100 protein-coding genes and 2 tRNA genes (1 of these 102 only partly in view) are annotated in these 110,873 nt (G+C 74.1%); 48 read left to right on the top strand and 54 right to left on the bottom strand.

The genetic code is table 11. From position 1 onward, the window contains the following. Positions 1-159 precede the first annotated feature (159 nt). The 3 genes from HWY08_RS02750 to HWY08_RS02740 are packed head-to-tail and all read left to right on the top strand — an operon-like array spanning position 160 to position 2,158. A complete protein-coding gene (locus HWY08_RS02750) occupies positions 160-1,101 on the top strand; it encodes a DUF429 domain-containing protein (protein ID WP_176062647.1) in 942 nt (313 codons plus the stop codon). Then, positions 1,086-1,742 (top strand): uracil-DNA glycosylase family protein, encoded by a 657-nt coding sequence (locus HWY08_RS02745; protein WP_235969414.1) that lies wholly within the window; start codon positions 1,086-1,088, stop codon positions 1,740-1,742. The genes HWY08_RS02750 and HWY08_RS02745 overlap by 16 nt, the downstream gene beginning before the upstream one ends. After that, on the top strand, positions 1,739-2,158 hold the full coding sequence (locus tag HWY08_RS02740) for a septal ring lytic transglycosylase RlpA family protein (protein ID WP_176062645.1): 420 nt from the start codon (positions 1,739-1,741) through the stop codon (positions 2,156-2,158). The genes HWY08_RS02745 and HWY08_RS02740 overlap by 4 nt, the downstream gene beginning before the upstream one ends. 6 nt (positions 2,159-2,164) lie before the next feature. On the opposite strand, the gene rpe is transcribed toward HWY08_RS02740, so the two are convergent. The 3 genes from rpe to fmt form a co-directional block, all read right to left on the bottom strand. Then, entirely contained in the window at positions 2,165-2,836 is a 672-nt protein-coding gene (gene rpe / locus HWY08_RS02735; RefSeq protein ID WP_176062643.1) for a ribulose-phosphate 3-epimerase, read from the bottom strand. Positions 2,837-2,928: 92 nt separating this feature from the next. Further along, positions 2,929-4,257: a transcription antitermination factor NusB gene (locus HWY08_RS02730; protein WP_176062641.1), complete on the bottom strand. Its 1,329-nt coding sequence runs from the start codon at positions 4,255-4,257 to the stop codon at positions 2,929-2,931. Continuing rightward, complete coding sequence (gene fmt, locus HWY08_RS02725; RefSeq protein ID WP_176062639.1) at positions 4,254-5,186, bottom strand: methionyl-tRNA formyltransferase; 933 nt, start codon at positions 5,184-5,186, stop codon at positions 4,254-4,256. The genes HWY08_RS02730 and fmt overlap by 4 nt, the downstream gene beginning before the upstream one ends. A gap of 29 nt (positions 5,187-5,215) precedes the next feature. Here fmt and HWY08_RS02720 point away from each other — a divergent pair, with 29 nt between their 5' ends. Next, positions 5,216-5,842 (top strand): hypothetical protein, encoded by a 627-nt coding sequence (locus tag HWY08_RS02720; RefSeq protein ID WP_176062637.1) that lies wholly within the window; start codon positions 5,216-5,218, stop codon positions 5,840-5,842. Between the two features lie 38 nt (positions 5,843-5,880). Here the strand turns inward: HWY08_RS02720 and HWY08_RS02715 are convergent, their stop codons facing one another. The 5 genes from HWY08_RS02715 to HWY08_RS02695 form a co-directional block, all read right to left on the bottom strand. Next, positions 5,881-7,278: an LETM1 domain-containing protein gene (locus HWY08_RS02715; RefSeq protein WP_176062635.1), complete on the bottom strand. Its 1,398-nt coding sequence runs from the start codon at positions 7,276-7,278 to the stop codon at positions 5,881-5,883. Positions 7,279-7,361: 83 nt separating this feature from the next. Next, positions 7,362-8,444 (bottom strand): recombinase RecA, encoded by a 1,083-nt coding sequence (gene recA / locus HWY08_RS02710; RefSeq protein ID WP_176062633.1) that lies wholly within the window; start codon positions 8,442-8,444, stop codon positions 7,362-7,364. Positions 8,445-8,587: 143 nt separating this feature from the next. Then, entirely contained in the window at positions 8,588-9,574 is a 987-nt protein-coding gene (locus tag HWY08_RS02705; RefSeq protein WP_176062632.1) for a class I SAM-dependent methyltransferase, read from the bottom strand. 214 nt (positions 9,575-9,788) lie between these two features. After that, a complete protein-coding gene (gene thpR / locus HWY08_RS02700; RefSeq protein ID WP_176062630.1) occupies positions 9,789-10,367 on the bottom strand; it encodes an RNA 2',3'-cyclic phosphodiesterase in 579 nt (192 codons plus the stop codon). Positions 10,368-10,461: 94 nt separating this feature from the next. After that, entirely contained in the window at positions 10,462-10,782 is a 321-nt protein-coding gene (locus HWY08_RS02695; RefSeq protein ID WP_176062628.1) for a DUF2917 domain-containing protein, read from the bottom strand. A 131-nt stretch (positions 10,783-10,913) separates the two neighbouring features. Here HWY08_RS02695 and HWY08_RS02690 point away from each other — a divergent pair, with 131 nt between their 5' ends. The 3 genes from HWY08_RS02690 (at position 10,914) to HWY08_RS02680 (ending at position 15,118) form a co-directional block, all read left to right on the top strand. Next, positions 10,914-12,347 (top strand): aminotransferase-like domain-containing protein, encoded by a 1,434-nt coding sequence (locus HWY08_RS02690; RefSeq protein WP_235969413.1) that lies wholly within the window; start codon positions 10,914-10,916, stop codon positions 12,345-12,347. A 68-nt stretch (positions 12,348-12,415) separates the two neighbouring features. Beyond that, entirely contained in the window at positions 12,416-13,228 is an 813-nt protein-coding gene (locus tag HWY08_RS02685) for a hypothetical protein (RefSeq protein ID WP_176062624.1), read from the top strand. Positions 13,229-13,978: 750 nt separating this feature from the next. Then, on the top strand, positions 13,979-15,118 hold the full coding sequence (locus HWY08_RS02680; protein WP_176062622.1) for an HNH endonuclease: 1,140 nt from the start codon (positions 13,979-13,981) through the stop codon (positions 15,116-15,118). A 499-nt stretch (positions 15,119-15,617) separates the two neighbouring features. Here HWY08_RS02680 and glmS read toward each other — a convergent pair whose 3' ends face one another. From glmS to HWY08_RS02665, 3 genes are all read right to left on the bottom strand, one after another. Continuing rightward, positions 15,618-17,477 carry a glutamine--fructose-6-phosphate transaminase (isomerizing) gene (glmS, locus tag HWY08_RS02675; protein ID WP_176062620.1) on the bottom strand — a complete coding sequence of 620 codons (1,860 nt, stop codon included), beginning with the start codon at positions 17,475-17,477 and terminating at the stop codon, positions 15,618-15,620. Positions 17,478-17,531: 54 nt separating this feature from the next. Next, a complete protein-coding gene (gene glmU, locus HWY08_RS02670; RefSeq protein ID WP_176062618.1) occupies positions 17,532-18,986 on the bottom strand; it encodes a bifunctional UDP-N-acetylglucosamine diphosphorylase/glucosamine-1-phosphate N-acetyltransferase GlmU in 1,455 nt (484 codons plus the stop codon). A gap of 146 nt (positions 18,987-19,132) precedes the next feature. After that, the gene (locus tag HWY08_RS02665; RefSeq protein WP_176062616.1) at positions 19,133-20,491 is read right to left on the bottom strand and encodes a hypothetical protein; all 1,359 of its coding nucleotides are present in this window, start codon (positions 20,489-20,491) and stop codon (positions 19,133-19,135) included. A 391-nt stretch (positions 20,492-20,882) separates the two neighbouring features. Here HWY08_RS02665 and ggt point away from each other — a divergent pair, with 391 nt between their 5' ends. Next, entirely contained in the window at positions 20,883-22,550 is a 1,668-nt protein-coding gene (ggt, locus tag HWY08_RS02660; RefSeq protein WP_176062614.1) for a gamma-glutamyltransferase, read from the top strand. Then, positions 22,547-23,368 carry a TatD family hydrolase gene (locus HWY08_RS02655; RefSeq protein WP_176062613.1) on the top strand — a complete coding sequence of 274 codons (822 nt, stop codon included), beginning with the start codon at positions 22,547-22,549 and terminating at the stop codon, positions 23,366-23,368. The genes ggt and HWY08_RS02655 overlap by 4 nt, the downstream gene beginning before the upstream one ends. Here the strand turns inward: HWY08_RS02655 and moaC are convergent. The 3 genes from moaC to HWY08_RS02640 form a co-directional block, all read right to left on the bottom strand. Further along, on the bottom strand, positions 23,268-23,756 hold the full coding sequence (gene moaC, locus HWY08_RS02650) for a cyclic pyranopterin monophosphate synthase MoaC (RefSeq protein WP_176062611.1): 489 nt from the start codon (positions 23,754-23,756) through the stop codon (positions 23,268-23,270). The two genes, HWY08_RS02655 and moaC, sit on opposite strands and share 101 nt — an antisense overlap. Before the next feature lie 8 nt (positions 23,757-23,764). Further along, positions 23,765-24,709 (bottom strand): thioredoxin-disulfide reductase, encoded by a 945-nt coding sequence (gene trxB / locus HWY08_RS02645; protein ID WP_176062609.1) that lies wholly within the window; start codon positions 24,707-24,709, stop codon positions 23,765-23,767. Positions 24,710-24,803: 94 nt separating this feature from the next. Then, positions 24,804-25,679, bottom strand: coding sequence for an HDOD domain-containing protein (locus HWY08_RS02640; protein ID WP_176062607.1), 876 nt, complete (start codon positions 25,677-25,679; stop codon positions 24,804-24,806). A gap of 266 nt (positions 25,680-25,945) precedes the next feature. On the opposite strand from HWY08_RS02640, the gene HWY08_RS02635 reads away from it, so the two are divergent. Together HWY08_RS02635 and ispG are read left to right on the top strand one after the other, a co-directional pair. Next, complete coding sequence (locus HWY08_RS02635) at positions 25,946-26,935, top strand: thioredoxin domain-containing protein (protein ID WP_176062605.1); 990 nt, start codon at positions 25,946-25,948, stop codon at positions 26,933-26,935. Positions 26,936-27,067: 132 nt separating this feature from the next. After that, entirely contained in the window at positions 27,068-28,171 is a 1,104-nt protein-coding gene (ispG, locus tag HWY08_RS02630; RefSeq protein WP_176062603.1) for a flavodoxin-dependent (E)-4-hydroxy-3-methylbut-2-enyl-diphosphate synthase, read from the top strand. 7 nt (positions 28,172-28,178) lie between these two features. Here the strand turns inward: ispG and HWY08_RS02625 are convergent, their stop codons facing one another. From HWY08_RS02625 to HWY08_RS02615, 3 genes are all read right to left on the bottom strand, one after another. After that, positions 28,179-28,694: a plastocyanin/azurin family copper-binding protein gene (locus tag HWY08_RS02625; RefSeq protein WP_176062601.1), complete on the bottom strand. Its 516-nt coding sequence runs from the start codon at positions 28,692-28,694 to the stop codon at positions 28,179-28,181. 81 nt (positions 28,695-28,775) lie between these two features. Next, positions 28,776-29,129 (bottom strand): cupredoxin domain-containing protein, encoded by a 354-nt coding sequence (locus HWY08_RS02620; RefSeq protein ID WP_176062599.1) that lies wholly within the window; start codon positions 29,127-29,129, stop codon positions 28,776-28,778. Between the two features lie 14 nt (positions 29,130-29,143). Further along, positions 29,144-30,148 carry a metallophosphoesterase family protein gene (locus HWY08_RS02615; RefSeq protein ID WP_176062598.1) on the bottom strand — a complete coding sequence of 335 codons (1,005 nt, stop codon included), beginning with the start codon at positions 30,146-30,148 and terminating at the stop codon, positions 29,144-29,146. Between the two features lie 231 nt (positions 30,149-30,379). Between HWY08_RS02615 and HWY08_RS02610 the strand changes: the two genes are divergently transcribed. From HWY08_RS02610 to pyrF, 6 genes are all read left to right on the top strand, one after another. Beyond that, positions 30,380-30,946, top strand: a complete 567-nt coding sequence (locus tag HWY08_RS02610; protein WP_176062595.1) for a hypothetical protein — start codon at positions 30,380-30,382, stop codon at positions 30,944-30,946. Positions 30,947-31,034: 88 nt separating this feature from the next. After that, a complete protein-coding gene (locus HWY08_RS02605) occupies positions 31,035-31,604 on the top strand; it encodes a sigma-70 family RNA polymerase sigma factor (protein ID WP_176062593.1) in 570 nt (189 codons plus the stop codon). Continuing rightward, positions 31,601-32,278, top strand: a complete 678-nt coding sequence (locus HWY08_RS02600) for a hypothetical protein (protein ID WP_176062591.1) — start codon at positions 31,601-31,603, stop codon at positions 32,276-32,278. The genes HWY08_RS02605 and HWY08_RS02600 overlap by 4 nt, the downstream gene beginning before the upstream one ends. Before the next feature lie 105 nt (positions 32,279-32,383). Then, complete coding sequence (locus HWY08_RS02595) at positions 32,384-32,707, top strand: hypothetical protein (RefSeq protein ID WP_176062589.1); 324 nt, start codon at positions 32,384-32,386, stop codon at positions 32,705-32,707. Positions 32,708-32,788: 81 nt separating this feature from the next. Then, entirely contained in the window at positions 32,789-34,531 is a 1,743-nt protein-coding gene (locus HWY08_RS02590; protein WP_176062588.1) for a proline--tRNA ligase, read from the top strand. Beyond that, positions 34,528-35,241, top strand: coding sequence for an orotidine-5'-phosphate decarboxylase (pyrF, locus tag HWY08_RS02585; RefSeq protein WP_176062586.1), 714 nt, complete (start codon positions 34,528-34,530; stop codon positions 35,239-35,241). The genes HWY08_RS02590 and pyrF overlap by 4 nt, the downstream gene beginning before the upstream one ends. On the opposite strand, the gene HWY08_RS02580 is transcribed toward pyrF, so the two are convergent. Both HWY08_RS02580 and HWY08_RS02575 read right to left on the bottom strand, forming a co-directional pair. Beyond that, entirely contained in the window at positions 35,238-37,307 is a 2,070-nt protein-coding gene (locus tag HWY08_RS02580) for an ATP-binding protein (protein ID WP_176062584.1), read from the bottom strand. The genes pyrF and HWY08_RS02580 overlap by 4 nt on opposite strands. Then, positions 37,304-38,149 (bottom strand): substrate-binding domain-containing protein, encoded by an 846-nt coding sequence (locus HWY08_RS02575; protein WP_176062582.1) that lies wholly within the window; start codon positions 38,147-38,149, stop codon positions 37,304-37,306. The genes HWY08_RS02580 and HWY08_RS02575 overlap by 4 nt, the downstream gene beginning before the upstream one ends. A 413-nt stretch (positions 38,150-38,562) precedes the next feature. On the opposite strand from HWY08_RS02575, the gene HWY08_RS02570 reads away from it, so the two are divergent. The 5 genes from HWY08_RS02570 (at position 38,563) to HWY08_RS02550 (ending at position 43,281) form a co-directional block, all read left to right on the top strand. Continuing rightward, a complete protein-coding gene (locus HWY08_RS02570; RefSeq protein ID WP_176062580.1) occupies positions 38,563-39,177 on the top strand; it encodes a DUF4388 domain-containing protein in 615 nt (204 codons plus the stop codon). Positions 39,178-39,406: 229 nt separating this feature from the next. Then, positions 39,407-40,165 carry an ABC transporter substrate-binding protein gene (locus HWY08_RS02565; protein ID WP_176062578.1) on the top strand — a complete coding sequence of 253 codons (759 nt, stop codon included), beginning with the start codon at positions 39,407-39,409 and terminating at the stop codon, positions 40,163-40,165. Between the two features lie 31 nt (positions 40,166-40,196). Continuing rightward, on the top strand, positions 40,197-40,979 hold the full coding sequence (locus HWY08_RS02560; RefSeq protein WP_176062576.1) for an amino acid ABC transporter permease: 783 nt from the start codon (positions 40,197-40,199) through the stop codon (positions 40,977-40,979). 17 nt (positions 40,980-40,996) lie between these two features. Next, positions 40,997-41,767, top strand: coding sequence for an amino acid ABC transporter ATP-binding protein (locus tag HWY08_RS02555; RefSeq protein WP_176062574.1), 771 nt, complete (start codon positions 40,997-40,999; stop codon positions 41,765-41,767). Between the two features lie 74 nt (positions 41,768-41,841). Next, positions 41,842-43,281 carry a DcaP family trimeric outer membrane transporter gene (locus tag HWY08_RS02550; RefSeq protein WP_235969412.1) on the top strand — a complete coding sequence of 480 codons (1,440 nt, stop codon included), beginning with the start codon at positions 41,842-41,844 and terminating at the stop codon, positions 43,279-43,281. 73 nt (positions 43,282-43,354) lie between these two features. Here HWY08_RS02550 and HWY08_RS02545 read toward each other — a convergent pair whose 3' ends face one another. Continuing rightward, a complete protein-coding gene (locus HWY08_RS02545) occupies positions 43,355-44,029 on the bottom strand; it encodes a Smr/MutS family protein (RefSeq protein ID WP_235969411.1) in 675 nt (224 codons plus the stop codon). On the opposite strand from HWY08_RS02545, the gene HWY08_RS02540 reads away from it, so the two are divergent. The 6 genes from HWY08_RS02540 to HWY08_RS02515 all read left to right on the top strand — a co-directional run bounded on the left by HWY08_RS02540 (position 43,997) and on the right by HWY08_RS02515 (position 50,803). Next, positions 43,997-44,236 carry a CPXCG motif-containing cysteine-rich protein gene (locus HWY08_RS02540; protein WP_503826540.1) on the top strand — a complete coding sequence of 80 codons (240 nt, stop codon included), beginning with the start codon at positions 43,997-43,999 and terminating at the stop codon, positions 44,234-44,236. The genes HWY08_RS02545 and HWY08_RS02540 overlap by 33 nt on opposite strands. A 9-nt stretch (positions 44,237-44,245) precedes the next feature. Beyond that, positions 44,246-44,959 carry an ABC transporter ATP-binding protein gene (locus tag HWY08_RS02535; protein WP_176062567.1) on the top strand — a complete coding sequence of 238 codons (714 nt, stop codon included), beginning with the start codon at positions 44,246-44,248 and terminating at the stop codon, positions 44,957-44,959. Position 44,960: 1 nt separating this feature from the next. Next, positions 44,961-47,084, top strand: a complete 2,124-nt coding sequence (locus HWY08_RS02530) for an ABC transporter permease (protein WP_176062565.1) — start codon at positions 44,961-44,963, stop codon at positions 47,082-47,084. 3 nt (positions 47,085-47,087) lie between these two features. Then, complete coding sequence (locus HWY08_RS02525) at positions 47,088-48,395, top strand: ABC transporter permease (protein WP_176062563.1); 1,308 nt, start codon at positions 47,088-47,090, stop codon at positions 48,393-48,395. 7 nt (positions 48,396-48,402) lie between these two features. Continuing rightward, entirely contained in the window at positions 48,403-49,182 is a 780-nt protein-coding gene (locus tag HWY08_RS02520; protein ID WP_176062561.1) for an outer membrane lipoprotein-sorting protein, read from the top strand. A gap of 136 nt (positions 49,183-49,318) precedes the next feature. Continuing rightward, positions 49,319-50,803: a hypothetical protein gene (locus HWY08_RS02515; RefSeq protein WP_176062560.1), complete on the top strand. Its 1,485-nt coding sequence runs from the start codon at positions 49,319-49,321 to the stop codon at positions 50,801-50,803. A gap of 12 nt (positions 50,804-50,815) precedes the next feature. Here HWY08_RS02515 and HWY08_RS02510 read toward each other — a convergent pair whose 3' ends face one another. The 3 genes from HWY08_RS02510 to HWY08_RS02500 all read right to left on the bottom strand — a co-directional run bounded on the left by HWY08_RS02510 (position 50,816) and on the right by HWY08_RS02500 (position 54,534). Next, the gene (locus HWY08_RS02510) at positions 50,816-51,079 is read right to left on the bottom strand and encodes a DUF6496 domain-containing protein (RefSeq protein WP_176062558.1); all 264 of its coding nucleotides are present in this window, start codon (positions 51,077-51,079) and stop codon (positions 50,816-50,818) included. A 79-nt stretch (positions 51,080-51,158) separates the two neighbouring features. Then, the gene (locus HWY08_RS22220) at positions 51,159-53,477 is read right to left on the bottom strand and encodes an NADP-dependent malic enzyme (RefSeq protein WP_176062556.1); all 2,319 of its coding nucleotides are present in this window, start codon (positions 53,475-53,477) and stop codon (positions 51,159-51,161) included. Between the two features lie 118 nt (positions 53,478-53,595). After that, a complete protein-coding gene (locus HWY08_RS02500; protein ID WP_176062554.1) occupies positions 53,596-54,534 on the bottom strand; it encodes an Fpg/Nei family DNA glycosylase in 939 nt (312 codons plus the stop codon). Between the two features lie 60 nt (positions 54,535-54,594). On the opposite strand from HWY08_RS02500, the gene HWY08_RS02495 reads away from it, so the two are divergent. The 4 genes from HWY08_RS02495 to HWY08_RS02480 all read left to right on the top strand — a co-directional run bounded on the left by HWY08_RS02495 (position 54,595) and on the right by HWY08_RS02480 (position 58,229). After that, complete coding sequence (locus HWY08_RS02495) at positions 54,595-55,383, top strand: lysophospholipid acyltransferase family protein (protein WP_176062552.1); 789 nt, start codon at positions 54,595-54,597, stop codon at positions 55,381-55,383. A gap of 51 nt (positions 55,384-55,434) precedes the next feature. After that, entirely contained in the window at positions 55,435-56,709 is a 1,275-nt protein-coding gene (locus HWY08_RS02490; protein WP_176062551.1) for a pyridoxal phosphate-dependent aminotransferase, read from the top strand. A gap of 74 nt (positions 56,710-56,783) precedes the next feature. Beyond that, a complete protein-coding gene (locus tag HWY08_RS02485; protein ID WP_176062549.1) occupies positions 56,784-57,479 on the top strand; it encodes a hemerythrin domain-containing protein in 696 nt (231 codons plus the stop codon). Positions 57,480-57,635: 156 nt separating this feature from the next. After that, entirely contained in the window at positions 57,636-58,229 is a 594-nt protein-coding gene (locus tag HWY08_RS02480) for a hypothetical protein (protein WP_176062547.1), read from the top strand. A 51-nt stretch (positions 58,230-58,280) separates the two neighbouring features. Here the strand turns inward: HWY08_RS02480 and hypB are convergent, their stop codons facing one another. The 7 genes from hypB to HWY08_RS02445 all read right to left on the bottom strand — a co-directional run bounded on the left by hypB (position 58,281) and on the right by HWY08_RS02445 (position 64,940). Then, complete coding sequence (hypB, locus tag HWY08_RS02475) at positions 58,281-59,183, bottom strand: hydrogenase nickel incorporation protein HypB (RefSeq protein WP_176062545.1); 903 nt, start codon at positions 59,181-59,183, stop codon at positions 58,281-58,283. Then, positions 59,183-59,527, bottom strand: coding sequence for a hydrogenase maturation nickel metallochaperone HypA/HybF (locus tag HWY08_RS02470; protein WP_176062543.1), 345 nt, complete (start codon positions 59,525-59,527; stop codon positions 59,183-59,185). The genes hypB and HWY08_RS02470 overlap by 1 nt, the downstream gene beginning before the upstream one ends. 7 nt (positions 59,528-59,534) lie before the next feature. After that, entirely contained in the window at positions 59,535-60,554 is a 1,020-nt protein-coding gene (hypE, locus tag HWY08_RS02465) for a hydrogenase expression/formation protein HypE (protein ID WP_176062541.1), read from the bottom strand. Continuing rightward, positions 60,555-61,694: a hydrogenase formation protein HypD gene (gene hypD / locus HWY08_RS02460; protein WP_176062539.1), complete on the bottom strand. Its 1,140-nt coding sequence runs from the start codon at positions 61,692-61,694 to the stop codon at positions 60,555-60,557. 2 nt (positions 61,695-61,696) lie between these two features. Continuing rightward, a complete protein-coding gene (locus HWY08_RS02455) occupies positions 61,697-61,990 on the bottom strand; it encodes a HypC/HybG/HupF family hydrogenase formation chaperone (protein ID WP_176062537.1) in 294 nt (97 codons plus the stop codon). Between the two features lie 19 nt (positions 61,991-62,009). After that, positions 62,010-64,319, bottom strand: a complete 2,310-nt coding sequence (hypF, locus tag HWY08_RS02450; RefSeq protein ID WP_176062535.1) for a carbamoyltransferase HypF — start codon at positions 64,317-64,319, stop codon at positions 62,010-62,012. 93 nt (positions 64,320-64,412) lie between these two features. After that, the gene (locus HWY08_RS02445; protein ID WP_176062533.1) at positions 64,413-64,940 is read right to left on the bottom strand and encodes a hydrogenase maturation protease; all 528 of its coding nucleotides are present in this window, start codon (positions 64,938-64,940) and stop codon (positions 64,413-64,415) included. A 166-nt stretch (positions 64,941-65,106) separates the two neighbouring features. Between HWY08_RS02445 and HWY08_RS02440 the strand changes: the two genes are divergently transcribed. Continuing rightward, positions 65,107-65,700, top strand: a complete 594-nt coding sequence (locus HWY08_RS02440; RefSeq protein ID WP_176062531.1) for a c-type cytochrome — start codon at positions 65,107-65,109, stop codon at positions 65,698-65,700. Here HWY08_RS02440 and HWY08_RS02435 read toward each other — a convergent pair. The 6 genes from HWY08_RS02435 to HWY08_RS02410 form a co-directional block, all read right to left on the bottom strand. Next, positions 65,678-66,535 carry a carbohydrate ABC transporter permease gene (locus HWY08_RS02435; RefSeq protein ID WP_176062530.1) on the bottom strand — a complete coding sequence of 286 codons (858 nt, stop codon included), beginning with the start codon at positions 66,533-66,535 and terminating at the stop codon, positions 65,678-65,680. The genes HWY08_RS02440 and HWY08_RS02435 overlap by 23 nt on opposite strands. Then, entirely contained in the window at positions 66,535-67,413 is an 879-nt protein-coding gene (locus tag HWY08_RS02430; RefSeq protein WP_235969410.1) for a carbohydrate ABC transporter permease, read from the bottom strand. The genes HWY08_RS02435 and HWY08_RS02430 overlap by 1 nt, the downstream gene beginning before the upstream one ends. Before the next feature lie 19 nt (positions 67,414-67,432). Beyond that, positions 67,433-68,479, bottom strand: coding sequence for an ABC transporter ATP-binding protein (locus tag HWY08_RS02425; RefSeq protein ID WP_176062528.1), 1,047 nt, complete (start codon positions 68,477-68,479; stop codon positions 67,433-67,435). A gap of 31 nt (positions 68,480-68,510) precedes the next feature. Then, positions 68,511-69,839, bottom strand: a complete 1,329-nt coding sequence (locus tag HWY08_RS02420) for an extracellular solute-binding protein (protein WP_176062526.1) — start codon at positions 69,837-69,839, stop codon at positions 68,511-68,513. 244 nt (positions 69,840-70,083) lie between these two features. Then, on the bottom strand, positions 70,084-70,287 hold the full coding sequence (locus tag HWY08_RS02415) for a cold-shock protein (RefSeq protein ID WP_176062524.1): 204 nt from the start codon (positions 70,285-70,287) through the stop codon (positions 70,084-70,086). A 155-nt stretch (positions 70,288-70,442) separates the two neighbouring features. Continuing rightward, complete coding sequence (locus HWY08_RS02410) at positions 70,443-70,718, bottom strand: hypothetical protein (RefSeq protein ID WP_176062522.1); 276 nt, start codon at positions 70,716-70,718, stop codon at positions 70,443-70,445. Positions 70,719-71,099: 381 nt separating this feature from the next. On the opposite strand from HWY08_RS02410, the gene HWY08_RS02405 reads away from it, so the two are divergent. The 4 genes from HWY08_RS02405 (at position 71,100) to HWY08_RS02390 (ending at position 77,706) form a co-directional block, all read left to right on the top strand. Next, positions 71,100-73,247, top strand: coding sequence for a methyl-accepting chemotaxis protein (locus HWY08_RS02405; RefSeq protein ID WP_176062520.1), 2,148 nt, complete (start codon positions 71,100-71,102; stop codon positions 73,245-73,247). Between the two features lie 21 nt (positions 73,248-73,268). Further along, the gene (locus tag HWY08_RS02400; RefSeq protein WP_176062518.1) at positions 73,269-74,399 is read left to right on the top strand and encodes an ABC transporter substrate-binding protein; all 1,131 of its coding nucleotides are present in this window, start codon (positions 73,269-73,271) and stop codon (positions 74,397-74,399) included. A gap of 108 nt (positions 74,400-74,507) precedes the next feature. Next, the gene (locus tag HWY08_RS02395; protein WP_176062516.1) at positions 74,508-75,128 is read left to right on the top strand and encodes a YiaD family glycine zipper/OmpA-like lipoprotein; all 621 of its coding nucleotides are present in this window, start codon (positions 74,508-74,510) and stop codon (positions 75,126-75,128) included. A 142-nt stretch (positions 75,129-75,270) separates the two neighbouring features. Beyond that, positions 75,271-77,706, top strand: coding sequence for an ATP-binding response regulator (locus tag HWY08_RS02390; RefSeq protein WP_176062514.1), 2,436 nt, complete (start codon positions 75,271-75,273; stop codon positions 77,704-77,706). 22 nt (positions 77,707-77,728) lie between these two features. On the opposite strand, the gene HWY08_RS02385 is transcribed toward HWY08_RS02390, so the two are convergent. Next, the gene (locus HWY08_RS02385; RefSeq protein WP_176062512.1) at positions 77,729-78,670 is read right to left on the bottom strand and encodes a DUF6328 family protein; all 942 of its coding nucleotides are present in this window, start codon (positions 78,668-78,670) and stop codon (positions 77,729-77,731) included. A gap of 221 nt (positions 78,671-78,891) precedes the next feature. Between HWY08_RS02385 and HWY08_RS02380 the strand changes: the two genes are divergently transcribed. Both HWY08_RS02380 and HWY08_RS02375 read left to right on the top strand, forming a co-directional pair. After that, on the top strand, positions 78,892-80,091 hold the full coding sequence (locus HWY08_RS02380; protein WP_176062510.1) for a PAS domain-containing sensor histidine kinase: 1,200 nt from the start codon (positions 78,892-78,894) through the stop codon (positions 80,089-80,091). Between the two features lie 135 nt (positions 80,092-80,226). After that, positions 80,227-82,083 (top strand): carbon starvation CstA family protein, encoded by a 1,857-nt coding sequence (locus HWY08_RS02375; RefSeq protein WP_176062508.1) that lies wholly within the window; start codon positions 80,227-80,229, stop codon positions 82,081-82,083. A gap of 77 nt (positions 82,084-82,160) precedes the next feature. Here HWY08_RS02375 and HWY08_RS02370 read toward each other — a convergent pair whose 3' ends face one another. The 6 genes from HWY08_RS02370 to HWY08_RS02345 all read right to left on the bottom strand — a co-directional run bounded on the left by HWY08_RS02370 (position 82,161) and on the right by HWY08_RS02345 (position 89,327). Next, positions 82,161-82,424 carry a hypothetical protein gene (locus HWY08_RS02370; RefSeq protein ID WP_176062507.1) on the bottom strand — a complete coding sequence of 88 codons (264 nt, stop codon included), beginning with the start codon at positions 82,422-82,424 and terminating at the stop codon, positions 82,161-82,163. A 109-nt stretch (positions 82,425-82,533) separates the two neighbouring features. After that, complete coding sequence (locus tag HWY08_RS02365) at positions 82,534-84,714, bottom strand: bifunctional alpha,alpha-trehalose-phosphate synthase (UDP-forming)/trehalose-phosphatase (RefSeq protein ID WP_176062506.1); 2,181 nt, start codon at positions 84,712-84,714, stop codon at positions 82,534-82,536. A 9-nt stretch (positions 84,715-84,723) separates the two neighbouring features. Next, positions 84,724-85,437: a radical SAM protein gene (locus tag HWY08_RS02360; RefSeq protein WP_176062505.1), complete on the bottom strand. Its 714-nt coding sequence runs from the start codon at positions 85,435-85,437 to the stop codon at positions 84,724-84,726. Between the two features lie 139 nt (positions 85,438-85,576). Continuing rightward, the gene (locus HWY08_RS02355) at positions 85,577-87,055 is read right to left on the bottom strand and encodes a potassium/proton antiporter (protein WP_176062504.1); all 1,479 of its coding nucleotides are present in this window, start codon (positions 87,053-87,055) and stop codon (positions 85,577-85,579) included. Positions 87,056-87,070: 15 nt separating this feature from the next. Continuing rightward, positions 87,071-87,877, bottom strand: coding sequence for a phosphatase PAP2 family protein (locus HWY08_RS02350; RefSeq protein ID WP_176062503.1), 807 nt, complete (start codon positions 87,875-87,877; stop codon positions 87,071-87,073). Positions 87,878-87,959: 82 nt separating this feature from the next. Next, complete coding sequence (locus HWY08_RS02345) at positions 87,960-89,327, bottom strand: sodium-dependent transporter (RefSeq protein WP_176062502.1); 1,368 nt, start codon at positions 89,325-89,327, stop codon at positions 87,960-87,962. A 173-nt stretch (positions 89,328-89,500) separates the two neighbouring features. Here HWY08_RS02345 and HWY08_RS02340 point away from each other — a divergent pair, with 173 nt between their 5' ends. Then, positions 89,501-90,274 carry an OmpA family protein gene (locus tag HWY08_RS02340; RefSeq protein ID WP_176062501.1) on the top strand — a complete coding sequence of 258 codons (774 nt, stop codon included), beginning with the start codon at positions 89,501-89,503 and terminating at the stop codon, positions 90,272-90,274. A gap of 42 nt (positions 90,275-90,316) precedes the next feature. Here HWY08_RS02340 and HWY08_RS02335 read toward each other — a convergent pair whose 3' ends face one another. Further along, positions 90,317-90,508, bottom strand: coding sequence for an FmdB family zinc ribbon protein (locus HWY08_RS02335; protein ID WP_176062500.1), 192 nt, complete (start codon positions 90,506-90,508; stop codon positions 90,317-90,319). A gap of 173 nt (positions 90,509-90,681) precedes the next feature. Between HWY08_RS02335 and HWY08_RS02330 the strand changes: the two genes are divergently transcribed. After that, on the top strand, positions 90,682-90,933 hold the full coding sequence (locus HWY08_RS02330) for a hypothetical protein (protein ID WP_176062499.1): 252 nt from the start codon (positions 90,682-90,684) through the stop codon (positions 90,931-90,933). 15 nt (positions 90,934-90,948) lie between these two features. Beyond that, on the top strand, positions 90,949-92,037 hold the full coding sequence (locus tag HWY08_RS02325; RefSeq protein ID WP_176062498.1) for a hypothetical protein: 1,089 nt from the start codon (positions 90,949-90,951) through the stop codon (positions 92,035-92,037). Positions 92,038-92,091: 54 nt separating this feature from the next. Here the strand turns inward: HWY08_RS02325 and tpx are convergent, their stop codons facing one another. The 3 genes from tpx to HWY08_RS02310 all read right to left on the bottom strand — a co-directional run bounded on the left by tpx (position 92,092) and on the right by HWY08_RS02310 (position 95,986). Further along, positions 92,092-92,595 carry a thiol peroxidase gene (tpx, locus tag HWY08_RS02320; protein ID WP_176062497.1) on the bottom strand — a complete coding sequence of 168 codons (504 nt, stop codon included), beginning with the start codon at positions 92,593-92,595 and terminating at the stop codon, positions 92,092-92,094. Between the two features lie 173 nt (positions 92,596-92,768). After that, positions 92,769-93,719 (bottom strand): malate dehydrogenase, encoded by a 951-nt coding sequence (gene mdh / locus HWY08_RS02315; RefSeq protein WP_176062496.1) that lies wholly within the window; start codon positions 93,717-93,719, stop codon positions 92,769-92,771. 35 nt (positions 93,720-93,754) lie between these two features. After that, positions 93,755-95,986, bottom strand: a complete 2,232-nt coding sequence (locus tag HWY08_RS02310; protein WP_176062495.1) for an NADP-dependent isocitrate dehydrogenase — start codon at positions 95,984-95,986, stop codon at positions 93,755-93,757. 430 nt (positions 95,987-96,416) lie between these two features. Between HWY08_RS02310 and HWY08_RS02305 the strand changes: the two genes are divergently transcribed. Then, positions 96,417-97,874 (top strand): hypothetical protein, encoded by a 1,458-nt coding sequence (locus tag HWY08_RS02305; RefSeq protein WP_176062494.1) that lies wholly within the window; start codon positions 96,417-96,419, stop codon positions 97,872-97,874. A 28-nt stretch (positions 97,875-97,902) separates the two neighbouring features. Here the strand turns inward: HWY08_RS02305 and HWY08_RS02300 are convergent, their stop codons facing one another. Beyond that, positions 97,903-99,942 (bottom strand): TIGR03768 family metallophosphoesterase, encoded by a 2,040-nt coding sequence (locus tag HWY08_RS02300; protein WP_176062493.1) that lies wholly within the window; start codon positions 99,940-99,942, stop codon positions 97,903-97,905. A 249-nt stretch (positions 99,943-100,191) separates the two neighbouring features. Here HWY08_RS02300 and HWY08_RS02295 point away from each other — a divergent pair, with 249 nt between their 5' ends. Together HWY08_RS02295 and HWY08_RS02290 are read left to right on the top strand one after the other, a co-directional pair. Beyond that, positions 100,192-100,971 (top strand): MBL fold metallo-hydrolase, encoded by a 780-nt coding sequence (locus HWY08_RS02295; protein WP_176062492.1) that lies wholly within the window; start codon positions 100,192-100,194, stop codon positions 100,969-100,971. Positions 100,972-101,129: 158 nt separating this feature from the next. Next, positions 101,130-102,443, top strand: a complete 1,314-nt coding sequence (locus HWY08_RS02290; protein ID WP_176062491.1) for a sensor histidine kinase — start codon at positions 101,130-101,132, stop codon at positions 102,441-102,443. A gap of 55 nt (positions 102,444-102,498) precedes the next feature. Here HWY08_RS02290 and HWY08_RS02285 read toward each other — a convergent pair. Both HWY08_RS02285 and HWY08_RS02280 read right to left on the bottom strand, forming a co-directional pair. After that, positions 102,499-102,575, bottom strand: a tRNA-Asp gene (locus HWY08_RS02285). Positions 102,576-102,590: 15 nt separating this feature from the next. Further along, positions 102,591-102,662 (bottom strand) — tRNA-Val (locus HWY08_RS02280). Between the two features lie 134 nt (positions 102,663-102,796). Here HWY08_RS02280 and HWY08_RS02275 point away from each other — a divergent pair. The 3 genes from HWY08_RS02275 to dapF are packed head-to-tail and all read left to right on the top strand — an operon-like array spanning position 102,797 to position 107,431. Further along, positions 102,797-105,484, top strand: a complete 2,688-nt coding sequence (locus HWY08_RS02275) for an SNF2-related protein (protein WP_176062490.1) — start codon at positions 102,797-102,799, stop codon at positions 105,482-105,484. A gap of 13 nt (positions 105,485-105,497) precedes the next feature. After that, positions 105,498-106,613 (top strand): acetylornithine deacetylase, encoded by a 1,116-nt coding sequence (gene argE, locus HWY08_RS02270; protein ID WP_176062489.1) that lies wholly within the window; start codon positions 105,498-105,500, stop codon positions 106,611-106,613. Between the two features lie 26 nt (positions 106,614-106,639). Further along, complete coding sequence (gene dapF, locus HWY08_RS02265; RefSeq protein WP_235969409.1) at positions 106,640-107,431, top strand: diaminopimelate epimerase; 792 nt, start codon at positions 106,640-106,642, stop codon at positions 107,429-107,431. Between the two features lie 8 nt (positions 107,432-107,439). Here the strand turns inward: dapF and HWY08_RS02260 are convergent, their stop codons facing one another. From HWY08_RS02260 to HWY08_RS02245, 4 genes are all read right to left on the bottom strand, one after another. Then, complete coding sequence (locus HWY08_RS02260; RefSeq protein WP_176062488.1) at positions 107,440-107,739, bottom strand: hypothetical protein; 300 nt, start codon at positions 107,737-107,739, stop codon at positions 107,440-107,442. Positions 107,740-107,805: 66 nt separating this feature from the next. After that, positions 107,806-108,213: a bacteriohemerythrin gene (locus tag HWY08_RS02255; RefSeq protein WP_176062487.1), complete on the bottom strand. Its 408-nt coding sequence runs from the start codon at positions 108,211-108,213 to the stop codon at positions 107,806-107,808. Positions 108,214-108,277: 64 nt separating this feature from the next. Beyond that, a complete protein-coding gene (locus tag HWY08_RS02250; protein WP_176062486.1) occupies positions 108,278-109,651 on the bottom strand; it encodes a M16 family metallopeptidase in 1,374 nt (457 codons plus the stop codon). Then, positions 109,648-110,873, bottom strand: the 3' portion of a protein-coding gene (locus tag HWY08_RS02245; protein ID WP_176062485.1) for a sensor histidine kinase. The gene runs 325 nt beyond the window's last position; the window shows 1,226 of its 1,551 coding nt (coding positions 326-1,551); its start codon lies beyond the right edge, outside the window; its stop codon occupies positions 109,648-109,650. The genes HWY08_RS02250 and HWY08_RS02245 overlap by 4 nt, the downstream gene beginning before the upstream one ends.

Genomic DNA, 110,873 nt, shown 5'->3' with positions numbered 1-110,873 from the left:
TACCCGACAGGGATGCATCGTCGGGGCGGGTCCCGGGTGCGCGGGGCACGCGCGACCCGCGGCGCGGCCCGGCGCGTCGTCTGACGTTGACTTCCCGCGAGGATCGCACCAAAACGCCTCCCTGATCCTCCACGGCGGTTCGAGGGAGCGCGGCGGGGCATGGCGAGCGAGAGCGACGGGACGGGCAGCGCGTCGGCGGTCTACGGGCGAGCCCCCGCGGCCAAGGTGACGCTGCCGCAGCGCGGCATCGTGCTCGGGCTCGCGTGGAGCGGGCTCGAGGGCGCGGGGAACCAGATCGTCGCCGCCAAGATCGAGTGCACGCGCGGCAAGCCGAAGCTGACGCAGGTGTGGCGGCCGTTCCAGGACGCGCCGGGCCGGCGCGACGTCCGCGAGCAGTTCGCGGGGTGGCTGGCCGAGGAGGCGCGCTGGGCCGAGGGGAAGCTCACCGTCGGCCTCGACTCTCCGTTCAGCCTGTCCGAGACCCACCTGCGCCAGCTCGGGCTCTTGCGGCAGGCGCTGCGCGGCCCCGCCACGCTCGGCCGCGGCCTGGAGGAGCGGTTCCTCCCCTCGGGCGCCGACTTCTCCGAGGCGGCCGAGAGCTTCAAGGGCCAGCTCGGGAAGGATCGGCTCAGGCTGGCCGACTGCTACCGGGCGGCGCTCTTCCCGCCCTCGCACCTGCGCCTCTACCGGCAGACCTTCTTCGGGCTGGTCACGCTGGCCCGGCTGGCCGAGGTCTCCTTCCTCCCCTGGGATCCGCCCAAGGCCGGGCGGCCGTCGCTGGTGGAGGTGCGGCCGGAGCACGTGTCGCGCGTGCTGAGCGGCACCTGCGCCTACCGCGACGACGCGCGCGACGGCGTCAACCGGTCGGGCGCGCGGGCGGCGCTCCTGCGGACCTTGCGGACCTCGGCCGGGCTCGAGTTCGAGATGGAGCTGGCGGCCAAGGTGGTGGAGGACGAGAAGGGCCTCGTCCTCGACGCGGTGCTCTCGGCCGCCGGCGCGGCCGCGGCGCAGGAGGACGGGTTCCAGGGCGTGCCCTCCAACGTCCCGCGCAGCGAGGGCTGGATCTACTCCGTCCGCGAGGAGCCGTGGCGGGACGTGTGAAGAGCGAGGCGCAGGTCGTCGCGGACCTCCGGCGCGTCCACGAGGACATCCGGGCGCTGCGACTCCCCGGGTTCTGCGGCCCACCGGTGCACGGGCCCGCCGTGGCGAGCCGCATCTTCCTCCTCGGTCAGGCGCCCGGGCCGCACGAGGCGCGCTTCGGGCGGCCGTTCGCGTGGACCGCCGGGAAGACGCTCTTCGCCTGGTTCGAGCGCGCTTTCGGCGCGACCGAGGAGGAGGCGCGGGCGCGGATCTACATCGCGGCGGTGGTGCGCTGCTTTCCCGGGAAGACCCGCTCCGGCGGGGACCGGGTGCCGTCCCCGGAGGAGATCCTGGCCTCGCGCCCCTTCATCGAGCGCGAGATCGCCGCCCTCCGCCCGGGGCTGGTGATCGCGGTGGGGCGGCTCGCCATCGCCGAGGTGCTGGGCGAGACCGGCCCCCTGGCGGAGGTGGTCGGCCGCACGATCCGTGCACAGTTCCACGGCCAGGAGCTCGACGTGATCTGCCTCCCGCACCCGAGCGGCGCCTCGACCTGGTTCAAGCTGGAGCCGGGCAAGACCCTGCTGGCGCGCGCGCTCCGGCAGCTGGCGCGCCACCCCGAGATCCGCCGCGCCTTTCCGCGGCGGAGGGCGGCGGGCGGATGACGCGGCCGGCGCGGCTCCTGGCGCTGGCGGCGGCGCTCGCCGCCGCGGCGTGCTCGCACGCGGGGCCGCGGCCGTCGGCGGAGGAGCCGCCGCCCTCGCCGAAGCCGGCGCGCCCCGAGGCACCGCGCGGCGAGACCGGCCTCGCCAGCTACTACGCGCGCGGGCTGCACGGCCGCCTCACCGCGAGCGGGGAGCGCTACGACCGCCACGCCCTGACCTGTGCCCACCGCCGCTATCCGTTCGGGACCCTGCTGCGGGTCACCGACCTCGAGAGCGGCCGCAGCGTGGTGGTGCGGGTGACCGACCGCGGTCCCTTCGCGGAGGGCCGGATCGTCGACCTGTCCTATGCGGCGGCGCGCGCTCTCGGGATGCTGGAGCGCGGCCTGGCGCGGGTCGCGATCGAGCTGGCGCGCTAGGCGCGGTCAGCGCGCGCGCGCCGCGCCCTCGCGCAGAGCGCGGATCGCGCCGGCGTAGTCCTTCGCCCCGAAGACCGCCGTCCCGGCCACGAAGGCGTTGGCGCCGGCCGCGGCCACCTCGCCGATGGTGTCGGCCTTGATGCCGCCGTCCACCTCGATCTCGAGCGCCAGGCCGCGCGCGTCCGCGAGCGCCCGCAGCTGCCGCACCTTGTCGGTGCAGGCCGCGATGTAGCGCTGGCCGCCGAAGCCCGGGTTCACCGTCATGAGCAGCACCATCTCGCAGTCGGAGAGCACCCACTCGACGGCCGAGAGCGGGGTGGACGGGTTGAGGGCCACCGCCGGGCGCGCGCCCGCGGCGCGGATGGCCTGCAGGGTCCGGTGCAGGTGCGGCGAGACCTCGGCGTGGACCGACACCAGGTCGGCGCCCGCCTTGGCGAACGCCTCCACGTACCGCTCCGGCTCCACGATCATGAGGTGCGCGTCGATGGGCAGCTTCGTCACGCGCCGGACCGCCTCCACCACCAGCGGCCCGATGGTGATGTTCGGCACGAACCGGCCGTCCATGACGTCGACGTGGATCCAGTCCGCGCCGGCGGCCTCCGCCGCGCGCACCTCCTCGGCCAGGCGGCCGAAGTCGGCGGAGAGGATGGAGGGCGCGATGCGGATGGGCAGCGGCATGGGTGGAGCTTAACCGGGAAGGGCGGTCGCGGTCGCGCTCGCGGTCGCGCTCGCGCTCGCGGTCGCGCTCGCGGTCGAGGTCGAGGTCGAGGTCACCCCGCCGTGAACCTCACCCCGTAGAACCCGTCGCACCCGTGCCGGTGCGGCAGGGTGAGGAGGTCGCCCGCCGCGTCCAGCACGGCGGACGGAAACCCCGGGGGCGGCGGCGCGCGCCGGAGCCCCTGCCCGGCGGCCCAGGCGGCGATCTCCGGCCCCTCGGCGCGGGAGAGCGCGCACACCGAGTAGGTCACGGGCGCGCCGGCGCGGGCGTAGCCGGCGCAGGCGGCGAGCAGCGCGCGCTGCGGGCCGGCCATGCGCGCCGGGTCGCCGGCGGCGCGGCGGAGCTTCAGCTCGGGGTGGCGGCGCAGCGTGCCGGTGCCGGTGCACGGCGCGTCCACCAGCACCGCGTCGAAGCTCCCGGCGGCGAGGCCGGGCACGGGCTTCGACGCGTCGGCGCAGACCACCCGCACCCGGCCGCCGAGGCCCCGCCGCTCCGCCTCCTTGCGCAGCTCCTCCGCCTTGCGCGGGTGGACCTCGAGGGCGACCACCTCGCCGCCGGGGCCGAGCAGCTCGGCGAGGTGGAAGGTCTTGCCGCCCGGCGCGGCGCAGGCGTCGAGCACCCGGGCGTCCCGCCCGCGGAGCTCGCCGGCGGCGAGCAGCGAGACGAGCTGCGCGGCCTCGTCCTGCACCTGGAACGGCGCGCCGGCGGCGGCGCGCGCGACCGCCGAGACCGACGCGCCCGTCACCACCAGCCCCTCCGGCGCGTGGAGGGCCGGCCGGACGTCGAGGCGCGCCGCCGCGAGCCGGGTCGCCAGGGCGGCCCGGTCCTGCGCGCGCAGGGTGAGGGGCGCCGGCTGGTTCATGGCGCGGGCGAGCAGGAGCGCCTCCTCCGGCCCGAGCCAGGCCACCCACTCCTCGGCCAGCCAGCGCGGCAGGGCCTCGGCGAGGGCGACGTGGCCGGCCGGGTCCTCGGCGAGCGCCGGCGCCGGGGCCGGGCGCGGGTCGCGCGCCAGCGCCCGCAGCACCGCGTTCACGAACCCCGCGGCGCGGCCGTGCTCGGCCGAGCGCGCCAGCGAGACCGCCTCGCTCACCGCCGCGTGCGGCGGCGTGCCGAGGTGGAGGAGCTGGTAGGCGCCGAGCCGGAGCGCCACGCGCGCCGCCGGATCGACCTCGGCGAGCGGGCGGGAGGCGTGGCGGGCCAGGGCGGCGTCGAGCGAGAGCGCGCGCCGGAGCGTGCCGTAGACGAGCTCGGTGGCGAGCCCCGCCTCGCGCGGGTCGAGCGCCCCGGCCTGCGCCAGCGCGGCGTCGAGGGCGCGCGAGGCGAAGGCGCCGCCCTCCTCGACCCGCCGGAGCACCTGGAACGCGAGCTCGCGCCCCGTCATCGGCCGAGCACCGTGCCGGCGGCGAGCGGCTGGCCCTTCACGAACTCGGCGGCGGCGGCGCGCCGCTTGCCTTCGAGCTGCACCTCCTCGAGGAGGAGCGCGCTGCCCTCGCCGCAGCCGACCGCGATCCCGCCGGCGGCGGCCCGCGCCTCGCCCGGGGCGAGCCCGGCGCCCTCGGGCAGGGGTCGGGCGGCGTGCACCTTGAGCAGCTTCCCGCCGAGCGAGGTGAACGCGCCCGGCCACGGCGTGAAGGCGCGCACGCGCTGCGCGAGGCGCGCGGCGGGCAGCGCGAAGTCGAGCCGGCCGTCCTCCTTCTCGAGGATGCGGGCGTGCGTGGCGCGCGCGCCGTCCTGGCGCACCGGCACGAGGCGCCCCTCGGCCAGGAGCGGCAGCGCCTCGACCAGCGCCGCCGCCCCGAGGGCGGAGAGCCGGTCGTGCAGCGCCGCGGAGGTCTCGCCGGGGGCGACCGTGAGCGCGCGCTGCAGGAGGATGTCCCCGGTGTCGAGCCCGACGTCCATCCGCATGACGGTGACGCCTGTCTCGCGGTCGCCCTCCGCCAGCGCCCACTGGATGGGGGCGGCGCCGCGCCAGCGCGGCAGGAGCGAGGCGTGTACGTTCACCGCGCCGAGCGGCGCCAGGGTGAGGAGGTCCTCCCCCAGGATGCGACCGTAGGCCACCACCACCAGCACGTCCGGCCGGAGCGCGGCGAGCTCGCGCGCGAGCCGCCCGTCGCGCACCTTCTCCGGCTGCAGCACGGGGATTCCGTGGGCGCGCGCCCACACCTTGGTGGCGGGCTCGCGCAGCTCCTGCCCACGGCCGGCCGGGCGATCCGGCTGGGCGACGACGCACACCACCTCGTGGCCGGCCCGCGCGACGCCGTCGAGCGGCGCCACGGCGAACTCCGGCGTGCCGAGGAACGCGATCTTCACGCTACAATCCACCTTCCTGGAGGGGTGACATGCCGACGCAGCGCCACCGCCGCACCTATCTCGTCGATCGGTCCTTCCAGCTCAAGTACATCCTGCTGCTCATGGGCTGGGGCCTCGCCCTGGCCGCACTGTTCGGCCTGTGGGCCTACCAGGCGCACGAGCAGGCGATCGAGCTGCTCGTGCGGGACGGCGCGCAGCGCGCGCTCGTCGATCACGCCAGCCACCAGCTGCTCTGGGTGCTCGGCGCCATCGCGCTGCTCTCGGCGGCGGCGCTCGGGCTCATCGGCTTCCTCATGACGTACCGGGTGGCCGGGCCGGTCTACGTCATGGGCAACTTCCTGTCGCTGCTCTCGCAGGGGCGCTACCCCTCGCGCCGGTCGCTGCGCAAGCACGACGAGCTGCAGCGCTTCCACGCTCAGTTCCTGGAGACCATCGAGGCGATGAAGGACCGCGAGCGGGTCCAGCTGGCGCGCCTCACCGACGCCATCGAGCGCATGCGCGCCGCCGCGGCGCGGGCGCCGGAGCTCCTGCCGGCGGTCGCCGCGCTGGAGGCCGAGCTGCGCGAGCGCACCTCGGCGGTCGAGGAGACCCTGGCGACGCCGCTCCCGCTGCCGCTCGCCGGCGCCGCGAAGAAGCCCACCCGCGCCGCGGGCTAGCGCCCTCCCGGCTCGCCCGCGGGCCCCGCCGCCCCGGCTCACCCGCCCGTCTTCTTGCGGGCCGGGGGGAGCGCCTTCTTCTTGTCCTTGCCCTCCCAGGCCGAGGGCAGGACGTTGAAGGGGAGGACCTTCGCCAGGAGCGGCAGGAGCAGCATGCCGCCCGGCGCCGCGAAGATGGCGAGCGCGGGGACCGCCTTGGCGAGGTCGATGAGCTGCGCCTTCACCTTGGTCTTCTCCTCGGCCGACAGCGGCTTTCCCGCCGCCGCCTTGGCGAGCAGCTGCCCGAGCTCCCCGGTCTGCTTGATCTCGGTGACGATCGCCTCGAGGTTGTCGGAGACGATGGCCGCGACCTTCTCCATCATCTGGTCGGCGGCGTCCTCCCACTCCTCGCTCAGCGTCTCCCACTCGGCCGGCTCGCCCGGCGCCGCCTCCAGCCAGCGCTGCTGCGCGGCGTAGAGCTCGGCCGCGTCGGCCTGCAGCGCCGCCACCTGCTCGGGCGGGATGCGCGCCTCCTCGGCGAAGGCGCTCACCGCCTCGGCGCGCGCCGCCGACGGCTCGGGCTGGGCCAGCTCGGACAGGAGCAGCTGCTGGAGCAGGAAGGCGCGCAGCCGCACCGGAGCGCCGCGGGCCAGCTCGCCCATGCCGCGCGAGGCGCGGAGCGCCGCGCGCGCGCCGCGCGCCAGCTCGCGCGGCAGGCCCAGCCGGTCGATCTGGGCGGCGGCCACGCGGCGCCGGCGGACGTCGAGCGGGGCGGGCGCCGCCGCCAGCGCCGCGAGCACCTCGGCCAGCCGCGCGATGTCGTCCTGGGCCTGGTCGAGCAGCTTCTGCGCCAGGCCCAGGTCGAGCGGACCGCGCGGGTAGTAGGCGATGGCCAGCCGGGCGAGGTGCCGCCGCTGCACGCACAGCACCCCGACGTGGAGCGGGAGGCCGTCCTTGGGATCGCCGGCCGGGTAGCCGTGCTGGGCCAGCACCGCGCCGGCGCGGGCGAACGCCTTGGTCACGGCCGCGGGTTTGCCGCCGCCGGGGCGCGCCGGGTCGGCGGCGCGGGCCAGGTCGGGCGCGCCGGCGAACGCGGCGAACAGCGTGGCGAGCTCGGCGCGGCGGCGCGCCGGCTCGAAGGGGACGCCGTGCACGAGCGCGATGTCGAGGAGCAGGCCGATGTGGCAGCTGATGGGGCCGAGGAAGGCGTCCTCCTCGCTCGCGCACGCCGCCTCGCCGGGCTCGCGCTCGGTCCGGCCCTGGCTGGGATCGAGCAGCTTCCGCCGCAGCGAGCGCACGAGCAGCATGCGGGCGCGGCCTTCGAGGCTGGGGCCGTCGGGATCGGAGCCGCGCAGCTCGGGCGGGAGCCGGAGCAGCGCGGCGGCCGGGTCGTAGCCGGCGAGGGCGGCGTCGACGAGGCCGGAGAGCCAGGTCTTGAGCGAGAGGTCGATGGGCACGGAAGGCCGGAGTGTACCGCAGGGGGCGGCGGCGGGGGACGAGCCCCCGCCCCGCCGAGCCGAAAATCCTCCGGCGAGAGTGCCTACCGGACCGCCTTCACCCTCGGCTGCTTCTTCTCTTCCGGCTCCGGCGCCGGCTCGGACGGCGCCGCGGCGGCGGGCGCGGTCTTGACGCCGAAGCGCTCGAGCAGCTTCGCCTCGATCTGCGCCAGGACCTCCGGGTGCTCGCGCAGGAAGCTCTTCGCCTGCTCGCGCCCCTGCCCGATCCGCTCGCCGCCGTAGCTGAACCAGGCGCCGCTCTTCTCGACGACGTTCTCGTTCGAGGCGAGGTCGAGCACGTCGCCTTCGCGGCTGATGCCCTGGCCGTACATGATGTCGAACTCGACCTCCTTGAAGGGAGGCGCGACCTTGTTCTTCACCACCTTGACGCGGGTGCGGTTGCCGATGACCTGCTCGCCGTCCTTGATGGCGCCGATGCGGCGGATGTCGAGCCGCTGCGAGGCGTAGAACTTGAGCGCGTTGCCGCCGGTGGTGGTCTCGGGGTTGCCGAACATCACGCCGATCTTCATGCGGATCTGGTTGATGAAGATGACGATGGTCTGCGACTTCGCGATGGTGCCGGTGAGCTTGCGCAGCGCCTGGCTCATGAGGCGCGCCTGCACGCCCATGTGCGCGTCGCCCATCTCGCCCTCGAGCTCGGCCTTGGGGACGAGGGCCGCCACCGAGTCGATCACGAGCACGTCGATGGCGCCGGACCGCACCAGGGTCTCGGTGATCTCGAGCGCCTGCTCGCCGGTGTCGGGCTGGGAGATGAGGAGGTCGTCGGTGCGGACGCCGAGCTTCCGCGCGTAGCCGACGTCGAGCGCGTGCTCGGCGTCGACGAAGGCGCAGATGCCGCCCGCCTTCTGCGCCTCGGCCACCGCGTGCAGGGCGAGGGTGGTCTTGCCGGAGGACTCCGGCCCGTAGATCTCGATGATGCGGCCGCGCGGGAAGCCGCCCACGCCGAGCGCGATGTCGAGCGACACCGAGCCGGAGGGCACCGCCTGGACGTCCTTCACCAGCGCCTCCCCGTTGCCGAGGCGCATGATCGAGCCCTTGCCGAAGGCCTTCTCGATGGACGAGACGGCCAGCTCGATCGCCTTCTCCTTCTCCGGTCCGACGGGCATCTCGGGTCTCCCTTTGCGGCGCGCGCGCGGCGGCCGTTCTCGACGTGTGCCCTCGATCTAGCAGCGGGGGCTGACAGGCGCGCCCGCCGACCTGAACGGACGCATCCTGAACGGACGAGCAGGGCAAGTCAAGGAAACGCGCGCTAGGTCACCCGCGCCGTCACCATGAGGACGAGGCCGCCCTCGGCCTCGCGCTCGCAGCGGAGGTCCTCGGGGGCGAACCCCGCGTCGAGGAAGAGCTGCAGGAACTCCTCGTCGGTGCGGTGGATGAGCACCCAGTCGGCCGCCCACTCCATGAACGTCCGGGTGGGGTTGCCCCGCGCGAAGTTGCCGACGAGCAGCTCACCGCCCGGCGCGCTGCCCGCTCGCAGGGCCCGGAGCAGGTTCACCGCGATGGCGCGCGGCAGGTAGTCGAAGAGGCCGAGCGAGACGGTGAGGCTGGCGCCGGCCAGGGCGGCGGGGACGGCCTTCGCGCGCGCCATCTGGATCGCGTTCGCCTGGACGAAGTTCACCAGGTCGGCGTAGGGCCCGAGCACGCGGCGGGCGTAGGCGAGCGCCTCGGGATCCTGGTCCACGACCGTCAGCTGGGCGTCGGCCACGCGGCCGGCGTCGAAGAGGTCGCGCTCGACGCGGCACGGGCCGCAGGCGAGGTCGATGACCTTCGCGCAGGAGCGGCGGCTCACGCGCGCGGCGAGCCAGCGCTTCACGTACTCCTTGCGGTTCACCACGGCCCGCACCGCCGGCGTGCCGTAGAGCACCTCGTCGAGCGCGCGCCCGACGCCGGAGCTCACCCGCGAGTCGGTGTAGTACATGTCGAGCAGCGCGTGATCGCCGGCGTACCCGCGCGGCTTCGTGAGCGCGCGCTCGATGTTGGGGCTCTTGCAGAAGAAGGCGGAGGTGAGGCGCCGGAAGGTGTGCTGGGTGTCGCGCAGGAGCTCCGGCGCGCTCGGCGCGAGGTGCGACTCGAGCTCGCCCGCGGAGAGCATCAGCGTCTGGAGGCCGTGGCCGAGCATCGCGGCCTGCGCGCGCGGGGGCGCGCCGGTCTCGTGCTCGAGGCCGTCCACGAGCGACTGGAAGGCGGCCACGTCCTGGTAGAACGCGCCGAGGTGGCTCGAGATCCCTGCGTCCATGGTGGTGGTCCTTTGTCCCCGCTGCGCGCCTGTCTGGCGCCGATGTAGGGGACATGCTCCCCTGAGCCGAGGTACACGTAAAGGTTTACCTCCACACACATCACGGATCGGCCCGTGAGCGCGGGCGCTTGCGGCCTGTCGTTGACCCGGGGGACCACTTGAGCGTCGTCAATGAGCGGATCCGCGCGCGGATTTGCGGACCCAGGCGCGGCGCTCAGCGGCCGAGGGGCGCCCGGTACAGCGCCTCGTAGCGCGCGCCGTGAGGGGAAAGGTGGGACCGGAACAGGACCACCTCGGCGGCGCGCCAGCGCGCCTCGGTACCGCCGCCGGCGTGGGCCAGCGCGGCGGCGAGCCCCGGCAGGCCGCGGGCGTCGCGCGCTCTCCCCAGGGTGAGGTGCGCCGCGAAGGGCCGCTCCTCCGGGGTGAAGCCGAGCGGCGCGAGCTCGCGCCCGAGCGCGGCGACGAGCGCGGCCAGCGGCGCGACGTCGCCCGCGACCGCCGCCCACAGCACGCGCGCGCGGCGCGCGCTGGGGAAGGCGCCCGCGCCGGCCACCGCCAGCTCGAGCGGCGCGCTCCCGGCGGCGGCCCGCCCCACGGCTCCCTGGATGGCCGGGAGCCGCTCCTCGGGCACCGCCCCGAGGAACTGCAGGGTGAGGTGGACGCCCTCCGGCGAGACCCACTTCACCTGCTCGGCGGCGCCGCCGGCCGCCCGCCGCAGCTCGCCCTGCAGCGCAGCCAGGCGCCGGTGGATGAGCTCGGACGGCTCGAGCGCCACGAACAGGCGGAGGTTCACGCCGAGGATGGTACCGCGACCTGCCGGGGCGCGGGCGCCGCGCGCGATGCGCCGCGGGCGCCCCCGGCTCGCCGCCCCGCAAGGGGGCGGTCCTTCAGTGCGCCAGGTTCGGAGCGGAGGTGACCTCGATGGAGCTCGGCGCGAGGGCCAGCACCGCCACGCGCCCGCGGGTCGGCACGCAGAAGCGGTCGGGGGCGAGCAGGATGTGGTCCTCCGGGTCGCCCTCCACCGTCAGCCACAGCTTGCCCGTCTCGCACTGCACCACGAGCCCCGCGCGAGGCGAGTGCACGCTCCAGGCGGCGCCCTCGGCCAGCGACAGCGTCTGGGTCGCGGCGCGGTGCACGAAGGGGAGCCGCAGGTGAGTCTCCCGGGCGGGAGGCGCGTTGCGCTGCATGAGCCAGGTGCTCGTTTCCATGCCGCGAACCTAGCTCAGCCAGCGAATAAGTACAGACACAGCAACTACGTTCTGATACCGGTACAGATACGGCTCGACGGAGGGTGTGCTATATGGCGCAGGTGGAGCGCACATCGGGGGATGAGGTGGGGGTGGAGCGCGGGCTCCCGCGCTACGAGGCGATCGCGCGCCGGTTCGCGCGGGCGGTGGAGGACGGCACGCTCGCGCCGGGCGAAAAGCTCCCTTCCGTCAGGAAGATGCGCGTGGACGAAGGCGTCTCGGCCTCCACCGTGCTGCAGGCCCTGGCGCAGCTGGAGGCGGCCGGCCTGGTCGAGGCGCGCCCGCGCTCGGGCTACTACGTGAAGGTGCGCGCCGTGCTCCCGGTGCCGCGGCCCTCCGCGCCGGCGCCCCACGCGGCCACCTCGCTCGACGGCGTGAGCGCGCTCGTGGCCGGCATCTACCGGGCCGCGGCCGATCCGGGGCTCATCCACCTCGGGACCGCCACGCCGGCGCCAGCGCTCCTCCCCACCCGGGCGCTCGCGCGGGCGGTGGCGGCCGAGGCGCGGCGGTCGGTCACCGGGGGGATCGAGGTGACCTATCCGCCGGGGCTGCACGCCCTCCGGCGGCTCGTCGCGCAGCGCGCCGTGGCCGCCGGCTGCGAGCTGTCCGAGGACGACCTCATCGTCACGAACGGCGCCACCGAGGCGCTCCAGCTGGCGCTGCTCGCGGTGACGTCACGCGGCGACACCGTCGCCGTCGAGTCGCCCGCCTACTACGGCACGCTGCTCGCCGTGGAGGCGCTGGGCCTGCGGGTGATGGAGGTGCCCTGCCACCCCGAGACCGGGATGGACGTGGACGAGCTGGCGCGCCGGATGCTCGAGCGGCGGGTGGCGGCGGTGCTGGCGGTGCCGAGCTTCTCGAACCCCCTCGGGAGCTGCATGCCGGACGAGTCGAAGCGGCGGCTGGTCGAGCTGCTCGCCGACCGCGCCGTGCCGCTGCTCGAGGACGACGTCTACGGCGACCTCGCCTTCGGCCCGGCGCGCCCGCGGCCGGCCAAGGCGTTCGACCGCGACGGCACGGTCATCTACTGCGGGTCCTTCTCGAAGACGCTCGCCCCCGGGTTCCGGCTCGGCTACGTCGCGCCGGGCCGCTGGCACGACCGGGTCGAGGTGCTCAAGTTCGCGACCAGCGTGGCGACCGCCACGCTCACGCAGCGCGCCCTGGCGCGCTTCCTCGCCGAGGGCGGCTACGACCGGCACCTGCGCGCGCTGCGCGCCCGGCTCGAGCACAACGTGGCGCGCGCGGCGGCGGCGGTGGCGGCCGAGTTCCCGGCCGGCACGCGCGTGTCGCGCCCCCGCGGCGGCTGCTTCCTGTGGATCGAGATGCCGGCCGAGGTGGACGCGCTCGAGCTGCACGGGCGCGCCCTGGAGATGGGCGTCTCGATCGCGCCGGGGCACATCTTCTCCGCCTCGGGCGCCCACGCCAGCAGCCTCCGCATCTCGTGCGGCGACCCCTGGAGCGAGCGCATCGACGGCGCCATCCGGCTGGTGGGCCGGCTGGCCCGGCGCCTGCTGGAGGCGAGTTAGCCCAGGGTGACGCGCCACCCGGCGCCGCGGCCGTGATCCCTGCGTGCGGGCTTGGCACCCTTGTTGAAGTGCGTGGCCTCATGATCGAGGCGGCCGATGTCATGCAGTTCTGCGAGGAACTCCTGCCGCGGCAGGTGACCTGGATCGAGCACCCGACCCTGCTCACCTTCCTCGTCACTACCGGGCAGCCGGGCACGCACCCCGAGGTGGCGCTGGTGCGCGTCGCCCGCGTCACGCCCGGCGGCGCGCCCACCGACGTGGACGTCCACGTGCGCGGCGCGCTGCCCCGCCCCCTCCTGGCGGGCGAGAACGTGACCGTGTCGGTCAGCGACTACCGGTCGGTGCACGGCTTCCAGCTCAAGACGCCCGCCCTGCGGGCGTGCGGCGCGGAGGCGGAGGCCTACGAGGTGCCCGGGCGCGGCGAGCTCCTCCTCCACGCGCGCCAGACCTTCACCGTCCACCACGGTCCGTACGACCTGAACTTCTTCGAGCGGGTGCCCTTCGAGGACGTGGCGCGGACGGTGAGCAGCGCCACCCACGGCCTGCTCGCGATGGGGCCGCAGGCGAACGTCACCCCGCGCTTCGTGTGGCACCGGGAGCTCCGGAACGGCCGGCTCGCCACCTTCCACGGCGACGGCCTGACCATGAAGACGCTGCGCAACCTGCAGGTCAACCGGACGTCGGTGCGGGTGATCTTCGACCTCGCGAAGCTCGAGGGGTACGCGATCTACGGTCAGACCGAGGAGGTCACGCCGGAGGCGGAGCCGGAGGGGTGGCGCGCGATCTCGGCCGGCTTCGACGCCATCGGATTCGGTCGGCCGAGCAAGGTCTTCCGGCACCTCTCCGACCGGATCCTGCCGCTCGCGCTCGCGCCGGGGTAGCGAGGCGGGCCTCGTGACCCGCGGTGTGGCCCCCTCTCCCTGGCCCTTCCCCCGGCGGGGGAGAGGGGAATGGCACAGGGAGGCGGCCCGCGAGTCCTGCTCCACGCTCTCCCCTCGCCCCGCGCAGCCGCTGACGATTCATCACATCTTCGCAGTCGAGCTCGCGGTATCCCCGCGGGCTCACTCCTCTCCCTCGCCCCGCGGAGCGGGGAGAGGGACGGGGGCTAGCGATCTGCCGTGCGACCAAGCGGTTTGTCATGGGCCCCCGACATACAAGTGGCCCCGCAACCCCGCCCGCAGCTCGGAGCGGTTTCGCGCGAGCGGGCGGGGTTCGGCAGGGAGGGGCGCGGCAGTTGCGCGGGCGGAGCCGCGGCCGCGGGCGCTCCTGGATGTTGGAGCGTCGCGCGCGAGGCGGTGCCGCGCGTCCGACGCGGCCGGGCGTGGCCCGGCTCACAGGCGGTTGCTGAGGGTGAACACGCGGGGTCGGCAGCGGATGCGAACCGGGGACCTGTATTTCACATAACGTAACTATCGTCTGGGTCGTCCCACATGGGAGCTTGACGCGTTCCCGCGCGGCTCGCGCTTCGGCGGACGCGAAGGCGCGAGGAGGCCTCTCCCGCGGTCGCGCCGGGCCGCTCAGGGGCGCGGCGACCGGCCGAACCCGTTCTCGCCGAGTGTGGTCGCCGAGCGGTCCCAGCGCGAACCTCGTGCGTCCGGGGAGGCCGCGAAGACGCATGAGACACTCTCGGTATGACCGACGCCCGCGCGCTCTCCCGCCGCATCGCCTCGCTCCTCGCCGAGGAGCGGAGCCGACTCGCCGACTTTCTCGTCGCCCTGGCGGACTTCGACCGTCAGCGCGGGTGGGGCACGCTCGGCTACGCCTCGCTCTTCCAGTACCTCGAGCGCGAGCTCCGGCTCACGAGCAGCGCCGCTGCCCGACGCATGACGGCCGCCGCGCTCGTCCAGCGCTTCCCGGCCGTGGTGGAGCCGCTCCGCGACGGGCGCGTCTGCATGTCGGTCGTGTACGAGCTCTCGAAGGCGCTCACCCCGGAGAACGCGGGCGAGGTGCTGCCGCGCTTCTACGGCCTCTCGAAGCGCGAGGCGGAGGCGCTCGTCGCGGAGCTGAGGCCGGTCGCGAATCCGCCGCGCCGCGAGGTGGTCACGGCGCTCGCGCGCACCGCTCCGCCGCCGCGTGCGCCCGCAGCGGCGGAGCCGCCTGTACCCGAACGGACTTCGCCGGCGAAGTCCGAAAGGGTACAGCCAGACGCAGACCTCTTCTCCGCGCCGGCTCGCCCGCGCGACGAGGTGGTGCCCCTCGACGCCGAGCTCCGCCGCTACCACGTCACCGTCTCGAAGGCGTTCCTCGCCAAGCTCGACGCGGCCAAGGACGCGCTCTCCCACGCCATCCCCGACGGCGACACCGAGGCGGTGCTCTCCGCCGCGCTCGACCTCCTCCTCGAGAAGGCCGACCGCCGGCGCGGCCTCGTGAAGAAGCCGCGGCCGGCGCCTCAGAAGCCCTCCGCCGACCCGCGCCACGTCCCGGCGGCGGTGGCTCGGGAGGTGTGGAAGCGGGACGGCGGCCGGTGTGCCTTCCGCCTGCCGGACGGGAGCGTCTGCGGCTCGACGAAGCGGCTCGAGCTCGACCACATCCACCCGGTGGCGCTCGGCGGGCGCAGCACCGCCGACAACCTGAGAGTGGCTTGCTGGGATCACAACTCCCTGCACGCGGAGCACGTCTTCGGCAGGGAGCACATGGAACAGTTCCGGAAGGACGCGGACCGGAGCGCTCCATCCACCGCCGCTGGCGGATGCACTTCAGGGGCGTGCGGCGAGGGCGCTGAGGCCGCTGGCTCGACGCGGACGCAGCGACAGCGCGGTACCGGATCGTGAGCCGATCTCGCGGACGGCGCCGCGGACGTGGGGGCGGCGCCTCGCCGGCGCTCGCCGGACGGTGCCGCCTGGCTCGACGAGGCGGCGACCGCTGGACGGCCACGCACCTCTCGGCCCGCTGGGACGTGCCTAGGGCGACTTGTGGCGAATCATGAGCCGCGAAGCGGGAGGGGCCGGGGGAGAGGGGCAGCACTCGAACGGTCGAGCCCGGAGCTTTTGCGCTCCGCGCGCTCGCCTCACTCCACCGTCACGCTCTTCGCCAGGTTCCGGGGCTGGTCATTCTGGATAGGGGGTCGCCTGCGGCGTCCCCCCATGCCCCCCGCTCGCTCCGGGGCAGCCTCCTCCGGCTGCCCCTGCGCTCGCAGACCTCACTCCACCGTCACGCTCTTCGCCAGGTTCCGGGGCTGGTCATTCTGGATGGGGGGTCGCCTGCGGCGTCCCCCCATGCCCCCGCTCGCTCCGGGGCAGCCTCCTCCGGCTGCCCCTGCGCTCGCAGGCCTCACTCCACCGTCACGCTCTTCGCCAGGTTCCGGGGCTGGTCCACGTCCGTCCCCTTCAGGTCCGCCACGTGGTAGGCGAGGAACTGGAGCGGGAGGATGGAGAGGAGCGGCGCGAGCAGGGGCGGCGCGTGCGGGACCGTGAGCGCCACCTCGGCCAGGCCGGCGGCGAGCGTGTCGCCCTCGGAGACCACCGCGAAGACGAGCCCGCCGCGGGCGCGGACCTCCTCCATGTTGCCGAGCGTCTTCTCGTAGGCCGGCTCCTTCGTGGCCAGCACCACCACCGGCAGCGCCTCGTCGATGAGCGCGATGGGGCCGTGCTTCATCTCGCCGGCGGCGTAGCCCTCGGCGTGGATGTACGAGATCTCCTTCAGCTTGAGCGCGCCCTCCAGGGCCACCGGGTACTGCGCCCCGCGCCCGAGGAAGAGCACGTCGCGGGCCTGCGCGCACCGCTTCGCCACCGGCATCACCGAGGGCTCCTGACGGATCACCTGGTCCATCCAGAGCGGCACCTGCCGCAGCGCCTCGAGGTGCGTCCGGGCCGCGTCCGCCGCGAGCGTGCCGCGCAGCCGCCCGAGCCGCACCGCCAGCAGGAAGAGCGCGGCGAGCTGGGTGGTGAAGGCCTTCGTCGAGGCGACGCCGATCTCCGGCCCGGCGTGCGTGTAGAGCGTCCCGCGCGGCGCGCCGGGCTCCTTCGCCTCCGCGCACTCGCGCGGGATGGCCGACCCCACCACGTTGCAGATGGCGATGGCCGGCGCGCCGCGCCGCTTCGCCTCCTTCACGGCCGCGAGCGTGTCGGCGGTCTCGCCCGACTGCGAGATGGCGACGACGAGGGTGCGCGGGCCGACGATGGGGTCGGAGTAGCGGAACTCGCTCGCCAGCTCCACCTCGGTCGGCAGCCGCGCCAGCGCCTCGATCATCTGCGCGCCGGAGCAGCCGGCGTGCCAGCTCGTGCCGCAGGCCACCACCACCAGCCGCTCCAGGCCGCGCGCCTGCGCCTCGGACAGCTCGATCCCGTCGAGCACCACGTCGCCCTGCTCGAGCGAGATGCGGCCGCGGATGGTGTCCGCCACCGCCCGGGGCTGCTCGAAGATCTCCTTGTGCATGAAGTGCTTGTGGCCCTCCTTCTCGGCGGCCACCGCGCTCCACTCGATGCGGCGCGGCTGCTTCTCGAGCGGCCGCCCGTCAGGGCCCTCGAAGCGGATCCCGCGCGGCGTGAGGAGCGCCAGCTCGCCCTCCTCCAGGTAGACGACGTCGCGGGTGTGCTCGAGGATGGCCGGCACGTCGGAGGCGAGGAAGCTCTCGCCCTGGCCGAAGCCGACCACCAGCGGCGAGGCGTTCTTGGCCGCCACGATCTCCTCCGGCCGCCGGGCCGAGACGACCGCGATGGCGTAGGTGCCGGACACCTGCGCGAGCGCCGTCCGCACCGCCCCCGCCAGGTCCGCCGCCCCGCCCTCCAGGGCGTCGGAGACCAGGTGGGCGAAGATCTCGGTGTCGGTCTCGCTCGAGAAGACGTGGCCCTTCGCCGTCAGCGCTCCCTTCAGCTCGAGGTGGTTCTCGATGATGCCGTTGTGCACCACCGCCACCCCGCCGTAGCAGTGCGGGTGCGCGTTCTCGTCGGACGGCTTGCCGTGGGTGGCCCAGCGGGTGTGGCCGATGCCGGTCGTCCCCGGCAGCGGCTTCTCGGCGAGCAGCGCCACCAGGTTCTTGAGCTTGCCCTTGGAGCGGGCCACCGCGAGGCCGGACGCCCCGACCACCGCCACCCCGGCCGAGTCGTAGCCGCGGTACTCGAGCTTCCTGAGCCCCGCGACGATGAGGTCCACGCAGGGGCGCGATCCGACGTAACCGACGATTCCGCACATGGCCGAGCGTCATACCACGGGGCCGTGCGCGGGCCGAACCCGCGCCCCGTCGCCCTAGCCGGCGGCGCGGCGCGGCCTGCGGGCGCCCGCCCGCCTGGCGGCCGGGGCGGCGGGCTGGGCCGCCTGGTGCGCCGCCACCCACCCCTCCTTGTTGACCTGCCGCGAGCGCCCGAGCGCCAGCGCGCCGGCGGGCACGTCCTCGGTGAGCGTGGACCCGGCCGCCACGTAGGCGCCGTCACCGATCGTGATGGGGGCGACGAGGATCGCGTCCGAGCCGATGAAGGCGCGTTCCCCGATGGTGGTCGGGTGCTTCTTCTCGCCGTCGTAGTTGCAAGTGACGGTCCCGCAGCCGACGTTCGTGCCCGCGCCGATGGTGGCGTCGCCGAGGTAGGTGAGGTGGTTCGCCTTGGCGCCCGCGCCGAGGCGCGTCTTCTTGAGCTCGACGAAGTTGCCGACGTGCGCGCCCGCCCCCACGTCGGCGCCGGGGCGCAGCCGCGAGAAGGGGCCCACGAGGGCGGCCGGGCCGACCACGGCCTGCTCGAACACGCAGTACGGCTTCACCACCGCGCCGTCGGCGACGGTGGTGTCGGTCAGGATCGAGCCCTGGCCGACGCGGCAGCCGGCGCCGACGCGCGTCGCGCCGCGCAGCCGGACGCTCGGCTCGAGCACGGTGTCCGGCCCGACCTCGACCCCCTCGTCGCAGTCGAAGCGCTCGGGATCCTCCAGGGTGACCCCGGCCCGCATGAGCCGCTCGGCCAGGCGGCGGGTGAGCGCGCGCGCCGCGAGCGACAGCTCCTCCTGGTCGTTCACCCCCGCCGCCTCGAAGGGCGGGACGCGCGCCGCCACCGCGCCCGGCCCCTCCGCCGCCAGGGCGACGAGGTCGGTGAGGTAGAACTCGCGCTGCGCGTTCTTCGAGCCGACGCGCGACAGCGTCTTCCACAGGAACGCCGCCTCGGCGCAGTAGAGCCCGGCGTTCACCTCGCGGATGAGCCGCTCCTGGTCGGTGGCGTCCTTCTCCTCCACCACCAGCGCCGGCCCCCCGTGCGGCGCGTGGACCACCCGCCCGTAGCCGGTGGGGTTCTCGAGCGTCATCGTCGCGAAGGCGAGCGCTGCCCGCCCGCGCCGGCGGAGCACCGCGCGCAGGGTCTCGGTGGTGAGCAGCGGCGTGTCGCCGGACAGGATGAGCACCTCGCCGTCGAAGCCGCGCAAGGACGGGCGCGCCGAGAGCACCGCGTGCGCCGTCCCGAGCTGCTCCTTCTGGACCGCGAAGCGCAGCGGCGCGCCCGGGAGGTGGGCGCGGAGCGCCGCCTCGACCTCCTCGGCCTGGTGCCCGACCACCACCACCACCGGGTCGGCGCCGGCCTCCAGCGCGCGCTTCACCGGATAGTAGACGAGCGGCCGGCCACACACCTCGTGCAAGACCTTGGCGCGGCGGGTCTTCATGCGGGTGCCCTTGCCGGCGGCGAGGACGATGGCGGCGACGGGCGTGCGGCGGCGAGGGGTAGCCATAGGTGCGACGACGCTAGGCGCTCGGCCGGAGAGCGGTCAAGGGCCGAGCTGGGACGGCGATCGGGGCCCGCGAAGCGGCGCGGGGACGCCCCCCTCGACGGATCGAGGCGAGCGTCCCCGCGGGCGGCTCCTGCAGACGCGCGGACTTACGGCGCGTTGGCGAGGAAGTCGGCGTAGTTCTGCGCGGTGGTGCCTGGGGCCAGCGAGGCGCCCAGCCCGACCATGCTGTTCACGGTCGAGAGCCACTGGGCGGCGGACCGTCCGCTCACCGTGTAGCCGCCGCTCCGGAACACGGTCGTGTTCGAGGTGAGGCCGTGGCAGCCGGTGCAGGACGAGACGACGTTGGCGGTCGTGACCGGGTTCGTCACCGGAGGCGTACAGGCCTGCGAGAGCACCGGCGCGCCGCCCGTGCAGCCGGCCGGCGACGAGGAGACGACGGTGCGGGTCTGCGTGCCGCTCGCGGAGCAGGCGCTCCAGGCCGAGTAGGTGAACGAGGTGCAGGTCGTCACCGGCGGGACGTAGGTGCAGGCCTGGGTGAGGACCGGGGTCCCGGTGCAGCCCGAGGGCGTCGAGGCGAGGACGGTGCGCGCCTGCGTGCCGTTCGACTGGCAGGCGCCCCAGGCGCTGTACGTGTACGAGCAGGCGCCCGGACCGGGCGGCGTGTACGTGCAGGCCTGCGAGAGGACCGGGGTCCCGGTGCAGCCGGCCGGCGTGGAGGAGACGACGGCGCGCGTCTGCGTGCCGTTCGACTGGCAGGCGCCCCAGGCGCCGTACGCGTAGGTACAGGCGGCGGGAGGCGGAGGAGGCGGCGGCGTGGGCGTGGTCCCGGGCCCGGCGGGCAGGTTCTCCTGGTGGAACACGCCGGCCGCGAGGTTCGCCACCGGGCCGGTGAAGATGACGGCGCCGGTCGCCCGGTTCGTGACCGTGAGCGTGCCGTCCTCGACCTGGAACCGCACGTCCTTCAGCAGCGCCTGGAGGGCGGTGCGGTCGGCGTGGAGCAGGTCGGTCCCGAGGCCGTACAGGTCGAAGAGCGGCGCGAGCGCCGTCCGGAGCTGCTGCAGGAAGGCGCCGGCGCGGGCGGCGGTGCGCTCGTTGCCGTCGTGGTCCTCGACCTCGGCGCCGCCGTCGCCCTGGGCGGTGGAGGCGGCGGTGAGCGCCGAGTCGGTGAGCGGGTCGACGTGGGTCTCCCCGGCGTCCTCCGTGATCGCGTGGAGCTGGTGCTCGCCCCCGCCGTCGCTCCAGTCGGCCTGGAGCCGGTACGGCGGGGTGAGGCCGGTCACGTCGAACGAGAAGCTCCCGTCGCCGGAGGCGGTGACGGTCTTCTGCTGCTGCGCCGTGGACGAGTCCTTCAGGGTCAACCTGGCGCCGCCGAGCGGCGCCTCGGCGGCGGCGACGCCCGAGAGCGTCGACGCGGTCGAGGCGTTGCCTCCGCTCGAGCCACAGCCCGCCAGGGCGAGACCCACGACGACGCTCGCCAGCACGGTCCTGCTCGTTCTCTGCTTCACGGCTCCTCCTTCTGCTCGGGTGAGCGGCCGGGGCTTCCGGCGGGCTCTGCGCCCGCCTGCGCGCGCCCGGGAGGGGGATCCGGGTCACGCTCTACCTCGGCCGACGACCGTCCCATGAACAGGGGACAGCCTGCCGAGCGGCTTATCTCCAGACGGATAGCCGGGTCAAGCCGGACATGGGCGGAACCAGGGCACATTTCACGACAACCTGGCTCGAGGTGCGAGACCGTGAAGGTGCCCGTTGAAACGGTAACTTTCGCTTTTGGGCCCCACGAGGTTCATTCCTTCGAGGGATCAGTTGCTGGTCCTCCACCCTCAGAAAATCCGGGGCTGAGGGGGTCAGGACCGACGGGCGGAGGCGTCGCCTGCGCGGCCGAAGTAGAAGGGCGCCATGCCTGGGCTCGCCTCCCTCCTCTCGATCGCGCTCTCGACCCTCGCCGTCTCCGGCGGGGGCGCCGTCGCCGCCTCGCACCCGCTCGCCAGCGAGGCGGGGGCGCAGGTGCTCCGGCGCGGCGGGAACGCGGTGGACGCGGCGGTGGCGGCGGCGTTCGCGCTGTCGGTCGTCGAGCCGCAGAGCTCCGGGCTCGGCGGCGGCGGGTTCGCGCTGGTGTGGCTGGCGCGCGAGCGGCGCGCCTATGCGCTCGACTTCCGCGAGGTCGCGCCGGCGGCGGCCACCGCCGACCTCTTCAGCCGCCCCGGCGCCCCGCCCCGCGCCTCGCTCGACGGTGCGCTCGCGGTGGCGGTGCCGGGGGCGGTGAAGGGCTACGCCGAGCTGGCCCGCCGCTTCGGGACGAAGCCGCTGGCGAGGCTGGTCGAGCCGGCGGCGCGGCTCGCCGAGCGCGGGTTCCGCGCCGGCCACGTCTACGCCACCCGGGTCGAGGAGCGCCTCGCGTGCCTGCGCGCGGACGCGGGCGCCGCCCGCGAGTTCCTGGTCCAGCCGGACGAGGGCGGGGCGCGCGTGGCGCCGGCGCCGGGCGCGCGCGTCTGGCGCCGGGACCTGGCCCGGACGCTGCGGCTCCTGGGGAAGGACCCCGACGCGTTCTACCGCGGGCCGCTGGCGCGCCGGATCGCGGACGCGGTGCGGGCGCGCGGCGGGATCCTCTCCGAGCAGGACCTCGCCCGCTACCGCGTGCGCGAGCGCGCGCCGCTCGAGGGCGCGTACCGGGGACACCGCATCCTCACCATGCCGCTGCCCTCGGCCGGGGGGGCGCTCCTCCTCGGCCTCGTCGGCGCGCTCGAGCCGGAGGACCCGCGCGCCGGCGGCTACCGCCCCGAGCGGTTCCTGCACGTCATGATCGAGGCGGAGAAGCGGCTCTACGCGCGCCGCGGCGCGCTCCTCGGCGATCCGGAGCAGGTGCCCGGCGCCGCCGCCGCGGCCGCCGAGATGGCGAGCCCGGCCTTCGCCGCCGCGCTCCACGCCGCCATCGGGGAGCGCGCCACGCCGGCCGCTGAGGTGACGGTCGATCGCGAGCGCGGCGAGACGAGCCACCTCTCGGTCGTGGACGGGGAGGGGAACGCGGTCGCGCTCACGACCACCGTCAACTACTACTTCGGGAGCTGCCTGGTCGTGCCGGGGACGGGGCTGCTCATGAACGACGAGATGGACGACTTCGACAGCGCGCCGGGGACCCCCAACGCTTACGGCCTGGTCGGCCGGGGCCCGAACGCGATCGCGCCCGGGAAGATCCCGCTCTCCTCCATGACCCCCACGCTCGTGCTCGACGGGCGGGGGCAGGTGGCGCTGGCGGTGGGCGCGGCCGGTGGCGCGCGCATCCCGACCGCGGTGGCGCAGGCCATCCTGCACGTGGTGGACGACGGGATGCGCCTCGACGAGGCGCTGGCGGCGCCGCGGCTGCACCACCAGCACACGCCCGACGTGGTGCAGGTGGAGCCGAACGGGCTCGAGGCCGCCACCGCGCACGCGCTGGCGGCGCGCGGCCACCAGCTCTCGTTCGCGCCCTCGCGCTGGCCCAACGCCCAGGCGGCCGGCCGCGGCCCCGGCGGCCTCTTCGAGGCCGCCTGCGATCCGCGGTACGAGGGCGCCCCGGCGGTGCCGTGAGCTGGTTCGACGCCGAGCTGCACCCGGTGGCGCTCCGGCGCGGCGACCTCGAGGACCTCGCCTTCTTCGGGGTGGCCGGCGCGCTCGCCGCCGCCGGGGACGCGGGCGTGCCGGCGACCGGCGCGGCGCTGCGGCGCGCCTGGGACGCGCTCGCGCCGGGCGCGCTGCGGCGGCTGCGCCGGGCCGGGATCGCCGGGTACGCGGCGCTCGGGCTGCACCCGCGCCGCATCCCCTGGCGCGGCCTGGAGGCGCTCCTCGCCGAGCTGCCCGACTACCTGGGCCGGCGGCACGTCCTGGCGGTGGGCGCCATCGGGCTGGAGGAGGGCGGCCCGCGCGAGGAGGCGCTGTTCGTGCGCCAGCTGGAGCTCGCGCGCGAGCTGCGCCGCCCGGTGGTGGTGCACACGCCGTGGCGGGACAAGGAGCGCGTGACCCGGCGGGCGCTGGCGCTGCTGCGCGAGCACGAGCTCGACCCCGCGCGCGTGCTGGTCCAGCGCGCCGACGCCCGCACGGTGAGGATGATCCGCGCCTGCGGCTACGCGGCGGGGCTGTCGCTCTCGGCCGGCGCGGGCGACGCGCTCGACGAGGCGGTGCGGCTCGTGGCCTCGCTCGGGCCGGACGGGATCGCGCTCGGCTCCGGCGCCGGGGAGGGCGCGGGGGATCTGCTGGCGCTGCCGCGGGCGGCGGGGCGGCTCGCCAAGGCGGGCCTCTCGCCGGCGGTCATCCGGCGCGTGTGCGGCGCGAACGCGCGGGCGCTGCTGGGGCTCGCGCCGGAGCCGGCCGCCGCCAGTGCCCGGACCGGCCGCCCTTCTTCTCGATGAGCTCGAGCGCCTCGATGCGCATGCCGCGCTCGTACCGCTTCAGCATGTCGTAGACGGTGAGGCAGGCGGCCGAGACGGCCGAGAGCGCCTCCATCTCGACCCCGGTGCGGTCGGTGGTGCGGACCGTGGCCGTCACCTCGACGCCGCGCGGCCGCGGCACCGCCAGGACGTCCACCCCGGTGAGCGCGATGGGGTGGCACAGCGGCACGAGCTCGGGCGTCTTCTTCGCCGCCAGGATGCCGGCCAGCCGCGCCGCGGCCAGCACGTCCCCCTTCTCGGACTCGCCGCGGCGGACGATGCCGACCGTCGCCGGGGCCATGGCGACGAAGCCGCGGGCCACCGCGACCCGCTCGGTGCGCTCCTTGTCGCCGACGTCGATCATCTTCATGGCGCGGGTCAGTCCCAGTTCTCGGTGGCGTGCTCGCCGAGGAACCGCTCGGCGTCGATGGCGGCCACGCAGCCCGAGCCGGCGGCGCTCACCGCCTGGCGGTAGCTGGGGTCGGCCACGTCGCCGGCGGCGAAGACGCCCTTCACGCTGGTGGCCGAGGAGGGCGCGCGCGTCTTGAGGTAGCCCACCTCGTTCATCTCGAGCTGCCCCTTGAAGACGGCGGTGTTCGGCTCGTGCCCGATGCCCATGAAGAGCCCGCTCACCGGCAGGACGCGGGTGGCGCCGTCGGTGGTGCTCCGGAGCTTGAGCCCGGTGACGGTCTTCCCGTCGCCGAGCACCTCGTCCACCACGCTGTTCCAGGCGTATTCGATCTTGGGGTTCGCGCGGGCGCGGTCCTGCATGATCTTCGAGGCCCGCAGCTCGCCGCGCCGGTGGACGATCGTCACCTTCGTGGCGAACTTGGTGAGGAAGGTCGCCTCCTCGACGGCGGTGTCCCCGCCGCCCACCACCGCCAGCTCGACGCCGCGGAAGAAGAAGCCGTCGCAGGTGGCGCAAGCCGAGACGCCCTTGCCGCGGTACGCCTGCTCGCTGGCGATGCCGAGCCACTTGGCCGACGCGCCGGTGGCCACGATCACGGCGTCGGCGGTGAAGAGCTGGTCGTCCTGCCAGAGCTGGAACGGGCGGCGCGACAGGTCGACCCGGGTGATCTCGCCGAGCACGAAGCGCGTGCCGAAGCGCTCCGCCTGGCGCCGCATCTTCTCCATGAGCTCGGGGCCGAGGATGCCCGCCGGGAAGCCCGGGTAGTTGTCGACGTCGGTGGTGATGGTGAGCTGCCCGCCCGGCTGCAGCCCCTCGAACACGAGCGGCGAGAGGCTGGCGCGCGAGGCGTAGAGGGCGGCGGTGTAGCCGGCCGGACCGGCTCCGATGACGACGAGGCGCTCGTGCTGGGCCATCTCTCCCCCGGGGTGGAAGGTGCCCGGTCTGTTTAGCCCGTCCCCCGGCGCTTGTCATGCGCGCGCGGCGCCGCGGCGCCGTCGCCGCGCGCGATCACGCCGCGGGGGCGACGCCGCCCAGGGCCCCCAGGATCTCGCTCGCCTCGACCCGCGCCGCGGCCAGGGCCGGGGCGTCCAGCCCGAGCGCGGCGCACGCCTGCTCCCGCAGCTCCGGGCCGTTCTGGTCGAGGCCGCCCTGGACGCCCGCGGGCTCCATGCCGGCGCCCTGGTCGGCGGCGAGCGCCTCCGCCACGATGAGCGCGGCGTGGAGCGGGTCGGGCCGGCCGCCCACCGCGAGCTGGTGGTGGGTCGCGGCGAGCTGCTGGACCTCGGCCGGCAGGCCCCACAGCCGCGTCACGAGGCCGGACGCCTCCTCGTGCAGGTCGTGGAGCGCCGGGCCGAGCGCGTCGAACGGCACCACGCCGCCGCGAGGCTCGTCGGAGAGCGCGAGCAGGCAGGCGGCGAGCCCCACGTCGTGGAGCAGCCCGCACAGGAAGGCGTAGTCGGCGTCGAGGCCGGTGCGGCGGCAGAGCGCGCGCAGCAGGTAGGCGGTGGCGGTGCTGTGGCGCGACAGCCGCTCCATGGCGTCGCCGTACCCGGGCGCGCGGAACACGCGCATGCTCACGGCCGCCTCGAGGACGAGGTCGCGCAGCGTCTTCAGGCCCAGCCGGACCCCCGCCTGGCGCAACGAGAGGATGGGCGAGCGGGGCGCGTACATCGCCGACTGCGCGATGGAGAGCACCTTGGCGGCGAGGAGCGGATCCTTCTCCAGCACCGCGCCCACCTGGGCGAAGCTCACCTCGGGGCGCTGCGAGAGCTCCATGATCTCGAGCGCCACCTGCGGCAGCCTGGGGGGCTGGTAGGTGGGTGAAGCGAACAGGCGCAGGAGCCGGACGTGCACCGCCGATCTGTCGCAGCTGGACGCGGTCATCGCTCTCCTCGGGCCATCCCCCTCGCCAAGCGAGGAGCGTGCCACCTCCGCGCGCGCGCGGGCGGCTCGCGGCGCAGCGCTGGCCGGGGGGTCGCGGCGCCCCCGGGGTCGCGCGGGCCCGAGCGCGCGCCGGCGCGCGGGGCGCGCTCCGCCGGAAAAGCCCGAGGGCGCGCGGGCTTCGGCCCGGAAATGGATTGACGGTCCGGGTGTTCCTCGACAGAATCCCGCGCCTCGCATCGCGCGGTCCACCTGTCCACGGGAGCACCATGAAACGCTTCGTCCTCGGCCTCTTCACGCTCACCCTGGCGGTGGCCTGCCAGAAGCCCACCACCACCGAGGCCAAGACCGCCGCGGGCGGCGACTCCGGCGCGCCGGTCGCGAAGTGGACCGGCGGCAGCATCAGCGCCGCCGAGCTCGACGCGCAGATGTTCGACCAGCGCAAGCAGGCGCTGGACCAGATGCTGGTGCGCAAGCTCGTCGAGCAGAAGGCGAAGGCGGAGAACCTCACCCCCGAGGCGCTCTGGAAGCGCGAGGTGACGGACAAGGTCAAGAAGCCGACCGACGCCGACATGAAGCAGTTCTACGACGAGCAGTCGAAGCGCCAGCCGCTGCCGCCCTTCGAGCAGGTGAAGGAGCAGATCGCCCAGTACATGGAACGGCCCGCCCTGCAGGCCGCGCAGACCGCCTACGTCGACCAGCTCAAGAAGGAGCTCAAGGTCGAGGTGAACCTGAAGCCGCCGCGCGTCGAGGTCGCCGCCGAGGGCCCGTCGAAGGGGCCGGCCAGCGCGCCCGTCACCATCGTCGAGTTCTCCGACTTCGAGTGCCCGTACTGCTCCAAGGCCGAGGACACGGTGAAGCAGGTGATGAAGGCCTACGACGGCAAGATCCGCCTCGTGTACCGCGACTTCCCGCTCCCCTTCCACCCGCACGCCGAGAAGGCCGCCGAGGCGGCGCAGTGCGCGGCCGACCAGGGGAAGTACTGGGAGATGCACGAGAAGCTCTTCGCGAACCAGCAGAAGCTCGAGGCCCCGGCGCTCAAGGGCTACGCGAAGGACCTCGGCCTCGACCAGGCCAAGTTCGACAAGTGCCTCGACGGCGGCGACAAGGCCAAGGTGGTCGAGGCGAACAAGGCGGCCGGGTCCAAGGTGGGGGTGACCGGCACGCCGGCCTTCTTCATCAACGGCTACCAGCTCACCGGCGCGCAGCCGTTCGAGGAGTTCAAGAACCTCATCGACCAGGAGCTGGCGAAGCGGTAGCCGGCGAGGGCGGGGGGCCCTGCCCCCTCCGCGGCCGGCCGCTCGGGTTGGCATCGCCCCGGCGATCGCGTTAACAGGAAGGGCCCGCCGCGCAGCCGCGGCGGGCTCTTCGCTTTTCGGGGGACGGCACGCATGGGCGCCTACGACCACCAGGGGATCTCGGCCATCTCGCCGCGCCGCAAGACGCGGCCGGTCCGGGTCGGCGGGGTGCAGGTGGGCGGCGGCGCCCCCATCTCGGTCCAGTCGATGACCACCACCGACACGACCGACGTGGCGGGGACGCTGGCGCAGATCCGGGCGCTCGCCGACGCGGGCGCCGACATCGTGCGGCTGGCCGTGCCGGACCGGGACGCGGCGGCGGCGCTGCGCGAGATCGTGCGCGGCACGCCCGTGCCGCTCGTGGCCGACATCCACTTCGACTACCGGCTGGCGCTGGCGGCGCTCGAGGCCGGCATGCACTGCATCCGCCTCAACCCGGGCAACATCGGCTCGCGCGAGCGCGTCCGCGAGGTCGTGAAGGCGGCGCGCGAGCGGCAGGTCCCCATCCGCATCGGCGTCAACGCCGGCTCGCTCGAGGACGACATCGTCGCGAAGCACGGCTGGCCCACCGCCGAGGGCATGGTGGAGAGCGCCGCCCGCCACATCCAGTTCCTGGAGGACGAGGGGTACCGCGAGATCAAGGTGTCCCTGAAGGCGCACGACATCGCCATGACGGTGCAGGCCAACCGCCTCTTCGCCGAGCGCTTCGAGTACCCGCTCCACCTCGGCATCACCGAGGCGGGCACGCTGCTCTCGGGCGCCGTGAAGAGCGCCGCCGGCCTCGGCATCCTGCTCGCCGGCGGGATCGGCGACACCCTCCGCGTCTCGCTCGCGGCCGACCCGGTGGAGGAGCCCAGGGTGGCCCGGGTCCTCCTCAAGTCGCTCGGGCTCAAGTTCGGGGGCGCCAGCCTCACCGCCTGCCCCACCTGCGGCCGCTGCTCGGTGGGGATGATCCCCATCGCCGAGCGGGTCGAGCAGCGCCTCGGCCAGCTCAAGGGCGAGGTGAACGTGGCGGTCATGGGGTGCGAGGTGAACGGCCCCGGCGAGGCGAGCGCCGCCGACGTCGGCGTCGCCTATGGCCACAACGGCGTCGGGCTCCTCTTCAAGGCCGGCAAGATCGTGAAGCGCATGAAGGCCGAGGAGCTCGAGGACGCGCTGGTCGAGGAGGCCACCCGCATCGCCAACGAGCGGAAGTAGCCCGCGCTCAGTAGCCGCCCGGGCTCGGCGGCATGGTGGGGGCGGGGGTCGTGGTCGGCGTCACCGGCGCCGTGCCGGCCGGTCCGATGGTGAGCTGCACCTTGGCCGCGTCCACCATCATCGCGCCGTGCACCCGGCAGAAGTAGGGGATGACCGTGCCGGTGGCGGCGCTGGCGGGGAGGGTGAAGCTCCGCGTCCCGGTGAAGATCCCGGTGTCGAAGGAGATCCCGGCCACGCTGCCCGGCACGTAGGCGCCCGCCGTCGCCTCGCTCGTCACCGAGTGCGGCACCGAGCCGTCGTCGTTCACCACCTGGACGGTGGCGCCCGCCGGCACCGTCAGGTTCTCGGGCGAGAAGGCCATGCCCTTGATGTGCAGCTCGAACGAGGTCGGGGTCGTGCCCCCGTCGGCGCCGGTGGTGGTGACCGTGCCGGCGTCGGTCCCTCCACTGGGCGCGCTGTAGCTGCCGCCGCACGCCGCCGCGAGCGCCGCCGCGGCCACCACTGCGAATCTGCCCTGGTCCATGGTTCTTCCTCCCGCTCGATCCACACCCGAGGGCGCGCCGATCGGCCGCGGCGCCCCGAGGGAGCAGCGGGCAGGCGACCGTCACTCCACGACGAGGACGAGGCGCATGTTCCCGTGGCCGGCGCCGCAGAAGTGGTCGCAGATGAGCGTGAACCGGCCCGCCCTGGTCGGGGTGAGGGCCACCTCCGTGGCGCGGCCCGGCTCGATCTCGGCGTCGATGCCGAGCTCCTTCTGGTAGAAGCCGTGCGTCACGTCGGCGCTGGTGACGCGCAGGGTGACCGGCTCGCCGAGCTTCAGCCTCAGCTCCGCGGGGCTGAACTCGAAGCGCTTGGCCTTCACCTCGATCACCCGCCCCGCCGCCGAGGCCCCGCCGCCGAACGCCAGCAGCGCCGCGGCGGCGGCCGCGCGCGCCCACCTCCAACCCGTCGTCGTCATGTCGGTCTCCCCTTTCAGCCTTCGAGCGTGGACGGCCGGAGCAGCTGCTGGAAGCCCTCGGTGCCCGAGTGCTCGCGCAGGGTGAGCTCCACCTCCTCCATCCCGAGCGCCAGCGTCCGGGAGGAGGCGCCCGGGCCGGCGTGCAGCAGCCGCGGCCCCAGGTTCCGGAACGGGCGCTGCGGGTCGAAGGGCGCCGGCTTCTTCTCGGCCGCCGCGGCGGGGTCCGGGAAGGCGAAGATGAGCGAGCGCGCCGCGACGTGCCGACCGTTCGGCTCCTGGTGGACGTGCTCGCGGTGGATGTGGCCGTAGAGCACGGTGACGTTCTCGTAGGGCGCGAGCAGCTTCATCGCCTCGGCGCCGTCGCGGGTGAACCACTCCCACTCGGGCTTCAGGTCGAAGAGCGGGCGGTGCGTGAAGACGACGATGGGGGCGGTGACCGGGTAGCGCGCGAGGTCCTGGCGCAGCCAGGCGAGCCGCTCGGCGCCGATCTCCGGCTTCGGCCTGGAGACGTTGTCGAGCGCGACGAAGTGGACCCCGCGGTGGTCGAAGGCGTAGCTCGTCTCGCCGAAGACCTCGCGGTAGAGCGCGCCGCCGTCGATGGCCGCGTCGTGCTCGCCGGGGACGGCGTGCCGCGCCTTGGCCCGCAGCCCGCTCGCGAGCTGCTGGAACCGCCGCATCCTCGCGAGGCGCTCGGCCCGCCCCTCCGCGTCGTGCGTGAGATCGCCGGTGAAGAGGACGAGCTCCGGCTGCTCCCGGAGGCCGTTCACCACCTCGACCGCGCGCTCGAAGGCCAGGGTGCCGGTGGGGTTGGGCGGGCCGCGAAAGCCGACGTGGGTGTCGCTCAGCTGCACGAACGAGAACGGGGTCACCCCCTCGCCGTTGGCGCGGGCGAGGCGGCGCGCGGTGTCGCGCCCGCCCGGTCCCGCCGCGAGCGCGGGCGCGACGCGGTAGAGGGCACCGGCGCCGAGCGACAGGCCCGCGATCCTGAGGAAGCTCCTGCGGTCGATGGGGTGGCGCACGGTTCCTCCGGTCGGCGCACGAGCGCCGGGGTTCGGGGGCCGAGGTCCTCGGCCGGACAGCGGCGGAGCTGCGGCGCCCTTCACCGACCGGAACGCCGGCGGGCGCCGACCGTTCCCGGCGGCCGGTGCGGAGTGCGCGCGGCCCCGGGCCCTCGAACGCCGGGAAGGGGCAACCCACCAGGCCCTGCGAGCGCGCGGCGGCGGGCCGGGCGGCGCCGTACAAGGGAGTGGATGAGCCGGCCCGCGATCCTCCCGATGGCGCTCGCGGCGCTGGCCGCGGCGGCGGTGGTGGTGGCGGGGGCCGCGCTCCAGCGCCAGGGCGCGGAGCGGCGGGCCGCCCCGGCCCGCCTCGTCACCGAGCTCGTGAACGACCACCTGCGCGTCCTCGCGGCCGCGCGGCCGGTCGAGCTGGAGAGCGGCGACGCGCACGCGCTGAAGCCGTGGCTGGCGGGGAGGCTCGAGTTCGCGCCGGCCGTGCCCGCGGACGGAGGCGAGCTGCACCTGCGCGGCGCGGCGGTGGGGTACGTGTTCGACCGCAAGGCGGCCGTGCTCGTCTACCGGCTGCGGCTGCACCAGCTGACGCTCCTCGCCTTCCCGGCCGGGGGGCTGGCCTGGCCGGGCGGGGCGTCGGACGCCGGGCCGCCGCGGCTCGACCAGGCGGGCGAGCGCGGGTTCCGCGCCGTGCTGTGGAGGGTGGGCGACCTCGGGTACGCGCTCGTCTCCGACTCGAACCCGGAGGAGCTCGCGCGGCTCGCGCGGCGGCTCGCCGCGGCCACGGCCGGAGGGGCGGGCGAGTGAGCAGGCTCCCCTGCCCGGGTGGGAACGATCGGCGGGCGCCCGCGTTGGCACGGGAGCAGGCGCAGGCGTCCGGAGGGCGGCGCGGGAGATGAGCCTACGGTCCTGGGCGAGGAGGGCGCGGGCCGCGCCGGCCAGCGGGCCCGAGCAGGCGCTCGAGCACGCCGACGCCCTCTACAACCTCGCCCGGTACCTGACCCGCCACCCGGGGGACGCGGAGGACCTCGTGCAGGAGACCTATGCGCGCGCCATCGCGGCCTGGGACCGCCTCGAGCCCGGCAGCAACGTGAAGGCCTGGCTCTTCCGGATCCTGCGGAACGCGTTCCTGAGCCGGTACCGGCGCGACCACGTCCACGCCGGCGACGAGCCGTACGACACCACGGAGCCCGCCGCCGCCGCGCCGGGCCTCGAGCCCTCGCTCATGGGCGACCGGGAGCTCGACCGGATGCGCCGCCTGGTCGGCGCCGACATCGAGGCCGCGCTGGGCCAGCTCTCCGAGCCGGCGCGCACCGTCGTGCTGCTCGACGCCGAAGGCTTCACCGAAGGTGAGCTGGCCGGCGTCCTCGGCTGCGCGATCGGCACGGTGAAGTCGCGCCTGTCCCGCGCGCGCGCCGAGCTGCGCCTGCTGCTCGCCGACTACGCCTCCCGGGAGACCCCTTGACCCGCCCGCCCCGCAGCGCCGATCCCGCCGAGCGGATCCTCGACGAGCTGCTCCTCCGGGCGCCGCGACACCCCGCGCCCCCCGCGCTGCGGGCGCGCCTGCGGCTGCTCGTCGGGCCCGCCGCCCGCCCGGCGCCGCGGCCGCGCGCGTGGGCCGCGCTGGCGCCGGCGCTGGCGGCGGGGCTCGTGCTGGTCGCGGGCGGGCTGCTCGTCGGGCGCGCGGGCCGGGAGGGCGGCGAGGCGGGCGCGCTGGTGGCCGAGGCGGTGAACGACCACCTGCGCGTCCTGGCGCGGCAGCAGCCGCCCGACATCGCCAGCGGCGGCCCGCACCAGGTGAAGCCCTGGTTCGAGGGGAGGCTCGACTTCGCGCCGGACGTGCCCTCGCCGCCGGGCGACGACGTCCGCCTGAAGGGCGGCTCGGTCGGCTACGTCTTCGATCGCAAGGCCGCCGTGCTCGAGTACGCGGCGCGCGGGCACGCCGCCACGCTGCTCGTCTTCAGGGCGGGGGGGCGGCCGTGGCCCGAGGCGCGCGCGGCCTCGCGGGTGGGCTTCCAGATCGTGCTGTGGCGCTCGGGCGATCTCGGGCACGCGCTCGTCTCGGATCTCCCCGCGCCGGAGCTGGCCGAGGTGGCCGCGGCGCTGGGCGCCGGCGCCGCCCCCCGCGGCGCGCACTGATCGTGGAACGGTCCGGCGCCGCCGGGCGTCGGGACCGGCGAGGCGCCGCGGCGGTCACGCCGCCCTCCGGCGCCCGTCCACCGAATCGAAAGGAGCAGCACCCTCATGACGACGCTCGCGCTGTACGCCGCCTCCGCGCTCCTGCGCGCGACGGTCCCCACCGACCCTCAGTACGGCCCCGAGGCGACCGGGGCGCCGGGCCAGGACCCCGGGGCCGCCGCGGTGGCCCCCGGCGGCGAGGAGGCCTCCCCCATGACCTGGGAGCGGGGCGACGCGACCGACCCCGCGCCCGCGCGCGTCCAGGCGCGCCGCCCGCGCCCCGCCGACGGCGCGGCCACCGCCCGCGCCCTGGCCGCCCCGCCGGAGAGCGCCGGGGCCGAGTCGATCGACCCGCTCCTCTTCCAGCAGCGGACCTGGACCGGCCCGTAGCGGGCCGGCGGCGGCGACGGTGAGCGCCGTCGCCGCCGCGGGCGCTGTGCGGCGGCGTGGGCTGCGGTATAAAGCCCGGCCATGACGACGACCGTCGCCCGCTTCAGCCAGCTCTTCATCCCCACGCTCAAGGAGGCGCCGGCCGACGCGCAGGTCGCCTCCCACAAGCTGCTCGTGCGCGCCGGCTTCATCCGGCAGCTCGGCGCCGGGATCTACGACTACCTGCCGCTCGCCAAGCGCGCGCTCACCAAGATCGAGGCCATCGTCCGCGAGGAGATGGACGCCATCGGCGGTCAGGAGTTCTTCCTCCCCGCGCTCCACCCGGCCGAGATCTGGAAGGAGTCGGGCCGCTGGGAGGTCATGGGCGACAACATGTTCCGCCTGCGCGACCGCAAGAACGGCGAGTACTGCCTCGGCATGACCCACGAGGAGATCTTCACCGCCATCGCGCGCGACGAGCTGCGCAGCTACCGCCAGCTGCCGCAGGTCTGGTACCAGATCCAGACCAAGTTCCGAGACGAGCCGCGGCCCAAGTCGGGCCTGCTCCGCGTGCGCCAGTTCACCATGAAGGACGCCTACTCCTTCGACGTGGACCAGGCCGGGCTGGACAAGAGCTACGAGGACGAGCGCCGGGCGTACGAGAAGATCTTCACGCGCTGCGGGCTCGACTTCGTCGCCGTCCAGGCGCACTCGGGCGCCATGGGCGGCTCCGCCTCGCAGGAGTTCATGGTCCGCACCGAGGCCGGCGAGGACCTCGTCGCCGCCTGCCCGAAGTGCCGCTACGCCGCCAACACCGAGACCGCCACCTCGCGCATCGCGGCCGAGCAGGACGGGCCGGGCCTGCCCTCGCCCGAGAAGTTCGCCACCCCGGGCGTCGTCACCATCGAGGCGCTCTCGCAGCCCCCGCACGGCGTGCCGGCCCGCCGGCAGCTCAAGACCCTCGTCTACATGGCCGACGAGAAGCCGATCCTCGCCGTGGTGCGGGGCGACCACGAGCTCAACGAGGCGAAGCTGCAGACGGCCAGCGGCGCCCAGCTCCTGCGGCCCGCGCACCCCGAGGAGATCCCGCCGCTCATGGGCGCGCGGGCCGGCTCGCTCGGCGCGGTCGCGTTCGCGAAGGCGCCGGTCTTCGTCGACCCGGCGCTGGCCGGGCGCAAGGACATGGTGACCGGCGCGAACGAGGACGGCTTCCACCTGCGGGGCGTGGACGTCGAGCGCGACCTCCTCCGCCATGGCAAGGTGGCGGAGCTGCGCACCGTGAAGGCGGGCGAGGGGTGCCCGCGCTGCGACGGCACGCTCGACGTCTTCAAGGCGCTCGAGGTGGGGCACATCTTCAAGCTCGGCACCAAGTACTCGGTGTCGATGAAGGCGAACGTGCTCAAGGCCGACGGCTCGGAGACGCCCATCGTCATGGGCAGCTACGGCATCGGGGTCGAGCGCATCATGGCGGCCGCGATCGAGCTGCACCACGATCAGGACGGCATCGTCTGGCCGCTCGCCATCGCGCCCTACCGCGCCACCGTCCTCACGCTGGGCAAGGAGCCCGAGCTGGTGCAGGCGGCCGAGGAGATCTGCGCCGCGCTGGCGAAGGCCGGCGTGGACGTCCTCTACGACGACCGCGACGAGCGCGCCGGGGTGAAGTTCAAGGACGCCGACCTGCTCGGTATCCCCATCCGCATCGCGGTCGGCAAGCGCGGCCTCGCCGAGGGGAAGGCGGAGTGGAAGCGGCGCGGCACGAAGGACGTCGAGCTCGTGCCGCTCGCCGAGGTGGCGGCCAGGGCGGCCGCGCTCGTGGCGCGCGAGACCGGGGTGGGGCAGGCGTGAGCGGCCGCGAGCGCCTCTGCGCCGCCCTCGACTTCGGGAGCTGGAGCGCGGCCGAGCCGTTCGCCCGCGCGGTGGCGCCCGAGGTCGGGATGCTCAAGGTGGGCCTCGAGCTGTTCGCCGCCGAGGGCCCGCCGGCCGTGCGCGCGGCGGCGGCGCTGGGCCGGCCGGTGTTCCTGGACCTCAAGCTGCACGACATCCCGAACACGGTCGAGGGCGCGGCCCGGAGCGCGGCCCGGAGCGGGGCGGCGCTCCTCACCGTCCACGCCGGTGGCGGCGCCGACATGATCGCCGCCGCGGTGCGCGGCGCCGGGCCGGGGGTGCGGGTGCTCGCGGTGACGGTGCTGACGAGCCTCGACGCGGCGGCGCTCGACGCGGTCGGCCTGGCCGGTCCGCCCGAGGCGGCGGTGGTGCGCCTCGCGAAGCTGGCGGTCGGCGCGGGCGCGGGCGGCCTCGTCTGCTCGCCGCTGGAGGTCGCGGCGGTGCGCGCCGCCGTCGGGCCCGGGCCGCTGCTGGTCGTCCCGGGGGTCCGTCCGGCCGGCGCGGCGCGGGGCGACCAGTCCCGGGTGGCGACGCCCGAGGCCGCGGTGCGGGCCGGCGCCGACGTGCTCGTCGTGGGGAGGCCCCTGCGCGACGCGCCCGATCCGGCGGCGGCGGCGCGGGCCCTCGCCGCCGCACTCCCCGGCGCGACGGCGCGGCCGTCCGGGGGCTAGGAGGCGCGGCCCATGGCGGCGTCCCGGTGCGCCGCCAGCGCGCGGTGGACCCGCTCCAGCAGGACCTCGCGCTCGAACGGCTTCTGCAGGAAGCGCTCGGGCGGGAGCGCCTCCTGGCCGGACGCGACCTCCTCGCTGTAGCCCGACATGTAGAGGACGGGCACGGGGCGGAGCTCGGCGACGGCGCGCCCGAGCGCCACGCCGCTCGTGCCCGGCATCACGAGGTCCGTGAGCACGAGGTCGATCGCGTCCCCGCTCGCCCGGAAGGCCGCCAGCCCCTCGTCGCCGCTGGCCGCCTCGATCACCTGGTAGCCGCCCCCGGTGAGGAAGAGCCGGACCGCCGCGCGGAGCTGGGGCTCGTCGTCCACCAGCAGGACGCGCTCGCCGTGCCCGCCGGGGACCGCGCCGGCGCGGGCCGGCGCCGGGGTCGCCCGCGCCGCCTCGCCCGGCACGCGCGGCAGGTGGAGCGTGAAGGTGGTGCCCGCGCCCGGCGCGCTCGCCACGCCGACGCGGCCCCCGCCCTGCTCGACGGCGCCGAGGACCATGGCGAGGCCGAGGCCGGTGCCCTTCCCCTTGGGCTTGGTCGTGAAGAACGGCTCGAAGACGCGGCTCAGCGTGGCGGCGTCCATGCCCGTGCCGGTGTCGGTGACGGAGATGGCGACGTAGGGACCCGCCGGCAGGCCGGCGCGCTCCGCCTCCGCCGGGCCGAGCTCGGCGTCGCCGGCCCGGATGAGGAGCTGGCCGCCGCCGGGCATGGCGTCGCGCGCGTTCACCGCCAGGTTCACCAGCGCCTGCTCGAGCTGCGCCGGGTCCATGCGGACGCGGCCCACGCCGGGCGCGACCTCCATCGAGAGCCGGACGTCGTCCCCGAGGAGCCGGCCGATCATCCTCGAGAAGCTGGCGAGGACGTCCTCGACTCGCAGCACCTCCGGGCTCAGCACCTGCTTGCGGCTGAAGGTGAGGAGCTGGCGCGTCAGCGCCGCGCCGCGCTGCCCCGCGCGCGCGATCTCCTCGGCGTGGTCCCGCTGCTCGCCCCTCAGCTCCTCGGTGAGCGCCCGCGCGTAGGAGAGGATGACCGTCAGGATGTTGTTGAAGTCGTGGGCCACGCCGCCGGCGAGGCGGCCGACGGACTCCAGCCGCTGGGCGTGCGCGAGGTGCTCCTGGAGCTGGCGCCGCGCCGCCTCCGCCTGGCGGCGGTCGGTGACGTCCTCGACCAGCGTCGCCACGCGATCCCGGCGCGGCGAGAACGCCGAGACGTGCAGCGTGCGCGCGGGCTCCGCCACGGTGAGCTCGAAGGCGTGGGGCTCCTGCGTCTCGGCCACGCGCAGGAGGTCCGGGACGTGCGGCGCGAGCGCGCCGCCGAGGAGCGAGGCGCCGTCCGCGCCGACGAGCGCGCCGGCGTCGCCCCCGAGCATCCGCGAGAAGGCCGGGTTCACGTCCAGCACCGAGAACCCCACCGCGGCCCCGCCCCGGTCCCGGACGACGCCGTGCAGCGCCAGCCCCTCCGCCATCGAGCCGTAGAGGGTGCGGTACCGGGCCTCGCTCTCCTCGAGCGCCGCGTAGGCGTGGCGGACGGCGCGCAGCGGGATGGTCCGGAGCGCCGCGAAGGCGAGCGCGGCGGCCAGCAGCGCCCCCGCCAGCGCCAGGCCCGTCTCGAGCAGGAGCGGCCGGAGCGAGCGCGCCACCTCCACCTGGGCGACGGCGACCCCGGCGTCGTAGATCGGGCGGCGGCGCTGGAGCGTGGGCGGCGGCAGCGGGTCGGCGCTCTCCGCCACCACCTTCCCCGCCAGGTCGAGGATCCGCCGCGCCTCGGCCTCGCCGGACGCCGCCCGCCGCTCGAGCAGCTCGGCGAGCCGGGCCTGCTCGTAGATCCACATCCGCGGGTTCGCCACCACCAGGCGGCCGGCGTCCCGGGCGTTCACCTCCGCCTGCGTGTCGAGCGCGGCGGCGGCGCCCCGGTAGCCGGCCCCGAACCAGAGCGCGGGGATCCCGAGCACGACGCTGGCCGCCACGGCGCCGGCGAGGAGCGTCATCGTGGAGGCGATCGCGTCCGCGCGCCGGGTCATCGGAGCTCCCCGCACCCGCCCGCCTCCGTGAGCACCCCGCTCTTCCGCGCCAGGGCGCGCCCCTCGGCGGAGCAGGCGAACTCCACGAAGGCCAGGGCCTCGGGGGAGGAGCGCGCCGAGGTGACGAGGGTGATGTCGGTGGCCAGCCGGTAGCGGCCCTGCGCCAGGGCCTCGACCGTCCCGGGCACGCCGTCCAGCGCCAGGGGGCGCAGGGGGAGCCCCTCGACCAGGATCGAGGTCAGCGTGGCCGCGCCGATGGCGCCCGGCGTCCTCGCCACCAGCTCGTTCGACTCCGGGTCCGTGACGGCCACGATCGCCCACGGGCGCGCGCGGGCGATGTCGTCGGCCCGCGCCATCCCGGGGGAGAGGCCGCGCAGCACGGCCGTCTTGGTCTCGGCCATCGGCCGGAGGACGACGCGGATCGGCTCGCCGCCGGGCCAGGTGGGCGTGGCGCCGGAGTAGATGCGCTCCAGCTCGGCCGAGTCGACGCTGGACCTCGCCACCTCGCGGTGGGTGACGATGACCAGCGGCGTGCGCCCGTACGCGAGGGCGCGCACGCCGCCGGCGGCCTCCTGCGGCAGGACGGCCCGGCTCAGGGCCGCGACGTCGAGGGCGCCGCCGAGGAGCGCCTTCATCGCGCCGGAGCTCCCGAGCGGCGGATCGAGCTGGAACCGCTCCAGGCGGTGCGACGCGGCGTACGCCAGCACCAGCGGCTTCAGCATGTCGAGCGCGCTGCCCGACCCGTTCACGCGGATGACGTCGCCGGCGACGGCGGGGGCCGGAGCGGCGCCGGCGGCCGCCGCGAGCAGGGTGGCCGTGAGGCCGAGCTTCCAGGAAGTCATGGCGCCTCCGCCGGCGTCGAAGCGCGCTGGAGCGGCGCCGTCTGGGTTTGCAGCGGACGTGCCGTGGCGGTGCGCCCGGCGACCCCGCGCCGGTGGGGAAAGGACCGGGAGTCCGGGGCGTTGCAGGGTACGCCGGCGGGGTGCGGCCCGCCGTCCCAGGGCCCTCGAGAACCCGGGGTTGCGCCGGCACCGGCGGCGCTGGCGCGGGCCGTGGCCGCGAGCCGGTGGTCCCGACGGAAGCGCGGCCGCGCTGCCGTCCGGGAGTCCTGGCCGACCTGAGGGGTGAGGCAATGCGTCGCGCGATCGCGCGACGCCCGAGCGGGACTGTGCTGCGAATGCAGGAGGTTCGCGCCGGTGGGCCGGCGGCATCCTACGTGCAACTCGCGATCGGTGCGCGGTCCCGCGATCGCTCCATGAGCCTCGACGACGAACCCTCCATCCCCGTGCTGCACCGGGTGACCGCGCAGCCCGCGCGCGGCGCGGCCCCCTCGGCTCCATCGGCTCGGGTGGCCGCGCAGCCCCGGCCGCCGGCGTCCCTGGCCGGCACGCTCTCGGCGCTGCCGGTCCCGGAGCTCCTCGAGTTCATGCGCGGCAGCCGCCGCTCCGGCCTGCTCGCGTTCCGGGGCGGCGCCGGGCTCGCGGCGCTGCGCTTCCGCGACGGCAAGATCGTCGGCGCCACAGTCCCCGGCATGCCGCGGCTGGGCCAGGTGCTCGCCTACGACCGGAAGCTCTCGCCCGCCGCGGTGGAGGCGGTGGCGGCCCGGGCGACCGAGGCGCGCGTCCCGGTGGGCGAGCTGCTCGTGCGCGCGGGCCTGGTCGACCCGGAGGCGGTGGAGCACGCGGTGACGCGGCAGATCCAGCACGCGGTGAAGCAGCTCGTGCGCTGGGAGGACGGCGAGTTCACGTTGAGCCGCGACGGCGACGGCGCGGTGGCGCAGGCGGTCCCGGTGGCGGTGGACCCGCAGGCGGCCCTGCTCGAGGCCTTCCGGCAGCTCGACGAGGCGGCGCGCGACGGGGAGCCGCGCTGAGCGGAGCGGGGACCGCCGCTGGGCGTCGCCCGGCCCAAGCCTCGAGCGATTGACAACCGCGTCCCCGGCGGGCTACCAAGCGCTACCCGGAAGGGGCGCGCGGCGAAGCGCTGCGCGAAGAGGCCCGACGCGCTCCCCTGCGCCTGCGCTCCCAACCCTTCGCGCCGCCGTCGCCGAAACCACGCAGCCCAGGGACGGCCGGATCCCCGCCGCTCGAGAAGGGAACACGATGAAGACGACCAAGCTCCTCGCCCTGACCCTGGCCCTGGTGGCGGTGCGCGCCGAGGCCCGCACCTTCGAGGAGATCAAGAAGGACGGGAAGATCATCGTCGCCAGCGAAGGCGCCTTCCCCCCCTTCAACTTCTTCCGCGGCCCCACCCTGACCGGCTTCGAGATCGACGTGGCCGAGGCGCTGGCCAAGAAGATGGGCGTGGGCATCGAGTGGCGCGCCCTCTCCTTCGACGCGCTCCTGGCCGGGCTGCGGCAGGACCGCTGGGACATGGTGATCGCCTCCTTCGGCATCACCGAGGAGCGCGCCAAGGCGGTGACCTTCACGAACCCGCACTACTGCTCGGGCGGGGTCATCGTGGCGAAGGATCCCGCCATCCGCACGGTCAAGGACCTGGCGGGCAAGATCGTCGCCGTGCAGACGGGGACCACCTACCTCGAGCACGTCCAGAAGGTCCCGGGCGTGAAGGAGGTGAAGAACTTCCCCAAGGACACCGACGCCCGCGCCGCGCTGGTGGCCGGGCGCGTCGACGCGTGGGTCTCCGACCGCTTCGTCGCCAAGGCGGCGCTGGAGTCGAACCCGGCCGCCGGCCTCAAGATGGGCGACTTCGTCTTCGTGGAGCGCATCGCGAGCGCCGTGAAGAAGGGCAACACCTCGCTCGAGAAGGCGATCGACAAGGCGCTGGCCGAGATCATGGCCGACGGCACCTACGAGGCCATCTCGAAGAAGTACATGAACGAGGACGTCCGCTGCCGGTGAGCGGACGCCACGACGCCGGCCCGCGACGGCCATGAACGTGCTCTCGCTCTGGCCCCGGGGCTGGACGCGCCAGCAGCGCAGCACCGCTACCATCGCGGCGGCGAGCGCGCTGCTGGTCCTCGTCATGCTGTTCATCGCGAGGCCGCTCGCGCTCCTGCCCGAGCCGATCGGGCCCGCGGCGCAGGAGTTCGCCGAGGGGACCCGCGTCACGGTCTGGCTGACGCTCGTCGCCGGCGTGCTGGGGATCGCGATCGGCCTGGTGGCCGCGGTGGCCAAGCTCGCCGCCTTCCCGCCGGTGCGCTGGGCGGCCGACCTCTACGTGTGGGCGGTCCGGGGCACGCCGCTGCTGGTGCAGGTGCTGTTCGTCTTCCTCGCCCTGCCCATGCTCGCGCCGGGGCTCCGGCTCTCCGACTTCAACTCCGCGGCGATGGCGCTGGCGGTGAACGTGGGCGCCTACAACGCCGAGGCCATCCGGGCCGGGATCCTGGCCGTCCCCAGGGGCCAGACCGAGGCGGCGCGCTCCCTCGGCCTCTCGCCGCTCCAGACCTTCACCGACGTGGTCTTCCCGCAGAGCTTCAAGATCGCGCTCCCACCGCTCGTGAACAACGTGGTGGCGCTCCTCAAGGACTCGTCGCTCGCCTACGTGATCGGGGTGGTGGAGCTCTCCAACATCGGCAACCGGGTGCAGGCGGCCACCTTCCAACCGGTGCCGGTGTTCATCGCGACCGCCTCCATCTACCTCGTGCTCACCACCATCCTGACCCAGATCTCGGGCGCCATCGAGCACCGCCTCGACGTCGAACAGCGGCGCTGACCCGCGCGGACCCCGCCATGTCGCACGTGCACCCCGTCCCGCCCGCCGCGCCGCGCCGCCCGCTCATCCTGGCCGAGGGCGTGAACAAGCACTTCGGCGCCGCCCACGTGCTGCGCGACGTGTCCACCCGCTTCTTCGAGGGCGAGGTGGCCGTCATCGTCGGCGCCTCGGGCTCCGGCAAGAGCACCTTCCTGCGCACCCTGAACCGCCTGGAGAAGCACGACTCGGGGCGCATCGTGGTGGACGGGATCGAGCTCAACGACAGCGTGAGGAACCTCGACGCGATCCGGCGCGAGGTGGGGATGGTCTTCCAGCAGTTCAACCTCTTCCCCCACCTGACCGCCCTCGAGAACGTGGCGCTGGCCCCGCGCCGCGTGCGCCGGACGCCGCGGGCGGAGGCCCGCCGCGCCGCGCTCGAGCTCCTGACGCGGGTGGGCCTCGCCGACCACGCGCACAAGCACCCCTTCCAGCTCTCCGGCGGTCAGCAGCAGCGCGTCGCCATCGCGCGCTCGCTCGCCATGAACCCCAAGGTCCTGCTCTTCGACGAGCCGACCAGCGCGCTCGACCCGGAGATGATCAACGAGGTGCTGGACGTGATGAAGGACCTCGCCCGCTCCGGGATGACCATGGTCGTGGTCACCCACGAGATGCGGTTCGCGCGCGAGGTAGGGGATCGCATCCTCTTCTTCGACCACGGCGCCCTGCTCCAGGAGGCGCCGCCCGACGCGTTCTTCGACCGGCAGGAGAACGACCGCATCCGGGCGTTCCTCGGCCAGATCCTGCACTGACGGCTCCAGAGCCCGGGCGCGGCCCGGCGCATCCAGCGAGAGGGGAAGACACCGTGAGCATGTACCGACCGTTGATGAGCATCTCCACCGCGGCCCTGCTGCTGGGCGGCGTGGCCGCCGCCGCCGAGCCGGCCCAGCCCGACGCGCAGCTCCAGACGCTGCGCGCCGAGGTGAAGAGCCTGCGGGAGGAGCTCCAGGCGATGAAGGGCCGCGCGGCGGCGGCCGCGCCGGCGCCCGCCACGGCGGAGGCCGCCCCCGCGCCGGCGCTGGCCGAGCTGAAGGACCGCCTCGACGAGCTGGAGGTGAAGCAGAAGGACGCCGTGGTGGCGGGCGATCTCCCGGGCAGCTTCCGGGTCCCCGGCACCGAGATCTCGCTCCGCCTCTACGGGTTCGCCGAGCTGAACTGGGTCCACGCGTTCCGGGCCGACAACTCGGACATCGACTACTCCACCTTCGCCCCCTACCTCCCCCTCGACGGCGGCGCCGACGCGCAGCGCAAGAACCGCGACTACCTCACCGCCCGCACCTCGCGCCTCGGCCTCGACGCGGGCACGCCGACCAGGTTCGGCCTCCTCGCCGTCAAGCTGGAGGGCGACTTCAACAACGAGCCGCGCACCGGCGACACCGCGCAGTACGGCTCGCCCCGGAACATCGTCACGCAGCAGGCGACGAGCAGCTACGGCTTCCGCGTGCGCCAGGCCTACGGGCAGTTCGGCGGGCTGCTCGCCGGCATGACCTGGTCCACCTTCATGGACGTCGACAACTACCCGGAGACCGTCGACTTCAACGGCCCCATCGGCTCCACCTTCATCCGGCAGCCCCAGATCCGCTACAGCTACCCGACCCAGACCTGGGGCACCTTCACGGTCGCCCTGGAGAACTCGTCCAGCTACCTGCTCGACCACACCGGCGCCATCGTGACGACCAGCCTCTCGCGCCTCCCCGACGCGGTCCTCCGCTGGGACCGTAGCTTCGACTGGGGCGCCGTCAGCGTCCGCGCCATGACCCAGGAGCTCCGGATCGACGACGGCGCCGGCGCGACCGCCTCGGCCCGCGGCTGGGGCGCCGCGGCGAGCGTCCTCTACAAGGTGCGCGACGCCGGCGACACGCTCACCGTCGGCGTGACCGGCGGCGACGGCATCGGCCGCTACCTCAACTACATCGAGGGCGCCTTCTACGACGCGGCGGCCGGGAAGATCCTGACCGAGCGCGCCGTCGGCGTCATCGCCGGCTACCAGCTCAAGGCGGCCGACTGGGTGCGCGTCAACTTCGTCGGGGGCCTGACGCACGACTTCCAGAACGACTACGTCGACTTCGCCCGGGCGAACGGCCTCGACGGCGGCCGCTTCGGGATCAACAAGTGGGTCTACCAGGGGCACCTCGGCCCGATCTTCACGCCGATGAAGGGCGTGGACCTCGGAGTGGAGGGCATCTGGGCGGAGCGCGAGACGTGGTCGGGCGCGAAGGGCTCCGACCTGCGGCTCGACTTCTCCGCGAAGTACTACATCAACTGACGGCCGGCCCGCCGCCCGTCGCGCCGCCGAGCCCCGGTCGCCCCCACGGCGGCCGGGGCTCGTGCGTCAGGGGTCACCGCCCGGCGCGCCGGAGCAGCACGTAGAGCGCGCCCGCGCCGCCGTCCACCGGCCGCGCGCTGGCGAAGGCCAGCACGTGGCGGCCGAAGCGGGCGGTCGCGAACCAGGTCTTCACGGCCTCCTTCAGGATGGGGACCTGGTCCTTCGAGTGCAGCCCGCGGCCGTGGACGAGGAGCACGCAGCGCTTGCCGGCGCTGCGCGCCTGCTTGAGGTAGCCGTCCACCGCCGCCTTGGCCTCCTCCCGCGTCAGGCCGTGCAGGTCGAGGTGCCCCTGCACCGCGAACTCGCCGCGGCGCAGCCGGCGGACGATGGCGGGGTCGAGCCCGGGCACCCGGCCCTCGATGAACTCGTCGGTGTCGGCGAGGTCGAAGGGCGCGTCGCCCGAGACGAGCGCCTCGAGCTCGCGCAGGGCGTCGAGATCCGGGTGCCAGAACTTCTGGGCCGGCGGCGCCGGCACCCGCGGCGCGGCGAGCGCGGGCCCGGCGGCGAGGCGCTCGACCCCGGCCACCGCCCGCGACCACAGCTCGTCGTCGGACGCCTCGCGCGGCGGCGCGGACGGCGGGGGCGGGGGAGGCGCCGGCCGGGCGGCGCGCGCGGGCGCCGGGGCCGCGCGCGCCTTCAGCTTCGCGAAGGGCGCGTGGAACGGCTCGTCTCGCTGCTTCTTCGCCACCTCCGAACTATAAGGGAGCGCTGCGTGGATGCCGAGGTCCAGTGTCCGTACTGCGGCGAGTGGGTGACGATCTTCGTCGACCCCGGCGGCGGTCCTGCGCAGTCCTACGTGGAGGACTGCCCGGTCTGCTGCCGCCCCTGGCTGGTGCACGCGGTGGAGGAGGAGCCGGGCGGATTCGCGGTCGCGCTGGCGCGCCAGGACGGGTAGGCTCGGCTCATGGCGCCCATCGTCGCGGTGGAGGACGTTTCCAAGATCTACAAGCTCGGAAAGACCGAGGTGCCGGCGCTGCGCGGCGTGTCGCTCAGCATCGACGCCGGCGAGTTCCTCTCCATCGCCGGCCCGTCGGGCAGCGGCAAGACCACGCTCCTCAACCTCATCGGCTGCGTCGACGTGCCCACCGCCGGGCGCGTCCTCGTCGACGGGAAGGACACGAAGGACCTCTCCGAGCGCGCCCTCACCGACCTGCGCCTGCACCGCATCGGCTTCATCTTCCAGACCTTCAACCTGGTGCAGGTGCTGTCGGTGTTCCAGAACGTCGAGTTCCCGCTCTTGCTCCAGGGCGGACTGTCGCGCCGGGAGCGCGACGCGCGAGTCCGCGCCCTGCTCGAGGCGGTCGGGCTCTCGGAGCACGTGCTGCACCGCCCGAGCGAGCTGTCGGGCGGCCAGCGCCAGCGCGTGGCGGTGGCACGGGCGCTGGTGACGCGGCCACCGCTCGTGCTGGCCGACGAGCCCACCGCCAACCTCGACTCGGCCACCGGGGGGACCATCATCGACCTCATGAAGGACATGAACCGGAGGGACGGGACCACCTTCGTCTTCTCCACCCACGACCCGAAGGTGATGGCGCACGCGACCGCCATCGTCCGCATCGCCGACGGGCAGGTGGCGGGCCGCGAAGACGGCGCGGCCGCGGCCGCCGGGGGGCGGTGAGATGCGCTCCCGCGCCGGCGCGGCGGGCGTGCTGGTCCAGATCGCCTTCCGCAACCTCTTCGCCTCGCGCGCGAAGACGTTCATCGTCGGCGGCATCATCCTCTTCGGGGCCTTGCTGGTGGTGGTGGGGAGCTCGCTCCTCGACACCATCGACCGAGGCATGCGCGGCAGCATCCAGGGCAGCCTGGCCGGCCAGCTCCAGGTCTACGACGCACGCTCCAAGGACGAGCTGGCGCTCTACGGCGGGATGATGGGCGAGTCGCAGCTGGAGCCGATCCAGGACTTCGCGGCGCTCAAGGCGGTGCTGGAGAAGGTCCCCAACGTGAAGAGCGTCGTGCCCATGGGGATCGACCAGGCCATGATCTCCTCCGGGAACGAGTTCGACGTGGCGCTGGAGAAGCTGCGCGGCGACGTGCGCCGGCGGATGGCCGGCGAGGCGACCCCGGAGCTCGCCGCGCGGTACGAGGCGCACAAGGCGCACGTGCGCCGCATGGCGACGCTGCTGCAGCAGGAGCTGCGACAGGCGCGCGCCATCGCCGACGAGAAGCTCATCAAGGAGCGCGCCCGCGACACCGAGGACCTGGCCCGCGCGGTGGACGACCGGTTCTGGGCCGGCTTCGACGCCGACCCGCTGGCGGCCCTCGAGTTCCTCGAGAACCGCATCGCCCCGCAGTCGCTCTCGGGCGGCTTCACGTTCATCCGCTACGCCGGCACCGATCTCGACGCCTACCAGCAGGCGTTCGACCGGATGCGGATCGTGGAGGGCACGCCGGTGCCGAAGGGGCAGCGCGGCATCCTCCTCGGCAAGCTCTACGCGGAGGACTGGCTCAAGCTCAAGACGGCGCGCCGGCTCGACAAGATCCGGGACGCGCTGCACGTACAGCACGGACGCATCGCCCGGGACGAGGAGCTTCAGCGCTGGGTGAAGGAGAACCAGACCGCGACGCGCGACATCCTGCTCCAGCTCGATCCCATGCAGGCCGAAGAGGCGGCGGCCCGCCTCCGGCAGGCGCTCGGCTCCTCGAAGACCGACCTGCACGACCTGCTGGTCGAGCTCTTCACGACCGACGACGCCAACTTCGACGCGCGCTACGCCATCTTCTACGACCGGCTGGCGCCCTTGCTGCAGCTCTACATGGTGCGGGTGGGCGACACCATCACCATCAAGGCGCCGTCCAAGTCGGGCTACATGAGCTCGGTCAACGTGAAGGTCTACGGCTTCGCCGAGTTCCGCGGGCTGGAGAAGTCGGCGCTGGCCGGGATCATGAGCCTCATGGACCTCGTCTCCTGGCGTGACCTGTACGGCTACGTGACCGCCGAGAAGGCGGCCGAGATCCGCGCCATCAAGCAGGGCGTGGGGGCCCGCGACATCTCGCGCGACGCCGCCGAGGCGGAGCTCTTCGGAGCCGCGCCGGCGGAGGCCGAGCAGGCGCAGGCGGTCCGCATCGAGGATCCGGAGCTGGCGGGCGTGGCCAAGAAGCAGGTCGACGACGAGCTCTTCGGCCGCGTCTACACGCAGGCCGAGATCGACGCAGGGGTGGCGCTCAACGCCGCGGTGACCCTGCGCGATCCGGGCCGGCTGCGCGAGACGATGCGCGAGGTGAAGGCCGCCCTGGGCGCGGCGGGCATGAAGATGAAGGTGGTGGACTGGCAGCAGGCGTCTGGCATGGTGGGCCAGTTCGTCTCGCTGGCGCGCATCATCCTCTACACCGCCGTCTTCATCATCTTCGCGGTCGCGCTCGTCGTCATCAACAACGCTATGGTGATGGCCACCCTGCAGCGGGTGAAGGAGATCGGGACCATCCGCGCCATCGGCGCGCAGAAGCGGTTCGTGCTGTCCATGCTGCTGCTCGAGACGACGGTGGTCGGCCTCGCCTTCGGGGCGGCCGGCGCCGCCCTGGGGGCGGCGGTGGTGTGGCTCATCCGGGCGCGCGGTGGCATCCCGGCCACGAACGATCAGCTGTACTTCTTCTACTCGGGCCCGAGCCTCGTCCCCACCCTCGGCACCGCCAGCCTGGCCGTCTCGCTCCTCATCGTGATGGTGGTGAGCGTCCTCTCCGGCATCTACCCAGCGCTCATCGCCACCCGCGTCACGCCGCTCGAGGCGATGCAGTCGGACGACTAGCCCATGATCCTCGTCGACCTCCAGATCGCCGGCCGCAACCTCCTCAAGCACACGAAGCGCAACCTCCTGCTCGGCGGCGCCATCGCGACCGTCACGCTCCTGCTGGTCGTGATGGGCGGGCTCACGCAGGGGATGCGCTCGGCCATGCTCGAGTCGGCCACCACTCTCATGACCGGCCACGTCAACGTGGGCGGCTTCTACAAGGTCACCTCCGGCACCTCGGCCCCGCTCGTCAGCGACTACCCCCGAGTGCTGGCGGACACGCGCCGGCTGGTGCCGGAGCTCGACTACTTCACGGTGCGCGTGCGCGGCTGGGCGAAGGGCGTGTCCGAACGCGCCTCGATGGACCTCGTCCTGGGCGGGGTCGACATCGCCCAGGAGGTCGCCTTTCGCCGGATGATCCAGGTGAAGGAGGGGGACCTGGGCGAGCTGGCGCAGCCGAACACGCTCTTGCTCTTCGAGGACCAGGCGCGGAAGCTGGAGGTTCAGGTGGGCGACGTCGTGACGCTCTCGGCCCCGACCGCGCGCGGCGTCAACAACACGGCCGACCTGCGGGTGGCGGCCGTCGCGCGGAACATCGGCATCCTCTCCTCGTTCAGCGCCTTCATGCCGGCCGAGACCCTGCGGCGGCTGTACCAGCTCAACGACACCACGACCGGCGCCATCCATCTCTACCTCAAGGAGCCGGCCCGGGACTCGCAGGTGGCGGCGCGGCTGCGCAGCGGCCTCGCCCAGGCCGGCTACCGGGTCATGGACCCCGACCCGCGCCCTTACTGGGAGAAGCTGTTCGCCAAGGTCAACGCCGAGGACTGGACCGGGCAGAAGCTCGACGTCACGACCTGGGAGGACGAGATGACCTTCCTCTCCTGGATCCTGAAGGCCATCCTGGGCCTCACCGGGGTGCTCATCTTCATCCTGCTCGTCATCGTGGTGGTCGGCATCCTCAACACGCTCGCCATCGCCATCCGCGAGCGGACCCGCGAGATCGGGACCCTGCGCGCCATCGGGATGCAGCGCCGGAAGGTGCTGTGGCTCTTCCTGCTGGAGGCGGCGCTGCTCGGGCTCTGCGGCACGGTGGCGGGGGCGGTCGCCGGCGTCGCGCTCTGCGCGGCCGTGGACGCGGCGCACCTGGCGGTGCCGGAGAGCGTCCAGATGTTCCTCATGCAGCAGCACCTCACCCTGGCGGTCCAGGCGAAGGCCGTGCTGGAGGACGTCCTCTTCGTGGCAGCGGTGACCACGCTCGCCGCGCTCCTCCCCGCCTTCCACGCGGCGCGGCTCCGGCCGGTCACCGCCATGCACCACATCGGATGAGCACGCCATGACGCCCAGCACCCTCCGCGCCGCCGCCGCCACGCTCGCCCTGGCCCTGGGCCTGCCGGCCGCCGCCCTCACCCAGCCGGAGACCGACGCGCTGGTGAAGCTCGTCGACCAGCGGCAGCACAGCTCGGGCGACTACAAGGCGCTCTGCTACATGGAGGCGAAGGAGAAGGACAAGACGGACGTCGTCTACGATCTCGTAGTCTACCGGCGCGAAGCGGAGGAGAAGCTCATGCTCCTCTTCACGCGTCCGAAGAGCGAGGCGGGGAAGGGGTACCTGCGCCTCGACAAGAACCTCTGGTTGTACGACCCCGCCACCGGCCGATGGGAGCGGCGCACCGAGCGCGAGCGCATCGGCGGCACCGACACGCGGCGCGGCGACCTCGACGAGTCGCGCCTGGCGGAGGAGTACACCGCGAAGTGGGAGGGCGACGAGAAGCTGGGCGCGTACACGGCGCACAAGCTCCTGCTCGACGTTCGGCCGGGCGTGGACGTCGCCTTTCCCCGCATCCGGCTCTGGATCGACGCCGCCACCGGGAACGTGCTGAAGCGGCAGGAGCTGGCCCTCTCCGGCCGGCTCATGCGGACGAGCTATTACCCCAAGTGGAAGAAGGTCTTCTCCGAGTCGAAGGGCGCGGACGTCTGGTTCCCGGAGGAGATGCGGTTCTACGACGAGGTGGAGAAGGCCAACTCCACGCTCATCCTCATCCGGCAGGTCGATCTGCGCGCGCTGGATGCCAACATGTTCACGAAGGCCTGGCTCGAATCGAAGAGCCGGTAGCGTCGCAGTCGCAGTTGCAGCCGAGGTCGCAGCCGAGGTCGAGGTCGAGGTCGAGGTCGCAGTCGAGGTCGAGGTCCGGGTTTCATCTCTCTCTCCCCCGCCGGGGGAGAGGGCCGGGGAGAGGGGGCGTCGCCACGTGAAACCCGCAAGCCTCGCGCTGCTGCTTCTCAGCCTCGCCGCCCCCGCCGCCGCCCAGGACCGTCCGAGCGAGGCGGACCTGTTCGGCGCGCCGCCGAAGCCGCCCGAGGAGGCGAAGCCCGCCGAGCCCACCCCTGCCGCCCCCGCGCCGCGCGCCGCGCCGGGCGAGCCCGCCGAGGAGCGCGTGGCCGGCGTGCTGGGCCGCACCGAGAACCCCTTGCAGCTCGGCGGCCAGCTCTACCTGCGCAGCTTCCTCTTCGCCCGCGAGGGCGATCCGCCCTCCCGCTGGCTCTTCACCGCGCCGGCGCTGACCGACGTGTACCTGGACGCCCGGCCGAACGACCGGGTCCGGGCGTTCGTCCTCGGCCGCATGCAGTTCGACCCGACCCTCGACCCCAGCGCCCCCGGCGTCCTGGGGACGGCCCCGCCGCCGAACCCGCAGGTGCTGCTCGACCAGCTCTGGCTGCGCTTCGACGCCGAGCACACCGCCTTCTTCACGGTGGGCCGGCAGCACGTGAAGTGGGGGACGGGCCGCTTCTGGAACCCCACCGACTACCTCCACGCGGTGCGGCGCGACCCGCTGGCCGTCTTCGACCAGCGCACCGGCACCACCATGGTGAAGGTCCACCTGCCGTGGGAGCGGCAGGGCTGGAACTTCTACGGGATGGCGATCCTCGAGCCGCTCACCAGCTCGGCCGCCACCGGCGCGCTGGCGCCGGGCACCTCCGGCCTGCCCGCCGCCGCCACCTCCGCGCGCGACTCGCAGCGCCTGGGCGGCGTGGGCGGCGCGGCGCGCGCCGAGATCGTGCTCGGCCCCTCCGAGGTCGGCCTGGGGGCGGTGGTGCAGCGCGGCCACAAGCCCCGCTTCGCGGTGGACGCCTCGGCCGGGGTTCTCGACCTCGACTTCTACGCCGAGGCGGCGCTCAAGACCGGGAGCGAGCTGCCGGTGTACCGCCCCCGGCCGGCCGCGCCCGCGGGCGCGGACCTCGCCGTCCGCTACGAGGGGTACGAGCCGTCCGGCCTCACGCCGCAGGTGACGGGCGGGGTGCGCTGGCAGCACAAGTACAGCGACGAGGACATGTTCGAGGTGGGCGCCGAGTACTTCTGGAACCGCCTCGGCTACGCCGACCCCGCCATCTACCCGTGGCTCATCGCCAACGGCGCGTTCGCGCCGTTCTACGTGGGCCAGCACTACGCGGGCGTGTACTTCCACCTCCCGAACCCCGGGGCGTGGAACAACACCACCTTCATCCTCTCGACGCTGGGAAACCTCTCCGACCGGAGCTTCGTCACCCGCCTCGACTACAGCGTGCTGCTCCTCACCTACCTGCGCCTCGAGGCGTACGGGCAGGCGCACTACGGGCGCGCCGCGGGCGAGTTCCGCCTCGCCATCCCGGCCCAGACGGTGGCCGGGGCCGAGGTGACGCCGGGGTTCGGGGCGCAGCTCTTCGACGTCGGGCTGGCGCTCCGCGTCAGCCTCTGAGCCGGCGCGGGGTCAGGCGGAGCGGCGCTTCGCGCGCTTCCCGGCGGTGGACGACCGCTTCTTCGTCCCAGCCGCCTTCTTCCGCGGCACCTTCACGCCAGCCCGCCGCGCCTGGGAGAGGCCGATGGCGACGGCCTGCTTGGCGCTCTTGGCGCGGCCCTTCCCGCGCTTCTCCTTGTGCATCTGCTCCTTCACGAACTCGCCCGCCTGCGTGCTGGCGGACTTGCCCCGCCGCTTGTCGGCGGCGGCGCGCTCCTTGGTCGTCTTCCACGGCATGGCACACCCTCCGTGCAGAGGGTGTGCCCGCCGAGGCGACGCCGCCACCTCCGGGAGGGGCGCGGCGGGGGCAAAGGCGTCAGAAGGTGAACTGATCGCCCTGGGCGCGGAGCGCGGTGAAGGCGGCCAGGTTCACGATGGACTGCACGCTGGTGCCCATCTGCAGGATGTTCACCGGCTTGTGCATGCCGAGCAGCACCGGGCCGATCACCTCGGCGCCGCCGATGCGGTTGAGGAGCTGGTACCCGATGTTGGCCGCGTCCAGGTTCGGGAAGACGAGGACGTTGGCGTCCTCCTTCAGGTTCGTGAACGGGAACTCCGGCACGCGCGTCTCGGAGGACATGGCGATGTCGACCTGGATCTCGCCGTCCACCTCCAGCTCGGGGTGGCGCTGCCGCACCAGCTCGGTCGCCTCGCGCACCTTGTCCGGGCTGGCGCCGCGGGAGGAGCCGAAGGTGGAGTAGGAGAGCATGGCCACCCGCGGCGTCACGTCGAAGTAGCGCGCCAGGTCGGCGGTGGTGACCGCGATGTCGGCCAGCTCCTCGGCGTTCGGGTCGGCGTTCACCGTGCAGTCGGCGAAGAAGCGGAACTCGTTCTTCGTCACCACGATGTAGACGCCGGCCGCGCGCCGGCCGGCGCGGGTGCCGATCACCTGCAGCGGGGCGCGGATGGCGTCGGCGTAGCCGGTGGTGAGCCCGGTGACCAGGCCGTCGGCCTGCCCCTCCTTCACCATCAGGGCGCCGAAGTAGGCGCGCTGCCGGACCCGCTGCTTGGCCTCCTCGAAGGTCATGCCCTTGCGGCCGCGCGTGTCCCAGAGCTTCGACACGTAGCCGGCGAAGAGGTCGCTCTCGAGCGGGTTCACGATCTTCACGTCGCGCAGGCCGTCGAGGCGGTTCTCCTCGATCGAGCCGCGCACCTTGTCCACCGGGCCGAGCAGGATCGGCTCGCAGATCCCGTCCTCCTGCAGGATCTGGGCGGCGTGCTGGATCTTCGGGTGGTGGCCCTCCACGAAGACGATGCGCGCCAGCTTCTTCTTGGCCTTCTGGTAGACGGTGCTCATCACCGCGTGGGTGCGGCTCTGCGTCTTGCGCAGGCGCTCGCGGTACTCGGCGAGGTCGATCTTCTGGCGGGCGACGCCGCTCTCCATGGCGGCCTGCGCCACGGCCGGCGCGACCCACAGCAGCACGCGGGGGTCGAGCGGCTTGGGGATGATGTATTCGCGGCCGAAGGAGAAGCTCTCGCCGGAGTAGGCGCGCGAGACCGACTCGGGGACTTCCTCGCGCGCCAGCGCCGCGATGGCCCGGGCGGCCGCCATCTTCATCGCCTCGTTGATCGCCTTGGCGCGGACGTCGAGCGCGCCGCGGAAGATGAACGGGAACCCGAGCACGTTGTTGACCTGGTTCGGGTAGTCGGAGCGGCCGGTCGCCATGATGACGTCCTGGCGCGCCTCCTTCGCCTCCGGGTAGCTGATCTCGGGGTCGGGGTTGGCGAGCGCGAAGACGATGGGGTCCTTCGCCATCGTCTGCACCATCCGCTGGGTGACGAGCCCCTTGGCCGAGCAGCCGAGGAAGACGTCCGCCCCCTCCATCGCGTCGGCGAGGGTCCGGCAGCGCGTCTCGGCCGCGAACTCCGCCTTCCACTGGTTCATGCCCTCGGTGCGCCCCTTGTAGACGACGCCCTTGGTGTCGACGAGGAGCACGTTCTCCTTCTTCACCCCGAGCGCGATGTAGAAGCGCGTGCAGGCGAGGGCCGAGGCGCCCGCGCCGGACACCACCACCCGCACCTTGTCGAGCGACTTGCCCGCCACCTCGACGGCGTTGAGCAACGCGGCGCCGGAGATGATGGCGGTCCCGTGCTGGTCGTCGTGCATGACCGGGATCTGCATCTCGCGCTTGAGCCGCTCCTCGATGACGAAGCACTCCGGCGCCTTGATGTCCTCCAGGTTGATCCCGCCGAAGGTGGGCTCGAGCGCCTTCACCACCGTGCAGAAGTGGTCGATGTCGGTGGCGTCCACCTCGATGTCGAAGACGTCGACGTCGGCGAACTTCTTGAAGAGGACGCCCTTGCCCTCCATGACCGGCTTTCCGGCGTGGCAGCCGATGTCGCCCAGGCCCAGCACGGCGGTGCCGTTGGAGACGACGCCCACCAGGTTCCCGCGGGCCGTGTACGTGTAGCTGAGGTCCTGGTCCTTCGCGATCTCGAGGCAGGGCTCGGCGACGCCGGGGCTGTAGGCGAGCGCGAGGTCGCGCGCGGTGGCGCAGGGCTTCGTCGGGATGACCTCGATCTTCCCCTTCCGCCCGGTCGAGTGGTACGCGAGCGCGTCCTCGCGGCGGACCTTCTTGTTGGGGACGAGGCTCTGGTCGGACGCGGTCTTGCCCTTGGGCGAATCGGTGGCCATGCTGGACCCTCGCGCTTCGGTTTCGAGTGTGTGTGAGCCGGTGACCAAACCCCACCGTGCGACTTTGTGTCAAGGCGAAGCGCGTCGTGAATCGGGGCGGTTCCTCGTTTGATCGTGGTCAGCCGCCGGCAGGCGGCGGCCCGCTCCGCAGCCCGAGCCCCGGTCTGCTCTCGAGCTCCTCCAGCGTGCGCGGCCAGTCTTCCTTGAGCAGCCGCGCCAGCGATCGATCCGAGAGGATCTGCCCGCCGGTCTGGCAGCGCGGGCAGTAGTTCGTCTCGTGCTCGGCGTGGACGATGCGCTGCACCGGCGCGCCGCAGACCGGGCAGGGCTGCCGGTGGCGGCCGTGCACCGCAAACTCGGGCCGGAAGGCGGTGACCTGCTCCGGGAAGCCGCCGCGGCGTTCGGCGCGCAGGCGCGCCGTCCACTCGCCCAGCACCGCGCGCGCCGCGTCGTGGAGCCGGCCCACCTCGTCCTCCGCGAGGCGCGAGGTGAGCTTCACCGGCGAGAGCCGGGCGCGGTGGAGGATCTCGTCCGAGTAGGCGTTGCCGATGCCGGAGAAGAGGCGCGGGTCGGTGAGCGCGCGCTTCAGTGTGTGGTTCTCGCGCCGCAGCACCGCGGCGAACGCGGTCCGGTCGAGCGCGAGCGGCTCGGCGCCGCCGCGGTCGAGCGCCGCCAGCGCCGCCTCGCCCTGGAGGAGGTGGAGCGCGGCGCGCCGCTTCGTGCCCGCCTCGGTGAGGAGGAGCGTGCCGCGCGGGAACTCGAAGGTGGCGAGCGGCGCGCCGGCGCGGGCGGGCCGCTTCCCGCCGGCGTCGATCCAGCGCAGCCGGCCGGCGATCATGAGGTGGAGGGCCAGGAACAGCTCGCCGTCGAGCGCCAGCACGAGCCGCTTGCCGACCCGCCGCACCTCGCGGACGCGGCGCCCCTCCACCGCGCGCAGCGGGGGCTCGGCCGTGCGGAGGAGAAACGGGCTCGCGAGCCTCACCGCGGCGAGCGGCTCCCCCAGGACGCGCTCGCGCAGCGCCTCGGCGTAGCTCTCGAGGTCGGGCAGCTCGGGCACGCGCGGAGTCTAACCGGGCCGCTCGACCGCGGCCCGCCGGCCCTCTAGACTACGGGCCCCGTGAGCCTCCTCGTCCCGCTGGTCGCGATCGTCGCCTACGCGCTGTCGATCGCGGCGATCGCCGTCTGGCCGCCCCTCGTCGCGCTGACGCTGCTCGTCACCCTCCCGTTCGACCGGAACCGCGCCGCCGCCGGCCGGCTCCTGCGGCTCTGCGGGGCGTTCGTCTCCCGCAGCTTCCCGTTCTGGCGCATCCGGCTGGAGGGGCGCTGGCCGGAGGGCCGGCAGGCGTACGTGGTGGTCGCGAATCACCAGTCGTTCCTCGACATCTTCCTCATCTCGAACCTCCCGCACGAGATGAAGTGGGTGGCGAAGCGCTCGCTCTTCAAGATCCCGTGGATCGGCTGGGCGTTCTGGATGGTCGGGGACATCGCCATCGAGCGCGGCGACGCCGCCAGCGCGGCCGTCGTGATGGCGAAGGCGAAGGACTACCTCACCCACGGCATGCACGTGATGCTCTTCCCCGAGGGGACGCGCTCGCGCGACGGCAAGATGCTCCCGTTCAAGGCGGGCGCCTTCAAGCTGGCCGTCGACGCCGGCGTGCCGATCCTCCCCATCGCCGTCTCCGGCAGCGCGCAGGGCATGCCGAAGGGGACGCCCTGGGTTCGCCCGGCGCGGCTGGTGGTGCGCGTCCTCGAGCCCGTCTCCACCGCCGCCGCGTCCGCCGCCGAGGGGCGCGAGCAGGTGCGCCGCATCGCCGAGCTCCGCGACGACGTGCGGGGGCGGATCGAGCGGGCGCTGGCGGACATCACCGGCGAAGCCGCCCCCGGCCAGGCGGCGCCTGCCCCCTGAGCGCCCGCCCGCTCGAACGTCCCCGCCGAGGGTGATACGCTCGCGGATCCGATGAGCGACGAACACCGCAGCCACGTCCACGCCTTCCGCACCGTCCCGCGGACGGGCGTCATCTACGCCACCACCGAGGCGACGAAGCTCGGCTACTCGCAGCGCGACCCCGCCTGGTGCAACCTGGGGCAGGGGCAGCCCGAGACCGGCCCGCTCCCCGACTCGCCGCCGCGGGTGCACCAGGTGGCGGTGGACGTCGACGACCAGGAGTACGCGCCGGTCCCCGGGATCTGGGAGCTGCGCGAGGCGATCGCCGGCCTCTACAACCAGCTCTACCGCCGGGGGATGCCCTCGCAGTACGCCGCCGAGAACGTGGCCGTCTCGGGCGGCGGGCGGACCGCGCTCACCCGCGCCGCGGCGGCGCTCGGCCACGTGAACCTCGGCCACTTCCTGCCCGACTACACCGCCTACGAGGAGCTGCTCGACATCTTCAAGGCGTTCACCGCCATCCCCATCCTGCTCGAGGGGGAGCGCGGCTACGCCTTCACCGCGGACGACCTCCGGCGCGAGATCGGCGGCCGCGGCCTGTCGGCGCTGCTCGCCTCGAACCCCTGCAACCCGACCGGCAAGCTGGTACAGGGCGACGAGCTCGCCCGCTGGGTGGGCGTCGCGCGCGATCTCGACTGCACGCTGCTCCTCGACGAGTTCTACTCTCACTACATCTGGACCGGAGCGCCCGGCCGGCTGCCGGTGGAGAGCGCCGCCCGGTACGTGGAGGACGTGGACCGCGACCCGGTGGTGGTGTTCGACGGGCTCACCAAGAACTGGCGCTACCCTGGCTGGCGGGTCACCTGGACGGTGGGCCCGCGCTCGGTCATCGAGGCGGTGGGGAGCGCCGGCTCCTTCCTCGACGGCGGCGGCTCGCGCCCGCTGCAGCGCGCCGCCATCCCGCTCCTGGCCGAGGAGCAGGTCAAGGCGGAGACGCTCGCCATCCACCGCACCTTCGGGGAGAAGCGGGCGCGCATGCTGCGCCGCCTCGAGGCGATGGGGGTCCGGACCGACCGCGCGCCGGACGGGACCTTCTACGTGTGGGGCTCGGTGGCGCACCTGCCGCCGCCGCTCTCGGACGGGATGGGGTTCTTCCGGGAGGCGCTGAAGCGCCAGGTGATCTGCGTCCCCGGCGAGTTCTTCGACGTGAACCCCGGCAAGCGGCGCAGCCGCGCCGGCTCGCGCTTCCGCCAGTACGTCCGCTTCTCGTTCGGGCCGGCGCTGCCGGTGCTGGAGACGGCGCTCGGCCGGCTCGAGGAGATGATCCGCGACGCTTCGTCGCGGTGAGCGGCGCGGAGGGTCCGGGGGCGTTGCCGGACGCCCGCCCGATGGCAAGCCTCTCGTGCAAAGGGGGACTTGCCATGGACGCCGTCCAGCTCGTCAAGCAGGACCACCGCACGGTGGAGCAGCTCTTCAAGCAGTTCGAGCGCGCGGAGAAGGCCGAGAGGACGGCCGAGATGCGGCGCGTGGTGGAGAAGGTGGTGAAGGAGCTCTCCGTCCACGCCGCGATCGAGGAGCAGGTGCTCTACCCGGCGCTGCGCCGCGGCGACGCGTCCACCGAGGACGAGGTGCTCGAGGCGCTCGAGGAGCACCACCTCGTGAAGCTGACGCTCCTCGAGCTCGAGAAGATGAGCCCGGAGGACGAGCGGTACTGCGCCAAGATGACCGTGCTCATGGAGAGCGTGCGGCACCACGTGGAGGAGGAGGAGTCCGAGCTCCTGCCGCGCCTCGCCAAGGCCTTCCCGCCGCGAGACCGCAAGGAGCTGGGGGCGCTGCTGGAGCAGGCGAAGAAGGCCGCCCCGACGCACCCGCATTCCGGCGCGCCCGACAGCCCGCCCGGGAACCTCCTCGCCGGCGCGCTCTCGGCGCTGCTCGACAAGGGCCGGGACGCCCTGCGCGAGGCCGCCGACCGGGGGCGCAAGATGGCGCGGTCCCGCTCGCGCGAGGTGAAGGGGCGCGCCCGCAAGGCGATGGCCTCCGGCCGGTCGGCGATGGAGAAGGGCCGGGCCATGGTGCGCGAGGTGACCGGGGGCGAGGCCTCGCCGCCGCAGGCGTGAACCGGCCCGCCGCACCCACCTCACCCCTCACTCACCGAGCGTCGGGTCGCCTGCTCCGGCGGACGCCTCGCGGCTGATCCGGATCACGGTGAGTCACGCCCATCCGTCCTACCCTCCGCGGGAGAGCGGGAGCTCGATCTCCCGCGGGGGGAGCTCATGCGCAAGAACTGGGTGGCGATCGCGGTCGCGGTGGCGGGGCTGTGCTGGAGCTCGAGCGCTCGGGCCGGGGACGGCTCGTCGTTCGCAGGTCCGGGCTCCGTGTCGCTGGCGGCGGAGCGGCTGTTCGGGATCCACCACGCCAGGCCGAGCGTCGGCTCCAACTACACGAGCTTCTCCCTCTTCGGTCCCGGCGGGCTCGAGGCGGGCGTGGCGCCCTACAGCATCCCCCGCATCGGGCTCGACTACTTCGCCGCGGGGGGCCTCACCGTCGGCCTGGGCGCCGAGGTCGGCGTCGTCAGCCCCGAGAACGGGAGCAACACCACCATCCTGGGCCTGAACCCGCGGCTCGGCTGGGCGCTCCGCGCGAGCGACGCCGTGACCTTCTGGCCGCGCGCGGGCCTGAGCTACGTGATGGTGGACCTGGGCTCGTCTGCCTACCTGCTGGCGGCGGCCCTCGAGGCGCAGCTCGTCGTCACCCCGACCCGCAACTTCGGGTTCCTGCTCGGGCCGACCGCCGACATCGGCCTCTCCGCGACCCACACCAAGGTGACCGAGCTGGGCTTCCAGGCCGGGCTTATCGGCTGGTTCTAGCGGGAGTGGTCGCGTAACTTCGGGCCCGCGGTCGAGCAGGCGGGCACGCCCTCAGTGCTCGTGGTCGTGCCCCGAGCCCTCGTGCCCGTGGTCGCCGCCGCCGTGCTGGTGGCGCTCCTCGGCGCCGTGGTGCTCGTGGGCGTGGGCGTGCTGGTGGGCGTGCGGGTGCGAGTGCGTCGTCGCCCCGTGCGCGTGAGCGTGCTCGTGCGTGTGCTCGTGGGGGTGGGCGTGCGCGTGCTCGTGCGGGCGGGCCTCCTTCGACCTCCCCGCCACGACCGGGGCCCGCCGCGCCTCCAGCCAGGCCTTCCAGGCCTGCATCCCCTCGCCGGTCCGCGCCGAGACGCGCAGGACCTTCGGGTCGGGCATGACGCGCCGCAGGTTGTCCTCGAGGCGCGGCAGGTCGAAGTCGAGGTGGGGCACGAGGTCGACCTTCGTCACCAGCACCAGGTCGGCCTTCTGGAACATGACCGGGTACTTGAGCGGCTTGTCCTCGCCCTCGGTCACGGAGAGCGCGACCACGTTCGCCTCCTGCCCCAGGTCGTAGATGGCGGGGCAGACGAGGTTCCCGACGTTCTCGATGAAGAAGACGTCGAGCTCCCGCCAGGGGAAGTCGTGCAGCGAGCGGTGCACCAGCTCGGCGTCGAGGTGGCAGGCCTGGCCGGTGGTGATGGCCTTCGACGGGATGCCGGCCCTCGAGAGGCGCTGGGCGTCGTTGTCGGTGGCGAGGTCGGCCGAGACGGCGCCCAGCCGGACGCCGCCGAGCACGCGGGCGCTCGCCTCGAGGAGCGCGGTCTTCCCCGAGCCGGGCGAGCCCATGATGTTGAGGGCCAGCACCCCCGCCTCGCGGAAGTGCTCGCGGTTGTGGGCCGCGATGCGGTCGTTGCCGGCCAGGATCTTCTCGTGGAGCTCGACCGGCACGAGCTCGGGGTCACCGCAGCCACAGGTGGTGCACATCAGGGGATCTCCATGTCGATGGCGTCGAGGAGCAGGGCGTCGCTCTGCGGGGTGAGCTGGGCCGGCGCGCCGCACGGCTCGCAGCGGAGGATGTCGCCGCGCGCGAAGGTCTTGCCGCAGCGGGGGCAGACCCAGCGGGCGGGGTAGTGCACCACCTCGAGCGCGGTCCGCTCGCAGAGCGTGCCCTGGCGGAAGGTCTCGAAGGCGGTCTGGAAGAGCTCCGGGTCGACGCCGGCCAGCTCCCCCAGGCTCACCTTGAGGCCGTGGATGGCGACGGCGCGGCGGCTCCGCGCCTCCTCCTCCACGCGCCGGATGAGCGCCTCGACGAGCGAGTACTCGTGCATGGCGGGCCTAGCAGATGCGCGGCAGCGGCTCGCCGTCGCTCTCGGCGAGGAGCCGCCGGCCGAGGCCGGTGTCGAGGATGACGTTGCCGGGGCGCTCGGCGACGGCGGTGCCCACCACCGCCGCCCGCCGCCCCTGCGGGTGCGCCCGGAGCGCCGCCAGCACGCGGTCGACCGCCTCCGGCCGGACGCCCAGCACCGCCTTGCCCTCGTTCGCCACCACCAGCGGGTCGATGCCGAGCATCTCGGCGGCGGCCTGCACCTCGTGGGTGACCGGCACCGACGGGCCGTCGAGGACCACCCCGACCTTCGCCTTCTGCGCGAACTCGTGCAGCACCGAGGCGAGCCCGCCGCGGGTGGGGTCCTTCATGGCCACCACCGCCTCACCGCCCGCCTGGAGCGCCGCCCGGACGAGGCCGTTCAGCGGCGCCACGTCGGAGCGCAGGTCGCCCTCGATCTGGAGGTCGCGGCGCCGCGTCATGACCGCCATGCCGTGGTCGCCGACCGTGCCGGTGACGATGATCCGGTCGCCGGGCCGGAGCCCGTCGTCCCGCACGATCCGCCGCGCGAGCGCGAACCCGGCCGTGTTGAGGACGATCCCGTCCACCTCGCCCTTGCCCATCACCTTGGTGTCGCCGGTGACGATGGTGACGCCGGCCTCCTCGCAGGCGCGCTTCATCGAGTCGCGGATCCGCTCCAGCGCCTCGCGCGGGAAGCCCTCCTCGATCACCACCGCGCAGGTGAGGCCGAGCGGCTCGGTGGCGCCCATCATGGCGAGGTCGTTGACGGTGCCGCAGACGGAGATGCGGCCGATGTCGCCGCCCGGGAAGAAGATGGGCTGCACCACGTGCGAGTCGGTGGTGACGACGAGCCACTGGTCGCCGACGCGCAGCGCGGCGCCGTCGTCCATGGCGGACAGCCCGACGCCGTCCACCGGGCCCCCCAGCGGCAGGAAGACGTCCTCGATGAGCGCGCGCATGGCGCGCCCCCCCGCTCCGTGCTTCAGGGCGACGCGATCCGGACCGGCCATCTAGCCCACCTCTCGAAGATCGGGGATGCCGCCGTACTGGTGCCAGATGCGGCAGGCGCCCTCCGAGGAGACCATGCACGCGCCCACCGGCGAGTCGGGGCGGCACTCCTTGCCGAAGAGCTTGCAGTCGTGCGGGTTCTTGAGCCCCGACATGATGTCGCCGCAGAGGCACTGCTTCGCGAGCTCGTTCTCGACCTTGCCGCCGACCAGGCTCGTGTCGATGCGGAACCGCTTGCGCGCGTCCACGTGCGCCCACTCCGGCCGGAGGTCCAGGTTCCCCGACGGCACGCGCGCGATGCCGCGCCAGTCGCCGGTGGTGGTCTGGAAGACCTTCCAGAGCTTCTCCTGCGCCGGCTGGTTCCCCTCGCGGGTGACGCAGCGCGGGTACATGTTCGCCACCTCGGGCCGGCGCTCCTTGATGAGCTCGACCAGCTTCACCAGCGCGGCCAGCACGTCGAGCGGCTCGAAGCCGGCCACCACCACCGGCGCGCCGGTCTTCCGCGCGAAGGGGACGAAGATCTCCCAGCCGGTGATGATGGCGGCGTGGCCGGCGGCGATGTAGCCCTCGATGTGCGTCTCCGGCATGGCCGACACCACCTCCATGGCGGCCGGCACGTACTTGTGCGAGGAGAGCACCGAGAAGTTGTCGGGGACGCCGGCGAGCAGCACCGCGGCCGTCGCGACGGCGGTGGTCTCGAACCCGCTCGCGAAGAAGACCACCTGCTCCAGCGGGTGGCGCTTCGCCACCTCCACCGCCTGCGAGACGCTGTAGACGACCTCGACCTTGCCGCCGTCGGCCTGCGCGTCGCCGAGCGACTTCTGCGCGCCGGGCAGCTTCAGCATGTCGCCGTAGGTGCAGACGCGGGCGCCCATGGCCGCGAGCGCCACCGCCTCGTCCACCTCGGGGGTGTCGGTGACGCAGACCGGGCAGCCGGGGCCCATGATGACCGAGAGGTCGCGCGGGAAGGCGGCGCGCAGGCCGAAGCGGGCGATGGCCTGCTCGTGGCTGCCGCACACGTGCATGACGTTCACCGGCGAGCGGCCGATGGCCTTCACCTCGCGCTCGAGCGCCTGCGCCAGCTCGCGCGCGCGGGCCGGGTCGCGGAACTTCAGCTCCTGGGCCTCCACCTGGAGCGCCATGGTCAGGCCTTCTCCGGGACCTTGGCGCCGGCCGCCATCTCGCCGCGGACGTCCTCGGCCATGAGGTCGCCCGCCGCGGCGTCCTTGAGGACCTGCTCGAACAGCTCCAGCGTCACGCCCACCTCGTCCGGCGGGATGCGCCGGATGGCGAAGCCGACGTGGTTCAGCACGTAGTCGCCGACCGCCACCGGCTCGTCGACGATGTCGAGGCGGAGCAGCTTCTTCACGCCGAAGAAGTCGACCGTCGCCTCGAGGCCGTTCACCTCGAGCACCTTGCCTGGGACCCCGAGACACATGGTGAAGCTCCTCCTCGGCTCACGCGCCAGCGCGCGCGTCCGCGACGACCGCCTGCCCGAGCGCGATGCCCCCATCCCCAGGCGGGGCGGCGCGCGGCAGGTATACCTGAAAAACACCTGACAGCTCGTGGATGATGCCCTCGGCGAGCCGGGCGTTGGCGAAGCAGCCGCCGGAGAGCACGACCGGCAGGCGGCCGTGCCGCGCCGCGGCGAGGCGGACGAGCTCCGCGGCCGCGGCCACCAGGGCCCCGTGGAAGCGCGCCGCGACAAGCCCGGCGGGCCGGCCGGCCACCACGTCCCCGGCGAGCTCGCGCACGAGCGGCCGCCAGTCGAGCTGCCAGGGCGCCGTCGAGGTGTCGACGTGGAAGGCGTAGCGGCCAGGCGAGGTGCCGCCGGCCACGGCCTCGAGCGCCATCGCCAGCTGCCCCTCGTAGCCGGCGCGCGGGCGGGCCAGCGCCAGCGCGGCCGCCGCGTCGAAGAGCCGGCCGGCGCCGTGCGCGGGCGGGGCGTTGAAGCCGCGCGCGATCATCTGCCGCACCAGCGCCACCTCTCCCGCCGGCGCCGCCCGGAAGAGCGGCAGGGCCTCGAGCGGCGGGGCGCCCCCGAAGGCGTCGTCGAGCGCCGCCAGCGCGACGCGCCACGGCTCCCGGATGGCCTTGTCGCCGCCGGCGAGCGCCACCGGCCGGAAGGTGGCGAGCCGCTCGTAGCCGCCGTAGCGCGCGAGCAGGAGCTCGCCGCCCCAGGCCGCGCCGTCGTCGCCGAGGCCGGTGCCGTCCCAGGTGAGCGCGAGCGCGGGGCCCTCGAGCCCGTGCTCGGCCATGCAGCCCGCGGCGTGCGCGTGGTGGTGCTGTACGGCGACGGCGGGCAGGCCCTCCGCGCGCGCGCGCTCCAGCGCGTAGCGGGTGGAGGTGAAGTCGGGGTGGAGGTCGTGGGCGAGGAGCGCCGGCCGCGCGCGCAGGAACTGCTCCAGGCGCGCCACCGCCCCCTCGAAGGACGCGAGCGTCTCGAGGTTCTCGAGGTCGCCGATGTGCGGGCCGAGGTGCGCCGCGTCGCCCACCCCGAGGCAGAAGGTGTTCTTGAGGAGCGCCCCCACCGCCAGCACCGGGCGCCCGAGCGCGCGCGCCAGCCGCACCGGGCGCGGCGCGTACCCTCGCGACCGGCGCAGCAGCACCGGCGCGCCTGCCACCACCCGCGCCACCGAGTCGTCGGCGCGGGTCTCGATCTCGCGGTCGTGGACGAGCAGGAGGTCGGCGACGCCGGAGAGGCGCGCCACCGCCTCGCCGTCGCGGTAGGCGATGGGCTCCTCCGACAGGTTCGCGCTCGTCATGACGAGCGGGCGGCGCACGCCCTCGAGCAGGAGGTGGTGGAGCGGCGCGTAGGGCAAGAGCAGGCCGAGGAGCGGCGTGTCGGGGGCGACCTCGGGCGCGACGTCGCACCCGTCGCGGCGCGGCGCGAGCACGATGGGCCGCTCGGGCGAGGTGAGGAGGCGGCGCTCGGCGTCGCCGAGCTCGCAGAGGAGCTCCGCCTCGGCCAGGTCGCGCGGCATGACCGCGAGCGGCTTCTCCTCGCGCCGCTTGCGCAGCCGGAGCCGCGCCACCGCCGCCGGCGCGCGCGCGTCGCAGGCGAGGTGGAAGCCGCCCACGCCCTTCACCGCCACGATCCGGCCCTCGCGCAGCGCCTGGACCGCGGCGGCGAGCGCCTCCTCGCGCTCGGCCAGCGGCCGTCCGTCGGGCGCGAGCAGCGCGAGGTGCGGGCCGCAGGCGGGGCAGGCGTTCGGCTCGGCGTGGAAGCGCCGGTCGCGCGGGTCCTCGTACTCGCGCCGGCAGGCGGGGCAGAGGGCGAACGGCGCCATGGTGGTGAGCGCGCGGTCGTAGGGCACGCCCCGGGCGATGGTGAAGCGCGGCCCGCAGCTGGTGCAGTTCGTGAACGGGTAGCGGTAGCGCCGGTCGGCCGGGTCGAAGAGCTCGCGCAGGCAGTCGGGGCAGGTGGCGAGATCGGGCGGGATCGAGACGCGCGGCGCCGCCGCGGCCGCGCCCTCGCTCTCCACGATGGCGAAGCCCTCGACCGGCTCGTCCGGGATGCGCTCGCAGGCGAGCGCGTCGAAGCGCGCCGCGGGCGGGCGCTCCGCCTCGAGCCGCGCCACGAACCGGCGCAGCGCCTCGGCGCCGGCGAAGGCCTCGATGGTCACGCCGCGCGCGTCGTTCCGGACGCGGCCGCGCACCCCCTCCACCCCGGCCACCCGGTACACGAACGGGCGCATCCCGACGCCCTGCACCGTGCCGCGGATGGTGATGCGGAGGCCTTCCGCCGGGGGTGAAGGAGGGGGCACGGAGCGTTCCGGAGGACCGGCGCTGGGCGCACAGGTGTGCGCCAGGGCTGAGGTTTTTCCGCGAGGAAGCTATCACGCGCCCGGCGGCGCGCGCTACCCGGCGCGCCGCTCCCACCACAGGTCCGGCGCGGTGGGCGCGGCGCGCGGCCGCGCCGGGGCGCCCAGCGCGGCGAGCTCCGCCAGCGCCGCCGCCACCACCGCCGGCAGCGCAGCCTGGACGGCGGGCGAGAGCCCCACCTCGAGCTCGACCGGGCCCGGGATGACCCCGACGAGCCGCACCTCGCGCGGCGCGCCGCCGTGGAACTCGAGCGCGAAGAGCGCCTCGCGCAGGCCGGGCTCGTGGGGGCTCGCCGGGAGGAGCGGGCGCTTCGCGAGCAGCGCCGCCTTGTCGAGGACGCGGATCTCGCCGGGCGCGCCGGGCAGCTTGACGGTGTCGACCACCACCACCGCCTCGAAGCCGTCGAGCAGGATGGAGAGGTCGGCGCCGGGGGTGCCGAGCTCGCGCAGCTCGACCTCGGGGGACAGCTCGTACCCCGCCTCGATGAGCTTCACCGCGTAGGGCCCGAGCGCGTCGTCGCCCATGAGCACGTTGCCGATCCCGAAGAGGCCGAGGCGCGCCATCGGACGGTTGTACCGCCCCCGCCGCCGGGCGCCAAACGGAGCGCGCGCGCCGCCCGGGACCTCCATCCCGATGGGAGCGCCCCCGGTGAGCGGCGGGCTCGCCGCGGTCCGCTCGTTAGCGTGACCCCCTGTCACCTCGACGAACGCGCCGGACCTGGGAGGCTCCATGTCGATCGCCTTCGCGCCGTTGCTCCTCCTCGCCGCCGCCGCGAGCCCGGCGCCGGGGCCCGCGGGCGCCGCCGATCCGGCCCAGGTGAAGCGGGGCGAGTACCTGGTGCGGCTCGGCGGCTGCAACGACTGCCACACGCCGTGGAAGGTCGATCGCGCCCTCGGCGTGCCCGCGCCGGACCTGACCCGGAGGCTCTCGGGCCACCCCGCCGACGGGCCGGATCCGGCCGGGAAGTACACGCCGCCCGACTCGGCCGTGATCGGCCCCGACTTCACCAGCTTCGCCTTGCCGTTCGGCACGGTCTACAGCAGCAACCTCACGCCCGATCCGACCGGCCTCGGTGACTGGACCGAGCCGCAGTTCGCCGCCGCCATGAGGACCGGCCGGCACACCGGCGATCCTCGGGCGCGCCCCATCCTCCCGCCCATGCCCTGGATGTCGCTCGCCCACCTCACCGACGCCGACCTCGCCGCGATCTGGGCCTACCTGCGGAGCCTCCCGCCGATCCGGAACGCGGTGCCGCCGCCGAAGGTGCCGGAGTCGGCGCTGGCGAAGCTGGAGGCGGCGCTCACTTCACCGCGCCCACCGTGAACCCCGCGATGAAGCGGTCGAGGAACAGGTTGTAGACGAAGGCGATGGGGAGGCTCGCGATGAGGCAGGCCGCCATGAGCGAGCCCCAGAAGTAGACGTCCCCGCGCACGAGGTAGATGGGCACGCCCACCCCCACCGTCTGGTGCGAGGCCGACGAGATGAAGGTGAGCGCGTAGACGAACTCCTGCGTCACCAGGGTGAAGGTGAAGATGACCACCGTGAGGATGCCGGAGCGCGAGATGGGGATGATGAGCTGGAGGAAGGCCTGGAACCGGGTGAGGCCGTCCACCAGGGCCGCGTCCTCGATGTCGCGCGGGATCGACTTGAAGAACCCCATGAGCAGCCAGATCGAGAACGGGACGGTGAAGGTCGGGTAGACGAGGATGATCGACCACAGGCTGTCCTGCAGGCCCAGCCGCGCCACCACCCGCGAGAGCGGGATGAAGAGGAGGGTGGGCGGGACGAGGTAGGTGAGGAAGATCCCCATCCCGACCCGCGGCCCCCAGCTCCCTGTGAGGCGCGTCAGCGCGTAGGCGGCCGGCACCGCCAGCGCGAGCGTGATCGCGACCACCGCTGCCCCGACCACCGTCGTGTTGAGGAACCAGCGCAGGAAGAGCGTCTCGCCGAAGAGCAGGCGCAGGTGATCGAGCGTGGGCGCCGCGCCGAAGATGAACGGGTTGTGCGTGGTGTCGTAGAGGTCGGAGGTCTGCTTGAAGGTGGTGATCACCATCCAGTAGAAGGGGAACGCGAGCAGGACCGAGAACGCGACTACCACCACCCAGCGCCCGGCGCGGGTGGCCGGCGAGCGCGGCGGGCCCGAGCCGGGCGCGGCCATCACACCACCTCCGCGCGGTGCGCCACGCGCAGCATGAGCAGCGCGATCGCCACCAGGATCGGGACCAGGAAGACCGAGATGGCGGCGCCCTCCGCCAGGTCCGAGCCGAGGATGCCGGTGAAGAAGGCGAGCGACGGCAGCACCTGCGTCGTGTCGTAGGGCCCGCCGCGGGTGAGGATGTAGACCACCGTCATGTCGGTGAAGGTGAAGATGACGCCGAACAGCACCGCCACGTTGATGATGGGCGCCATCATCGGGAGGGTGATGGTGAAGTGGGTGCGCCAGAAGCCCGCCCCGTCCACCGCCGCGGCCTCCGGGATCTCGCGCGGGATGGAGGTGAGGCCGGCGAGCAGGATGACGGTCGAGAACGGGATCATGCGCCAGCTGTGGACCAGCACGACCGAGGCCATGGCGAGCACCGGGTCGCCGAGCCACATGGGCGCGTCGAAGGGCTTCACCAGGTGCAGGTGGACGAGGGTCCAGTTGATGACGCTGTAGATGGAGTCGAGGATCCACTTCCAGCCGATGGCGCCGAGCGAGATGGGCGCCACCCACGGCAGGAGCACCAGGAACCGCACCACCCCCCGGCCGCGGAACGGGGCCTCGAGCGCCAGCGCCAGCACGTTGGCGCAGACGATGACGATGACCTGGGTGGCGACGGTGAAGACGAAGGAGTTGAGGAGCGCGCGGCGGAAGCTGGGGCTCTGGAGCACGCTCTCGAAGTTGCGCAGCCCGACGAAGTGCCAGCCCACCGAGCCGACCGTCACGTCGCCCACGCTGTAGAGGAAGGCGAGGGCGAGCGGCAGGCCGATGAGCGCCGTGATGTAGAGGAGCGCCGGCGCGAACATCGCCACGCCGAGCCGCGTGGAGGGCCTCACGCCGGGCCGCCCGGGGTGGTCAGGTCCATCCCAGCTCCGCCTCGCGCCGCGCGCTGCGGCGGGTGGTGGCCTTGTCGAACAGCCTGAGCTGATCCCGGGCCACCGCGAAGTCCTGCAGCGCGCCGGGGGTGAAGGCGCCGGCCGAGGTCGGCAGGCGCGAGACGACCTTCGCCCCCGCGAAGCGGCCCCCCTCGAAGACCCCGTAGGCGACCTGCTCGGAGCCGAGGTACTCGACGGTCGTGACGCGCAGCTGGAAGCGCACCGCGGGGACCTCCACCCGCGCCGCGGGCGCCAGCGTCTCCGGCCGGAAGCCGACCACCAGGTCGCCGGCCTCGAGCAGGTTCATGGGCGGGGAGCCGAGGAAGGTGGCGACGAAGGTGTCGGCCGGCTCGTCGTACACCTCGCGCGGCGTGCCGATCTGCCGGACCACCCCGTGGTCGAGCACCACGATCCGGTCGCCCATGGCCATCGCCTCGACCTGGTCGTGGGTGACGTAGACGGTGGTGGTGCCGACGCGGTCGTGGAACTGCGCCAGCTCCTCGCGGGCGCTGGCGCGCAGCTTCGCGTCGAGGTTGGACAGCGGCTCGTCGAGCAGGAACAGCTCCGGCTCGCGGACGATGGCGCGGGCGAGCGCCACCCGCTGCCGCTCGCCGCCCGAGAGCTGGCGCGGCTTGCGATCGAGCAGGTGGCCGATGCCGAGCAGCGCGCTCGCCCACTCCACCTTCCCCGCGTGCTGCGCCTTCGGCACCTTCTGCGCCTTGAGCGGGAAGCGGATGTTCTCGCGGACCGTGAGGTGCGGGTAGAGCGCGTAGCTCTGGAACACCATCGCGATGCCGCGCTGCCGCGGCGCGAGGTGGGTCACGTCGCGCCCGCCGATGAAGACCTGCCCGCCGGTGGGCTCCTCGAGCCCGGCGATCATGCGGAGCAGCGTGCTCTTGCCCGAGCCGGACGGCCCGAGGAAGACGAGGAACTCGCCCTCGCGCGAGACGAGGTCGACCGCGTCGACCGCGCTCGCCTCGCCCCGCTGGTACGTCTTGCTCAGCCTGCGCGTCTCGAGGACGGCCATGCGCCTCCCTGGGCCGGAGCCGGAGCGCCGCTCACGCCCACTTCTGGAAGATGCGCTTGATCTCGCGCTCCGCCGCCCGCGCCGCGTCCTCGGGGCTGAGCTCGTCCCGCGCCACCTTGGCGAACATGGTGGGGAGCTGGAAGGTGTTGAACACCTCGTCCACCGCCGCCGTGGCGTAGCCCGGGTAGCCGACGTTGGTGGCCCAGTCGAGCACGTTCCCGAGCACCTTGTACTTGTCGGGCGGCTTCGCCTTCGGGTCGTTCGCGATCTGCGCGGCGAGGTCCGGCACCGTCTGCGGGAAGCAGGGGAAGTTGTAGAACTCGCTCGCCTTGAACGCCTCGCCGAACGCGTCCATGTAGTCGGCGAGGAACTGCTTCGCGCCCTCCTTGTTCTCGGCGAAGCGCCAGATCACGTAGCAGTCCATGACGTGCTCGGCCGCGATGCGGCGCACCGGGCCCTGGAGCGCCGGCGTGAGCTGGATCTTCTGCGACATCTCCGGGTTCTCCTTCTCCGCGGTGCGCGTCACGCTGATCGCGTTCTGCACGAAGGAGAGCTTGCCGGAGAGGATGCCGCGGTTGTTGGAGGAGGGATCCCAGGTGAAGACCTCCGGGGTCTCGGCCTCCTTGAAGAGCGCCCGCATGAACTTGAGCGCCTCGACGGTCTGCGGGGAGTTGATGACGACCTTCCCCTCCGCGTCCTGCACCGCACCGCCGAAGCTCCACAGCAGCGCACGGACCGCCATGTTGGTGTCGAGCTCCTGCGACAGCCCGAGGCCGCAGGGGTTCCCGAGCTTGTCCTTGATGGCCTTGGCGCCCTTGCGCAGGTCGTCCCAGGTGCTGGGGCCGTTCGGGAACCCGACCTGCTCCCACAGATCCTTACGGTAGTTGCCGGGATCGGGGACGTAGGAGTCGGAGAAGGCGAAGTACTTCTTCGTCTTCGGGTTGAAGGTGGACTTGTGGCCGAGGTCGATCACCTTGCCGTGCTTCTTCTGCACCTCCTGGTAGATCTCGGCGTGGTCGATGACCTGCTTCTCGTACGCCGCCGGCGGCGAGAGGAACATGAAGAGGTCGTGGCCCTTCTGCGCCGCGACCTCGGCGGCGGCGCGGGCGTTGATCTCGCCGATCGAGATGTGGTCGACGATGACCTGGGTGCCGTGCTTCTGGCCCCATTGCTTGCAGAACACGCCGTCGAACCACTTGTCGTAGCCCGGCACGAAGTGGCTCCACTGCATGATCTTGAGCGACTTCGGCTGTGCGCGCGCCGGCCGTGGCGCGAGCCCCGCGGCGCCGAGCCCCGCGCCGAGCGCCGCCGCGCCCGCCGTCTGGATGAAGCGGCGCCGCGAGATCGTCCTCTTCGCCATGTCCCGTCCCCCCCCGGTCGGAGCCGGCGACGCCGCCACGGACGAGGCCGCTCCCGATCGCGAGGTAAGGACGGGCGGGGGCGCGCGCAGCGGCGCGCGGAGGGCGAACCCCTCAGGGCGATGACACGGTGCGTGATGGTCGGGCCGGCGGTCGCGCGGCGGCCCCGGGCGCCAGACGCGGCGAGGGCCCGGTCTCTGGGAGACCAGGCCCTCGGTATCTCACGTCGAAGCGGAAGCGACGACGCTAGACGGCGCGGACGTTCGCGGCCTGCAGGCCCTTCGGGCCCTTCTTCACCTCGAACTCCACCTTCTGCCCCTCGGCGAGGGTGCGGAACCCCTCGGACTGGATGGCAGTGTGGTGGACGAACACGTCCTCACCGCCGCCCTCCTGCGTGATGAAGCCGAAGCCCTTCGCGTCGTTGAACCACTTCACGGTACCAGTAGCCATGTACTGTACTTCCTTGCGTTAGAGCGGACCGCCTGCAACGGCCGTCCGGACCAGCCCTTCATGAGCTGGGCGTCGATTTTTCTACCGGAACGCACATCGGAAGTCGAGGCGACCACCCCAAACGGCCGGGGGCCCCGACGGGCAGCCCGCGCCGGCTACTTCTTCTTCGCTCCCTTGCCGTCGGCCTTCGCCTCGGCGGTGGTCGCGGTCATCCGGTACTCGACCGTCGCCTTGCTCCCCTCCTTGAGCTCGCCGGTGACCTTCGTGTCGGCGGTCCGGGCGATCTCGAACTTCTCCTTGCCCTTCTGGACCACGATGAGGTCGTCCGAGACCTCCAGGACCTGGCCGGTCACCTGGTAGGCCTTGGGTTGACGGGCGGTGGCGGGAAGGGCGAGCGCGGCGGCGAGCGCGGCGAAGGCGAGACGCTTCATGATCATCCTCCAGTGAAGGGTGGCGCGCCCGATCGAGCGGGCGCGCGCCGCTCATAGCGCCGGGCCGGCGCGCGGGCAAGCCGCGGGTCCCTCTCCGGCGGGCGCACGGCTGCGCGCGTCCGGTAGCGTCGCGGAGCAGGCAGCCGGGCTGGCCCACGGGCGCCGCGGCCGGGAGCCCGGCGCGCGGTCCGGGTGTCCCCCGAGCCTGGGAACCGGCCTCGACCCTGGGTTGACGGAAGGTCTGCCTCGACCTGCCCCAACGGTGGAGCGAGGGGGAGGCAAACCGCGCGCTCCGCCTCGGATCGCGGCGCCGCCGCGGCGGGTACGGGCCGTGCTGAGGCGTGGCTCGACGCAGGCGCGCCTCGCCGGGAGGGACACCACGTGGAAGCTGCCCGCATCGCGATCCGGATCGCCTCCCGGCTGGACCCCTCCCGGGCGCTGGGCAGGCTGCGGATCCGCGGCCAGGTGACGCTCGCCATCGGGCTCGCCCTCGCGCTCCTCGTGGGCGTGGGCGGCGGGCTGCTCGTCTCCCTGCGCGCCACCACCGCGTCGCTCGCGCGGCTGGCCGCGGCGCGCCTGCCGGCGGCGCAGGCCGCGGGCTCGTACCTGGAGGCGATGCTCTCCATGCAGGGGGCGCTGAGGGGGCTCGTCAACCCGCGCGCCGACGACGACGACCGGCAGGGGTTCTTCGCCGAGCTCGACGAGGCCCAGCGCGCGGCCGAGGCCGCCCGGAGCGCGTTCGAGGAGCTGCCGCAGGAGGAGGACGTGAAGGCGGAGTGGGCCGCGGTCACGCCGCTCTGGGAGGAGTGGAAGCGCGGCGTGGCGCTCATCGTGGCGAAGCAGCGCCAGCGGGACGGGCTCCTGGCGGAGGGGCTCAGCAACGGCCCGCGGGTCGCCGAGCTCGACCGCGAGGCCGCGCAGGCGGTCGCCGCCGCGCGCGTCGCGCGCCAGCAGGTGGCCGAGAAGGTGAGCGGGCTCGTCGACTACGTGCAGCAGGCGGCGCAGCTGGACTCGGACGAGGCGACGGTCCGCGCGCGCCGCGCCAGCTGGACCATCGGCGCCGTCGTCGGCGCGGCCGGCCTCGCGCTGGCGGCGCTGGCGCTGCTCATCGGCAGGAACGTGCGGCGGCAGCTCGGCGCGGTCGCGGGGGAGGCGCTGCGGGTCGCCGCCGCCGCCTCCGCCGGCGAGCTGGAGGTGCGCGCGGACGCGGCCGCGGTCCACCCGGAGTTCCGCCCGGTGGTGGACGCCCTGAACGGCGCGGTGGAGGCCTTCGTGGGCCCGGTCCGCGTGGTCGCCGCGAGCATGGAGCGCGTCGCGCGCGGCGAGCTGCCGCCGCCCATCGACGCCGCGTGGAGAGGCGAGCTGCTGGAGCTGGCGCGCAGCGTGAACGGGTGCGTGGCCGCTGTGGGGGCGGTGGTCCGGGACGTGGACGCCCTGGCGGAGGCGGCCCTGGCGGGCAGGCTCTCGGCCCGCGCCGACCCCGCCCAGCACCGGGGAGACTTCCGCCGCATCGTGGAGCGGCTCGACGCGACCCTCGAGGCGGTCATCGCGCCCATCGAGGACGCGGCCCGCGTGCTCGAGGCGCTGGCGGCGCGCGACCTCACCGCGCGGGCCACGGGGGAGTACCAGGGCGACCACGCCCGGATGAAGGTGGCCGTCGACGCCACCGCCGCCGCGCTGCAGGCGGCGCTGGCGCAGGTGGCGGCGGCGGTGGGCCAGGTCTCGGGCGCGGCCGACCAGATCGCGAGCTCGTCGCAGGCGGTGGCGCAGGGCGCCTCGGAGCAGGCGAGCTCGCTCGAGGAGACCTCCTCCTCGCTGGAGGAGATCGCCGCGCAGACCCGGCAGACCGCCGACAACGCCGCCCAGGCCGACGGGATGGCGCGGCAGGCCCGCACCGCCGCCGAGGAGGGCGGCACCTCGATCGCCCGGATGGCGGGGACGATGCAGAAGATCCGCGCCGCCGCCGAGGGCACCTCCCAGATCATCAAGGAGGTGAACGAGATCGCGTTCCAGACCAACCTGCTCGCGCTCAACGCCGCGGTCGAGGCGGCGCGGGCCGGCGAGGCGGGGCGCGGCTTCGCGGTGGTGGCCGAGGAGGTGCGCTCGCTCGCGCTCCGGTCGAAGCAGGCGGCCAGCCGGACCGAGGAGCTCATCCGCGAGTCGGTGGCCCAGGCGGCGGAGGGCCAGGCCACCTCGAGCGCCGTGAAGGAGCGGTTCGGCCGCATCGACGAGGCCGTCGCGCGCGTCACCGACCTGGTGGCCGAGATCGCCACCGCGGCGCGCGAGCAGGCGCGCGGCCTCGAGCACCTCAACGTCGCGGTGAACCAGATGGACAAGGTCACCCAGCAGAACGCCGCCAGCTCCGAGCAGTCGAGCTCGTCGGCGGCCGAGCTGTCCGGCCGCGCCTCCGAGCTGGCGGAGCTCGTCGGGCGCTTCCGGCTCGCCGCGGGCGAGGAGGTCGAGCCCTCCCCGTCGCTCTCCCCGGCGCCCCGCGCCGCTCCCCTCCGCGCGCCCGCCGCGCGGGTTTGACCACCTCGAACAGGAGCCCCCATGTCCCTCGCAGCGCTCGCACTCACCCTCGCCGCCGCCGCGGCCGATCCGGGCAGCATCGCCGTCGGCGTGTACGGACCCCTCACCGGCAACGCCGCCGCCGGCGGCATCTCCCAGCTCCAGGGCGCCCGGCTCGCCGCCGACGAGATCAACGCGGCGGGGGGCGTCCTGGGCAAGAAGCTCGTCGTGGTGGAGGGGGACGACGAGGCGAACCCGGAGAAGGGCGCCCAGCTCGTCAAGGGCATGATCGAGCGGGGCGTGGCGGCGGTGCTGGGGCCGGTCAACACCGGCGTCGCCAACGCCTCCCTCGCGCTCGCCAACCAGCACAAGGTGCCGCTGATCGTGGCGGTGGCGACCGGCAACAAGGTGAACGAGCTGTTCGTGGAGTCGCCCGACAACTACGTGTTCCGGCTGGCGGCGAGCGACCTCACGCAGTCGGCGCTGGTCGTGCGCGAGGCGGTCGAGGTGCGCGGCTTCAAGCGGCCGGCGCTGTTCTGCGACGACACGCCGTACGGGCAGCAGGGCAAGGCGCGGATCGAGGCGGCGCTCGACAAGCGCGGCCTGAAGCCGGTCTCCGTCGGGATCTTCAAGGTGAACGACCGGGACATGTCGCGCCAGGTGAAGGAGGCCAAGGCGGCCGGCGCCGACGTCATCCTCTCCTACGGCATGGGCGCCGAGATGGCGCAGGTCGCGCGGGCGCTCGAGAAGGCCGCCTGGAAGGCGCCCATCATCGGCTCCTGGCAGCTCTCCAGCGCGGCGTTCCTGGAGGGGGCGGGGCCGTACGGCGAGGGCACGCTCATGCCCCAGACGTTCATCGAGGCGGGCGCCACCGGCCGCGGTGCCCAGTTCGCCGAGGCCTACCGCAAGAAGTACGGGGTGGCCCACATCCCCATGGGCCCGGCCGGGGCGCAGGGCTACGACGCGATGAAGCTCGTCGCGCTGGCGATCGCCCAGGCGAAGAGCGCCCAGGGACCCCAGGTGAAGGCCGCGCTCGAGAACCTCCAGGCGCCCTACGACGGGGCCATCGGGCGCTTCGTCCGCCCGTTCAGCTCGAACGACCACGAGGGCATCAAGAAGGCGCAGATCGGCTGGGGCGTCGCGAAGGGCGGGCAGGTGGTGCCCGCGCGCTGAGGCGCACACCTCCTCGCACAAGCGCGGCCGACGTGGGCCCGGGCGCCCGGAATGCGGCCGCCCGGGCCGGCGTTGACCTGGCCGGCTCGCAGGAGGAGAACACCCCGCATGAAGAACCGGACCTTGATCGTCTCGGCGCTCGTCGTCGTCCTCGTCACCGCTGCCGGCTGCGAAACCGCCGGCAAGCGCACTGCAATCGGGGCGGGCGGCGGCGCCGCCGCCGGCGCCGGCGTCGGGGCGCTGCTCGGCGGCTGGAAGGGCGCCGCCATCGGCGCCGGGGTGGGCGCGCTGGCCGGCGGCTCGGTCGGCCTCTACCTCGACAAGCAGGCGAAGGAGCTCGAGCAGGTGGCGGAGACGAAGCGCACCGAGAACGGCGTGCTCGTGAACATGAAGTCGGAGATCCTCTTCGACTCCGGCAGCGCCGTGCTGAAGGACGCTGCCATCGCCCAGCTCGAGAAGGTGGGGGACATCCTCGCCAAGTACTCGGACGACCGCATCCGCGTCGAGGGCCACACCGACGCGACCGGCACCGCCTCGAAGAACGAGGAGCTGTCGCTCCGCCGCGCCGACGCGGTGAAGCGCGTGCTGCTCGGCCGCGGAGTGAAGGAGGCGCAGATCACCGCGCTCGGGATGGGCGAGACGAAGCCCATCGCCGACAACAAGACCGCCGCCGGCAAGGCCAAGAACCGCCGCGTCGAGGTCCACATCGACGTGCCGCAGCCCAGCTAGCCGCGCCCGCCCCCGGCGGTCCCCCCCCCCGGCGACGTGGCCCCGGCCGCGGCGCCGGGCCCCCTTTCCCGCCCCTCCGCGCAGGGTGGCCTCGCCCCCGGGCGACGGCTAGACCCATCCTCGACTCGCGGGGAGGGCGCGCATGCTCGAGCTGCTGCGGGAGCTGTTCGCGTCGGACGGGTACATGCCCCACGGGCACTGCTACCTGTGGAACCCGGGGCTGGTGGCGCTCCACGTCGCGAGCGACGCGCTCATCGGCACGGCCTACGTCGTCATCGCGCTCACGCTCTGGCAGCTCGTCCGCCGCATCAAGCTGCCCTTCAGCCCGATGATCCTGGCCTTCGGCGTCTTCATCGGCGCCTGCGGCCTCACCCACTACATGGAGGTCTTCACGCTGTGGGTGCCGGACTACTGGCTCTCGGGCTTCGTGAAGCTCGTCACGGCGGTCGCCTCCGTCGCCACCGGCGCCTACCTGCTCCAGGCGCGCCCGCTCATCGTGCAGGTGACGCGGTCCGCCGCGCTCGCCGAGCGGCGCCGGGTCGAGCTCGAGACCAAGAACGTGGAGCTCTCGACGCTCTACGCGCGGGTGAAGGACCTCGACGACGCCAAGACCCGCTTCTTCGCCAACGTCTCGCACGAGCTGCGCACGCCGCTGGCGCTGGTCCTCGGGCCGGTGGAGAAGGCGCTGGCGAGCGGGCTCCCGGAGGCGACGCGGAGCGACCTGGAGGTCGCGCGGCGCAGCGCCCGGGCGCTCCTGCGGCACGTCGACGACCTGCTCGACGTGGCGCGGCTGGAGGAGGGCCGGATGCCGGTGCGCTGGGCCGCGGCCGACCTGGCGCGCGTGGTGCGGGAGGCGGCCGCGCCGTTCGAGGCGCTGGCCCGCGAGCGGCGCGTGGCGCTCACCGTCGACGCGCCGGAGGAGCTGCCCGCCGAGGTGGACGCCGAGAAGCTCGACCGCGTCCTCGCGAACCTGCTCGGGAACGCCTTCCGCCACGTCCGCGACGGCGGCCGCGTGCGCTGCGCGCTGCGCCGGGAGGGCGCGCGGGCCCGGGTGTGGGTGGAGGACGACGGCCCCGGCATCCCGCCCGCGCTCCGCGAGGCGGTGTTCGAGCGGTTCCGGCAGGGCGCCGGGCGCGAGGCCGGCGGGGGCGGCGCGGGGCTGGGGCTCGCCATCGCACGCGACTTCGTCGAGCTGCACGGCGGACGCATCGAGGCGGGCGAGGCGGAGGGCGGGGGGGCGCGGCTCAGCTTCGAGGTGCCGCTCCGCGCCCCGGCCGGCCGCGCGGTGGAGCCGGCCGCGGCCGGCCGCGCTGGCGCCGGCGCGGGCGCCGCGGCGGTCGAGGCGCTGCGCGAGGCGCCCGCCGGCCCGGCGTCGCCGGAGGGGAGCGCCCGGCCGGTGGTGCTGGTGGTGGAGGATCACCCCGACATGCGGCGGCTGACGTCCGACGCCCTCGAGCCCGAGCTGCGGGTCGTGACCGCCTCGGATGGGGAGGAGGCGCTGCAGACCGCGGAGGCGCTCCAGCCCGACCTCGTCCTCACCGACGTCATGATGCCGCGGATGAGCGGCGAGCGGCTCCTGGCCGAGCTGCGGGCGCGCCCGCGCCTGGCCGGGACCCCGGTCCTCGTGCTGACGGCGCGCGCCGACGACGAGCAGCGGGCAGCGCTGCTCCGGGCCGGGGCGGTGGACTACGTGACGAAGCCGTTCCAGCCCGAGGAGCTGCGGGCCCGGGTGCGCACCGCGGTCGCGGTGAAGCGCTCGCGCGAGGTGCTCGGGCGCGAGCTCGCCCAGAGCGGCGGAGCGCTGGAGGACCTCGCCCGCGAGCTGGCGCAGCGCAAGCGCGAGCTCGAGCTGGCCGCCGAGTCGGCCCGGGTGGCGCGGGAGCAGGCGGAGCGCGCGAGCGAGGTGAAGAGCACCTTCCTCGGCATGCTCTCGCACGAGCTGCGCACCCCGCTCACCTCGATGACCCTGGCGCTCGCCGCGCTCGAGTCCCGCGAGGGCCCGCTCACCGAGCGCCAGCGGCTCCAGGTGGACCGGATCGCGCGCGCCTCGGCGCGCCTCCTCGGGCTCATCGACGCCATGCTCGAGTACACGCGGATCGAGTCGGGCCGGCTGGTGGTCCGGCTGGAGGACGTCGACCTGCCGCGGCTGGCGGCGGAGGTGGTGGACGAGGCGCTGCCCCAGGCGCAGCGCAAGCTGCTGCCGATCGACCTCGAGGCCGGGCCGATGCCGCCGGTCCGCACCGATCCGCGGCTGCTCCGCCTGGTGCTCGTCAACCTGGTGGTGAACGCGGTCAAGTACACCGAGCGCGGGCGCGTGAAGGTGACGCTGCGCCACGGGCCGGACGGCCACCTGGTCGAGGTGGCCGACACCGGGCCGGGCATCCCGCCGGCCGAGCGCGCCAGGGTCTTCGAGCCTTTTCACCAGCTGTCGAAGCCGGGGACGGCCCCCGGGGTGGGGCTCGGCCTGTCGCTGGTCAAGGGGGTCACCGAGGCGCTCGGGGCGGCGCTGTCGGTCGAGAGCGCGCTGGGCCAGGGCACCACCTTCCGCGTGCGCGTACCGCCGGCGGAGCGAGCCTGAGGGCGGACCCGGCGCGCGCCCGTCAGGCGCGGGCGCCGGCGGGGGCGCGCCCGGCGTGCCCGGCGTGCCGGCCGGCGACCCGCGCCGCGAGCGGCAGGACCAGCCACGCCGCGAGGAACAGGGCCGCCGCGCCGGCCGCCAGCCCGACCGCCGGCGCGAGCTCACCGGTCACCCGGTAGCCGATGATCCCGAGGTCGCCGCTCAGCGCCACGCCCAGCGGCGCCAGCGCCGCCAGCACGAACCGGCTCGCCAGCCGGTGAAAGCGCGCCGTCTCCTCGCCGTCCTCGGCCAGGCGGTGGAACGCCGCCGGCGTGAGGAGCAGCACCACCGCCAGCGCCGTCAGCGCGGTGTCCGCCAGGTGGAGCTGCTGCGCGCCCCGCGGGAGCCGCGCGAACGCCTCCATCATCGTCACCGCCAGCTGGAACCCGAGCAGCGCCTGCGCGCCCGGCAGCACCATGCGCGTCTCGGTGAGGACGTGCTTGATCTTCTCGGCCAGCGGCGTCTCGGGCACGGCGTCCTCCTGAACGTAGCGCCGCCTCCGCGCGGCGGGCAGCGCGTACCAGAGCGCGAGCGCCAGCACCGTCCCGCCCGCCCCGAGCGAGACGCCGGCCGCCGCGCCGATCCCGTCCACCGCGGGCGCGGCCGAGGCGAGGTCGAGGCCCAGCGCGACGGCGAGCGGCAGGAGCGCCGCCGCGAGCGCCCGCGTCGCCAGCCGGTGCAGGCGGAGCGTGTCGCACCCCTCTTCCACGAGCTGGTGGAACGGCGTGGGGAGCACGACCAGCGCGAAGGTGACCACGAGGAGCGCGAGGGCGAGCAGCTTGGCGGCGTGCGCCCATGCGGGGAGCTCGTCGTACCGCGGCTCGAAGAAGGCGCGGTACTCGAACCCGAGCAGGATCTGGGCGCCGAGGATCAGGATCCGCCCCTCGTCGAGGGCGTTCTGGACCCGGTTCGCGAGCGCCGCCATGCCCCTCACGGTGCGGACGCGGTGGCGCACCCGCCAACCCGCCGGGAGGGCGTCAGGCCCACGCGGGTCGGGTCGGCTGTGAGCCCATCGCCTCTTGGGTGCGGCGGCGGGGCGGCGAATGAGCGCTGCCAGGGATCGTGCCTTGTCGCCGCGCAGAGGCCGCCCTAGCCTTTTGGGGGCGCTGCCGAGGCTGCGCGCACGCCGTCCAGGCGGAGTTCAACGTGACCGAAGCGGGCAAAGAGCGGGCCGCGAAGGCCGAGCCCCGGGGAGACCGGGACGGAGCCGCCCAGCGCCAGCGCCTCCGGGAGGGCGCCCTGCAGCTCTTCGTGGAGTCGGTGCGCGACTACGCCCTCTTCATGCTCGACCCCGGCGGACGCATCGCGACCTGGAACGCGGGCGCGGAGCGGATGAAAGGCTGGCGGGCGGAGGAGATCGTCGGGCAGCACTTCTCCGCGTTCTACCCGGCCGAGGAGATCGCGCGCGGGAAGCCGGAGCACGAGCTCGAGGTCGCCGCGCGCGAGGGCAGGTTCGAGGACGAGGGCTGGCGGCTGCGCAAGGACGGCTCGCGGTTCTGGGCCAACGTGGTCATCACCGCCGTCCGCACGCGGGAGGGCGAGCTCATCGGGTTCGGCAAGGTGACCCGCGATCTCACCCAGCGCAAGCGGGCGGAGGAGGACCGCCTCGCCATGGTGGCGCAGGAGGAGGGGCTGCGGGCGCGCGAGGAGCTGCTGGTCGTGGCGGCGCACGAGCTGCGGACGCCCATCGCGGCGCTGCAGCTGCACGCCGACCTGGTGCGGAGGACGGCCGAGCGCGAGGGCGTGACGAACGACCGCCTGGTCGATCGCCTGGCCCGCCTCCAGCACTCGGCGACCCGGCTCTCGCGCCTGGTGGACGCGGTGCTCCGGGTCGCGACGCTGGAGCCCGGCCGGATCGAGCTCGCGCGGCAGCGCCTGGACCTGCGCGCGCTCGTCGAGCGCGTCGTCGAGGAGCACCGCGCCGAGATCGCCACCGCCGGGTGCGCGGTGCGGCTCGAGCCGGGGCCGCCGGCGGTGGTGAGCGGGGACCGCCACCTGCTCCAGGTGCTGCTCGAGAACCTGCTCGCGAACGCCCTCAAGTACGGCGACCGCCAGCCGATCCAGCTGCGCGTCGCCGCCCGCGGCGGACGGGCCGCGGTCTCCATCACGGATCGCGGGATCGGCATCGCCGCGGAGCGGTTGCCGGCGCTCTTCGACCGGTTCAGCCGCGCGGCCGCCCCACGGCACTACGGCGGGCTGGGGCTGGGCCTGTGGACGGTCCGGGCGATCGCCGAGGCGCACGGGGGCTCGGTGCGCGTGGCGAGCGAGGCCGGCCACGGCGCGACCTTCGAGGTGGAGCTCCCGGCGGAGGTCGGCGCGGAGGCGCACGCCGGCGCCAGCCCCTGACCTTCGTCGCGGTGCGTCAGCGCAAATAGGCGACGCCGCTTCGAGCTTCCGATATCCTCCGCGCCCAAAGCGGTATCGGCGCGCGAAGCGTCTCGGCCGTGGGGCGCGCGCCGCCTTTTCTCGCAGGGAGGACGCATGAACACGTTCCCGGTCATGCTGGCGACGCTGCTCGTCTTCGCCGTCGGCTACCGCTACTACAGCGCCTTCATCTCGGCGAAGGCGCTCGCGCTCGACGATCTCCGCTCCACCCCGGCGCACGTCTACGCCGACGGCCACAACTACGTGGCCTCTCCGAAGTGGGTGCTCTTCGGCCACCACTTCGCCGCCATCGCCGGCGCCGGACCGCTGGTCGGCCCCACCCTGGCCGCGCAGTTCGGCTTCGCGCCCGGGTTCCTGTGGATCCTCTTCGGCGCCGTCCTCTGCGGCTGCGTCCACGACTTCGTGGTCCTCGTCGCCTCGGTCCGGCACAAGGGCAAGTCGCTCGCCGACGTGGCGCGCACCGAGGTCGGCCCGTTCGCCGGGCTCGTCGCCACCTTCGCCGTGCTGCTCATCCTGCTCGTGACCCTGGCGGGCCTGGGCGTGGTGGTGGTGAACGCGCTGGCGCACAGCCCGTGGGGCATCTTCACCATCGGCTGCACCATCCCCATCGCCATCGTCATGGGCCTCGCCATGTTCGGGAAGAGCCACGGCGCCGGCGGCAAGGTGAACGTGCTGTGGCCGAGCGTGTTCGGCGTCATCGCGCTCATCGCGGCGGTGGTGGCCGGCCGCTTCGTGGCCCAGACCTCGTGGGCGAGCGCGCTCACCTTCTCCAAGGAGCAGGTGACGGTGGCGATGTGCCTCTACGGCTTCATCGCCTCGGTGCTCCCGGTGTGGTTCCTGCTCGAGCCGCGCGACTACCTCTCCACCTACGTGAAGCTCGGCACCATCTTCGCGCTGGTGGTGGGCGTGTTCGTGGTGCACCCGGACATCAAGTTCCCGCTCGTCACCCAGTTCGTGAACGGCGGCGGCCCCATCATCAAGGGCAAGCTCTTCCCGTTCCTCTTCGTCACCATCGCCTGCGGCGCCATCTCCGGCTTCCACGCGCTGGTGAGCTCGGGCACGACGCCCAAGATGCTCGACAAGGAGAGCGACGCCCGCTTCATCGGCTACGGCGCCATGATGGCCGAGGGCCTGGTGGCGGTGCTGTCGCTCATCGCCGCCTGCTCGCTCTTCCCCGGCGACTACTTCGCGATCAACGTCGCCCCGGCCGCCTACGCCAAGCTCGGCTACACGCCGGTCAACCTCGACATGTTCTCGACCGCGGTCGGGGAGTCGCTCGCCGGACGCACCGGCGGCGCGGTCTCGCTCGCGGTGGGCATGGCCCAGATCTTCGCCGGCGTCCCCGGGATGAAGACGCTCATGGGCTACTGGTACCACTACGTCATCATGTTCGAGGCGCTGTTCATCCTCACCACCATCGACACCGGCACGCGCGTCGCGCGGTACGTGCTGCAGGAGCTGCTCGGCAAGGTGCACAAGCCCTTCGCGAACAGCGCCTGGCTGCCGGGTAACCTGATCGCCACCGGGCTCGTGGTGATGAGCTGGGGCTACCTCATCTACACCGGCAACATCTCGACCCTGTGGCCGCTCTTCGGCACCGGCAACCAGCTGCTCGCCACCATCGCGCTGGCGGTCGGGACCACCTTCCTCGTCAACATGGGCAAGGCCAAATACGCCGCCCTGACCGCCATCCCGATGGTGTTCGTCGGGGTCACCACCCTCACCGCCGGCTGGCTCGCCATCCAGAACATCTTCTGGCCCATGACCGCCAAGCCGGCCACGGCGTTCCAGGGCTACCTCGACTCCACCCTCATGACGATCTTCATGGCCGGGGTGGTGCTGGTGCTCGTCAACGTGGCGCGCCGCTGCTGGCTCACCCTCAACGGTCACCCGCTGCCGCCGGAGGCGTTCGGCAAGCCGGTGCCGGCCGACGTGCCGATCCGCTGCTGCTAGCGTTCGCCTGATGCACGACGGCCGTGGCCCGCCTGTGCCGGGGCCACGGCCGTCTCGCGTTCACGGTGGGCTCGCGCTCAGTGGGGCTGGAGCTCCTGGACCCGCCGCTTCATGCGGAACTGCACGTCCGTCTTCTGCCGGTTGGCCGACTTGCGCGTCGACTTGCGCGAGACGCGTCCACCGCTCGGCTCCAGGGCATAGCCCGCGCTGCGCCCTGCGCGCGCGGAGGCGTTGTGCGGCTCCTCGGCGCGGTGCGCCGCGCTGGCGCTGGCCCGCGGCTGCTTCACGCGCTTCAGACCCGATCGCTCGGCCAGGTAGCGGAACATCTCGGCTCGCGTCATGCGGGACGACCTCCGTGGGTGAGGGGGGAGATCGCGATGCTAGGCCCCCGTCGGCCGCGGCGGGAGCACGCCAAACAGGGCGTGCCGACCAGGGCTCACGCGGTGGCGCTCAGGCGGGCGAGAGCAGGTCCGCCAGCGCGGCGCGCGCCGCGCGCACGTCGGCCACGCGCAGCGCGGCCCGGCTCGGCGCCGGCCCGACGTGGATGGCGAGGCTCCCCTCCGGCAGGGCGGCGAAGAGGTCCTCGTCGGTCCGGTCGTCGCCCATCGCCACGAGGAGCGAGCCGTCCCCGGCGCCGAGGGCGAGCCCCACCGCGCGGCCCTTGTCCACCCCCCGCGGCCGCACCTCCAGCACCCTGTCGCCCGGCAGGATCTCGACCGGCTCCTCGCGCAGCAGCTCCGTGAGGTGGAGGGACAGCTCCTTCGCCTGGGCCGCGCCGTACTCGGGGTCGGCGCTGCGGTAGTGCCAGGCGAGGCCGGCCGTCTTCTCCTCGATGATGGACCCCGGGGTCCGGTCGGTGAAGCCGCGCAGGATGCCGAGGACCGGCGCGCGCCAGCGCGCCTCCGGGATGGGCACCGCCTGCCAGGTGCCGCCCCGCGGTCGCGCCCACAGCCCGTGCTCGGCGTGGAGGCCGAGCGGCAGCGCCCCGAACCACCGCTGCAAGCTCTCCCGCCGGCGCCCGGAGACGAGGTGCACCTGCGTCCCCGGGCGGGCGGCCAGCGCGCGGAGCAGCTCGAGCAGCGCCGGATCGGGCGCGGCCAGGTCGGGGGTGGGCGCGAACGGCACGAGCGTCCCGTCGTAGTCGAGGAGCAGGCCCAGCCGCGGCGCCGCCCGGGCGCGCGCCAGCGCGGCGCGGAGGACGGCCGGAGGGGAGGGCGCGGTCTCGACGCGCCCGCCGGCGGCCTCCACCTGCTCGAGCGCCGCCACGAAGGCGCGGGCCCAGCCGTGCACGTCGTGGCCGAGCACGCGCTCGCGCAGGAGCGCCATGCGCGTCCGCCGCTCGTCCTCGGGCAGCGTGAGCGCGCGGTGGAACACCTCGGCCGTGTGCTCCACGTCGTACGGGTTCACGAGCAGCGCCTCCGCCAGCTCCGCCGCGGCGCCCGCGAACTCCGACAGGACGAGCACGCCGTCGCCGTCCGGCCGCGCCGCGACGAACTCCTTCGCGACCAGGTTCATCCCGTCGCGCAGCGGCGTCACCAGCACCGCGTCGGCCGCCCGGTAGAGCGCCACCAGGTCGGGCGGGGCGAGGCCCCGGTACAGGTAGTGGATGGGCGACCAACCGGGCGTGGCGTACTCGCCGTGGATGCGGCCCACCAGCGCGTCCACCTCGTCGCGCAGCTCGCGGTAGGCCTCGACGTTCTCGCGCGAGGGGACCGCCACCTGGACCAGGCGCACCTTCTTCCGCAGCTCCGGGTGGGCCCGCAGCAGCGCCTCGTAGGCGAGCAGGCGGCGCTGGATCCCCTTCGTGTAGTCCAGCCGGTCGATGCCGAGGAGGATGGGCGTGCCCTCGGCCCGGTGGGCGCGCGCGCGCTCCTCCACCTCCGGCGACCGCGCCAGCGCGTCGAAGTGGGCGGCGTCGATGCCCATGGGGAAGACGCCGAGCCGCACCTCGCGGCCGCGCCAGCGGACGCGGTCCACCTCGGTGGTGGCGCCCACCAGCCGCAGCGCCGAGGAGGCGAAGTGCCGGACGAAGGTCGAGGTGTGGAAGCCGAGGAGGTCGGCCCCCAGGAGCCCCTCCAGGAGGCGCTCCCGCTGCGGCAGGAGCCGGAAGATCTCGGAGGAGGGGAAGGGGATGTGCAGGAAGAACCCGATGCGCGCCCCGGGGAGTCGCTCGCGCAGCATGGCCGGCACCAGCATGAGCTGGTAGTCGTGGATCCAGACGAGGTCCCCCTCGCGCCACTGGTCGGCCACCGCGCCGGCGAAGCGGGCGTTCACGCGCTCGTACACGTCGAACCCGCTCACCTCGGGCGGCAGGCGCGCCGCCGAGTAGTGGAAGAGCGGCCAGAGGATGGCGTTCGAGTACCCCTCGTAGTAGCGCGCGATCTCGTCGGCGGAGAGCGGCACCGGCACGAGCCGGTGCTCGGCGAGGCGCGCGTCCGCCTCGTCCCTGGCGGCGGCCGACAGCCCCTCGAGGTCCCCCGGCCAGCCGATCCACAGCCCGCCGAGGCGCTCGTGCGGCCCCTTCATCCCGGTGGCGAGCCCGCCGGTGCTGAGCTGGATCTCCACCGCGCCGCCGCGGCCCGCCTTCACCGTCACCGGCAGGCGGTTGGACACGATGAGGAGGCGGCCCACCGCCGGAAGCTATGCACGGGCCGGGTCGGCCCGCGCGGCGGCCGGGACCTGCTCGACCAGCTCGAGCAGCTCCAGCACCTGCTCGCGGTACGGGGCCGGGGGCGACACGAAGAGCCGGACCGGGTTCTCGCCGCCGAACAGCCCCTCGCGGTCGAGGACCCCGGCGAGCGCGTCCACCTCGCCGTCGCCCGCCAGCGCGTTCATCCTGACCACGACGGGCATCCCCCCGCGCCGCCGCAGCGACGCGAGGATGTGCGAGAAGCTGCCGGCCCCGCCGGCGAGCGGGCGCTGCCGGTCGTGCACCTCCGCCCGCCCTTCGAGCGTCACCTGCACCAGGCGGACCCCTCGCCGGGCGAGATCTCTGACGGCCTCGCCGGTCCATCCCACCCCGTCCGAGAGGACGAGCGCCTCCAGCGCGCGACCGTGCTCCTCGCAGGCGGCGCCGGCGTCGGCCAGCAACGCCGCGAACGCGTGCGGGGCGGTGAAGACGTCGCCGCCGTAGAAGACGGCGCGCAGCCGCTCGGCCGGCGCGCAGCTCGCGGCGGCGAGGAGGTGGTTGCGCGCGGCGGCGAGCCCGCCGACCTGGGGCGGTCCCGCGCGCCAGCAGACGGCGCACGCGAGGTGGCAGGGGAGCCCGAGGTCGACGAGGCAGGTGGCGATCGCGCGAGGCGCCTCCCCCAGGCCGCCTCTCAGCTCGCCCCTGTAGACCACGTGCGCGTTCATCCGGTGCGCCCCCTCCGGGCAGACTGGAGAATCATGGCGCACCGCGTCTAAAACGGGAAGCGTCCCGGTGCGAGGGACCCCGATCGCCGGGAGCCCGGGGCGCGGCGAGAACGCGCAGCCCCGGCGGCGGGAGGACGCGCTACTCCGTCTCCTCCGCGCCGAAGAGGAGCTGGACCAGCCCCTTCTCGCCGGGCTCGCAGAAGACGTGGACGTGGTCGCCGGGCTGGAGCACGGTCGAGCCCTTCGGGGCCACGATCTGCCGCTCGCGCGCCACGAGCAGCACCCGCGTGCCGGCCGGGAAGGGCAGCTCGGAGACGGCCGAGCCGGCCACGGCGCTCGCCCCCGAGACGTAGAAGGACAGGATCTCCCCGTCGACCGGCACCGCGGAGCTGATCTCGAGGACGGCGCCCGGCGTGGGCGCCCGCTGCTCCTCCAGCCCGATGCGGCGCGCCAGCCACCGCACCGTCCAGCCCGGCACGAGCGCGTTCACCACCACCACGAAGAAGACCACGTCGAAGATCCGCTCGGCGCCCGGCGCCCCCGCCAGCACCGGGAAGACCGCCAGGATGATCGGCACCGCCCCGCGCAGCCCCACCCAGCCGATGTAGAGCGCCTCGCGCGCCGGGAAGCGGAACGGCGCGAGGCAGGCGACCACCACCAGCGGCCGCGCCACGAAGGCGAGGAAGAGCGCGAGCAGCACGCTCTCGAGCGCGATGGGCACGAGCCGCGACGGGAAGACGAGCAGCCCGAGCACGAGGAACATGCCGATCTGCCCCACCCAGGCGAGCGCGTCGTGCACGCGGCGGATGCCGGTCTGGTGGGGCAGGGCGCGCTCGCCGAGCACCGAGCCCGCCACGAACACGGCCAGGAAGCCGCTGCCCCGGAGCAGCGTCGGCAGCGAGAAGGCCGCCAGCGCGATGGCGAGCGTCAGCACCGGGTAGAGCCCGCTCGAGGTGAGGCGCGCCCGCCACAGGAGCATCCGCCCGCCCAGGCCGAGGGCCACGCCCAGGCCGGCGCCGACCACCACCTGCAGCAGCGTCTCGCCCAGGAGCGCCAGGCCCGGCGGCTCGCCCGAGGCGAGCATGCGGGTGAGGGCGAAGGTGAGAATGACCGCCATCGGGTCGTTCAGCCCCGACTCGACCTCCAGCACCTGCGCCACGCGGTGCTTGAGCTGGATCCCGCCGCCGCGCAGCACGGCGAAGACCGACGCCGCGTCGGTCGAGGAGACCACCGCGCCGAACACCAGCGCGTGCGGCCAGGGCAGGCCGACGAGGCGGGCGCCCCCCGCCGCGGCGAGCGCGACCCCGGCCACGCCCACCGTCGCGAGCACCCCGGCCGGCCCGGCGGCGGCGCGCAGGGCGCGGACGGGCGTGTTGAGCCCGCCGTCGAAGAGGATGAGCGCGAGCGCCACCGTCCCGAGCCGGAAGGCGAGGCCGTAGTCGGAGAAGCGGATGCCGCCCAGCCCCTCGGAGCCGGCGGCCATGCCGAGCGCCAGGAACGCCAGCGGGAGCGGCAGCCCGACGCGGATCGAGGTCCGGCTGACGAGCGCGCTCAGCACGAGCAGGATGGCCGCCGCGAGGAGCGCGACTGCGGTGGTGGCGGGCTCGGGGGTGGGCACGGGAGCGGTCGCGCCTCAGTTCCGGAACGCGAGCCCGAGGCCGTGGGGCGCCGGCACCAGCGCGACCGGGGACGCCTCGGCGTGGAGCCACGGGATGAGCACGCCGACGGCCGTCCCGGCCACCGCGCCCACCGCCACGTCGCTCGGGAAGTGGCGCCCCGCCGCGACCCGCTCGACCGCCACGCTCGCCCCCACCGCCCCGGCGACCGTCCAGGGCCACCAGCGCTCGCCGTACCGCAGCCGCAGGGTCATGGCGGACGCGGTCAGGGCCGCGAACACGGTGGAGGTGTGGCCCGAGTAGAACGAGCGGTAGCCGCCCGGGGCGTTCACGAGCGACGGGTCGCTGGCGTAGGTGCGCGGCAGCGGGCGCTGGACGGCGTACTTCGCGATCTCGACCAGCGCACCGTTGACGAGCAGCGTCTCCGCGAAGACCGCCGCGTCCGTGTACAGCGCCTCGCCGGCGCCCACGTCGAGCAGATCGAGGAGCGGCGGGCCGGCCATGGCGAGCACCGCGGTGACGTCGCTCGTCACGTCCGCGGCCGCGTCGTGGTTGCCGACGGCCCCGCGGTCGAAGCTGGGGAGCTCCGAGGGGTCGCAGGGACAGCGCCGGCGGATGATCTCCGAGGCCAGCAGGGACGGGACCGAGATGGCGAGGGCCGAGACGCTCATGACCGCGGCGTCGAGCGCCGGGCGGAGCCGGTAGACCTGGAGCGGCGCGCCGGCCGGACCCGCGCCGCCGTCCGCGGCCGCCGGAGCGGGCGCCGCGCCGGGCAGGTCCATCGGGGCGGTCGCGAGGAGCAGGCCGAGCAGGGGCGCGAGCACCGCGCCATCTTCGCGCACCCGGACCGCGCCGCGGCAGGCGAACGGGGCTGTCCCGGGCGGTCCGCGCGCCGCCCCACCGCGCCTACCCCGGCCCGATCGCGCCCAGGCTCGAGAGCAGGATGAGGAGGATGAGCCCCGGCGCGACGTACCGGACGAAGGCGTAGACGGCGCGCCCGTGCCACGGCACCCCGGCGTACCCCTTGTCGAGCTCCTGCATGAACTCGGTCCGCGAGACGAGCCAGCCGCCGACCACCGCGATGGCGAGGCCGCCCACCGGCAGGAGCACGTTCGAGGAGAGGAAGTCGTACAGGTCGAAGAAGCTCTTCCCGAAGAGCTTCACGCCCGAGAGCACCGGGCTCTGCGAGAGGGTGGCGGTGACGCCGAGCGCGAACATGGCGGCGCCGGTGAGCGCCGCGGCCACCGGGCGCCGGACGTGCCCCTTCTCCACCAGGAAGGCGACCGGCACCTCGATGAGGCTCACCATCGCGCCGATGGTGGCGATGGCGGTGAGCACGAAGAAGACCACCGTGAACAGGCCGCCGAGCGGCATCTTGCTGAAGATGAGCGGGATGGTGGCGAAGAGTAGCCCGGGGCCGCCGGCGGGGGTCCCGCCGAAGGCGAAGACGGCCGGGAAGATGGCGAGGCCGGCGAGGAGCGAGATGGCGGTGTCGGCCAGCGCCACCCGCGCGGCGTTCGGCACGATGCGGACGCGGTCCGGCAGGTAGGAGCCGTAGGTGGTCATGGTCCCCATGCCGAGCGAGAGCTTGAAGAAGGCGAGCCCCAGCGCCGACAGGAGCACCGCGCCCGAGAGCTTCGACAGGTCGGGGCGGAAGAGGTACGCGACGCCGGCCGTGGAGCCGGGCAGCGTCAGCGCGCGGACGTCGCAGACGAGGAGCAGCGCGAACAGGAGCGGCATGAGCGCCTTGGTGACCTTCTCGATGCCCTGCGACACCCCGGCGGCGATGATGCCGGTGGTGAGGACGAGCACGCCGAGCTGCCACGCGATGGGCTCCACCGTGCCGCTCGCCAGCGCCCCGAACTCCTGCGGCGCGAGCGTCCGGCCGGCCACGGCGGCGGCGGCCGACTTCCACACGTAGGCGAACACCCAGCCGGCGACGTCCGTGTAGAAGGCCATGATGAGGACGGCGGAGGCGAGCCCCGCCCAGCCGATGACCTGCCAGTACGGCTGGTGCGGGACGACCTTGCGGTAGGCGCGGACCGCGTCGAGCCGCATCCGGCGGCCGATGACGTGCTCCACCACCATCACCGGCACCCCCACCAGCGCCACCGCGAGCAGGTAAGTGAGCACGAAGGCGGCGCCTCCGTTCGACCCGGTCAGGTAGGGGAACTTCCAGATGTTCCCGAGGCCGATGGCCGAGCCGACGGTGGCGGTGAAGGCGCCGAGCGTCGAGGCGAAGGTGTCGCGGGTGTCGTTCGGCTGGGGTGCCATGCGTGCTCCTGGGGCGCTGCGCGGGGCTGAAGCCGCCGTAGCCTCCTCGTCCCGGGCGGGGTGTGTCAAAGAAAAACTTGCCGCAGACCGGGGGCTTGGCTGCCGTGCGCTCGACGCCCCGGCGCGGGAGCGGTAAGACGGCGCCGACTCCAACCCATCACGAGGAGGTCTCGATGCGTAGGACCCTGATCGCCGTCTCCCTCGCTGCCCTCGCCGGCTGCGGCGTCTCGAAGGACGAGTTCGCGGCGCAGCAGCGCGACGCCGAGCAGTTCCGCCAGAAGTACCAGGGCGAGTCGGAGAAGACGGCCGCCCTCGAGCAGAAGCTCGGCGGGGTCGAGAAGCAGCTCGCCGACGCGAAGCAGCAGCTCGCGGCCCGGGACGCGAAGATCGCCGAGCTCGAGGCCTCCTCGACCAAGCTGCAGCAGGAGAAGGGCGCGCTCGAGGCGAAGAGCGCCCAGTACGAGCAGCTCACCGCCTCGCTGCAGGGCCAGATCGCGAGCGGGCAGGTGGAGATCTCGGAGCTGCGCGGGAAGATGACCGTGAAGCTCAAGGACAAGGTCCTGTTCGCCTCCGGCTCGACCGCGCTCGGCAAGGAGGGGCGCGGGGCGCTCGACGCGGTGGCGCAGGCGTTCGCGAACCTGAAGGGCAAGAACGTGGTGGTGGCGGGCTACACCGACGACGTCCCGACCGGCAGCAAGTCCGGCTTCAAGGACAACTGGGACCTGTCGGCGGCGCGCGCGGTGACGGTGGTGCGCTACCTGCAGTCGAAGGGGGTCGCGCCGGCCATCCTGGGCGCGATGGGCTTCTCCGAGTACCGGCCGCTGGCCGGCAACGACTCGGTCGAGGGGCGCAGCCAGAACCGGCGGATCGAGATCGCGCTCACCGCCGCGGACGAGCCCGCGCCGGCGCCCGCGCCCGCCGCCGAGCCCGCCGCGGCCGCGCACTAGCCAGGAGCTTTCGGGTCGCCCGACCGGGCGACGCTAGAGGCCTCAGCCGACGGGCCCGCACCCGCCGCCGGCCGAGCTGCCGCCGGACCTGGACTGGGCCGGCTTCGACATCACCCGGGCGACGGTGGCGCTGCTGCACGCCGGGCAGCGCACCTCGCCCTCGTCGGACCTCCGGACCACGAGCTCCTCGAAGACCTCGTGGCACTGCTCGCAGGCGTATTCGTAGATGGGCATGGTGGAGTCGTCGGGGCGGTGCCCGACGCCGGTGGGAGCCGGGGAGGGGCCTTTCGATTCGAGCCCCTCCATCATCCACGGGTGCGACAAAAACGCACGAAACCTCCCCTCCGCCAGGTGGCTCCCGAGAAGAGGCTCGCTCTCGCGAGCGCCACACTGGCCGAGGAGGGGACATGCCGAGCTGGACCCGAGTGTTGGGAGCGCTCACGCTCGTCGCGGCGGCGGGCAGCGCCCGAGGAGCGGCGGACGCCGAGGCGAAGCACGCCGCGATCGCGGCGTACGAGGGAACGCGGACCTGCGCGCGCTGCCACGAGAAGCAGGTGAAGGACTTCGTCACCAGCCTGCACTACCAGCAGCAGGCGCCGGCGCCGTTCCTCGCCAACGCGCAGCAGGCGAAGTCGGCCGGCATGATGGTGAGCTACTGAGCCCCGCCGGCCACGGTGGTCGGGCATAACTGGGCCGGGGTCCTCCAGCCCAGCGACGCCACGAAGCCGGCGCAGCCAGGTGGCTGCGTTCAGTGTCACCCGGGGCTCGGCGCCAAGCCGAACCCGGTCGAGAAGCTCTCCCAGGCGGACGAGGAGAACGTGGACTGCCTCCTCTGCCACGCGCCCGGCTACCGCCGGACGGTCGTGAAGCAGGGCGACAAGTTCGAGATCCGTCCGGCCGAAGGGGTGGACGTGCTCGCGGCGGCCCGCGCCGTGCGGCGGCCCACCGACGACATGTGCCAGCGCTGTCACCTGGGCGCCGGCGGCGGTCCCAACGCGAAGCACGGCGTCGCGCCCACCTCCCCCGCGGTGGACGTGCACCTCGCGAAGGGGATCGGCTGCGTGGACTGCCACCCCACGAAGAACCACCGCACCGCCGGCGGCGCCGACATCAAGGCGAACGAGGCGCCGGAGGTGGCGGTCGCCTGCTCGGGCTGTCACGCCCCCGACGTCCACCGCGGCGCCGACGCCGCCACCCTGACGCGGCACGCGGCGCGGCTCGCCTGCCAGACGTGCCACATCCCCGCCATCGCGCGCGATCCGAAGTTCCCGACCGTGGTGCGCCGCGACTGGACGAAGCCCGTCCTGAACGAGAAGACCGGGCTCTACGGCCCGGCGAACCAGCTGGCGAGCGGGGTGCGGCCGGAGTACCGCTGGTGGAACCGGAAGATGACGGTCCCGCCCGAGCCGCTCGGCGATCGCGCGGACCCGGCGGCGAAGATCTACCCCTGGAAGCGCGCCACCTACACCGTGGTCGGGGACGCGCGCACCGGGAAGCCGGTCTTCATCAAGGCCGGGCTGTACGCGGTGAAGGGCGATCCCCTCGCCGCGGCGCGGAAGGGCGCCGAGGACACGAAGCAGGAGTTCAGCGGCGCCGTGAAGGGCGTGGAGGAGTCGATGCTCTTCTCGCTCAACCACCAGGTGGCGCCGAAGGCCCAGGCGCTCGCGTGCGACGCGTGCCACCGCGCCGGCGGCGCCCTGGACTTCGAGGCGCTGGGCTACCCGCCGGAGCGGGTGAAGGCCCTCACCGCGCCCCGGAGGTGAAGCAGGCGGGCACCCCCGCCGCCGCTCCGGCGGCGGGGGTCGCCTTCCGCCGGCTCAGGCGCCCGCGGCGCGCAGCGCGGCGTCGTAGTCCGGCTCCTGGCCGATCTCCGGCACGAGCTGCCGGTAGACGACCTGGTCGTCCGCGTCGAGCACGACCACCGCGCGCGCCGAGAGCCCGGCGAGCGGCCCGTCCTGGATGAGCACGCCGTAGTCCTTGGCGAAGTCCTTCGACCGCATCATCGAGAGCGGGACGACGTTCGCGAGGCCCTCGGTGGTGCAGAAGCGCTTCTGCGCGAAGGGCAGGTCGCCCGAGATCACCAGCACGACCGTGTTCGCGAGCGCGCCGGCGCGCTCGTTGAACTTGCGCGTCGAGACCGCGCACACGGCGGTGTCGAGGCTGGGGACGATGTTCAGGATCTTGCGCTTGCCGCGGTAGGCGGCGAGCGAGACGTCGGAGAGATCGCCCGCCACCAGCTTGAAGTCGGGCGCCTTGCCGCCGGTCGCCGGCAGGTCGCCGTTGGTGTGGATGGGGTTGCCCTTGAGGGTGATGTTGGCCATGCGTGTACCTCGTAGGTGGGAAGTGGGTGGCCCCGCATCCTGTACCAGGGCGCCGCGCCCGGCGCGCCACTGAAGGGGCGTCCGCTCCGATTCCGGCCACGAAAAAGCCGAGGAGCCGCGCGCCGGAGCGCGCGAGCTTCCTCGGCCGTGGGCAGCCTCCGCGGGCGCGGGGGCTACTTCAGCGTGGCGACCAGGTCCTTCACCGCCTTGACCGACTTGTCCATCATCGCCTGCTCCTCGGCGTTGAGCTTCAGCTGGAGGACGCGCTCGGCGCCGCCGGCGCCGATGACGACCGGCACGCCGACGTAGAGGCCGTCCACGCCGAACTCGCCCTTCAGGAAGGCGCAGGTCGGGAGGACGCGCTTCGAGTCCTTCAGGAAGGACTCGGCCATGGCGATGGCGCTGGAGGCCGGCGAGTAGAAGGCGCTGCCGGTCTTGAGCAGCGCGACGACCTCACCGCCCGCGCCGCGGGTCCGCTTGACCATCGCCGCCATCACCTCGGCGGCCTTGGCGGCGCCGTACTTCTGCTCGAGCAGCTCCATCACCGGGATGCCGCAGACGCTGGTGTACCGGACGAGCGGCACCATGTCGTCGCCGTGGCCGCCCAGGGTGACCGCGCTGACGTCCTTGACGGAGACACCCAGCTCCCAGGCGATGAACGCCGCGAAGCGGGCCGAGTCGAGCACGCCGGCCTGGCCGACGACGCGGTTGTGCGGGAACCCGGTGATGCGCTGGCAGAGCGTCACCATCGCGTCGAGCGGGTTCGAGATGACGATGACGAAGGCGTTGGGGGCGTGCTGCTTGATGCCCTCCGCCACCGAGGTCATGATCTTCGAGTTGACGGAGATGAGGTCGTCGCGGCTCATGCCCGGCTTGCGGGGCAGGCCGGCGGTGACGATGACGACGTCAGCGCCCGCGATGTCCGCGTAGCTGTTCGTGCCCTTGACCTGGACGTCGAACCCGTCGACCGGCGCGGCCTCGGCGATGTCGAGGGTCTTGCCCTGCGGCAGCCCCTCGACGATGTCGAACAGCACCACGTCGCCCAGCTCGCGCAGCGCGCAGAGCTGAGCCAGGACGCCACCGATCTGCCCGCCGCCAATCAATGCGATCTTGCGCCTAGCCATCGTGATCTCCTTGGACCTGCGTTCGGTGCCACGGACTACGCCATCGCCTCGATGATCGCGTTCAGCGTCGCGCTGGGGCGCATCGCCGCCGCGGTCTTCTTCGGATCGGGCCGGTAGTAGCCGCCCATGTCGACCGGCTTCCCCTGCGCCGCGATCAGCTCCCCCGCGATCTTCGCCTCGTTCTCCGCCAGCTGCTTCGCCACCTTGGCGAACCGCGCCTGCAGCTCCTTGTCCTTCGCCTGCGCTGCGAGCGCCTCGGCCCAGTAGAGCGCCAGGTAGAAGTGGCTGCCGCGGTTGTCGATCTGCCCGACCTTACGCGCCGGCGACTTGTTGTTGTCGAGGAACTTCGCGATCGCCTGGTCGAGCGTCTCGGCCAGCACGGCCGCCTTGGCGTTCTTCGAGGTCGCGGCGATGTGCTCGAAGGAGGCCCCGAGCGCGGAGAACTCGCCGAGCGAGTCCCAGCGCAGGTAGCCCTCCTTCACGAACTGCTGCACGTGCTTCGGGGCCGAGCCGCCGGCCCCGGTCTCGAACAGCCCGCCGCCGGCGAGCAGCGGGACCACGGACAGCATCTTCGCGCTGGTGCCGATCTCGAGGATCGGGAAGAGGTCGGTGAGGTAGTCGCGGAGCGCGTTGCCGGTGACCGAGATCGTGTCCAGGCCCTGGCGGATCCGCTTCACGGAGAAGCGCATCGCCTCGACCGGCGGCAGGATGCGGATCTCGAGCCCGACCGTGTCGTGGTCCTTGAGGTACTTCTGGACCTTCGCGATGACCTGCACGTCGTGGGCGCGCTGGTCGTCCAGCCAGAACACGGCCGGCGCGCCGGTGGCGCGGGCGCGGGTGACGGCGAGCTTCACCCAGTCGCGGATCGCGACGTCCTTCGCCTGGCACATGCGGAAGATGTCGCCGGCCTCGACCTTCTGCTGGAGCAGGACCTTGCCGGTGTCGTCCTCGACCACGCGGACGGTGCCCTCGCCGGGCGCGAGGAAGGTCTTGTCGTGCGACCCGTACTCCTCGGCCTGCTGGGCCATGAGGCCGACGTTCGGCACGCTGCCCATGGTCGCCGGGTCGAACGCCCCGTGGCGCTTGCAGTCCTCGAGGATCTCCCGGTACATCGTCGCGTAGCAGCGGTCGGGGATCATCGCCTTGGTGTCGTGCAGCTTGCCGTCCCGGCCCCACATCTTGCCGGAGTCGCGGACCACGACCGGCATCGACGCGTCGACGATGATGTCGTTCGGCGCGTGCAGGTTGGTGATGCCCTTGTCCGAGTCGACCATGGCGAGGGCGGGCCGCCGCTCGTAGGTGGCCTGGAGGTCGGCCTCGATCTCGGCCTTCTTGTCCGCCGGCAGCGCCTGGATCTTCTTGTAGAGGTCGCCGAGGCCGAGGTTCGGGTTGACGCCCGCCTGCTTGAGGGCGTCCGCGTGCTTGGCGAAGACGTCCTTGAAGAAGACCGTCACCGCGTGGCCGAACATGACGGGGTCGGAGACCTTCATCATGGTGGCCTTGAGGTGCAGCGACAGGAGCACGCCGGTCTGCTTGGCGTCGTCGATCTGCTCCTCGAAGAACTTGCGCAGCGCGCGCACGTTCATGACGGCGCTGTCGATGATCTCGCCCTCCTTGAGCGGCGCCCGCTTCTTGAGGACGGTGACCGCGCCGGCCGGCGCGACGAACTCGATCCGGTAGTCGGTGGCCTTCGGGACGGTGAGCGAGGTCTCGCTGCCGTAGAAGTCGCCGCTGGTCATGTGGGCGACGTGGGCCTTCGAGTCGGGCGTGAAGGCGCCGAGCTTGTGCGGGTGCTTCTTCGAGAACGCCTTGACCGAGAGCGGCGAGCGGCGGTCGGAGTTGCCCTCGCGCAGCACGGGGTTCACGGCGCTGCCGAGGCACTTCGCGTACCGGGCCTGCACCGCCTTCTCCTCGTCGGTCTTCGGGCTCTCCGGGTAGTCGGGGAGCTTGTAGCCCTTCCCCTGCAGCTCCTTGATCGCGTCCTTGAGCTGCGGGATGGAGGCGCTGACGTTCGGCAGCTTGATGATGTTGGCCTCGGGCGTCCGGGCGAGCTCGCCGAGCTGCGCCAGGTAGTCCGGGATGCGCTGGCTCTCGGGGAGGCGGTCCGCGAAGTTCGCGATGATCCGGCCGGCGAGCGAGATGTCGCGCGTCTCCACCGCCACGCCCGTGTCCTTCGTGAAGGCCTGGACGATGGGGAGCAGCGAGTACGTCGCGAGCGCGGGGGCTTCGTCGATTTCGGTCCAGATGATCGTGGTCTTCGTCGGCATGTCCTCTTCCTTGGAATGCGTGGCCTTCACGCCTGGGGGTCCTGGGGTCCTGCTCACGTCCTGAGCGCCCGAGGCGCAGGTCCGATGAAGCGCCGTCGAAGCTCGGCTGCCTCTCTTCTGCGCGGGTGCGACCGGTTGCCGCCGGAAGCTAGGCGATTCGCGTGGTTGGTTTCGTTGATCGAGGTCACGCGACGCGTCGAACTTTGACTCCGGGAACGGATGCTGACCCCGAAGAGCCGGCGGCCAGGGCTCGGGTCGGGAAACGTCGGCCCCGGGGCGGTTGTTCCCGGGGGAGCGGGGAAGCGCTCGCGGCGGGTCCTCGCGACCCCCGGGGTCGCCCGCGGCTGCGCGCAGCGCGCAGCTTCGGCCTCGGCCCCAGGCCGAAGGCGCAGGGGACGCCTGGCGCGCCCCGTGCCTGATCGAGGGGCCCATGACGACCGCGCCGATCCCCTGGCTCCCCGGCCTCGCCGCGCTGGCCTTGTCCGCAGGCTGCGGCGGCGGCGCGGGCCGGAACCCCGCGCCGCTGAGCTCGGGGGACGTGAACCTCGTCTTCGTGGTCAGCCAGGACCTGGCGTTCCAGGCCCCCGGAGACGTCGACCCCGGCACGGCGAACCTCAGCCCTCAGGGCCTGCAGCGGTCGCTCCTCCTCGGGACGTTCCTGCGGGACCAGGTGCTCGGCGGGAACGACGTGAACCGCATCTACGCGGTCGCCCCGACCACCCACCTGCAGACCGCGCAGCAGCTCCCGGACCTGGTGCCGCTCGAGACCATCGAGCCGTTCGCGGTCCTGAACCACACCACGCTCTCCAGCGACCTCGCGGGGGGGAGCCCGTTCACCGGCCAGAACAGCCCCATCCGCGCGTCCTACGCGCAGGGCTCCGTGCCCCCCGGGGTGGCCGTCCCCGCGCAGTACTGCCCCACCTGCGCCGGGCTCGACTTCGCCGACCAGGGAGGCGTCAACGAGGCCCTGGTCGCGGAGATCCTGGCGGCGGGCGCGCCCGGCACCTACGTGCTCTCCGCCCCCTGGGAGACCGTCCGCGCGCTCCTCGCGAGCGTCGCCGGCGCGGGTGGCCGAGCGCTGCCGGTGCCGGCGGCCTACGCCGGGCCGGACCGGGTGTACGCGCTCTCGCGCTCGCCGTCGGGCGCCGTCGCCCTCGCGACGTACGACGCCCACCTGTCCCCCGCCGCTACTTATCCGGTGCTGCCGGCTCCGGTCGCGCGAGGCACCTGCACGCCCCCGACGCCGTCCACCCTCACCGTGCGAGCCGGCGTGGGCGGCGCCGTGGTCCCGGCGGCCGCCAACCGCGGCGAGACCGTCTACATCGTCCGGCACGCCGAGGCGCACCCCCAGGGCTACTGGTCCGACAACAACTACGTCGGCGCGGGCCAGTGGCGGGCGCTGGACCTGCCGGACGCGCTCCGCGGCAAGGTGACGCCGGACCAGGTCTGGTCCCAGGACCCCGCCACCTTCAGCCGGGGCACCGTGAGCGGCGTGGGCGAGCAGTACTGGTCGTCGGTCGCGCCCGCGCTCACCGTGGCGCCGTACGCGATCGCGAACGGCCTGGCGCTCCACCTGGCGTCGAGCCTGGACCTCACCTCGCCGGACCTGCCCCGGGCGTCGAGCGACTTCTTCTTCACCGGCGGCCGCTTCTCCGGCCACGACCTGCTCCTGGGGTGGACCTTCACGCAGGTCCCGCAGATGATCGCCGCCCTGGTCGCGAGCTACTTCCCGGGGGGCGGGGCGCCCCAGGTGCCGGCCTGGCCGCCCACCGACTACGACTCGCTCTGGATCGTCACGCTCGACGCCTCCGGCGACCTCACGCTCGACTTCAGCCAGTGCGAGGGGATCGACTCCGCCGCGCTGCCGTCGACCGCCCCCCGCTTCTGACGGCGGCCGGCCCCGGGGCGCCGCGCCTTCAGCCGGCCGCGCCGGGGAAGGCCGCCCGGAGCGCGGCGACCATCGCCGGGCCGAGTGGCTTGAGCAGCTCCGCGTTGTACGACGCGCAGTACGGCACGCCGGCCACCTGGCCGTAGCGGATCGACGGATCGGAGGAGCCGTCCTGCGGCCGCGTCGGGTCCATGCTCTCGACCGGGATGCCGAGCACCGCCGGGACGTTCCGGGCGTTGTAATGCCCGTCGGGCTGGACGATCTGCATGGCGGCGATGCCGGAGGCGCGCGACTCGGCGGCCGGGGTCCCCTCGGCGACCGCCGGGTCCACGTTGGTCGTCACGATGGAGACGGAGTAGTCACCGTTGAGGTGGATCTCGAACGTCCGGAACTGCTGCGGGAAGTCCCGGAGCGAGGCGGTCTCGACCTGCCAGAACCCGCTCTCCGGGGGTCCGCCCGCCAGCGGCGTGAACGCCTTGACGGTGTTGAGGTGGCGGTGCCCGGCGATCCACATGAGCAGGTTGGGCGTGGCCTGCAGCGTCGCCACCAGCCCGGCCAGCGTGACCGCGTTCTGGACCGTCGCGTCCGGATCCTTCGCGGACTCCCACCACTCGGTCTCCGTGCCGATGCCCGACACCGCGATGGGGATGTGCGCGGCGACGATCATGAGCTGATCGCTGGCCTGGCCCGCGGCCAGCTCGGCCTGGAGCCACGCCCAGCGGGTGGCGTCCAGGAAGCCGTGGCCGTGGATGTCGTGGGAGCCGTCGCCCTCGGCCTGCGTGTCGTCGAGCACGATGACCTTGAGCGGGATGCCCGGCCTGGGGAAGAAGCTGTAGCAGGCGAAGCCGCTGCCCATCGACGGATCGACGAGGCCGAAGCCGTGGCCGGCCGGACCGGTGGCGGTGTCGAAGAACTCCTGGATCCAATCGGAGCGGAGGAGCGGGCGCCGGTCGGGGTCGGCCGTGACCGGCGGCGGGGCGCCGACGGACGCCACGGCGCCCGCGCCCCGGACGTCCCCGCCGGCGGTCGAGCCGTCGAGGACGCCGGGGTAGTAGGTGCGGGGCGCGAGGCCGGCCGGGATGTCGAACAGGCACGGGAAGTGCGCCAGGCCGCGCGGGACGAGGATGTCCCCCGCCGCCCAGACCTCGCCGGCGGTGTAGGCCTCCCGGATCCCGAGGGAGGGCACGGCGTCCACCGGGAAGGTGCCGAGGAAGAAGTGGTCGTGGTTGCCGAGCACCTGGTACCAGGGGATCGACCGGTCGAGCCCCGCCGCCTGGAACGGCCGCTGGTAGTCCACCGCGTCCGCGCCGAGGTGCGCGCCGGAGCTGGGCGCGATCACCTTCCCGTCGAGGACGTCGAGGTACCAGCGGAGCTCGTTGTACTGGCTGCTGTTGCAGACGTCGCCCAGGCAGATGCCGAAGTCGAACGGCGTCTCGCGGTGGAGCGCGTTCACCGTCTGCACGGCGGCGTCGAGGACCTGGGTGCTGTAGCGCATCACCGGCGAGTAGAGGGACGTCATCGGGCCGCCGAAGGTGGCGTCCGCCTGCTGCAGGTAGATGAGCTGGTTCGGCGCCTCCTTGTCGGTGATGTGCACGTCGCTCATGGCGAAGAAGGTCGCCAGGCGCGCGAGGCGGGGTCCCGACGGGATCGCGTACCCGGCCGGCATGAGGTCGAGGCGCTGCTCCACGGCGAGCCCGCCCCCGAAGGCGTGATCCCCGTAGCCGTAGGCCGCGTACCGCGACACGAGCGGGAGCTCGACCGGAGCGAGCCCGGAGCCGGAGCCCGGCGTCGCCACCTTGGCGGGCATGGGGAACGACAGCACGCGCTCGGTGGTCCGGGCGACCGTCGCGTCGATGGGGTAGCCGGCGGGCCGCCGGCTCCTGGAGCTGCCGCACCCGGCGCCCGGCCCGCCCAGCGAGGCGAGGGCGGCGGCCGCACCGAACGAGAACGCCACGAACTCGCGCCGCGTCACGCCGCGGACCAGCCGCGACGCCTCGGGGCCGCGGACCAGGCGCGCGTCGTCGCCGGACAGGAGCAGCCTGGCCTTCCCCGCGTCGTCGTGGGCCATGGGGTTCTCCTCGGTTCGAGACGGAGGCCGCCGTCGACGGCGAGCGTCGCCCCGAGCTCGCGCGAAGCAGCCAGTTCCGTGCCGCGGTGCGAAGGCCCAAGCCCTCGGATCCGCGGTGGAAGCGAGGAGCGCGAGGCGACCCCGAGGCGCCGCCGACCCGGCCGGATCGGCCGTTCGGCCCTGGCGGCAGGTCACCGGCGGGGAGAATCGTCTCCGCGCCCCCGGGCCAGTGGAGGTAGGGTCAGCGGCATGAAGCGTCTCCTGAGGTGGGTCGGTCTCGCGGCGCTCCTCGTCGTGCTCTGCCTCGCCGCCATCGTCTTCGCCTCCTTCCGCGGCCTGTCGGGCATCGAGGACGGGCGCAAGCTCGAGGGCGTGGAGGTGGTGAGGGACGGCATCGTCGCCTGCTACCTGGTGGACCTCGGCCCGGGCGAGGTCGCGCTCGTCGACGCCTGCAACGACGCTTCGGCCCGGGCGATCCGCGCGGCGCTCGCGAGGCGCGGGCTCGGCGCCGGCGCGGTGAAGGCCGTCTTCCTCACCCACGGCGACGCCGACCACATCCGCGGCGCGCGCGCCTTCCCCGGGGCGCAGGTCCTGGCGCTGGAGCCGGACGTCGCGCTGGCGGAGGGGCGCGAGATCCGGATGCTGACCTGGCTGCTCTCCCCGAAGGACACCGGCGTGCGCGTCACCCGCGCGCTCGCCGACGGCGAGGCCGTCGAGCTCTCGGGCGTCACCTTCCGTGCCTACGCCGTCCCCGGGCACACGAAGGGCAGCGTCGTCTTCCTCGCGCGCGGCGTGCTCTTCATGGGCGACAGCGCCGAGGTGACGAGCAAGGCCACCCTCGCGCCGGCGAAGCGCCTCACGAGCGCCGACCCGGCGCGGAACCGCGACTCGCTCTCGAAGCTCGCCGCGCGGCTCGCCCCGGCGGCGGCCGAGGTGCGGTTCATCGCGCCCGCGCACTCGGGCGTGCTCGCGAAGGGGTACGCGCCGCTCGCCGACTTCGCGCGCGCCTTCCAGCCGGTCAGGCGGTAAGCGGGGCCGGGGCGCCGCCCGCGGCCGGGTGGGCGCGGATGCGTGCGCCGCTCACATCGGAGCCGGGCCGGCGCGCCGCGCCGGAGGGCGACGGGCCACGAGGCGGGCGTGCTAGAGATGACGGCGGGCGCGTCCATCCTCGAAGGGAGTCGAGCTCGATGCCTGGCCTCCTCGGTGGCGACGCGGACCTGGTGAAGGCGCTCTCGCTCCTCGCCCTCGGCGGCTCGATCGGCGCCGCGCTGGCCGCCGCGCTGCAGTGGCGGCTCCGCGGGCGATGCACGGTCACGCGGGCAGCGCTCGAGGCTTCGGAGGATCGGCTCCGCTGGGCGCTCGAGGCGACGAGCGAGATCGTCTGGGACTGGGACCTCGCGCGCGACACGCTCTACCACCCGTCGTGGGCGAGGACCTACGGGTATCGCCTCGAGCGGACCCCCCGCACCGGACGGGAGCTCGTCCCGTTCATCCACCCCGAGGACATGCCGGCGTTCCACGCGGAGGTCGTCAAGGTGGTGGAGGGCTCGCAGGACGTGTTCGAGATCGAGCACCGGGTCCTGGCCGGCACCGGCGAGTGGAGGTGGATGCTGGGGCGCGCCCGGGCGGCGTCCCGCGACGCGGCGGGCAAGGCGACCCGGCTCGTGGGCACCTGCACCGACATCACCGAGAAGAAGCGGATGGCGATCAAGCTCCAGATCGCGGACCGCATGGCGTCCCTCGGGACCCTCGCGGCCGGGGTGGCGCACGAGATCAACACCCCGCTCGCGTACGTGCTCGCGAACGTCGACTGCTGCCTGGAACGCCTGGAGCCGCTCACGGCTGCGGGGGACGGCGCCGCGCCGACCACCGACGTCGCGCGCGAGTGCGTCGGCGCCTTGCGCGACGCGCACGCCGGCGCCGCGCGGATGCGGGACATCGTCCGCGACCTCAAGGCCTTCTCGCGCGTGGAGGACGACGTCCGGGAGCCCGTGCAGGCGCAGGCGTCGCTGCGGGCTGCGCTCTCGCTCGCGGACCTCGAGCTGCGCCGCCGGGCCCGGGTCGTGCTGGACTTTCAGCCGGTCCCGCCGGTCCTGGCGTCCGAGTCTCGGCTGTCCCAGGTCTTCCTCAACCTGCTCGTCAACGCGGCCCAGGCGATCCCCGAGGGGCACCCGGATCGTCACGAGATCCGCGTCACGATGCGTGAAATGGCCGGCGGGAAGGTCATGGTGGAGATCCGCGACACCGGCTGCGGCATCGCGCCGGAGCACCGTCACCGCATCTTCGACCCGTTCTTCACGACCAAGCCGGCCGGGGTCGGCACCGGACTCGGGCTCAGCATCTGCCACGAGATCGTGTCCGCGCTCCGCGGTGCGATCGAGGTCGAGAGCGAGGTCGGCCAGGGGTCGCGCTTCCGCGTGATCCTCCCGGCCGCCTCCGTCACCCAGGCCGACGTCCGGCGGGCGCAGCCCGAGGTGGCGCCCCGCGAGCTGGTGGGGTGAGCGTGCGGTCAAAAAAAGAGAGGCTCCAAGGTCGGAACCTTGGAGCCTCGTAGACTGGCGGGGTGTACGGGACTCGAACCCGTGGCCTCCGGCGTGACAGGCCGGCGTTATAACCGACTTAACTAACACCCCAAGTTCGGAAGGACTTGGGCGGAGCAGGTTTCGAACCTGCGACCCTCGCCTTGTAAGGGCGACGCTCTACCGCTGAGCTATCCGCCCTCACGGGCGTGAGCAGGCGGGGTTTCTAGCTTGGCGGCTGGGGGCTGTCAACGCCCGCCTGCCGAACTTCCGGCGGCCGGGGAGAGGCCCCAAGTTCCTGGACCACCCCGCGATCGGGGTGTTACAGGCCGCCCATGCGCTGGGAACCGGGGATGAAGGTGGTGCACCGCGCCCAGCGCGGCTGGGGCGTGGGCGTCGTGATCCAGGTGGGAGACGACGGCCGGCGCCTGGCGGTCCGCTTCGCCGGGCGCGACGGCGTCACCGTGGTCTCCGGCCGCGACCCGGCGCTCACCGCCGTCCCGCTCGACACGCCCATCGAGGAGGTGGGGGCGGCCGGGCCCATGGACGCGCTCGCGGCCGGGCAGGCGGGGGGTGCCTCGTCCTTCCGGCTGCGCGCCATGGTGGCGCGGCTCGAGGCGCTGCGCCGGGCGGACAGCCTGGGCGCGCTCCTCTCCTCGCGCGTCCACGTGCTCCCCTACCAGGTGGGCGCCGCTGGCCGCATCCTCGCCGACCGCGCGCCGCGCTTCGTCCTCGCCGACGAGGTGGGCCTCGGCAAGACGGTCGAGGCGGGCCTCGTCTTCGCCGGCCTGCGCCAGCTGGGCCTCGCCGAGCGGGTGCTCGTCATCGTCCCCGAGCACCTCGCCTTCCAGTGGCTGGCCGAGCTCTTCCACAAGTTCAACGCGCTCTTCACGCTCCTCACCGCCGAGCGCATCGAGGAGCTGGGCGGGCCCGAGGCGGCGCTGGCGCGGAGCCCGCTCGCCATCGTCTCGCAGGAGCGGCTGCGCGCCGACGACGCGCTCGTCGACGCCGCCTGCGAGCTGCCGCTCGATCTCGTGGTGGTGGACGAGGCGCACCACCTCGCCGACGACGCGCTCCACGACGCGGTGGAGCCCATCGCCAAGGCCGCCTTCGGCTGCCTGCTCCTCACCGCCACCCCGGTGCGGCTCGATCCGCGCGAGTACTTTCGCCTGCTCGCGCTGGTGGAGCCGGTCCCCACCGCCTCGCTCGACGCGTTCCTGGCGCGGCTCGCCCGCCACGAGCGGCACGCCGAGGTGGCGCGCGCGCTCCTCGCCGGCGGCGACCCGGCCGCGGCGCGGGCGCGGCTCGCCGAGCTCGAGCCGGACGACCCGGCCTTCGAGGCGGACGGCCCGGCCGACCGTGGGGCGCTCCTCGCCCACCTGGCCGACCGCTACAGCCTCTCCTCCCGGCTCATCCGCAACCGCCGCGCCAAGGTGGGCGCCTTCACCGAGCGGGTGCTCCGGCGCCTCGACGTCGCCGCGGGCGAGAAGCTCGAGGCGACCGCCCGGCTCTGCGTCGAGCTCGCCGGGCAGGGCGAGAAGGTGCTCGTCTTCGCCGGCGACCCGGCGCTGCTCGCCGCGGCGCAGGCGGCGGTGGCGCGGCTCGGCAAGGAGGCGCTCCTCTACGACGAGGCCGGCACCATCGAGGCGCGCGACCGGCTGGTGGCGCGCTTCCGCGACCCGGACGGACCGATGATCCTGCTCTGCGGCGAGTCCGGGGGCGAGGGGCGCAACTTCCAGTTCGCGAGCCACCTCGTCTGCCTGGACCTGCCCGACTCGCCGCTCACGCTCGAGCAGCGCATCGGCCGGCTCGACCGCCTGGGGCAGCACCGGCCGGTCGAGATCCACGTCCCCTGCGAGCCCGGCGACGACGCCTTCCTGGCCGGCCTCTACGAGCAGGAGATCGGCATCTTCGCGGAGCCGGTGGGCGGCCTCGACGCCGTGCTCGCCTCGCTGCCGGCGGAGCTGGCCGCGCTGCGCGAGAAGCCGGCCAAGGCGCGCGAGAAGTTCCGCCGCGCGCTGGCCGAGCGGGTGGCGGAGGGCCGGCGCGCGCAGCACGAGGGCTACGACCCCATCCTCGACCTCCGCTCCGCCTCGCTGCCGGAGCTGTCGCGCCTGGTGGGCAACGCCTACCGGCGCCTCGGCGAGGCGGCCCCCGCCGATCCGGCCGCCGGCGCCGACGCCGCGCAGGAGGCGCTGCTCGCGCTCTCGCGCTCGCTGGAGGAGCAGCTCGAGGACGCCTGCGCCGACGTGGCGCGGCGGGTCGGGGTGGACGTCGACACCGACCAGAACGTCCACCCGTTCGAGGTCGCCTTCACCCTCGGCGCCCACCTGCGCATCGAGGCCCTGCCCGGGATGGAGATCCCGGACGACCCGGTCACGCACCTCGGCAGCTTCTGGCGCGAGACCGCGGTGGCGCGCGACGAGCTGGAGTGGTTCGCCACCGGGCACCGGCTGGTGGAGGCGCTGCTCGGGCTCGTCCGCGACGGCGAGGTGGGCCGCACCGCCGCCTTCCGCTCGGCGGCGGCGCCCCGGCGCGGCGCGCTCTACACCCGCTGGCAGGTGGTCTGGCCGGCGCCGGCCGACGTCGAGCCCGGCGCGCGCGTGCCGTCGCGGCAGGCCTCGCGCTACCTCGAGGCGGCGCCCATCGCGCTGGCGGTGGACCTCGCGGAGGGGAACCGCCTCGTCCCAGGGCTGAGCGAGGAGCTGGAGGGCGAGGAGGGGGCGGAGGAGGCGCGGGTGGGGGCGGTCCCGCCGCCGCTGCTCGAGGCAGCGCGGCTCGCCGCCGAGCGCGCGGCGCAGGGCGAGCTGGCGCGCCGGCGCGAGGAGGCGCTGGCCGCGCTGGCGGCGCACGCCGAGGCCGAGGAGGAGCGCCTCGTCACCGCCGCCTTCGAGGGCGGCGCCGAGCGCGAGGCGGTGGAGGCGGCCCTGCGCGCGCTCCGCCGGCACCGCGCCGTCACCGAGGCCGCGCTCGGCCGGACCCGCCTCGAGCTCGACGCCGCCGCGCTGGTCGTCCCCGCCTGACGCCGGGAGCCCCATGGACCTCGTCCCCTTGCTGCAGCGGCTCGTCGCCCTCGACTCCACCTCCAGCCGCTCGAACGTGCCGGTGGTCGACCTGCTCGAGGAGCTGGTCCGGCCGCTCGGCTTCGAGACGCGCCGCCTCGACTGGCGCGACCCGGCCGGCGTCGCGAAGACGAACCTGGTGGCGCGCCGGGGGCCGGACGCGCCGGGCGGCCTCGCCCTGGTCGGCCACACCGACTGCGTCCCGTTCGACCCGGCCTGGGACGAGGCGCTCGCGGGCACGCTCCGCGACGGCCGGGTGTACGGGCGGGGCGCCGCCGACACCAAGGGCTTCGTCGCCTGCGCCCTCGCGGCCGCCGCGCGCGCGCCGTCCCACCGCGCGCCGCTCCACCTGCTCTTCACCAGCGACGAGGAGGTGGGCTGCACCGGCGCGAAGATGCTGCTCGCCGAGGGGCGGGTGCGCCCGCGGCAGGCCATCGTGGGGGAACCCACCTCGCTCGTCCCCGTCCGCGCGCACAAGGGCTACTGCGCGGTGGATGTGACCGTCACCGGCGTCGAGGGGCACAGCGCCTTCCCGGACCTGGGCGCCTCGGCCATCCACGCCGCGGGCCGGCTCCTGGCGGAGGTGGCGCGCATCCAGGAGGAGCTGAAGGACGACCCGGATCCGCTCTTCGCCCCGCCCTTCACCACCCTCAACGTCGGGGTCATCCACGGCGGCAAGGCGCGCAACATCCTCGCCGGCGAGTGCACCTTCTCGCTCGAGTGGCGCCCGGTCCCCGGCCAGGACCCGGAGCGCGCGCTCCGGCTCTTCGACGCCGCCGGCGCGCGGGTCGCGGCCGAGGGGGGCGGTCGCGTCGCGGTCCGCCGGACGCCGCTCAGGCTCGACGACGCCGCGGTGACGCCCGCCGGCGCCGAGCTGGTGCGCTTCCTCGAGGCGGAGAGCGGAGCGGCCGCCCGCAGCATCCCCTTCGGCACCGAGCTGCCGGAGCTCATCGCGCTCGGGGCCGAGGGGTGCGTCTTCGGGCCGGGCGACATCCGCGTGGCGCACCGCACCGGCGAGCACGTGCCGGTGGCCGAGCTCGAGCGGTGCACCGAGATCCTGACCCGCGCCATCGGGCGGTTCTGCGCCTGACCCCGGGCCGCGGTATCCTCCCCGGCATGGCGCTCACCTTCTGGAAGTACGAGGGGCTCGGGAACGACTTCGTGGTGGTCGAGGCGGACGCGCTGATGAGCGCCCCCCGCGCCGTGCGCCTGTGCGACCGGCGCCGCGGGGTGGGCGCCGACGGCGTCCTGTCGATCCTGCCGCCCCGGACCCCCGGCGCCGCCGCGTACATGCACCTCTACAACTCGGACGGCTCCGAGGCCGCCATGTGCGGGAACGGCATCCGCTGCGTGGCGCGCCACCTGGCGGAGCGGCGCGGGCTGTCGGGCGAGCTCGTCATCGACACCGACGCGGGCCCGCGGCGCTGCCTGCTCCACCTCGGCCCGGGGGGCGCGGTCGAGGCGGTCTCGGTGGAGATGGGGCCGGCGCGGCACGAGGGCGAGCAGACCTTCGAGGTGGGCGAGGAGCGGCTCGTCGGCCAGCGCATCTCGATGGGCAACCCCCACGCGGTGTTCATCGGCCCCTCGTCGCTCGAGCGCGCGGCGCGGCTCGGTCCGTTCGTCGAGCAGGCGGTGCCCGGCGGCGTGAACGCCGGCTTCGCCTCGCCGCGCCCGGGCGGCCTCGACCTCGTGGTCTGGGAGCGCGGGGCGGGCCTCACCGACGCGTGCGGCACGGGCGCCTGCGCCGCCGCGGTGGCGGCGGTGACGGCGGGGCTCCTGCCGGCCGGCGAGCCGCTGGAGGTGCGCCTGCCCGGCGGCGCGCTCCGCGTCACCGTCGCGCCGGACCGCGTGGGCGTGCTCATGCGCGGCCCGGCCGAGCGGGTCTTCCAGGGCGAGACGACGCTCTAGGCGACGCGTCAGGCGGCGAGGGCCGCCCGGACGAGCGGGCTCGCGCAGAGGATCCGGAACTCCGCCTCGGACAGCCAGGCGGTCCTGAGGCCCCGCGGCGAGCGGAGGGTCAGGCGCACGCGCGCCTCCTGGCGCTCGACGGTGGCGCTCGAGCCGCGCGCCAGGTCCCGCTCGATCGACCGCAGGTGGCGGTGGATGCGCAGCGCGCGCTGCCCCTCCGGCGAGGAGAAGGCGAGGAAGTGGCGGTTCCGGCTGAAGCCGGGCTCCTCCCGCAGCCGCCGCACCACGCGCTCGACGAAGTCCTCCACGGCAGGAGCCTAGCATCGCCCGGCGCGCCGCCGCCACGGCCCCGCCCCCGGGCGCGGCGCGCGAGGTCAAGGACGCGCGGCGCGCAGGTGCTCGGCCAGCGGGCGGTCCACCCGGTGGATGTGCTCGCGCAGCCAGCTCGTCACGCGCGCGTTGACGCGCAGGATGAGGCCGGCGCTCGGCCCGTTGCGCCGGTGGTCCTCCTCGAGCGTCGCCAGGTCGCGCGAGAACCCCTCGTGCTCCGCGTGGTGCTCCGCGTACCCCGGATAGGCGCTGGCCCGCATGAGCGCCTCCTCGGCTGTGAAGTGCGTCTGCACGTAGTCGGCGAGGAAGGCGAGCGTGCGGCCGACCTCTTCGCGCGAGCGGCCGCTGCGGATGGCCTGCAGCAGGGCGTCCACGTGCAGGAAGAGCTGCTCGTGCTGGCCGTCGATCGCCGGCACTCCCGTCGACAGGGTCGGGTCCCACGAGACGGCCATGAGGGCATCCTACCGGCGGGCCCGCCCGGGGGGGCGTGAAAAGCGGCCCGACCGGGCGGGCGCCTCAGAAGGCCGCCCGGACCGCCCTCTCCAGCTCGCGGCGGGCGCGGCCGCTGGTGGGCCCGACGAACACGCCGAGCAGCTTGTCGCGGGTGAACGTCTCGCGCGCCACCCGCAGCACGTCCTCGGGGGTGACGCGCTCCACCCGCCGGCAGCGCTCCTCGAAGCCCTCCGGCGCGTGCAGCACCTCGCCCGAGCCGTACCAGCCGGCCAGCTCCGCGGCGCTGTCGAGCGAGAAGGCGAGCGTCATCCGGTGGCGGCGCTGGACGCGCGAGAGCTCCTCCTCGCCCACCGGCCGCACCGCCAGGTCGGCGAGGACGCGCAGGATCTCGGACACCACCCGCGGCAGCTTCTTCGGCGCGCAGGCGCCGTCCACCACGAACATGCCGCAGTCGGCGAAGGCGTCGATGCCCGCGTGCAGCGAGTAGGCGAGCCCGCGCCGCTCCACCACCTCGAACGGCAGCCGCGACGAGAGGCCGTCGTCGAGGATCCGCCGGATGACGAGGTGGACCGGGTAGTCGGGGTGGTGCTCGGGCGGGCAGGGGAAGTTGAGGCACAGCTCGGACTGCGCGTCGTCGTGCTCGACGTGCTCGAGCCGCGGCCCGTCCGGCCAGGGCGGCGGCGGCGCGTCGCGCGAGACCTTGCCGCGGGGGAGCGCGCCGAGGTGCTCCTCGGCCAGCTCCACCACCTGGCCCTCCCGCACCGGGCCGGCCACGCACAGCACCAGGTTCGTCGCGCAGTAGAAGCGGGCGTGGTGGGCCCGCACCTCGGCCTCGCCCAGCGCGCGGATGATGTCCGGCGTGCCGGCGATCTTGAAGCCGAGCGGGTGGGCGCCGAAGGCGAGCCGCTTCGAGAGGTTGTCGGCGTCGATGTCGCGGCCGTCGCCGTCCACCTCGTCCAGGATCTCCTCCAGGATGATCTCGCGCTCGACGTCCATCTCGCGCAGCAGCGGCCGGCGGATCATGTCGCCCAGGATGGCGAGCCCGGTCTCGAGCTCGCCCGCGTGGATGGGCGTGTAGTAGCAGCCGTGGTCGCGGGCGGTGATGCCGTTCAGGTTGCCGCCGGCGCTCTCGACCGCCGCGTTCATGGCGACCGTGTCCGGGAAGCGCCGCGAGCCGCGGAAGAAGAGGTGCTCGAGGAAGTGCGAGACGCCGTTCGTCTCCGGCCGCTCGTGCCGGGAGCCGGCGCGGACGTAGAGGGCGATCATCGCCGAGTGCAGCCCCGGCGCGGGCACCGTCAGGACGCGCAGCCCGTTCGGCAGCACCCGCCTCCGCACCTCGCAGAAGCGCGGGTCGACCCGCGCCGCCGCCCGGCCACGCCCGGCCGTCCGCGTCAGCGGTCCCACCCTCGCGCCCACCGTCGTCCTCGACCGCCTCATGCCTCGAGTGCCTCCATCCCCGCCGCCGCGCCGGAACGATCCTCTCCCCGGGGCAGCCTCACCGTGAACGTCGTGCCCGCCCCCGGCGCGCTGTCGCACCGGATCGTGCCGCCGTGCTCCTGCACCACCTGCTGCGCGAACGCGAGCCCGAGCCCGGTGCCCTTCTCCTTCGTCGAGTAGAACGGGTCGAAGATGCGGGGCAGCGCCTCGGCCGGGATGCCCGGGCCGGTGTCGCGCACCTCGGCCTCGGCCCCCCCGTCCGCCGCGCGCCGCGTCGCGACCGTCACCTCCCCGCCGCCCGGCATCGCCTCGCGGCTGTTGCGGAGCAGGTTCAGGAAGGCCGCCCGGAGCTGCCCCTCGTCGGCGCGCACCGGCGGCAGGTCCTCGGCGAGCGCGAGCCGGAGCGCCACCCGCGCCGCCGCCAGCTCGGGGCGCACGAACTCGCACAGCGCCGCCAGCACCTCGTTCAGGTCCTCCGGCGCGTAGGCGGGCCGGGGGAGCCGGGCGAAGCGCAGGTACTCCTCGGTGACGCCGCCGAGGCGGTCCACCTCGCGCCCGATGGCCTGGACGAGCGCCAGCGCCTCGGGCGAGCCGGCCGCGCCGGAGAGCTCCTCCGCCAGCAGCTCCGCGTTCAGCCCGATGGCGTTGAGCGGGTTGCGGATCTCGTGCGTGATCTGCGCGGAGATGCGGCCGACCGCCGCCAGCCGCTCGGCGCGGAGCAGCTCCGCCCGCTGCCGCTCCAGCGAGGCCGCCATGGCGTTGAACTCGCGCGCGAGGAGCCCCAGCTCGTCCTTGCTGCGCACCTCCACCTTGCGGGAGAGGTCGCCCCGCGCGACCGCCTTCACGCCGTCGGTGAGGACGCGGATGGGCGCGAGCAGGCGCTGCCCGATGAGCATGGCGCCGAGGCCCACCGCGGCCGCCAGCACCGAGTAGAGCACCACCAGCAGCACGCTCCGCCGGTCGGCCCGCTCCGCGGCGTGGACCCGGTCGGCCACCTGGCCGTCGAGCGCCGCCTGCAGGAGCTTCACGTCCAGGGAGAGCCCCTTCTCGAGCCGCCGGACCGCCTCCACCCGCTCGGCCAGGGCGGGGTCGTCGGCCCCGGCATCGCCGCGCTCCAGCGCCGCGAAGAGCGCCCCCGCCGCCTGGTCGTAGGCGGTCCAGCGCGCGTCGAGCGCGTCGACGCGGGCGGACACCTCGGCGAAGAAGCGGGCGTCGGCGCCGG

It is taken from the genome of Anaeromyxobacter diazotrophicus (genome assembly GCF_013340205.1).
Taxonomy (GTDB): domain Bacteria; phylum Myxococcota; class Myxococcia; order Myxococcales; family Anaeromyxobacteraceae; genus Anaeromyxobacter_A; species Anaeromyxobacter_A diazotrophicus.
The sequence above is the reverse complement of the archived record's forward strand: the minus strand, read 5'-3'. Positions and strand labels throughout refer to the sequence as shown.

What these genes read in the sequence shown, in the direction of transcription:
- HWY08_RS02750 (WP_176062647.1), top strand. Translation starts at nt 160, where the DNA reads ATGGCGAGCGAGAGCGACGGGACGGGCAGCGCGTCGGCGGTCTACGGG.
- HWY08_RS02740 (WP_176062645.1), top strand. Translation starts at nt 1,739, where the DNA reads ATGACGCGGCCGGCGCGGCTCCTGGCGCTGGCGGCGGCGCTCGCCGCC.
- rpe (WP_176062643.1), bottom strand. Translation starts at nt 2,836, where the DNA reads ATGCCGCTGCCCATCCGCATCGCGCCCTCCATCCTCTCCGCCGACTTC.
- HWY08_RS02730 (WP_176062641.1), bottom strand. Translation starts at nt 4,257, where the DNA reads ATGACGGGGCGCGAGCTCGCGTTCCAGGTGCTCCGGCGGGTCGAGGAG.
- HWY08_RS02720 (WP_176062637.1), top strand. Translation starts at nt 5,216, where the DNA reads ATGCCGACGCAGCGCCACCGCCGCACCTATCTCGTCGATCGGTCCTTC.
- recA (WP_176062633.1), bottom strand. Translation starts at nt 8,444, where the DNA reads ATGCCCGTCGGACCGGAGAAGGAGAAGGCGATCGAGCTGGCCGTCTCG.
- HWY08_RS02705 (WP_176062632.1), bottom strand. Translation starts at nt 9,574, where the DNA reads ATGGACGCAGGGATCTCGAGCCACCTCGGCGCGTTCTACCAGGACGTG.
- HWY08_RS02695 (WP_176062628.1), bottom strand. Translation starts at nt 10,782, where the DNA reads ATGGAAACGAGCACCTGGCTCATGCAGCGCAACGCGCCTCCCGCCCGG.
- HWY08_RS02680 (WP_176062622.1), top strand. Translation starts at nt 13,979, where the DNA reads ATGACCGACGCCCGCGCGCTCTCCCGCCGCATCGCCTCGCTCCTCGCC.
- glmS (WP_176062620.1), bottom strand. Translation starts at nt 17,477, where the DNA reads ATGTGCGGAATCGTCGGTTACGTCGGATCGCGCCCCTGCGTGGACCTC.
- glmU (WP_176062618.1), bottom strand. Translation starts at nt 18,986, where the DNA reads ATGGCTACCCCTCGCCGCCGCACGCCCGTCGCCGCCATCGTCCTCGCC.
- ggt (WP_176062614.1), top strand. Translation starts at nt 20,883, where the DNA reads ATGCCTGGGCTCGCCTCCCTCCTCTCGATCGCGCTCTCGACCCTCGCC.
- moaC (WP_176062611.1), bottom strand. Translation starts at nt 23,756, where the DNA reads ATGAAGATGATCGACGTCGGCGACAAGGAGCGCACCGAGCGGGTCGCG.
- trxB (WP_176062609.1), bottom strand. Translation starts at nt 24,709, where the DNA reads ATGGCCCAGCACGAGCGCCTCGTCGTCATCGGAGCCGGTCCGGCCGGC.
- HWY08_RS02640 (WP_176062607.1), bottom strand. Translation starts at nt 25,679, where the DNA reads ATGACCGCGTCCAGCTGCGACAGATCGGCGGTGCACGTCCGGCTCCTG.
- HWY08_RS02635 (WP_176062605.1), top strand. Translation starts at nt 25,946, where the DNA reads ATGAAACGCTTCGTCCTCGGCCTCTTCACGCTCACCCTGGCGGTGGCC.
- ispG (WP_176062603.1), top strand. Translation starts at nt 27,068, where the DNA reads ATGGGCGCCTACGACCACCAGGGGATCTCGGCCATCTCGCCGCGCCGC.
- HWY08_RS02625 (WP_176062601.1), bottom strand. Translation starts at nt 28,694, where the DNA reads ATGGACCAGGGCAGATTCGCAGTGGTGGCCGCGGCGGCGCTCGCGGCG.
- HWY08_RS02620 (WP_176062599.1), bottom strand. Translation starts at nt 29,129, where the DNA reads ATGACGACGACGGGTTGGAGGTGGGCGCGCGCGGCCGCCGCCGCGGCG.
- HWY08_RS02610 (WP_176062595.1), top strand. Translation starts at nt 30,380, where the DNA reads ATGAGCCGGCCCGCGATCCTCCCGATGGCGCTCGCGGCGCTGGCCGCG.
- HWY08_RS02605 (WP_176062593.1), top strand. Translation starts at nt 31,035, where the DNA reads ATGAGCCTACGGTCCTGGGCGAGGAGGGCGCGGGCCGCGCCGGCCAGC.
- HWY08_RS02595 (WP_176062589.1), top strand. Translation starts at nt 32,384, where the DNA reads ATGACGACGCTCGCGCTGTACGCCGCCTCCGCGCTCCTGCGCGCGACG.
- HWY08_RS02590 (WP_176062588.1), top strand. Translation starts at nt 32,789, where the DNA reads ATGACGACGACCGTCGCCCGCTTCAGCCAGCTCTTCATCCCCACGCTC.
- HWY08_RS02580 (WP_176062584.1), bottom strand. Translation starts at nt 37,307, where the DNA reads ATGACCCGGCGCGCGGACGCGATCGCCTCCACGATGACGCTCCTCGCC.
- HWY08_RS02575 (WP_176062582.1), bottom strand. Translation starts at nt 38,149, where the DNA reads ATGACTTCCTGGAAGCTCGGCCTCACGGCCACCCTGCTCGCGGCGGCC.
- HWY08_RS02570 (WP_176062580.1), top strand. Translation starts at nt 38,563, where the DNA reads ATGAGCCTCGACGACGAACCCTCCATCCCCGTGCTGCACCGGGTGACC.
- HWY08_RS02565 (WP_176062578.1), top strand. Translation starts at nt 39,407, where the DNA reads ATGAAGACGACCAAGCTCCTCGCCCTGACCCTGGCCCTGGTGGCGGTG.
- HWY08_RS02560 (WP_176062576.1), top strand. Translation starts at nt 40,197, where the DNA reads ATGAACGTGCTCTCGCTCTGGCCCCGGGGCTGGACGCGCCAGCAGCGC.
- HWY08_RS02555 (WP_176062574.1), top strand. Translation starts at nt 40,997, where the DNA reads ATGTCGCACGTGCACCCCGTCCCGCCCGCCGCGCCGCGCCGCCCGCTC.
- HWY08_RS02550 (WP_235969412.1), top strand. Translation starts at nt 41,842, where the DNA reads ATGAGCATCTCCACCGCGGCCCTGCTGCTGGGCGGCGTGGCCGCCGCC.
- HWY08_RS02535 (WP_176062567.1), top strand. Translation starts at nt 44,246, where the DNA reads ATGGCGCCCATCGTCGCGGTGGAGGACGTTTCCAAGATCTACAAGCTC.
- HWY08_RS02530 (WP_176062565.1), top strand. Translation starts at nt 44,961, where the DNA reads ATGCGCTCCCGCGCCGGCGCGGCGGGCGTGCTGGTCCAGATCGCCTTC.
- HWY08_RS02525 (WP_176062563.1), top strand. Translation starts at nt 47,088, where the DNA reads ATGATCCTCGTCGACCTCCAGATCGCCGGCCGCAACCTCCTCAAGCAC.
- HWY08_RS02520 (WP_176062561.1), top strand. Translation starts at nt 48,403, where the DNA reads ATGACGCCCAGCACCCTCCGCGCCGCCGCCGCCACGCTCGCCCTGGCC.
- HWY08_RS02510 (WP_176062558.1), bottom strand. Translation starts at nt 51,079, where the DNA reads ATGCCGTGGAAGACGACCAAGGAGCGCGCCGCCGCCGACAAGCGGCGG.
- HWY08_RS22220 (WP_176062556.1), bottom strand. Translation starts at nt 53,477, where the DNA reads ATGGCCACCGATTCGCCCAAGGGCAAGACCGCGTCCGACCAGAGCCTC.
- HWY08_RS02490 (WP_176062551.1), top strand. Translation starts at nt 55,435, where the DNA reads ATGAGCGACGAACACCGCAGCCACGTCCACGCCTTCCGCACCGTCCCG.
- HWY08_RS02485 (WP_176062549.1), top strand. Translation starts at nt 56,784, where the DNA reads ATGGACGCCGTCCAGCTCGTCAAGCAGGACCACCGCACGGTGGAGCAG.
- HWY08_RS02480 (WP_176062547.1), top strand. Translation starts at nt 57,636, where the DNA reads ATGCGCAAGAACTGGGTGGCGATCGCGGTCGCGGTGGCGGGGCTGTGC.
- hypB (WP_176062545.1), bottom strand. Translation starts at nt 59,183, where the DNA reads ATGTGCACCACCTGTGGCTGCGGTGACCCCGAGCTCGTGCCGGTCGAG.
- HWY08_RS02470 (WP_176062543.1), bottom strand. Translation starts at nt 59,527, where the DNA reads ATGCACGAGTACTCGCTCGTCGAGGCGCTCATCCGGCGCGTGGAGGAG.
- hypE (WP_176062541.1), bottom strand. Translation starts at nt 60,554, where the DNA reads ATGGCCGGTCCGGATCGCGTCGCCCTGAAGCACGGAGCGGGGGGGCGC.
- hypD (WP_176062539.1), bottom strand. Translation starts at nt 61,694, where the DNA reads ATGGCGCTCCAGGTGGAGGCCCAGGAGCTGAAGTTCCGCGACCCGGCC.
- HWY08_RS02455 (WP_176062537.1), bottom strand. Translation starts at nt 61,990, where the DNA reads ATGTGTCTCGGGGTCCCAGGCAAGGTGCTCGAGGTGAACGGCCTCGAG.
- HWY08_RS02445 (WP_176062533.1), bottom strand. Translation starts at nt 64,940, where the DNA reads ATGGCGCGCCTCGGCCTCTTCGGGATCGGCAACGTGCTCATGGGCGAC.
- HWY08_RS02440 (WP_176062531.1), top strand. Translation starts at nt 65,107, where the DNA reads ATGTCGATCGCCTTCGCGCCGTTGCTCCTCCTCGCCGCCGCCGCGAGC.
- HWY08_RS02435 (WP_176062530.1), bottom strand. Translation starts at nt 66,535, where the DNA reads ATGGCCGCGCCCGGCTCGGGCCCGCCGCGCTCGCCGGCCACCCGCGCC.
- HWY08_RS02425 (WP_176062528.1), bottom strand. Translation starts at nt 68,479, where the DNA reads ATGGCCGTCCTCGAGACGCGCAGGCTGAGCAAGACGTACCAGCGGGGC.
- HWY08_RS02420 (WP_176062526.1), bottom strand. Translation starts at nt 69,839, where the DNA reads ATGGCGAAGAGGACGATCTCGCGGCGCCGCTTCATCCAGACGGCGGGC.
- HWY08_RS02415 (WP_176062524.1), bottom strand. Translation starts at nt 70,287, where the DNA reads ATGGCTACTGGTACCGTGAAGTGGTTCAACGACGCGAAGGGCTTCGGC.
- HWY08_RS02410 (WP_176062522.1), bottom strand. Translation starts at nt 70,718, where the DNA reads ATGAAGCGTCTCGCCTTCGCCGCGCTCGCCGCCGCGCTCGCCCTTCCC.
- HWY08_RS02400 (WP_176062518.1), top strand. Translation starts at nt 73,269, where the DNA reads ATGTCCCTCGCAGCGCTCGCACTCACCCTCGCCGCCGCCGCGGCCGAT.
- HWY08_RS02395 (WP_176062516.1), top strand. Translation starts at nt 74,508, where the DNA reads ATGAAGAACCGGACCTTGATCGTCTCGGCGCTCGTCGTCGTCCTCGTC.
- HWY08_RS02390 (WP_176062514.1), top strand. Translation starts at nt 75,271, where the DNA reads ATGCTCGAGCTGCTGCGGGAGCTGTTCGCGTCGGACGGGTACATGCCC.
- HWY08_RS02385 (WP_176062512.1), bottom strand. Translation starts at nt 78,670, where the DNA reads ATGGCGGCGCTCGCGAACCGGGTCCAGAACGCCCTCGACGAGGGGCGG.
- HWY08_RS02375 (WP_176062508.1), top strand. Translation starts at nt 80,227, where the DNA reads ATGAACACGTTCCCGGTCATGCTGGCGACGCTGCTCGTCTTCGCCGTC.
- HWY08_RS02370 (WP_176062507.1), bottom strand. Translation starts at nt 82,424, where the DNA reads ATGACGCGAGCCGAGATGTTCCGCTACCTGGCCGAGCGATCGGGTCTG.
- HWY08_RS02360 (WP_176062505.1), bottom strand. Translation starts at nt 85,437, where the DNA reads ATGAACGCGCACGTGGTCTACAGGGGCGAGCTGAGAGGCGGCCTGGGG.
- HWY08_RS02345 (WP_176062502.1), bottom strand. Translation starts at nt 89,327, where the DNA reads ATGGCACCCCAGCCGAACGACACCCGCGACACCTTCGCCTCGACGCTC.
- HWY08_RS02340 (WP_176062501.1), top strand. Translation starts at nt 89,501, where the DNA reads ATGCGTAGGACCCTGATCGCCGTCTCCCTCGCTGCCCTCGCCGGCTGC.
- HWY08_RS02335 (WP_176062500.1), bottom strand. Translation starts at nt 90,508, where the DNA reads ATGCCCATCTACGAATACGCCTGCGAGCAGTGCCACGAGGTCTTCGAG.
- HWY08_RS02330 (WP_176062499.1), top strand. Translation starts at nt 90,682, where the DNA reads ATGCCGAGCTGGACCCGAGTGTTGGGAGCGCTCACGCTCGTCGCGGCG.
- tpx (WP_176062497.1), bottom strand. Translation starts at nt 92,595, where the DNA reads ATGGCCAACATCACCCTCAAGGGCAACCCCATCCACACCAACGGCGAC.
- mdh (WP_176062496.1), bottom strand. Translation starts at nt 93,719, where the DNA reads ATGGCTAGGCGCAAGATCGCATTGATTGGCGGCGGGCAGATCGGTGGC.
- HWY08_RS02310 (WP_176062495.1), bottom strand. Translation starts at nt 95,986, where the DNA reads ATGCCGACGAAGACCACGATCATCTGGACCGAAATCGACGAAGCCCCC.
- HWY08_RS02305 (WP_176062494.1), top strand. Translation starts at nt 96,417, where the DNA reads ATGACGACCGCGCCGATCCCCTGGCTCCCCGGCCTCGCCGCGCTGGCC.
- HWY08_RS02300 (WP_176062493.1), bottom strand. Translation starts at nt 99,942, where the DNA reads ATGGCCCACGACGACGCGGGGAAGGCCAGGCTGCTCCTGTCCGGCGAC.
- HWY08_RS02295 (WP_176062492.1), top strand. Translation starts at nt 100,192, where the DNA reads ATGAAGCGTCTCCTGAGGTGGGTCGGTCTCGCGGCGCTCCTCGTCGTG.
- HWY08_RS02290 (WP_176062491.1), top strand. Translation starts at nt 101,130, where the DNA reads ATGCCTGGCCTCCTCGGTGGCGACGCGGACCTGGTGAAGGCGCTCTCG.
- HWY08_RS02275 (WP_176062490.1), top strand. Translation starts at nt 102,797, where the DNA reads ATGCGCTGGGAACCGGGGATGAAGGTGGTGCACCGCGCCCAGCGCGGC.
- argE (WP_176062489.1), top strand. Translation starts at nt 105,498, where the DNA reads ATGGACCTCGTCCCCTTGCTGCAGCGGCTCGTCGCCCTCGACTCCACC.
- dapF (WP_235969409.1), top strand. Translation starts at nt 106,640, where the DNA reads ATGGCGCTCACCTTCTGGAAGTACGAGGGGCTCGGGAACGACTTCGTG.
- HWY08_RS02255 (WP_176062487.1), bottom strand. Translation starts at nt 108,213, where the DNA reads ATGGCCGTCTCGTGGGACCCGACCCTGTCGACGGGAGTGCCGGCGATC.
- HWY08_RS02250 (WP_176062486.1), bottom strand. Translation starts at nt 109,651, where the DNA reads ATGAGGCGGTCGAGGACGACGGTGGGCGCGAGGGTGGGACCGCTGACG.